Source organism: Mycobacterium liflandii (assembly GCF_022354805.1).
Taxonomy (GTDB): domain Bacteria; phylum Actinomycetota; class Actinomycetes; order Mycobacteriales; family Mycobacteriaceae; genus Mycobacterium; species Mycobacterium marinum.
Genome location: NZ_CP023138.1, coordinates 864006 through 979348, shown reverse-complemented (window position 1 = coordinate 979348; position 115343 = coordinate 864006). Strand labels below are relative to the sequence as shown.

The 115343-nt window shown below is 66.2% G+C and carries 83 protein-coding genes and 17 pseudogenes (2 of these 100 cut by a window edge); 35 read left to right on the top strand and 65 right to left on the bottom strand.

What is annotated here, in order from left to right:
- Positions 1-680 carry the 3' portion of a lysylphosphatidylglycerol synthase transmembrane domain-containing protein gene (locus tag CKW46_RS04530; protein ID WP_015354199.1) on the top strand. The gene continues 538 nt to the left of window position 1, outside the view, so the window shows 680 of its 1218 coding nt (coding positions 539-1218); its start codon lies off the left edge, out of view; its stop codon occupies positions 678-680.
- A gap of 1 nt (position 681) precedes the next feature.
- On the opposite strand, the gene CKW46_RS04525 is transcribed toward CKW46_RS04530, so the two are convergent.
- Positions 682-1191, bottom strand: coding sequence for a hemophore (locus CKW46_RS04525; protein ID WP_015354198.1), 510 nt, complete (start codon positions 1189-1191; stop codon positions 682-684).
- Positions 1192-1545: 354 nt separating this feature from the next.
- On the opposite strand from CKW46_RS04525, the pseudogene CKW46_RS04520 reads away from it, so the two are divergent.
- Positions 1546-4561 (top strand): annotated as a pseudogene (locus tag CKW46_RS04520) (MMPL family transporter).
- Complete coding sequence (locus tag CKW46_RS04515) at positions 4558-5097, top strand: helix-turn-helix domain-containing protein (RefSeq protein ID WP_482052879.1); 540 nt, start codon at positions 4558-4560, stop codon at positions 5095-5097. The pseudogene CKW46_RS04520 and the gene CKW46_RS04515 overlap by 4 nt, the downstream one beginning before the upstream one ends.
- Here the strand turns inward: CKW46_RS04515 and CKW46_RS04510 are convergent.
- Both CKW46_RS04510 and CKW46_RS04505 read right to left on the bottom strand, forming a co-directional pair.
- The gene (locus CKW46_RS04510; protein WP_482052878.1) at positions 5084-5773 is read right to left on the bottom strand and encodes a hypothetical protein; all 690 of its coding nucleotides are present in this window, start codon (positions 5771-5773) and stop codon (positions 5084-5086) included. The genes CKW46_RS04515 and CKW46_RS04510 overlap by 14 nt on opposite strands.
- Positions 5770-6417 (bottom strand): hypothetical protein, encoded by a 648-nt coding sequence (locus CKW46_RS04505; RefSeq protein ID WP_012392416.1) that lies wholly within the window; start codon positions 6415-6417, stop codon positions 5770-5772. Before CKW46_RS04505 ends, CKW46_RS04510 begins: the two co-directional genes overlap by 4 nt.
- Before the next feature lie 42 nt (positions 6418-6459).
- On the opposite strand from CKW46_RS04505, the pseudogene CKW46_RS04500 reads away from it, so the two are divergent.
- A pseudogene (locus CKW46_RS04500) lies at positions 6460-8454 on the top strand (M13 family metallopeptidase).
- A gap of 56 nt (positions 8455-8510) precedes the next feature.
- Here the strand turns inward: CKW46_RS04500 and CKW46_RS04495 are convergent.
- From CKW46_RS04495 to ricR, 5 genes and pseudogenes are all read right to left on the bottom strand, one after another.
- Positions 8511-10747 (bottom strand): annotated as a pseudogene (locus CKW46_RS04495) (molybdopterin-dependent oxidoreductase).
- On the bottom strand, positions 10734-11330 hold the full coding sequence (locus CKW46_RS04490; RefSeq protein WP_041298667.1) for a TetR/AcrR family transcriptional regulator: 597 nt from the start codon (positions 11328-11330) through the stop codon (positions 10734-10736). The pseudogene CKW46_RS04495 and the gene CKW46_RS04490 overlap by 14 nt, the downstream one beginning before the upstream one ends.
- Before the next feature lie 197 nt (positions 11331-11527).
- Positions 11528-12553: a L,D-transpeptidase gene (locus tag CKW46_RS04485; protein WP_482052877.1), complete on the bottom strand. Its 1026-nt coding sequence runs from the start codon at positions 12551-12553 to the stop codon at positions 11528-11530.
- A 119-nt stretch (positions 12554-12672) separates the two neighbouring features.
- On the bottom strand, positions 12673-13929 hold the full coding sequence (locus CKW46_RS04480; protein WP_117435334.1) for an MFS transporter: 1257 nt from the start codon (positions 13927-13929) through the stop codon (positions 12673-12675).
- Positions 13930-14046: 117 nt separating this feature from the next.
- On the bottom strand, positions 14047-14337 hold the full coding sequence (gene ricR, locus CKW46_RS04475; RefSeq protein ID WP_011739296.1) for a copper-sensing transcriptional repressor RicR: 291 nt from the start codon (positions 14335-14337) through the stop codon (positions 14047-14049).
- Positions 14338-14476: 139 nt separating this feature from the next.
- On the opposite strand from ricR, the gene ilvD reads away from it, so the two are divergent.
- The 3 genes from ilvD (at position 14477) to mymT (ending at position 19980) form a co-directional block, all read left to right on the top strand.
- Complete coding sequence (gene ilvD, locus CKW46_RS04470; protein WP_482052876.1) at positions 14477-16171, top strand: dihydroxy-acid dehydratase; 1695 nt, start codon at positions 14477-14479, stop codon at positions 16169-16171.
- Between the two features lie 225 nt (positions 16172-16396).
- A complete protein-coding gene (locus tag CKW46_RS04465) occupies positions 16397-19789 on the top strand; it encodes a PE family protein (RefSeq protein WP_499018817.1) in 3393 nt (1130 codons plus the stop codon).
- 44 nt (positions 19790-19833) lie between these two features.
- Positions 19834-19980: a copper-binding metallothionein MymT gene (gene mymT, locus CKW46_RS04460; RefSeq protein ID WP_083866523.1), complete on the top strand. Its 147-nt coding sequence runs from the start codon at positions 19834-19836 to the stop codon at positions 19978-19980.
- A gap of 45 nt (positions 19981-20025) precedes the next feature.
- Here mymT and CKW46_RS04455 read toward each other — a convergent pair.
- The 4 genes and pseudogenes from CKW46_RS04455 to CKW46_RS04440 form a co-directional block, all read right to left on the bottom strand.
- A pseudogene (locus CKW46_RS04455) lies at positions 20026-22070 on the bottom strand (beta-glucosidase).
- 56 nt (positions 22071-22126) lie between these two features.
- On the bottom strand, positions 22127-22651 hold the full coding sequence (locus tag CKW46_RS04450; protein ID WP_012392407.1) for a TIGR04338 family metallohydrolase: 525 nt from the start codon (positions 22649-22651) through the stop codon (positions 22127-22129).
- Positions 22648-23397, bottom strand: coding sequence for a DUF2786 domain-containing protein (locus CKW46_RS04445; protein WP_482052874.1), 750 nt, complete (start codon positions 23395-23397; stop codon positions 22648-22650). Before CKW46_RS04445 ends, CKW46_RS04450 begins: the two co-directional genes overlap by 4 nt.
- A gap of 46 nt (positions 23398-23443) precedes the next feature.
- Positions 23444-24283 carry an alpha/beta hydrolase gene (locus CKW46_RS04440; protein ID WP_012392405.1) on the bottom strand — a complete coding sequence of 280 codons (840 nt, stop codon included), beginning with the start codon at positions 24281-24283 and terminating at the stop codon, positions 23444-23446.
- Here CKW46_RS04440 and CKW46_RS04435 point away from each other — a divergent pair.
- The 5 genes and pseudogenes from CKW46_RS04435 to CKW46_RS04415 all read left to right on the top strand — a co-directional run bounded on the left by CKW46_RS04435 (position 24231) and on the right by CKW46_RS04415 (position 30342).
- A pseudogene (locus CKW46_RS04435) lies at positions 24231-25376 on the top strand (sigma-70 family RNA polymerase sigma factor). The gene CKW46_RS04440 and the pseudogene CKW46_RS04435 overlap by 53 nt on opposite strands.
- Positions 25377-25378: 2 nt before the next feature.
- Positions 25379-26805: pseudogene (locus CKW46_RS04430) on the top strand (alpha/beta hydrolase domain-containing protein).
- 199 nt (positions 26806-27004) lie between these two features.
- Positions 27005-27729 (top strand): annotated as a pseudogene (locus tag CKW46_RS04425) (pirin family protein).
- A 49-nt stretch (positions 27730-27778) separates the two neighbouring features.
- Positions 27779-29152: a YhgE/Pip domain-containing protein gene (locus CKW46_RS04420; protein ID WP_482052873.1), complete on the top strand. Its 1374-nt coding sequence runs from the start codon at positions 27779-27781 to the stop codon at positions 29150-29152.
- Between the two features lie 63 nt (positions 29153-29215).
- Positions 29216-30342: pseudogene (locus CKW46_RS04415) on the top strand (phosphodiester glycosidase family protein).
- 67 nt (positions 30343-30409) lie between these two features.
- Here CKW46_RS04415 and CKW46_RS04410 read toward each other — a convergent pair.
- The 13 genes and pseudogenes from CKW46_RS04410 to fadD5 all read right to left on the bottom strand — a co-directional run bounded on the left by CKW46_RS04410 (position 30410) and on the right by fadD5 (position 45291).
- Positions 30410-31204 (bottom strand): mammalian cell entry protein, encoded by a 795-nt coding sequence (locus CKW46_RS04410; RefSeq protein ID WP_096371996.1) that lies wholly within the window; start codon positions 31202-31204, stop codon positions 30410-30412.
- Positions 31171-31728, bottom strand: coding sequence for an Rv1363c family protein (locus CKW46_RS04405; RefSeq protein WP_011739286.1), 558 nt, complete (start codon positions 31726-31728; stop codon positions 31171-31173). The genes CKW46_RS04410 and CKW46_RS04405 overlap by 34 nt, the downstream gene beginning before the upstream one ends.
- Positions 31725-32713 (bottom strand): annotated as a pseudogene (locus CKW46_RS04400) (RDD family protein). The gene CKW46_RS04405 and the pseudogene CKW46_RS04400 overlap by 4 nt, the downstream one beginning before the upstream one ends.
- Positions 32710-33513: an Rv1363c family protein gene (locus CKW46_RS04395; protein ID WP_482052871.1), complete on the bottom strand. Its 804-nt coding sequence runs from the start codon at positions 33511-33513 to the stop codon at positions 32710-32712. Before CKW46_RS04395 ends, CKW46_RS04400 begins: the two are co-directional and overlap by 4 nt.
- Positions 33483-35035: pseudogene (locus CKW46_RS04390) on the bottom strand (MCE family protein). Before CKW46_RS04390 ends, CKW46_RS04395 begins: the two are co-directional and overlap by 31 nt.
- On the bottom strand, positions 35029-36180 hold the full coding sequence (locus CKW46_RS04385) for a virulence factor Mce family protein (protein WP_482053359.1): 1152 nt from the start codon (positions 36178-36180) through the stop codon (positions 35029-35031). Before CKW46_RS04385 ends, CKW46_RS04390 begins: the two are co-directional and overlap by 7 nt.
- 71 nt (positions 36181-36251) lie before the next feature.
- Positions 36252-37859, bottom strand: coding sequence for a virulence factor Mce family protein (locus tag CKW46_RS04380; protein WP_015354182.1), 1608 nt, complete (start codon positions 37857-37859; stop codon positions 36252-36254).
- On the bottom strand, positions 37856-39409 hold the full coding sequence (locus tag CKW46_RS04375; RefSeq protein WP_482052869.1) for a virulence factor Mce family protein: 1554 nt from the start codon (positions 39407-39409) through the stop codon (positions 37856-37858). Before CKW46_RS04375 ends, CKW46_RS04380 begins: the two co-directional genes overlap by 4 nt.
- Complete coding sequence (locus CKW46_RS04370; RefSeq protein WP_117436140.1) at positions 39406-40446, bottom strand: virulence factor Mce family protein; 1041 nt, start codon at positions 40444-40446, stop codon at positions 39406-39408. The genes CKW46_RS04375 and CKW46_RS04370 overlap by 4 nt, the downstream gene beginning before the upstream one ends.
- A complete protein-coding gene (locus CKW46_RS04365; RefSeq protein ID WP_012392391.1) occupies positions 40443-41747 on the bottom strand; it encodes an MCE family protein in 1305 nt (434 codons plus the stop codon). Before CKW46_RS04365 ends, CKW46_RS04370 begins: the two co-directional genes overlap by 4 nt.
- A 4-nt stretch (positions 41748-41751) precedes the next feature.
- A complete protein-coding gene (locus CKW46_RS04360) occupies positions 41752-42621 on the bottom strand; it encodes an MlaE family ABC transporter permease (protein ID WP_012392390.1) in 870 nt (289 codons plus the stop codon).
- A gap of 1 nt (position 42622) precedes the next feature.
- Positions 42623-43399: an MlaE family ABC transporter permease gene (locus CKW46_RS04355; RefSeq protein WP_015354177.1), complete on the bottom strand. Its 777-nt coding sequence runs from the start codon at positions 43397-43399 to the stop codon at positions 42623-42625.
- A gap of 242 nt (positions 43400-43641) precedes the next feature.
- Positions 43642-45291 (bottom strand): fatty-acid--CoA ligase FadD5, encoded by a 1650-nt coding sequence (gene fadD5, locus CKW46_RS04350; protein ID WP_117436138.1) that lies wholly within the window; start codon positions 45289-45291, stop codon positions 43642-43644.
- Positions 45292-45450: 159 nt separating this feature from the next.
- On the opposite strand from fadD5, the gene CKW46_RS04345 reads away from it, so the two are divergent.
- Positions 45451-46143, top strand: coding sequence for a GntR family transcriptional regulator (locus CKW46_RS04345; protein ID WP_117436137.1), 693 nt, complete (start codon positions 45451-45453; stop codon positions 46141-46143).
- A gap of 24 nt (positions 46144-46167) precedes the next feature.
- Here the strand turns inward: CKW46_RS04345 and CKW46_RS04340 are convergent, their stop codons facing one another.
- Positions 46168-46608, bottom strand: a complete 441-nt coding sequence (locus CKW46_RS04340) for an SRPBCC family protein (RefSeq protein WP_015354174.1) — start codon at positions 46606-46608, stop codon at positions 46168-46170.
- A 72-nt stretch (positions 46609-46680) separates the two neighbouring features.
- On the bottom strand, positions 46681-47154 hold the full coding sequence (locus tag CKW46_RS04335; RefSeq protein WP_085981819.1) for an acyl-CoA thioesterase: 474 nt from the start codon (positions 47152-47154) through the stop codon (positions 46681-46683).
- A gap of 38 nt (positions 47155-47192) precedes the next feature.
- On the opposite strand from CKW46_RS04335, the gene CKW46_RS04330 reads away from it, so the two are divergent.
- Complete coding sequence (locus tag CKW46_RS04330) at positions 47193-48299, top strand: alcohol dehydrogenase catalytic domain-containing protein (protein ID WP_482052868.1); 1107 nt, start codon at positions 47193-47195, stop codon at positions 48297-48299.
- Between the two features lie 4 nt (positions 48300-48303).
- On the opposite strand, the gene CKW46_RS04325 is transcribed toward CKW46_RS04330, so the two are convergent.
- The 9 genes and pseudogenes from CKW46_RS04325 to CKW46_RS04285 form a co-directional block, all read right to left on the bottom strand.
- Entirely contained in the window at positions 48304-49245 is a 942-nt protein-coding gene (locus CKW46_RS04325) for an alpha/beta hydrolase (protein WP_015354171.1), read from the bottom strand.
- Positions 49242-50747, bottom strand: coding sequence for a flavin-containing monooxygenase (locus CKW46_RS04320; protein ID WP_482053358.1), 1506 nt, complete (start codon positions 50745-50747; stop codon positions 49242-49244). Before CKW46_RS04320 ends, CKW46_RS04325 begins: the two co-directional genes overlap by 4 nt.
- Positions 50744-51478, bottom strand: coding sequence for an SDR family NAD(P)-dependent oxidoreductase (locus CKW46_RS04315; protein ID WP_020785094.1), 735 nt, complete (start codon positions 51476-51478; stop codon positions 50744-50746). Before CKW46_RS04315 ends, CKW46_RS04320 begins: the two co-directional genes overlap by 4 nt.
- A complete protein-coding gene (locus tag CKW46_RS04310) occupies positions 51475-52236 on the bottom strand; it encodes an HpcH/HpaI aldolase family protein (RefSeq protein WP_015354168.1) in 762 nt (253 codons plus the stop codon). The genes CKW46_RS04315 and CKW46_RS04310 overlap by 4 nt, the downstream gene beginning before the upstream one ends.
- A pseudogene (locus CKW46_RS04305) lies at positions 52233-53200 on the bottom strand (zinc-binding dehydrogenase). The gene CKW46_RS04310 and the pseudogene CKW46_RS04305 overlap by 4 nt, the downstream one beginning before the upstream one ends.
- 1 nt (position 53201) lies before the next feature.
- On the bottom strand, positions 53202-54410 hold the full coding sequence (locus CKW46_RS04300) for a cytochrome P450 (protein ID WP_482052867.1): 1209 nt from the start codon (positions 54408-54410) through the stop codon (positions 53202-53204).
- On the bottom strand, positions 54407-55111 hold the full coding sequence (locus CKW46_RS04295) for a hypothetical protein (RefSeq protein ID WP_012392377.1): 705 nt from the start codon (positions 55109-55111) through the stop codon (positions 54407-54409). Before CKW46_RS04295 ends, CKW46_RS04300 begins: the two co-directional genes overlap by 4 nt.
- A gap of 37 nt (positions 55112-55148) precedes the next feature.
- Positions 55149-55697, bottom strand: a complete 549-nt coding sequence (locus tag CKW46_RS04290) for a hypothetical protein (RefSeq protein WP_015354165.1) — start codon at positions 55695-55697, stop codon at positions 55149-55151.
- A 142-nt stretch (positions 55698-55839) separates the two neighbouring features.
- Complete coding sequence (locus tag CKW46_RS04285) at positions 55840-57009, bottom strand: CoA transferase (RefSeq protein WP_015354164.1); 1170 nt, start codon at positions 57007-57009, stop codon at positions 55840-55842.
- A gap of 116 nt (positions 57010-57125) precedes the next feature.
- On the opposite strand from CKW46_RS04285, the pseudogene CKW46_RS04280 reads away from it, so the two are divergent.
- Positions 57126-58281 (top strand): annotated as a pseudogene (locus CKW46_RS04280) (phosphotransferase).
- Positions 58278-58955, top strand: a complete 678-nt coding sequence (locus CKW46_RS04275; protein ID WP_015354162.1) for a DUF427 domain-containing protein — start codon at positions 58278-58280, stop codon at positions 58953-58955. Before CKW46_RS04280 ends, CKW46_RS04275 begins: the two are co-directional and overlap by 4 nt.
- Positions 58956-58977: 22 nt before the next feature.
- Here CKW46_RS04275 and CKW46_RS04270 read toward each other — a convergent pair.
- Both CKW46_RS04270 and CKW46_RS04265 read right to left on the bottom strand, forming a co-directional pair.
- Positions 58978-59899, bottom strand: a pseudogene (locus CKW46_RS04270) (LLM class F420-dependent oxidoreductase).
- A gap of 14 nt (positions 59900-59913) precedes the next feature.
- Positions 59914-60804 (bottom strand): acyl-CoA thioesterase, encoded by an 891-nt coding sequence (locus CKW46_RS04265; RefSeq protein WP_482052866.1) that lies wholly within the window; start codon positions 60802-60804, stop codon positions 59914-59916.
- A gap of 92 nt (positions 60805-60896) precedes the next feature.
- Between CKW46_RS04265 and CKW46_RS04260 the strand changes: the two are divergent.
- The 3 genes and pseudogenes from CKW46_RS04260 to CKW46_RS04250 all read left to right on the top strand — a co-directional run bounded on the left by CKW46_RS04260 (position 60897) and on the right by CKW46_RS04250 (position 63212).
- A pseudogene (locus CKW46_RS04260) lies at positions 60897-61753 on the top strand (SMP-30/gluconolactonase/LRE family protein).
- Between the two features lie 39 nt (positions 61754-61792).
- Positions 61793-62608, top strand: a pseudogene (locus CKW46_RS04255) (thioesterase family protein).
- Between the two features lie 58 nt (positions 62609-62666).
- Complete coding sequence (locus CKW46_RS04250) at positions 62667-63212, top strand: TetR/AcrR family transcriptional regulator (protein WP_012392368.1); 546 nt, start codon at positions 62667-62669, stop codon at positions 63210-63212.
- A 6-nt stretch (positions 63213-63218) separates the two neighbouring features.
- Here CKW46_RS04250 and CKW46_RS04245 read toward each other — a convergent pair whose 3' ends face one another.
- From CKW46_RS04245 to CKW46_RS04235, 3 genes are read right to left on the bottom strand one after another with little or no spacing between them, the layout of a single operon-like run.
- Complete coding sequence (locus CKW46_RS04245; RefSeq protein ID WP_015354160.1) at positions 63219-64559, bottom strand: FAD-binding oxidoreductase; 1341 nt, start codon at positions 64557-64559, stop codon at positions 63219-63221.
- A gap of 20 nt (positions 64560-64579) precedes the next feature.
- Positions 64580-65320 carry a glucose 1-dehydrogenase gene (locus CKW46_RS04240; protein WP_015354159.1) on the bottom strand — a complete coding sequence of 247 codons (741 nt, stop codon included), beginning with the start codon at positions 65318-65320 and terminating at the stop codon, positions 64580-64582.
- A 19-nt stretch (positions 65321-65339) separates the two neighbouring features.
- A complete protein-coding gene (locus tag CKW46_RS04235; RefSeq protein ID WP_015354158.1) occupies positions 65340-66422 on the bottom strand; it encodes an NAD(P)H-dependent amine dehydrogenase family protein in 1083 nt (360 codons plus the stop codon).
- A 105-nt stretch (positions 66423-66527) separates the two neighbouring features.
- Here CKW46_RS04235 and CKW46_RS04230 point away from each other — a divergent pair, with 105 nt between their 5' ends.
- The 3 genes from CKW46_RS04230 to CKW46_RS04220 all read left to right on the top strand — a co-directional run bounded on the left by CKW46_RS04230 (position 66528) and on the right by CKW46_RS04220 (position 70170).
- On the top strand, positions 66528-67436 hold the full coding sequence (locus CKW46_RS04230; RefSeq protein WP_015354157.1) for an alpha/beta hydrolase: 909 nt from the start codon (positions 66528-66530) through the stop codon (positions 67434-67436).
- 135 nt (positions 67437-67571) lie between these two features.
- Positions 67572-69089 (top strand): PE family protein, encoded by a 1518-nt coding sequence (locus CKW46_RS04225; protein WP_041299896.1) that lies wholly within the window; start codon positions 67572-67574, stop codon positions 69087-69089.
- A gap of 151 nt (positions 69090-69240) precedes the next feature.
- Entirely contained in the window at positions 69241-70170 is a 930-nt protein-coding gene (locus CKW46_RS04220; protein ID WP_275540286.1) for a PE-PPE domain-containing protein, read from the top strand.
- On the opposite strand, the pseudogene CKW46_RS04215 reads toward CKW46_RS04220, so the two are convergent.
- Positions 70136-71338 (bottom strand): annotated as a pseudogene (locus CKW46_RS04215) (ISAs1-like element IS2404/ISMul1 family transposase). The gene CKW46_RS04220 and the pseudogene CKW46_RS04215 overlap by 35 nt on opposite strands.
- Positions 71339-71703: 365 nt before the next feature.
- On the opposite strand from CKW46_RS04215, the gene CKW46_RS04210 reads away from it, so the two are divergent.
- Positions 71704-73185, top strand: coding sequence for a PE-PPE domain-containing protein (locus tag CKW46_RS04210; protein ID WP_499018809.1), 1482 nt, complete (start codon positions 71704-71706; stop codon positions 73183-73185).
- A 13-nt stretch (positions 73186-73198) separates the two neighbouring features.
- On the opposite strand, the gene CKW46_RS04205 is transcribed toward CKW46_RS04210, so the two are convergent.
- Positions 73199-73822: a TetR/AcrR family transcriptional regulator gene (locus CKW46_RS04205; protein WP_117436492.1), complete on the bottom strand. Its 624-nt coding sequence runs from the start codon at positions 73820-73822 to the stop codon at positions 73199-73201.
- A 167-nt stretch (positions 73823-73989) separates the two neighbouring features.
- Between CKW46_RS04205 and CKW46_RS04200 the strand changes: the two genes are divergently transcribed.
- Positions 73990-74115, top strand: coding sequence for a hypothetical protein (locus CKW46_RS04200; protein ID WP_012392360.1), 126 nt, complete (start codon positions 73990-73992; stop codon positions 74113-74115).
- 42 nt (positions 74116-74157) lie between these two features.
- Here the strand turns inward: CKW46_RS04200 and CKW46_RS04195 are convergent, their stop codons facing one another.
- From CKW46_RS04195 to CKW46_RS04175, 5 genes are all read right to left on the bottom strand, one after another.
- Positions 74158-75582 (bottom strand): NAD(P)(+) transhydrogenase (Re/Si-specific) subunit beta, encoded by a 1425-nt coding sequence (locus CKW46_RS04195; protein WP_012392359.1) that lies wholly within the window; start codon positions 75580-75582, stop codon positions 74158-74160.
- On the bottom strand, positions 75579-75917 hold the full coding sequence (locus tag CKW46_RS04190) for an NAD(P) transhydrogenase subunit alpha part 2 (RefSeq protein WP_011742254.1): 339 nt from the start codon (positions 75915-75917) through the stop codon (positions 75579-75581). Before CKW46_RS04190 ends, CKW46_RS04195 begins: the two co-directional genes overlap by 4 nt.
- A 15-nt stretch (positions 75918-75932) precedes the next feature.
- Complete coding sequence (locus tag CKW46_RS04185; RefSeq protein WP_015354153.1) at positions 75933-77021, bottom strand: Re/Si-specific NAD(P)(+) transhydrogenase subunit alpha; 1089 nt, start codon at positions 77019-77021, stop codon at positions 75933-75935.
- 243 nt (positions 77022-77264) lie between these two features.
- Positions 77265-77726 (bottom strand): nuclear transport factor 2 family protein, encoded by a 462-nt coding sequence (locus tag CKW46_RS04180; protein ID WP_020785114.1) that lies wholly within the window; start codon positions 77724-77726, stop codon positions 77265-77267.
- A gap of 74 nt (positions 77727-77800) precedes the next feature.
- Positions 77801-78679: a putative endonuclease domain-containing protein gene (locus tag CKW46_RS04175; RefSeq protein ID WP_482052863.1), complete on the bottom strand. Its 879-nt coding sequence runs from the start codon at positions 78677-78679 to the stop codon at positions 77801-77803.
- 154 nt (positions 78680-78833) lie between these two features.
- On the opposite strand from CKW46_RS04175, the gene CKW46_RS04170 reads away from it, so the two are divergent.
- The 3 genes from CKW46_RS04170 (at position 78834) to CKW46_RS04160 (ending at position 81460) form a co-directional block, all read left to right on the top strand.
- Entirely contained in the window at positions 78834-80054 is a 1221-nt protein-coding gene (locus CKW46_RS04170) for an acyl-CoA dehydrogenase family protein (protein WP_161964857.1), read from the top strand.
- Positions 80047-80877: a tyrosine-protein phosphatase gene (locus CKW46_RS04165; RefSeq protein WP_482052862.1), complete on the top strand. Its 831-nt coding sequence runs from the start codon at positions 80047-80049 to the stop codon at positions 80875-80877. The genes CKW46_RS04170 and CKW46_RS04165 overlap by 8 nt, the downstream gene beginning before the upstream one ends.
- Before the next feature lie 124 nt (positions 80878-81001).
- A complete protein-coding gene (locus CKW46_RS04160; protein WP_499018807.1) occupies positions 81002-81460 on the top strand; it encodes a PE family protein in 459 nt (152 codons plus the stop codon).
- Here the strand turns inward: CKW46_RS04160 and CKW46_RS04155 are convergent.
- A pseudogene (locus tag CKW46_RS04155) lies at positions 81457-82623 on the bottom strand (ISAs1-like element IS2404/ISMul1 family transposase). The gene CKW46_RS04160 and the pseudogene CKW46_RS04155 overlap by 4 nt on opposite strands.
- Before the next feature lie 104 nt (positions 82624-82727).
- Entirely contained in the window at positions 82728-82925 is a 198-nt protein-coding gene (locus CKW46_RS04150) for a hypothetical protein (RefSeq protein ID WP_167470889.1), read from the bottom strand.
- A 123-nt stretch (positions 82926-83048) separates the two neighbouring features.
- Between CKW46_RS04150 and CKW46_RS04145 the strand changes: the two genes are divergently transcribed.
- Genes CKW46_RS04145 through CKW46_RS04135 form a run of 3 tightly spaced genes read left to right on the top strand, consistent with a single transcriptional unit; the run spans position 83049 to position 93347 of the window.
- A complete protein-coding gene (locus CKW46_RS04145; RefSeq protein WP_499018805.1) occupies positions 83049-87716 on the top strand; it encodes an acyl-CoA dehydrogenase family protein in 4668 nt (1555 codons plus the stop codon).
- A 35-nt stretch (positions 87717-87751) separates the two neighbouring features.
- Entirely contained in the window at positions 87752-92686 is a 4935-nt protein-coding gene (locus tag CKW46_RS04140; protein ID WP_499018804.1) for an amino acid adenylation domain-containing protein, read from the top strand.
- On the top strand, positions 92574-93347 hold the full coding sequence (locus tag CKW46_RS04135; protein ID WP_499018803.1) for a thioesterase II family protein: 774 nt from the start codon (positions 92574-92576) through the stop codon (positions 93345-93347). Before CKW46_RS04140 ends, CKW46_RS04135 begins: the two co-directional genes overlap by 113 nt.
- 181 nt (positions 93348-93528) lie before the next feature.
- Here the strand turns inward: CKW46_RS04135 and CKW46_RS04130 are convergent, their stop codons facing one another.
- Both CKW46_RS04130 and CKW46_RS04125 read right to left on the bottom strand, forming a co-directional pair.
- Positions 93529-96498, bottom strand: a complete 2970-nt coding sequence (locus tag CKW46_RS04130; protein WP_482052858.1) for a protein kinase domain-containing protein — start codon at positions 96496-96498, stop codon at positions 93529-93531.
- A 194-nt stretch (positions 96499-96692) separates the two neighbouring features.
- Positions 96693-99677, bottom strand: a complete 2985-nt coding sequence (locus CKW46_RS04125; RefSeq protein ID WP_482052857.1) for a protein kinase domain-containing protein — start codon at positions 99675-99677, stop codon at positions 96693-96695.
- 608 nt (positions 99678-100285) lie between these two features.
- Between CKW46_RS04125 and CKW46_RS04120 the strand changes: the two genes are divergently transcribed.
- Together CKW46_RS04120 and CKW46_RS04115 are read left to right on the top strand one after the other, a co-directional pair.
- Positions 100286-100861: a nitroreductase family protein gene (locus CKW46_RS04120; protein WP_117437936.1), complete on the top strand. Its 576-nt coding sequence runs from the start codon at positions 100286-100288 to the stop codon at positions 100859-100861.
- 25 nt (positions 100862-100886) lie between these two features.
- The gene (locus tag CKW46_RS04115; protein ID WP_117437935.1) at positions 100887-101243 is read left to right on the top strand and encodes a DUF6092 family protein; all 357 of its coding nucleotides are present in this window, start codon (positions 100887-100889) and stop codon (positions 101241-101243) included.
- Between the two features lie 81 nt (positions 101244-101324).
- Here the strand turns inward: CKW46_RS04115 and CKW46_RS04110 are convergent, their stop codons facing one another.
- The 8 genes from CKW46_RS04110 to CKW46_RS04075 all read right to left on the bottom strand — a co-directional run bounded on the left by CKW46_RS04110 (position 101325) and on the right by CKW46_RS04075 (position 109453).
- A complete protein-coding gene (locus CKW46_RS04110; protein ID WP_015354138.1) occupies positions 101325-102293 on the bottom strand; it encodes an NADPH:quinone oxidoreductase family protein in 969 nt (322 codons plus the stop codon).
- A gap of 4 nt (positions 102294-102297) precedes the next feature.
- Complete coding sequence (locus CKW46_RS04105; RefSeq protein WP_011742271.1) at positions 102298-103158, bottom strand: SDR family oxidoreductase; 861 nt, start codon at positions 103156-103158, stop codon at positions 102298-102300.
- 72 nt (positions 103159-103230) lie between these two features.
- Positions 103231-104715 carry an aldehyde dehydrogenase family protein gene (locus tag CKW46_RS04100; RefSeq protein ID WP_482052856.1) on the bottom strand — a complete coding sequence of 495 codons (1485 nt, stop codon included), beginning with the start codon at positions 104713-104715 and terminating at the stop codon, positions 103231-103233.
- Positions 104716-104864: 149 nt separating this feature from the next.
- Positions 104865-105800 (bottom strand): SAM-dependent methyltransferase, encoded by a 936-nt coding sequence (locus CKW46_RS04095; protein ID WP_012392340.1) that lies wholly within the window; start codon positions 105798-105800, stop codon positions 104865-104867.
- A complete protein-coding gene (locus CKW46_RS04090) occupies positions 105800-106732 on the bottom strand; it encodes a class I SAM-dependent methyltransferase (RefSeq protein ID WP_085981891.1) in 933 nt (310 codons plus the stop codon). The genes CKW46_RS04095 and CKW46_RS04090 overlap by 1 nt, the downstream gene beginning before the upstream one ends.
- Before the next feature lie 22 nt (positions 106733-106754).
- Complete coding sequence (locus tag CKW46_RS04085) at positions 106755-107687, bottom strand: class I SAM-dependent methyltransferase (RefSeq protein ID WP_482052855.1); 933 nt, start codon at positions 107685-107687, stop codon at positions 106755-106757.
- A gap of 144 nt (positions 107688-107831) precedes the next feature.
- Complete coding sequence (locus CKW46_RS04080) at positions 107832-108467, bottom strand: TetR/AcrR family transcriptional regulator (protein ID WP_012392337.1); 636 nt, start codon at positions 108465-108467, stop codon at positions 107832-107834.
- Positions 108467-109453 carry a pirin family protein gene (locus CKW46_RS04075; RefSeq protein WP_015354134.1) on the bottom strand — a complete coding sequence of 329 codons (987 nt, stop codon included), beginning with the start codon at positions 109451-109453 and terminating at the stop codon, positions 108467-108469. The genes CKW46_RS04080 and CKW46_RS04075 overlap by 1 nt, the downstream gene beginning before the upstream one ends.
- A gap of 97 nt (positions 109454-109550) precedes the next feature.
- On the opposite strand from CKW46_RS04075, the gene CKW46_RS04070 reads away from it, so the two are divergent.
- Complete coding sequence (locus tag CKW46_RS04070) at positions 109551-110996, top strand: chloride channel protein (protein WP_482052854.1); 1446 nt, start codon at positions 109551-109553, stop codon at positions 110994-110996.
- A 93-nt stretch (positions 110997-111089) separates the two neighbouring features.
- Here CKW46_RS04070 and CKW46_RS04065 read toward each other — a convergent pair whose 3' ends face one another.
- Positions 111090-112001 (bottom strand): DNA-3-methyladenine glycosylase family protein, encoded by a 912-nt coding sequence (locus tag CKW46_RS04065; protein ID WP_015354132.1) that lies wholly within the window; start codon positions 111999-112001, stop codon positions 111090-111092.
- 72 nt (positions 112002-112073) lie between these two features.
- Here CKW46_RS04065 and CKW46_RS04060 point away from each other — a divergent pair, with 72 nt between their 5' ends.
- Positions 112074-112475, top strand: a complete 402-nt coding sequence (locus CKW46_RS04060) for a nuclear transport factor 2 family protein (RefSeq protein WP_012392333.1) — start codon at positions 112074-112076, stop codon at positions 112473-112475.
- On the opposite strand, the gene CKW46_RS04055 is transcribed toward CKW46_RS04060, so the two are convergent.
- From CKW46_RS04055 to CKW46_RS04045, 3 genes are all read right to left on the bottom strand, one after another.
- Positions 112462-112842, bottom strand: a complete 381-nt coding sequence (locus CKW46_RS04055; RefSeq protein ID WP_117437929.1) for a DUF427 domain-containing protein — start codon at positions 112840-112842, stop codon at positions 112462-112464. The two genes, CKW46_RS04060 and CKW46_RS04055, sit on opposite strands and share 14 nt — an antisense overlap.
- A 109-nt stretch (positions 112843-112951) precedes the next feature.
- Positions 112952-113974 (bottom strand): NAD-dependent epimerase/dehydratase family protein, encoded by a 1023-nt coding sequence (locus CKW46_RS04050; RefSeq protein WP_482052853.1) that lies wholly within the window; start codon positions 113972-113974, stop codon positions 112952-112954.
- On the bottom strand, positions 113971-114477 hold the full coding sequence (locus tag CKW46_RS04045) for a nuclear transport factor 2 family protein (protein WP_011742282.1): 507 nt from the start codon (positions 114475-114477) through the stop codon (positions 113971-113973). The genes CKW46_RS04050 and CKW46_RS04045 overlap by 4 nt, the downstream gene beginning before the upstream one ends.
- A 159-nt stretch (positions 114478-114636) precedes the next feature.
- On the opposite strand from CKW46_RS04045, the gene msrA reads away from it, so the two are divergent.
- The gene (gene msrA, locus CKW46_RS04040; RefSeq protein ID WP_012392330.1) at positions 114637-115152 is read left to right on the top strand and encodes a peptide-methionine (S)-S-oxide reductase MsrA; all 516 of its coding nucleotides are present in this window, start codon (positions 114637-114639) and stop codon (positions 115150-115152) included.
- A gap of 36 nt (positions 115153-115188) precedes the next feature.
- On the opposite strand, the gene CKW46_RS04035 is transcribed toward msrA, so the two are convergent.
- Positions 115189-115343 carry the 3' portion of a cytochrome P450 gene (locus tag CKW46_RS04035; protein WP_482052852.1) on the bottom strand. The gene runs 1171 nt beyond the window's last position, so the window shows 155 of its 1326 coding nt (coding positions 1172-1326); its start codon lies off the right edge, out of view; its stop codon occupies positions 115189-115191.

The window sequence follows — 115343 nt, the reverse complement described above, 5'->3', positions numbered from 1 at the left end:
TGTTCACCCTGGGCGGGTTCATCGCGTTGCTGCTGCTTGCCCAGGCGGTGGCCTCACGTCCGGAGTTGCTCGAGGGAATCGGCCGCCGGGTGCTGGCGTGGGTCAACTCGATCCGCGGCCGGCCGGCCGCGACCGGCATGGAGAAGTGGCGTCAGATTCTCATGCAACTCGAGTCGGTGAGCCTGAGCCGGCGCGATTTGGGAGTGGCATTTAGCTGGTCGCTTTTCAACTGGATCGCCGACGTCGCGTGTCTGGGCTTCGCCGCATACGCCGCGGGCGACCACGCGTCGGTCGCCGGGTTGACCGTTGCCTATGCGGCGGCCCGCGCGGTGGGCACCATCCCGTTGATGCCGGGTGGACTGTTGGTGGTCGAGGCCGTGCTGGTGCCTGGTTTGGTATCCAGCGGCATGGCCCTGCCCAACGCCATCTCCGCGATGCTGATCTATCGGCTGATCAGCTGGTTGTTCATCGCCGCGATCGGCTGGGTGGTGTTCTTCTTCATGTTCCGCACCGAGAAGGCCGCCGATTCCGACGCTGGCGACCCGCCAACCGACCCAAATCTGGCGATCGTCATCCCCATCCCGGGCGAACTGTACGAGGACCCGGCCGAAACGGCCCTGCAAGGTCCGCTACCGCCCCCCGACCGCGGGTGCGAGGGCAACCCCGGACGCGTCGGCTAGCTCAGCCGGCGCGGTTCGCCGGCGCCGGCCCGGGCAGCGGGCCCGCCGCCACGGGCAGATTCCCCGGCGTCAGCGGCAGCCCAACGGCCGGTAGTCCCGACAAAGCACCGCCATCTTGGGCCGCCTGCGCCAGCCCCACCGCCTGCGACAGCGTGATCGGCAGCCGGCACTGCGTTGAGAGATTGGTCAGCGGCTGCGACAGCGACTGCAGGTCGCTGGCGACTTTGGGATTCTTCTCCAGATAGCTCTTCAGCGATCCGAACGATTGCGGGCCCGCGGAGCCCTGGAAGGCCGCGGTCATCGCCTGATTGGTCTCCGGATGCGAGTCCAGGTAATCGCCCGTCTGCTTGGCGACCGAACCGATCGTTCTGGCCACTTCACTGGCGGCACATGGATCGGTAGCACCGGTGGCCGCCGGCTCTGCCACCGTCACGAGCGCGAGGCCCGGCAGCCCGACGGCGACCAATGCGGCGAACAGCCCGCGGCGCTTTGTCGCATTGCCTGACTTCATGGATAACTCCTCATGGATTGCATAACGTACGAATTCCCTTGCCACGCCAGTGGCGGCGATCAGCGACGCATTCCGTCGCGATCTGTCTGGACTGTCCCGGGTTGGTACTCGGATCGACCCAAGTCCCCCGCGTGGACATCAGCCATACTGCCATCTCCGGCGCGGGCACCGCCAACTCGCGCCGCGGCCCTGCGGCCACCCGGTGAACTTCACAGTGTCTTCCGAGCGTCCTGGCAGTGTCGGCATCGTTGCAGCTCAGCAACCAATAAACGGACCTACTCCACATTTGTCTGCGGTAGGCTCGCGAGCAACGCGTCGCGTGAGAATTACGGGGAGTCCGACATCCAGCAGTTCATGATGCGCCTGAGCCGCAACCTGCGCAGATTCCGCTGGTTGGTGTTCACCGGATGGATGCTGGCTCTGGTCCCGGCAATCTATCTGGCGCTGACTCAGTCAGGGAATCTCACCGGTGGCGGCTTCGAGGTCGCCGGGTCCCAGTCACTTCGGGTACACGATGTGCTCGAGGCGCAATACCCCGACCAGGGGGCATCCTCGCTGGCCCTGGTGGCGACCCCGCGCCCGGATGCCAGCTACCAGGACATCACCGACGCGGTCGCGCAACTGAGACGAATTGCCGGCGAATTTCCCGGGGTCTCGGAGGTGCCCGACCCCACCCAGCGGCCCCGGCAACCCGATCGGCCCTACGTGGTGTCGCTGCGCCTGGACGCCCGCAACGCGGGCACCAGCGACCTCGCCAAGAAGCTGCGCGCGCGAGTCGGCGTGGAAGGCGACAAACCGGGACAGACGGCGGATGGCCGGGTACGGCTCTACGTCATCGGCCAGGGTGCGCTCAGCGCCGCTGCGGCGGCGAACACCAAGCACGACATCGCCGCCGCGGAACGCTGGAACCTGCCCATCATCCTGATCGTCTTGTTGGCGGTGTTCGGCTCGCTGACCGCCGCGGCCATCCCGCTGGCGCTGGGGATCTGCACCGTCGTGGTCACGATGGGCCTGGTCTACCTGCTGTCGATGCACACCACGATGTCGGTGTTCGTGACGTCGACGGTGTCGATGTTCGGCATCGCGCTGGCCGTCGACTACTCGCTGTTCATCTTGATGCGTTTCCGCGAGGAGTTGCGCTCCGGCCGTCAGCCCCAGGAGGCGGTGGACGCCGCCATGGCCACGTCCGGGCTGGCGGTGGTGCTGTCCGGCATGACCGTCGTCGCCTCGCTCAGCGGTATCTACCTGATCAACACACCGGCGCTGCGATCCATGGCCACCGGGGCGATCCTCGCGGTGGCCGTCGCCATGCTGACATCGGCCACCCTGACGCCCGCGGTGCTGGCCACCTTTGCCCGGGCCGCCGCCAAGAGGTCGGCCCTGCTGCATTGGTCGCGCCGGCCGGAAAGCACCCAGTCCCGGTTCTGGACCCGCTGGGTGGGCTGGGTGATGCACCGGCCCTGGATCACCGCGTTGTCGGCTTCGGTCGTGCTGCTGCTGATGGCGGCACCGGCGGCGTCGATGGTACTGGGCAACAGCCTGTTACGCCAGTTCGATTCCTCGCACGAGATCCGCGCCGGGGTGTCCGCGGCGGCCCAGGCCCTGGGGCCGGGCGCGCTGGGTCCGGTCCAGGTGCTGATCAAGTTCCCCGACGGCGGCGCCTCCACGCCCGCACACAGCCAGACGGTCGGCGCGGTCCGCCAGCGGATGGCCCAAGGTCCCAACGTCACCACGGTGGCACCGCCGAAATTCGCCGAGGACAACGACAGCGCGCTGCTGAGCGCGGTGCTGTGGGTGGATCCCGAGGACATGGGTGCCCGCCACACCGTCGACTGGATGCGCAGCGAGCTACCGCAGGTTGCCGGCGGCGCCCAAGTCGACGTCGGCGGATCGACCGCGCTGATCAAGGATTTCGATGACCGGGTGTCGGCGACCGAGCCGCTGGTGCTGGCCTTCGTCGCGCTGATCGCCTTCGTGATGCTGTTGATCTCGATCCATTCGGTGCTGCTGGCGCTCAAGGGCGTGCTGATGACCTTGCTGTCGGTGGCGGCGGCCTACGGCAGCCTGGTCATGGTGTTCCAATGGGGCTGGGGGAACGGCTCGGCTTCCCCAGCTGACCTCCATCGACTCCACGGTGCCGCCGCTGGTCCTGGCGATGACCTTCGGGCTGTCCATGGACTACGAGATCTTCCTGCTCACCCGAATCCGGGAACGCTTCCTGCACACCGGCCGGACCCGCGACGCGGTGGCCTACGGCGTGAGCACCAGCGCACGCACCATCACCAGTGCGGCGCTGATCATGATCGCGGTGTTCTGCGGATTCGCCTTCGCCGGCATGCCGCTGGTGGCCGAGATCGGCGTCGCCTGCGCCGTCGCGATCGCGGTGGACGCCACGATCGTGCGGCTGATCATGGTGCCGGCCCTGATGGCGATGTTCTCGCAGTGGAACTGGTGGTTGCCCAGATGGCTGGGCCGGATCCTGCCGTCGGTGGACTTTGACCGGCCGTTGCCCGAGGTCGACCTCGCTGACGTCGTGGTCATTCCCGAGGACATCGCCGCGACGATTCCGCCTGGCGCCGACTTGCGCATGGTGCTCAAGTCGGCGGCCAAGCTCAAGCAGCTGGCACCCGACACCATCTGCGTGGCGGACCCCCTCGCATTCACCGGCTGTGAGCGGGTCGGCAAGGGGCCGGAGCGGATTCCCGAGCTCGTCAAGGACGGCCTCAACCTGGCCGGCGGCACCGACACCGCGGGACCGGGCGGTGCCGCTGAGGCCAAGAACGGTTCCAACGGGCAGTCGGCCGCGCGAAAGGCCGTCGGCCTGGCCTACCGCAGCGGCATCGCGCGCGCGATGTCGTGGGCGGAGCGCCCGGTCCATCCGGTCACCGTGTGGCGCGGGCGGCTCTCGATCGCACTGGACGCGCTGGAAACCAACGCCTCCGAGCGGCGGGCCGGCCCGGGCAGCGGGCGAGAGCCCAGCTACCGGCGGCGCAGCCCGGTGGAAACCACCAACGTCCAATTCCCCACCGGGGACCGGCTGCTGATCCCGACCGGGGCCGAAACGTTGCGTCTCAAGGGCTACCTGATCATGAGCCGTAACAGCAGCCGGGATTACGCCGAACTTGCAGACATGGTCGAAGCGATGGAACCCGAGACCGCGGCCGTCGTACTGGCGGGGATGGACAGGTACTACTGTTGTCAACCGCCAAGGCGGCAATGGATCGCCACCCAGCTGGTTCGGCGTCTTGCGGATCCGCATCCGTCTGATGTCGACGTTGAGTGGCCCCAACCCGATGACAAGGCAGACTGGGAGGAAGTCCGGCAACGCTGTCTGGCGGTGGCAGTAGCCATGTTGGAGGAGGCGAGGTGACGTTGGCAACCGACCAGCGGAAACCTGCGCAAGTACAGCCGCCGCACCGCCCCGATGGTGACAACCGCGAGCACTTCGTTGACCAGCCGGTGGAATTTTGGCCGACGGCAGCCATCCATTCCGCGCTACAGAGCGGCGATATCGCCACCTGGAAGCGCATCGCCGCCGCGCTCAAGCGCGACCCCTACGGTCGCACCGCGCGCCAGGTGGAAGAGGTCCTCGGCGGAGCCCGGCCGATTGGCATCTCCAAAGCGCTGTGGGAGGTGCTGGACCGGGCCCGAGCCCATCTGGAAGCCAATGAGCGCGCCGAGGTCGCCCGTCACGTCAAGCTGCTGATGGATCGATCGGGTCTGGGCCAACAGGAATTCGCGTCCCGCATCGGCGTTTCGCCCGAGGACCTGGCCGCCTACCTGGACGGCAGCGTGAGCCCGTCGGCTTCGCTGATGATCCGGATGCGTCGCCTGTCCGACCGGTTCGTGCGGGTCAAGAACACCCGCGCGGCCGACTCCGACCAGGACGCGGCTAGCGGGAGTTGATCGGCACCACGTCGAGCACCAGCCAATCGTTGCCGCGCTTGGTCAAACTCACCCGCAACGCGGGCGCGGCCTGACTGGGCGGTTGACCGGGCGAGTTCTGGGTCACCCGCAGAATCACCGCGACACTGGCCGCCGACGGCCCCAGCGCCTCAGCCCCGGCCGACAGCGTGTCGGCCTGGGCGGTGATCTTGTGTTGCACCAGATCGGCGCTGGATTTGGCGTACTGCGCTTTGAACTCCGCGACCCGCTCGGGCACCATCATCGCGGCGGCCCGGTCGGCTGACGCGTTGGGCGCACCCGGCGAGAAGGAGGCCACCGCCTCGGCCATTCCGGTGGCGATCGCGACCACCCTTCGCGAGTCCCGGTTGAAGTCGCGGTCGGGGGACGTCCAGTGGGTGTATCCGGTCAGCACCGCGGCCACCAACGCAGCAGTGCACAAAAAGACCACCGCCAGGCGCAGCCCGGGCGCCTCGTCGTCGGTGCCTACAGTGACCGCATCGCGGCGGAACAGCCAAAAATTGACGGCCACCCCTTCCAGGACCAACAGGACCAGGACCGAGCACGCCGATATCCACCACCACGGCCAGCCCAGGATGAAACCGATCATGACCAGCGCCGCGATCGCGACCAGCGGGGCCAAGATGTCGAATGCGGCAAGCCGCCATGCGTTTCTCATCGGATCGAAGCCAGCCCGGAGACCAACAGCTTGCCGTCGACATCGGAGACTTCCACCCGCAGGCTCCAATGCACCGTCTGCGGCTTGACGCCGGCGTTCTCGGCGACCGATGTCGCCACCAGCAGCACCGAGTCTGTTCTGCTGGCAAACGGCGGCAGCTTGGTGGTCACCACCGGCCGAGCGGTACCGGGCCGGGTGTCCAGATCGCGGTGCACCGTTTCGATCGCCACCGCCTCGATCCGGCCGCTGCTGTGTGTCTGCAACTTCTCCACCACCTGCCGGTAGGGCTGCACGGCCGCGTCGAAGTCGGTGTTGAGCTGTCCGACCGTGCCGTCGTGCAGCTGCTGCAGGCTGGAGTCGATGTTGCCGGCGTTCATGTTGATCAGCACATCCGTCCATTCGGCGGCGGCCTGCATGACACGGGTCAGGTAGACACGCTCGGAGATTTCGTCGCGGTGGCCGATCCAGATCAGCACACCGAGCACCACCGCGGCCACCGACAGCACGCCGAGGAAGGCCGAGCCGACGCCATAGCTGGAGAACATCCCTTCGCCGGACGACTCCCCCTCGGTAGCGGCGGGCGCTGAGTCTGCAGAATCCGGATCGGAGTCTTTGGCGGTATCGGCCGCGGCGTCGTCTGGCATGGCCCGATCGTCGCACTTGAAATGAGGTGAAAAGATGGCGGGGTGACGTATGCGGCTGTTCGCTCGGGTATCGACCTGAGCCATGTAGATCCTGATGCCCGTCCGCAAGACGACTTGTTCGGCCACGTCAATGGTCGCTGGTTGAAGGAATACGACATACCCGCGGACCGGGCGACCGACGGCGCATTTCGCCACCTGTTCGACCGCGCCGAGGAGCAGGTGCGCGAGCTGATCATCGAAGCCAGTCAGCAGGGCGCCGCTACCAGGACCGACGAGCAGCGCATCGGTGACCTCTACGCCAGCTTCCTCGACGAGGAGACCGTCGAGCGCGTCGGCCTGCAGCCGCTGCACGACGAAGTGACCGCGATCGATGACGCCGCCGATCGCGACGCCCTGGCCGCGGCTATCGGGGCCCTGCAACGCACCGGGATGGGCGGTGGCGTCGGGCTGTACGTCGACACCGATTCCAAGGACTCGACCCGCTATCTCATGCACTTCTCCCAATCGGGCATCGGCCTGCCCGACGAGTCCTAGTTTCGGGAGGAGCGCCACGCCGCGGTGCTGGCCGCCTACCCCGGGCACATCGCCCGGATGTTCAGCCTGGTGTTCGGCGGCGACAGCACCGACCACGCCGACGTCGCGGCGCGCATCGTGGCGCTGGAAGCCAAACTGGCCGCGGCCCACTGGGATGTGGTGAAACGCCGCGATGCCGAACTCACCTACAACCTGCGCACGTTTGCCGAACTGCAGACCGAAGGGTCGGGATTCGATTGGAGGGGCTGGGTCACCGCCGTGGGCACCACCCCGGCCGCCGTTGCCGAACTGGTGGTGCGCCAACCCGATTACCTACGGACCTTCGCGTCGCTGTGGACCAGCGAAAGCCTCGAAGACTGGAAGTGCTGGGCGCGCTGGCGGTTGATCCGGGCCCGCGCTCCGTGGCTGACCAGTGACCTGGTTGCCGAGGACTTCGAGTTCTACGGCCGCAGGCTGACCGGCGCCGAGCAGATTCGGGACCGCTGGAAGCGGGCGGTGGCGCTGGTGGAGAGCCTGACCGGTGACGCCGTCGGCAAGCTCTACGTGCAACGGCATTTCCCGCCGGATGCCAAGGACCGCGTCGACAAGCTGGTGGCCAACCTGCGGGAGGCCTACCGGGTCAGCATCACCGACCTGGACTGGATGACCCCCCAGACCCGCGAACGGGCATTGACCAAATTGGCCAAGTTCACCGCCAAGGTCGGCTATCCCGTCAGATGGCGCGACTACTCCAAGTTGGTGATCGACCGCGGCGACCTCTACGGCAATTTCCGGCGCGGCTACGCGGTCGACCACGACCGGGAGCTGGCCAAGCTCGGCGGCCCGGTCGACCACGATGAGTGGTTCATGACGCCGCAGACCGTCAACGCCTACTACAACCCCGGGATGAACGAAATCGTGTTCCCGGCAGCGATTTTGCAGCCACCGTTCTTTGATGCGCAGGCCGATGACGCCGCCAACTACGGGGGAATCGGCGCGGTCATCGGACACGAGATCGGGCACGGATTCGACGACCAGGGCGCCAAATACGATGGCGACGGCAACCTGGTCGACTGGTGGACCGATGCCGACCGTACCGAGTTCGCACACCGGACCAAGGCATTGATCGACCAGTACGAGGCCTACGTGCCGCGGGATCTGGCGGCTTCCGAGGGCCCGCCGCATGTCCAGGGCGCGTTCACCGTGGGTGAGAACATCGGCGATCTGGGCGGACTGTCCATCGCCCTGTTGGCCTACCAGCTCTCGCTGCAGGGCAAGCGGGCTCCGGTCATCGACGGTCTCACCGGCGTGCAACGGGTGTTCTTCGGCTGGGCTCAGGTGTGGCGCACCAAATCACGTGACGCCGAGGCGATCCGGCGGCTCGCCGTGGACCCGCATTCCCCGCCGGAGTTCCGGTGCAATGGCGTCGTGCGCAACCTGGACGCGTTCTATGACGCGTTTGACGTCACCGAGGACGACGAGCTGTTCCTGACTCCGCAGAGCCGGGTCAGGATCTGGAACTAGCCCCTGACCCCGGCGAGCAGACACAAACTCGCACGGTTTCGCGGCTGGATATGCGATTACGCGTCTGCTCGGCAGGCCTCGATTCGGGCCGGCACATGCTTGTGCCGGGGCGTCCCGGCGTAGGGGTCGCGCCATTTGGTCGAGGTGAGCGCGTTCGGGGCGACTCCTGGAACAACGGTTCGGCCGTCGCCGTCGACGTAGTCCAGGCCGAAACCGTTGGGCAGCGAGGCATGCCCGGGCAGCATCACCTCGGTGACCTCCACCGTCGCCTCGGCGGCGCCGGCCGCGGTGGTGATCCGGGCCCGGCATCCGTCGGTAAGCCCGAGAGCCTGGGCATCCTCGACGCTGACACGCAGTGCGCCATCGGCGTCGCGTTTGCGCCACGACGGGTCACAGAAGATGTCGTTGGCGGTGTAGGCGCGACGCTCGCCCACCGACAGCACGATCGGCAGCTCTGTGGTGGTCAACGACATCTTCAGGTCGGCCAGTGACCTTATCTCGTCCAGCATTTCGGGAATGCCCAGTGCGATCTTGTGATCGTCGTTATTGATGAGTTCGAAGTCGTCCTCGTAGTTGTGGGCGGTGAAGGTGACCCCGGAGCGGCCGTTGAGGATCGCGTCGAACAGCGCGTTCCCGTCGGTGTGCCCAGCCCGCCGAACCGCATCCGGGTAGGTCATCGCCGTCTTCTGCGCCAGTCCCCACAGCGCGGCGGCGCCGGCCATACCGTCGGGCAAGGTGGGGCCCAGCGTTTCGTAGAGCACATAGGGAAGCAGTTTGGCCACGCTCGGATTGGAGGCCACCGCCACCAGGAACGCCTCGGTGTACGCCTGACGCCCCCGCTGCGCCGCCTCCCGCAGCGGCCGCAGATCATCGTCGGTGACAAAACCCAGGGCGCGCACCAACCGGGCCCAGATCTCGGGTTCGGGCAACGTGCCCGGCAACGGGTCCAGCAGTGGGTGCCGTAGATGCACCGCGTTGTGCGGGAATTCCAGGTTGAAGAAGGTGGCTTCGGGCTTCTCGAATTGCGAAGCGGCCGGTAGCACGTAGTGGGCGAGCCTGGCGGTCTCGGTCATCGCCACATCGATGACCACCATCAGTTCCAGCGCCTCGAACGCCTGCCGGCAGGCCGCCGAATCAGCCAGGGAGTGAGCGGGATTGGCGCTCTCGACGATCATGGCGCGGAATCGGTCGGGGTGGTCGGTGAGAATCTCCTCGGGAACCACGTTGCCGGCACCAGTCCGGCGATGATCCGTGCCCCGGTGACCGGGGTGCGCCCGGAGGTCATGCTGAACAGCGGGGCGAACGACGAATGCAGGTGCTGGCCGCCCTTTTTCGCGAAATTTCCGGTGAGAATCCACAGCATCTTGTTCAGGTAGGAAACCAGCGTGCTGTTGGGTGCCTGCTGGACGCCGAGGTCCTCGAACACCGCGACGCTGGCGGCGCCGCCGATGCGCCGCGCGGCCGCGCGCAGCAACTCCTCGTCGACCCCGCAACGCTGCGCAAACTCGGCGACCGGCACCTCAGCCAAGACCTCCCGGACTTCTTCCACACCGCGCACATGCTCGGCGAGAAATGCTTCGTTACAGAGGTTTTCCTGGACCAGAACCGCCGCCAATGCGGCGACGCACCAGGCGTCGGCGCCGGGGTGCACCCGCAGGTGAAAGTCGGCCATCTTCGCGGTGTCGGTGACGACAGGGTCGATGACGATCATCGACCGGGCGGGATCTTTGGCGATCTCGTTGAGCACCACCCGCGCCCTGGGGAAGCTTTGCGACATCCAGGGGTTCTTCCCGATGAACACCGACACCTCGGCGTGTTCGAACTCACCACGGGTATGACCGCCGTAGAGCTTCCCGTCTATCCACGCCTCCCCGGTCTTCTCCTGTGCCAACGCATTTGACCAGTAGCGGGAGCCCAGGGCTTTCAGGAAGGCGCCACTGTAGACACCGCCGAGGTGATTGCCCTGGCCCCCTCCGCCGTAGTAGAAGATCTTGTCGCCGCCATGCACATCCCGGATGCGCTTGAACCCCTCGGCGATCTCGACAATGGCGGGGTCCCAGTCGATCTCCTCGTAGGTCCCATCCGGGCGGCGCCGCAACGGCGCCGTCAGCCGGCCTCGGCTGTTTTGATAGTGGTCCAGCCGCAAGGCCTTGTTGCAGGTGTACCCCCGTGACGCCGGATGCGCTTTGTCGCCACGAATGCGGGCCAACGTACGATCCTCGACCTGTACCACGATGCCGCAATTGCATTCGCACAGGATGCAGGCCGTGGGCTGCCAGTCAGTTGTGGTCATTGCGATTCCCTTCCGGCCGTTGCGCCAGCAGCATGCTGCGCAGTTGGCGGTGAACAACATCCAGCGGCGTCAGGTCACGCCGCACCCGAGCCAGCAGGAGTGCGCCTTCCAGCGTCGACATCGCCGTCACCGCCAACTCGTGGGCGCTATCCAGGGGTATGCCGTCGCTGACGAACCGCTGCGCGATCAGATCCGACCAGCGGTCGAACACCGCTGCCGCGTGCTCGACCACCGGAGCCATCCGTTCCCGATCCGATGGTTCGCCGGCTTCGACCGAGACCGCCGCGACGGGGCAGCCAGCGCGAAAATCGGTGGCGCGCAGCTGCTCACGATACTGATCGATGAGGGTGTCAAGCAGGTCCAAACTCCGGTTCGCCGAACCGATGATCTTTGCGACATGCGCGCCGGCGTAGTCGACGGCCTCACACAACAACTGAGTGCGTCCGCCCGGGAAGTAGTGGTAGGCCGACCCGCGCGGTGCGCCGCTGTGTTGCAGCACATCGGAGATGGCGGTGGCGCGCGCACCACGCTCGCGAATCAGAAGTACGGCTGAAATGACCATCCGTTCGCGCGGACTCGGCATATGTATGCTGCTATACATAACACCCGGACCGGCGAAAGCCCTGTTCAGAAATCGACATCGGGAATTTGCGGTGGGTTCAGCAGTCCCCGACATGCGAGCGCACTCGCGAAATTGGGCGCCGGGCGCGATTCAGTGCAGATTCAGGGCCGATCTAGGGCCGGTATTGCGCCCTCAGGCGCGCACCAGCACCGGCACCGCTAGATCTGCCAGTCTTGCGCGCCGTCGTTCTTGTTGTAGGTCCCCACCGAGTTCTTCACCACGATCGGGTCACCGCTGCCGAAGTTGTCGAAGAACCACTTGGCGTTGGTCGGGCTGAGGTTGATGCAGCCGTGACTGACATCGCGCTTGCCCTGGTCTCCTACCGACCACGGCGCACTGTGCACGAAGTTGCCGCTGTTATCGATCCGGACGGCGTCGGCGACGGTCACCTTGTAGCCCTGCAGCGAGTTGACCGGCACACCGTAGGTCGAGGAGTCCATCACCACCGTGGGCATCTTCTCCAGCACGTAGTACGTGCCGTTGGGCGTCTGGTGGTTACCGGCCGCCATGCCCATGGACATCGGGAAGGTCTGCTCGACGACCCCGTTGCGGGTGATCGTCATCTGGTGCGTGGCGTCGTCGGCGGTGGCCACCAACGAGTCACCGGTGCGGAAGCTCGATTTGGTGCCCGCCGCGTCGATGTTCACCGCGGTGTTGGCCGGCCAGAATTGGAACGGCCGCCAGCGCACCTGCGTCGGAGTCATCCAATAGAACTTGCCCGGCACCGGCGGAATCGACGAAATGTGGATGGCGCTTTCGGCCATCGCCTGGTCGGCGATCGGCACCTGGAAGTTGATGATGATCGGCTTGGCCACTCCAACCATCGCACCGTCAACCGGGTTGAACGACGGCGGCCGGAACGGGGGCGGGCCGAAGAACGGAGTCGGGTCCTGCCCGGCCACCGGACCGGCAGCGACCGGCACCAATGGCGGCGGGGCCAACGGGTCGGGGAACGGCGGCGGCGCCAGCGGGTCGGGCATCGGCGGCAGCGCCAGCGGCCCCGGCGGCGGGGCCAGCGGGTCCGGCGCGGGTTCGGCCGGGGCAATCACCGGCGGATCGCCGGGAGCGTCATCCGGGTCGGCAACAGCGGGGCCGGCGCCCAGCAGCAGCACGCCAACGACTCCGGCCGCATTGACAGCGGCGAAGAGGCTTCCCCTGATTCGGCCTCTCGTCCAGCGCGACATATGACATCCCTCCGGTCACGTCCTGGAACCCAGTGTGGCATAGCACAGCCACCCGATGCCCATTCCGCGACCGTCCAAAACCCCGTCAGCCGACGATTCCGAGTCTTTGACCTGCGACTTTACTGGTTGTGTGAAGTTGCGCCAGCAACCGCGACCGGGGCCTCGAACACGCGGCGAGCCGACGTCATCCCGACCAGCGCCACGCCCATCAAGCCCGCGGAAGCGGTCAGCATCATCGCCACACTCCGCTCATAGAGCAGCCCACCGATCAACGAGCCGGCCATGATGCCCACCTGAAATGCCGTCACATAAAGGCCGGAGGCGCCGTCCGGGTCGTCGGCCCCGCTGCGCATCGCCGCGGATTGCAGCATCGGCGACACCGCGGTCGCAGCGGCGCCCCACAGCACGATCGCCCCCGTCCCGACCACCAACGCCGTCATCGGGGCCAGGTGACCCCCGAATGCCAGCGCGGTCAGCAGCACGAACGCAAACGTCAGCCCGACCACACAGAAAATGATGGTGCCCTTTGGCCGGCGGTCCAGCGGTCGCGCCACCAGCGCCACCGCGACGACACCCGCGACACCGTAGGCGGCCAACAGCCAGGCCAGGCTGGGCCCACGCACACCGACGACTTGCCGGATGATCACCACGATGTAGGTATAGGAAACGAAATGGCCGGTGACGCCGACCATGGTGATCAGGCTGACGATGATCAGCGCCCGGTTGCGGTGATGCCGCGACCGCGGGCCCACATACTGCAACTGATCGGCGCTAAGCACCATTTCGGGGAGCAACAGCCGGGCGGCCACCGTCACAACGGCGGCCGCGACCGTCACACAAACCGCGGCCAGCCGCCAGCCCCACATCAGGCTCAGGGCCGCGGTGAGCGGGCTGCCGATCACCAGCGCCAGGCTGGTCCCGATGTAGATCGAGGTGGTGGCGCGTCCGGCGTGGCTGGGCGGCACCAATCGGGTAGCGATCGGGGCGATCACCGACCACAGCAAGCCATGGGTGATCGCGCACAGCGCCCGTCCGGCGGCCAGCACCGCAAAATTGGGCGCCAGCGCCGAGATGAGCTGCGAGATGGTCAGACACACCAGGCTGACCATCAGGGCGTGGCGGCGCGGCCAGTGCGCGGTCCAGCGCACCAGCGGAACCGTCGTCAGGGCCGCAACCAGCGCGTACCAGGACAACAGGGTCCCCACCAGTACCACGCTGATGTGCAGGTTCCGCGCGATGGCCGACAAGGCGCCAACCGGCAGGATCTCCGCGGTCACATAGATGAAGGCCGCCGCCGCCAGCACAGACAGTTGTGCAGCGACTCGTGGCGTCCACGGTCGCGCTGCGGTGGTTGCGGTTCGGGCTTCGGAAGTCATGGCGAGTGCGACGGGATCGGCCGGTACTGCGGTAGTGCTACGACCGATCACGCTGCTCTCACCGTACGCACCACACCGGCGGCATTAAACCCGGTGGCCCCGCAACACACCCTCGCGTTACGAACGAACAAGACGTGCGATGGCCGCGGACGCCTCCGCGAGCTTGCCGTCGGCGTCGGTGCCCCCCTCGGCCACCGCGCGGGTGACGCAGTGATTCAGATGTTCGTCGAGCAGGTTCAAGGCCACCGACCGCAGTGCGCTGTTGACGGCGCTGATCTGGGTGAGCACGTCGATGCAGTACTTGTCCTCGTCAATCATGCGGGCGATGCCGCGCACCTGACCCTCGATCCGGCGCAGCCGCTTGGCATAATTTTCCTTCTGCTGCGAATACCCGTGTGCGGTTGTCATAACTCTCCATACGCTCGGAACGCTCCCCCGACGGAAGTCTCTGATCACACTTGCCGGAGGGACTCAGTTGCATGATATACCCCGTTGGGGTATAAGGTCCCGATTTTGGCGACGATGACCCTGCGAGCATACTTGGGCAATGCCAGAAGCCGATATCAAGCCCCGTAGCCGCGACGTCACTGACGGACTGGAAAAAGCCGCTGCCCGTGGCATGTTGCGGGCGGTAGGCATGGTCGACGAAGACTTCGCCAAGGCACAGATCGGGGTTGCCTCGTCCTGGAACGAGATTACGCCGTGCAACCTCTCGCTGGACCGGCTGGCCAAGTCGGTGAAAGAGGGGGTGTTCGCCGCGGGCGGCTACCCGCTTGAGTTCGGCACGATTTCGGTCTCCGACGGCATTTCGATGGGTCACGAGGGCATGCACTTCTCCCTGGTGTCGCGCGAAGTGATCGCCGACAGCGTGGAAACCGTGATGCAGGCCGAGCGCCTCGACGGCTCGGTGCTGCTGGCCGGATGCGACAAATCCCTGCCCGGAATGCTGATGGCCGCCGCCCGTTTGGATTTGGCGTCGGTGTTTCTCTACGCGGGCTCGATCCTTCCGGGGGTCGCCAAGCTCTCCGACGGCAGCGAACGCGAGGTCACCATCATCGACGCGTTCGAAGCGGTCGGCGCGTGCTCGCGAGGGTTGATGAGCCGAGCCGACGTCGACGCCATCGAGCGCGCGATCTGCCCCGGCGAGGGTGCCTGTGGCGGGATGTACACGGCCAACACGATGGCCAGTGCCGCTGAAGCACTTGGCATGTCGCTGCCGGGCAGCGCGGCGCCCCCGGCCACCAACCGCCGCCGCGACGGGTTCGCCCGGCAAAGCGGTCAAGCCGTCATCGAATTGCTGCGCCAGGGCATTACCGCTCGCGACATCATGACCCGGGAGGCGTTCGAGAACGCCATCGCGGTGGTGATGGCATTCGGCGGCTCGACCAATGCGGTGCTGCACCTGCTGGCGATCGCCCATGAGGCCAACGTCGAGCTCACGCTCGACGACTTCAGCCGGATCGGCTCGAAGGTGCCGCACCTAGCCGATGTCAAGCCGTTCGGCCGCCATGTGATGTCCCACGTCGACCACATCGGCGGCGTGCCGGTGGTCATGAAGACTTTGCTGGATGCCGGCCTGCTGCACGGGGATTGCCTGACCGTGACCGGCCGGACCGTGGCCGAGAACCTGGAGGCCATTGCTCCGCCGGACCCGGACGGCAAGGTGCTACGCGCGCTGAACAACCCGATCCATGCGACCGGGGGCATCACCATCCTGCGTGGATCCCTGGCCCCCGAAGGTGCCGTGGTCAAGACGGCCGGCTTGGACACCGATGTATTCGAAGGAACGGCACGGGTTTTCGACGGCGAGCGGGCCGCGCTGGATGCCCTCGAGGACGGCACCATCACCCACGGTGACGTGGTGGTGATCCGTTACGAGGGACCCAAGGGCGGCCCCGGGATGCGGGAGATGCTCGCCATCACCGGCGCGATCAAGGGCGCCGGGCTCGGCAAAGACGTGCTGCTGTTGACCGACGGTCGATTCTCCGGCGGCACAACGGGCTTCTGTGTGGGACACATCGCACCCGAGGCGGTGGATGCCGGACCGATCGCGTTCGTGCGCGACGGCGACCGGATCCGGCTCGACGTTGCCGGCCGGACGCTCGACGTTCTGACCGACCCGGCAGAGTTCGCGGCCCGTCAACAGAATTTCACTCCTCCGGCGCCGCGTTACAAGACCGGCGTACTGGCCAAGTACGTCAAGCTGGTCGGCTCCGCCGCGATCGGCGCGGTCTGCGGCTAACCCGATAAGCCCGGATGGCTTGTGGTTGAGCGGTTCTGGAACCACCAGCCGCCCGGGCCGGTGCCCGCCACCCGGGCCGTACCCACGGCTGCGCCAACGGCGCCCTGGGATGCCGCGCGTTTCCGCGACAACCGCGACAGGCGCCACACCTTGGCGATACCATCGTGGAATCCATCGCCCAGCACCTGCTGGGCGATGGATTCGTGAGGTACAGCGAGGTGCGCGATGACGTTTGTACTGGTCTCCCCGGAAGCCATGGCGTCGGCCGCGGCCGACATAGAGCGCATCGGGGCGCTACTGACCCAGGGAAACGCCGCTGCGGCCAGCCCGACCATCAACGTGGCCAGCGCCGCGGCCGATGAGGTGTCCACAGCGATCGCGGCACTGTTTTCCCAGCACGCCAAGACCTATCAGCTGCTGGCCGCCGAGCTGGCCGCCATTCCTGACCGGTTCACAAAAACCGTTCTGGCTAGCGCGAATTCATATGCCTCTGCCGAGGCGACCAATGCTGCCGACGCCCTGCTCGGGGTGATCAATACGCCCATTCAGGCACTGCTGGGCCGGCCGCTGATCGGCAACAGCGCCAACGGCACCACGGTCAACGGGGTCGGGACGCCGGGCGGAGACGGCGGCATCTTGTACGGCAACGGCGGCAACGGCGGAACCAGCACCAACGCTGCAACGGCCGGCGGCGCCGGCGGATCCGCCGGCCTCATCGGCAATGGCGGCATCGGCGGCCAAGGCGGTGCCGGCGGGATCGGCGGCGCCGGCGGGTCCGCGGCATTTTTCGGCAATGGCGGTGCGGGCGGGCACGGTGGCGCCGGCGGGGCCGGTGGAATCGGGGGCAACGGCGGGTTCTTCGGCAACGGCGGGGCCGGTGGCAACGGCAGCACCGGTGGGGTCGGTCTGGCCGGCGGGGACGGCGGTGCCGGCGGGGCCGGCGGGCGGGCCGGATTGCTTGGCTACGGCGGCGCCGGCGGGGCCGGCGGGCTCGGCGGTAGCGGCGGCGCGGCGCTGCCCAATCAACAGAGCGGGAACGGCGGCGGCGGTGGCCACGGCGGGGCCGGCGGAGCCGCCGGGTGGTTCGGGCACGCGGGTGTCGGTGGCGACGGCGGCACCGGAGGTGCGGGAGGTAATGGACAGGCCGGCCAGCTCAGCAACGACGTCGGCGGCGATGGCGGCCGTGGCGGTGCCGGCGGAGCCGCCGGGGCGGGCGGCGACGCCGGTCTGTTGGGTCTCAATGGCGCCGGCGGCCACGGAGGCGGCGGCGGGATGGGCGGCACCGGCGGTACCGGGGCGGCCGCTGCCGCCGGGATCAACGCGGCCGCCGGCGGCACCGGAGGTGACGGCGGCGCCGCGGGCGCGGGCGGAGCCGCCGGGGTCGGCGGGTTCGGCGGATCGGCCGGTAGCTACGGCAACGGCGGCGGGGGCGGAAACGGCGGCACGGGTGGGGCCGGGGCCAACGCGGTGGCCGGAACCGGCGACAACGGCAGCGACGGCGCCGCTGGTGGCCAGGGTGGCTCCGGCGGCAACAGCGGCGCCGGTGGGACGAACGGCAGCGGCGGCAACGGCGGCCTCGGAGGCGCCGGTGGCGACGGGGGCAGCGGCACCGCCGACACCGGCGGCGGCGCGGGCAACGGGGGCAGCGGCGGCAAGGGCGGTACCGGAGGGGTCAGCGGCGTCGCCGGTAGCGGAGGCGCGGGCGGCACCGGAGGCACCGGAGGCACGGGAGGGGCGGGCGGCACCGGAGGCAACGGCGCAGCGGGCAAGAGCGATACCGGAGACATCGGCGGCAGCGGGGGCTACGGCGGCGACGGCGGAAACGGCGGCAACAGTCTTCCCGGGGGCACCAACGGCGCGGGCGGCACCGGAGGCACCGGAGGCGAGGGCGGAGGGGGCGGCACCGGCACCCCCGATACCGGCAGCGGGGGCGGTGATGGCGGAGACGGCGGCTACGGCGGTAGTGGCGGCAACAGTCTTCCCGGGGGCACCAACGGCGCGGGCGGCACCGGAGGCACCGGAGGCGAGGGCGGAGGGGGCGGCACCGGCACCCCCGATACCGGCAGCGGGGGCGGTGATGGCGGAGACGGCGGCTACGGCGGTAGTGGCGGCTTGCCCGGGCATGGTGATGGCGCCGACGGTGTGGCCGGCACCGGCGGCAAGGGCGGAGCGGCCGGCACCGGCGCGAACGCCACCGCCGGAACCGACCGCTACGGCGGTTATGGCGGCGACGGCGGTGGCGGCGGGGGCGGCGGCACGTCCGGCGACGGCACCCAGGTGGCCTGGGGCCGGGGCGGCGATGGCGGCGACGGTGGACAGGGCGGCTACGGCGGCGCCGGCTCGTTCGAGCAACCCGGCGGCGCCGGCGGCACCGGTGGTACCGGCGGCAATAGTGGCACCGGCGGGGGCGGCGGCTACGGCGGCCCGGGCGACTACAACGAAAACGGCTATGCCGGGGGCAGCGGGGGGACCGGCGGCACCGGCGGTGACCCGGGGACCGGCGGGACGGCGGCCGTCGGCGGCGACGGCGGCACCGGTGGCATCGGCGGAGGCGGCGGCTACGGGGGCACCGGCTTTGATGCGGCGGGCGCCATGGGCGGGATCGGTGGAACCGGCGGCACCGGTGGCAACCCGGGCCCCGGCGGTATCGGCGGCAACGGTGGCGATGGCGGCACCGGCGGCCCCGGCGGGTACGGCGACACCGGCTTCGGAACGGCGGGATACGCCGGCGGCACCGGAGGCACCGGCGGGACAGGCGGTGCCCCCGGGCCCGGCGGTAGTGCCGCCGGCAATGGTGGCGCCGGCGGCATCGGCGGCACCGGCGGCAGCGGGGCCACCTCAGCGGGGTTTGCCGGCGGAGATGGCGGCAAGGGCGGTACCGGTGGCACTGGCGGTTCGGCCGGTGCCGGTGCCGCTAATGGCAGCGGCGGCACCGGCGGCCAAGGCGGATACGCCGGCAAGGGCGGTTACGGCGGCATCACCAACGGCACCTACGAGGGCATGCCCGGCGGCGTCGGCGGAACCGGCGGCGCCGGCGGCGAGGGTGGATTGCCCGGCACCGGCGCGGGCACCGCCGGCAGCATCGGAAGTGCCGGTAACAGGGGCGAAGGCGGGTTCGGTGGCACCGGCGGCAACAGCTACTACGCCGGAAACGCCGGCCCGGGTGGCCAGGGCGGCCAGGGCGGAGCCGGCGCCAACGGCGCTCCCGGCCTGGCCGGCGGCACCGGCGGCGCCGGCGGGTTCGGCGGCACCGGGGAATCGCGAACGGCACCGGAAACGGCGGAACCGGAGGTAAGGGCGGAACCGGCGGCGACGGCGGGACAGGCGGCACCGCAACCACGGCCGGCCAGACTGGCGGCGACGGGGGCGACGGCGGCGCAGGCGGGGCCGGCGGCAACGGCGACGGCGCTGTGGGCGGCATCGGCGGCGGCGGTGGCACCGGCGGCACCGGAGGCACCGGCACCCCGCCCGGCGGAGCCAACGGCGGACCGGGCAAGACCGGCGCGGACGGCCTCGGCGGCCACACCAGCTGAGCCCGACGACCCGATCGGCTACCCCAAAATCACCCATCATCCTTTACCTGATACCCGTATATGGTATATAATCTTGCGGAGGTAAACCGGAGGGACTTCAGTCCCATGACTTGGATAAGGGAGATACCGATGGCAACTCACGAGGCCGGGACCATGTTGACCTGCGGCCACGAAGGCTGCGGCTGTCGCGTTCGGATCGAGGTACCGTGCCACTGCTCGGGCTCCGGCGAGCCCTACCGCTGCAACTGCGGTGACGCCTTGGTTCCCGTCCAGTAGGCATGGGGGGCCGGCCGGATCCCGGGAACTCGTCGATTCCGGCGATCAGCGTCCGAATGTCCGGCCGGCCAGCTCCGCCTCGGCCACCGCGACCGTGTAGGTGCCCGCTTCGATGCGCCAGCACCCGGCGGCGCCGTCGTAGCAGGCCAGCAGTCGTGGATCGGCAACGATCTCCACGGCACACGACTGGCCCGGTTCGAGTTCGACTCGCTCAAACCCCAATAGCCGCAGCCGCGGCTCACCGGTGACCGCGGTCAGGTACACCTGCGGGACATCCGCCCCGCTTCGATCGCCGGTATTGGCGACCCCGAACGTGACCGTCACCGTGTCGCCGCCGCTGACCGCCAGGTCCCGGTAGCCGAAACTGGTGTAGGTCAGCCCATGCCCGAACGCGAAGTTCGGAACCTCTCCGGTGGTAGCGAACCAGCGGTAGCCGATATCGGCGCCCTCGCGGTAGTGGATGCGCATCGGCGCTCCCACCGGCGCCCCGTAGCCGGGGAGCTCCGGGCGCGGTGTCTGGCCGAGGCCGACCGGAAACGTGATCGGCAGCCGCCCGCACGGATTCACCCGGCCGGCCAGGACTTCCGCGATGACCCGGGCACCCGCCTGGCCCGGATACCAGGCCTGCACAATCGCGTTCACCGAGTCTTGCCACGGCATGGCCACCGGGTTGCCGGTCTCGAGCACGACCACCGTGTTCGGGTTTGCCGCCGCCACCGCACTGATCACCGCGTCCTGCCCCCACGGCAGCGTCAAGTCGGCGCTGTCGAAGCCTTCGCCCTCGGCCCGGATTGCGAATACCACCGCGACGTCGGCCCGCCGGGCCACCGCCACCGCCTCCGCTGGGATGATCCCCGGATCGAATTCGAGCTCAGCGTTGCCAAACTGGGTACGCAACTCATCGAGCGGGCTTGACCCAAGCAGATAGAGGTTGCGCACGCCCGCCGTCAGTCCTGCCCCGCCGATCGGAATCACCTCGGCGTAGCCGCCGGGGGAACCACAGCGCTGGAGCCGTAGCCGGCCACCACTCCAAGCTGCGCGTAGCCGCCGATGACGGCGATGCGGGTGCCCGGCGCCGGCGTCAGCGGTAGCACTCCCCTGTTCTGCAGCAGCACAATTCCCTGGCGTGCGATCTCAGCGGCGACCTCGTCGTGGGCATCCATGTCGGGCGCCGGTGCCGGCTCCCAGCGATCGACACCGACCGCGAACATCGACCGCAGGATGCGTCGGACCATCTCCGAGAGGCGAGCTTTGGGAAGCCGCCCCTCGTGGTACGCGGCCCGCAGCGGATCGCCGAATGCCTCTGATTGCCAAAGGATCGCATCGATCTGGGCGCCGCACTCCTGATCCAGGCCACCCAGCGCGCACTCCCATCCCGGCGCGCCGCCCCAGTCCGACATCACCCAACCGCGATATCCCCAGGCCCCTTTGAGCACCTCATTGATCAACTCCCCGTTGGCGGCGGCATACACACCGTTGACTTTGTTGTACGCCGCCATCACCGCGCCGGGCTGGGCGCGTTCGATGGCAATCTCAAAGGCCAGCAAGTCCGATTCGCGGTGGGCATCGGGATCGATGACGGCATCCAACCAGTGCCGGTTGGTCTCATTGCAGTTCAACGAAAAGTGCTTGACCGTTGAGATGACACCCTGTTGCTGGATGCCGATGATCGACTCTGCGACCATGGCCGCCGTCAAAAACGGGTCCTCGGAAAGATATTCGAAGTTGCGCCCGTTGCGCGGGTCCCGAGCCAGGTTCATCGCTCCCGCCAATTGGACGTTGAACCCGCGGCTGCGGGCCTCGCGACCGATCACTTCACCCGCGCTACGGGCGAGCGCAGGGTTGAAACTGGCCGCCAGCGCAAGTCCGGCCGGCAATGCGGTGGCGGTGTCACCGGGGCGATACCCGGGATTGGTGACGCCCAGGCCGGCATCGCTCATCAGCAACGCCGGCACCCCGAGCCGTGCAATCCCCGGCACGTACCCGGCAGACATCGGCACGTCCGCGGGTATGCGTTCATCACGCAGCGGCCACAGGTCGCCGGCCCCCATCACACCCAGCAACAGCGAGAAGCGCTCCTCGTCGGTCATTTCGGACTCAACTTGGCGGGCACGGACGTCAGCGGGGGCATCGTGACCCGACGAGCTCACCGCACACCCTCTTTCGCGTACACAACCCGCAGCACGTGACCGAGTTCGGGCCCCATCACCAACTCGGCCAGGGTGCACATCGTCGCCACGAACTCCGGGCCGTGCGGCGGCGGCACCTGACACAGATGATGCGCCACTTCATGCAGCACCACCAGCTCGCGCATCGCCCAATCGCCGGCGCCACGGCCGGGACCAGCGCCGGGAACGGCAATGGTTCCCACGCCACCGCGGTTTTCGTAGTGCGCCGCGGTGGCCGCCTGGCGCGCCCGCACCCGCAGCGGTGACACGGCGGGCCAGTGTTGCCGCACCGCGGGCAGCCCCAGCACGGAATCGACATAACTCTGCACCGACGACACCGACGCAAACCGGCCTTCCGGCGGCAGTGTCAACTGCGTTCCGAAGAACTCCACGCTGGGTGTGCCGTGTTCGGCGGCACGATCGAACAGGGTCCGGACGAACTCCTCGGCCGCGTACACCTTGGCACGCTGGAAGTCCCTTTTGGACGACTCCGCCGCTGTCACCGATCCAGGGCGGTCCTCGCCCCGGGCAGTTCGGGGCTTTTCCCAAGCCGCGCCTGGCGCCCGGCCCGGTCGCCCGCGCGCCGCGCCGCCGATGAATACCCGGCAGAGGCCCTGGTGGCCCGCCAGGTACCACGCGCCTGCGACGCACTGCGGTAATGGTCGCGCAATTCAAGTTCCTTGTCCCGCAGCGCGATCTCGGTGCCCGGCGCCCGGCTTCGGTCCATGGCAGCTTCGGTTTTCGCCTGCTCGCGCGCCTCGGCCAGGCGCTGACCGACCCGCGCCCCGAACGCCAATTGAAAGTTGAGCCGGGCGGTGATCGTCGGGGTGGGCCGGTGCGCGCCCGTGGCCAGGTAGCCATCCGACGCCCGCACCATCTGGACCACCAGGCTGGCGTACAGCGCGTGGGTCGCATCGATGTCCTCGGTGAACCCATAGGCGTAGAGGAACGTCGAATTCGTTGCGATGTCACAACGCACGTCATTTGCCGCGCCGATGAGCACGAACAACTGGGCATAGGTCCGCAGACCGCGGGTGCCCGCCGTCCCGATGGTGATGGTGCGCTGGGTCGGCGCCGAAGCGGCGGACCGATGGGCCGAATGAGAGCGGGCCACGGCCAGGTCGATGGAGGCCGCGGTGGCCAGCCGTTGGGCAGCGCTCATGAAAGCATCGGCTTCGTGGGCGTTGTCGGTGCCTTCGGCCTGACGCAGCAGGGCCGCGATACGGGCCAGCATCTTGTCGTCGGTCATGGCGCCAAACTACGGAAGTGATCCGACATTTCCGGGTCCATGCGGTTTACAGCCGCGCAGTGATCCAGGAGACCACATCGTCGAGCACCTGATCACGCTCCGGCTCGTTGAAGGCCTCGTGGTACAGCCCGGGATACTCCTTGAGTTCGACGTCGGCGGATCCGACATGTCCGACCAGGCGACGACTGCCCTCGATCGGAATCAATCGGTCATCGGTGCCGTGTATCACCAGCAGCGGCGCCGTCAAGGCTGGAGCCCGCCGAGGCATGGTCTCCCCCACCTGCAGCAGCGCCCGACCGATTCCGGCCGGGACTCGACCGTGGTAGACCTGCGGATCGTTCTGGTAGGCCGCCACCACCTCCGGATCGCGGGATATGGCGGTGAAGTCCAGTTCCTGTACCGGCAGCCCCGGCACCACCACGCCAAGAACTTTGGCGGCCGCCGCGATCACCGGTGACACCAGATCCTGGGCCGCCACCGCCGGCGCCGAGAGCACCATCAGGTCGTAGTTGTCCGGGCGCTCGACGCCGTAGGCGAACACGATCCCGCCGCCCATGCTGTGTCCGAGCACGATGCACTTCAGGCCCGGGTTGTCCCGGGTGGCGATGCCCACCAGGGTGTCGAAGTCGGCGGTGTACTCGGAGATGTCTCGAACCAGCACCCGCTTGCCGCCGGAGCGGCCGTGGCCACGGTGGTCAAGGGCATAGGTGACCAACCCGGCCGCTCCCAACCGTTGGGCGACGTGATCGTAACGGCGGGCATGCTCACCCAGCCCGTGAGCCAGCACGACGACCGCCTTCGGCGCGGCATCCGGCGTCCAGACGTCGTAGACGATGTGCACGCCGCCGACACCGTCGAAGGTCCGTTCAGTGCGGGTCGTATTCATTACCGGCAGCGTAGTTGCTCGAGGACTGGGAATGTCAGCGACTCTGCGTAGGCTCATTGACGTGAGTGCGCTCGCCGGGAACTCCACGCAGAACTCCATAGCGAACTTCACCGCCCCCACCGCCGAACGCGAGCGGCCGGCCGGCGACGAATTCGCTGTCCACGCCGAGCCCTACCGGCGTGAGTTGCTGGCCCACTGCTACCGGATGACCGGGTCGGTACATGACGCCGAGGATCTGGTGCAGGAGACGCTGCTGCGGGCGTGGAAGTCCTACCACCGCTTCGAGGGCAAGTCCTCGCTGCGGACCTGGCTGCACCGGATCGCCACCAACACCTGCCTGAGCGCGTTAGAGGGTCGGCAACGCAGGCCCTTGCCGACGGGGCTGGCGGCCTCGGGTTCGGATCCGACGGCACCGCTGGTCGAGCGCGCCGAAGTGCCCTGGCTCGAGCCATTGCCCGATTTGATGGCCGATCCGGCGGATCCATCGGTCATCGTCGGCTCCCGGGAATCGGTCCGGTTGGCCTTCGTCGCCGCGTTGCAGCATCTGTCTCCCCGGCAACGAGCGGTGCTGCTGTTGCGAGACGTGCTGCAATGGAATGCCGCCGAGGTGGCCGAAGCGATCGGCACGACCACCGTCGCCGTGAACAGCCTGCTGCAACGGGCCCGGGCACAGCTCGAGACCGCCCAGCCCAGTGCCGATGACGGACTGGTCGCACCCGATTCGCCGGAAGCCCAAGACCTGCTGACTCGCTACATCGCCGCATTCGAGGCCCACGACATCGACCGGCTGGTGGAGATATTCACCGCCGAGGCGATCTGGGAGATGCCCCCCTATGCCGGCTGGTATCAGGGCGCGCGCGACATCATCACGCTCATTCACCAGCAGTGCCCGGCCGAATGTCCCGGCGATATGCGACTTATTCCGTTGGTCGCCAACGGCCAGCCCGCCGCGGCCATGTACATGCGGGCGGGTGAGACCCATGTGCCCTTTCAGTTGCATGTGCTGGATATGGTTGACGGCTGAGTGTCACATGTGACGGCCTTCCTGGACGGCTCACTGTTCCCGAAATTCGGCCTGCCGGCTTCGATTTGACGATGGCCGGTTCCTTGCGCGTCGCGCCCGTGCCCGGCAAGCCGGCGCTGCTGTTGGGCGCCTTCGATTTGGGCGGGCTGGGCTACCTCGTCGAGGAGTTCTTCGTCTCCGGAACGGCGCATTCCTATGTCCCCGCGGCCGAGCTCGGCGCCGATGGCCGTTGGGACGTAATACCTTCGGACACCGCCGATTACACGACCCGGATGGTGGTGCTGACTCCGGCGGATCCGGCCAGGTTCAACGGCACGGTGCTGCTGGAATGGCTCAACGTCAGCGGCGGCATCGACGCTCCAGCGGTATGGATGATGGCGCATCGCGAAATTGTTCGCGCCGGATACGCCTACGTTGCGATCTCGGCCCAACGGGTCGGCGTCGAAGGTGGCCCCAGCCTGCTTGGCGCGGACCTGTCACTCAAGAACCAAGACCCAGCGCGCTACCGATCCCTGCACCACCCCGGCGACGCCTTCTGCTACGACATCTTCTCCCAGGCCGGCGGACTGCTCCGGGATGCCGATCCTCATGACCTGCTGCGCGGTCTGCGCCTACAACACCTGGTGGCCATGGGCGAGTCCCAATCGGCGATGTTCTTGACGACCTACATCAATGCCGTCGACCCGCTGGCCGAGATCTACGACGGATTCCTCGTGCATTCGCGATTCGCCTCCGCCGCACCGCTGGACGGCGGCTCCGTATTCGAGGAATCCGAAACACCACAAGCGGTCACCTTCCGTCCGGATCTTCGGGTCCCACTGATCACGATCATCACCGAAACCGACCTGTTCGGGGGTGTGCGCCGGGGTTACGTCTACACGCGTCAGCCCGACAATCAGTGGCTGCGGGTCTGGGAGATTCCCGGGGCCGCTCATGCCGACAACTACACGATCCAGGTCGCACCGATCGACACCGGCGACGCGCCGCTGGACGCGATCGTGGCCGCCTATGCGCCGACCGACACCCTGATGGGGCGCCAACTTGACTACTACATCAACTTTGCGCCGCAGCAGCACTACGTGGTTCAGGCGGCGGTGAGCGCGCTGAGCTCCTGGGTCCGCACCGGCGAGCCGGCGCCCACGCGGCTCGCATCGCGATGCACGACAGCGATCTGGCCCGGCCCGTGCTGGATCGCAACGGCCTGGCCACCGACGGCATCCGAACCCCGTGGGTGGATGTGCCGATCGCACGGACATCCGGCCACGGCGCCCAGGACAGCATCATGGCCGCCATCTTCGGCTCCGGCGAACCCTTCGACGCCGCCACCTTGGACCGGCTCTATCCGGGCGGAGCGCAACAGTATCTCGACAACTTCAGCGCCGCGCTGGACCGGACAATCGAAAGCGGATTCATCTTGTCGGCCGACCGCGGCGAGATCCTCCAACTCGCGACCGCCACCTTCCCCGGCTCCGGATCGCAGCGCCTAACGCGCCGCTAGCGCTGGGCGCATCGCCGGCCAAACCGTCAGGCAGCAAACGATATTGATGCCATTCCCGCGGCGCTGCGGCAGCACGCGTTCACCGGAAGGCAGGGCGGTTCGACTGCGGTGAATCTGAATCAACCTCGGCAACAAAGTGATTCGACGCACGACGCGGGGCGCACGCGCGGGGCCCCTGTACCGGATTAATGTGGAGACCATGCCCGCCACCGTGCAGATTAGGCGCGCGGCCGACCGAGCCGTCACCACCACATCCTGGCTGACGTCCAGACATTCGTTCTCGTTCGGCGACCACTACGACCCCGACAACACCCACCACGGCTTGCTGCTGGTCAGCAACGATGACGTGGTGCAACCCCGAAGCGGCTTCGACACGCACCCGCATCGGGACATGGAGATCGTGACTTGGGTACTCGAAGGCGAACTGACACACCGGGACTCCACAGGCAACCACGGCGTGATCTATCCCGGCCTGCCCAACGCATGTCGGCGGGCAGCGGCATCCTGCATTCGGAGACCAACGATTCGCAGTCACAGCCGGTGCATTTCGTGCAGATGTGGGTCGCGCCCGACGAGACGGGCATCACACCGAGCTACCAACAGCGTGAAATCGATCACCGGCTGTTCGACGGCGGCCTGGTCACCGTCGCCTCGGGTATCCCCGGCCAGGACGCGGCGATCACCCTGCACAACCGCCACGCCGCGCTGCATTGCGCGCGGTTGCGCCCGGGCGACACCATCGACCTGCCGTCGGCCTCCTACCTGCACTTATTCGTTGCCCGGGGACGGCTCGGACTGGAATCATTCGGTGATGTGAGCACCGGAGATGCGGTCCGCTTCACCGACGTCGAAGCCCCGCGCCTGATCGCGCATGCGCCCGCGGAGGTATTGATCTGGGAGATGCGCTCGATCCTGGGCAGCTGAGGATATCCAGCAAGGCCACATAGAGTGGGCACGACAGACAGGAGCCCACATGTCTCAATCGCAGCCGCGCCATGCGGCGCCGAACCCCAAGCGAAGTATCAAGTCGCTTCGGACCGTGCGGTTCTGGACGGCGCCGGTCGTCATCACCCTGGCCTTGATGTCCGCGCTGGCGGCGCTGTACCTGGGCGGAATCCTGAATCCGACCACCAATCTGCGCCAGTTCCCCATCGCCTTGGTCAACGAGGACGCCGGGCCCGCCGGCAAGCAGATTGTCGACGGCATCGTCGCCGGATTGGACAAGAACAAATTCGATGTCCGGGTGGTCGACCACGAACAGGCCCAGCGGCTGCTGGACCGGGCCCAGGTCTACGGCTCGGCGGTAATACCGCCGACCTTCTCCTCCCAGCTGCGCGACTTCGCGGTAAGCGCGGTCCAGCCCGGTTCCACCGACCGGCCCGTGATCACCATCTCCACCAATCCGCGTGCCGGCACCCTGGGCGCCAGCATCGCCGGCCAGACCCTGACGCAGGCGATGGCGGCCGCCAATAGCAAAGTCGGCGAACGTGTTACGGCCGAGGTGGCGGCGCAGACCGGCGGCGCGCCACTGTCCGGCGCATCGGCGCTCGGGCTGGCCAGCCCCATCGACGTCAAGACCACCGTGTACAATGCGCTGCCCAACGGGACCGGCAACGGCTTGTCGGCCTTCTACTACGCGCTGTTGCTGCTGCTGGCCGGCTTCACAGGCAGCATCGTGGTGAGCACCTTGGTGGACTCACTGCTGGGATACGTGCCGGCCGAGTTCGGCCCCGTCTACCGCTTCGCCGAGCAGGTCAACATCTCGCGATTCCGCACCCTGTTGCTCAAGTGGGGATTGATGACGGTGCTGGCATTGCTCACCTCGGCGGTCTATATGGCCATCGCCCATGGGCTCGGCATGCCCATTCCGGCGGGCTGGAAGTTATGGCTATACGGGGTGTTCGCGATCACCGCGGTGGGCGTGACGTCCAGTTCGCTGATCGCGGTGCTGGGCTCCATGGGCCTGCTGGCCAGCATGCTGGTCTTTGTCATCCTCGGCCTGCCGTCGGCCGGCGCCACGGTCCCACTGGAGGCGGTGCCGCCGTTCTTCCGCTGGCTGGCCAAATTCGAGCCGATGCACCAGGTATTTCTGGGCGTGCGATCGCTGTTGTATCTCAACGGTCAACCGGAGTCCGGGTTGTCGCACGCGCTGTTGATGACGGCGATCGGCCTGGTCATCGGCCTGTTGCTAGGTGGCCTCACCACCCACCTCTATGACCGCAAGGGCTTCCACCGGATTCCCGGCGCGGTGGAGATGGCGATTGCGGCGGAGCACCAAGCGCAGCATCAGGCCAAGGAGCGCGCCCGCGACCGTGATTCAACTGAAAGCTCAAGCGAGGAAACGTAATTAGGGTGCGGCCGTGCCGTCACCCCGCTGTGACTTTTGTTGACAGTGGGGCGGATGTGCCTGATGCTAGGGGGGTTGCTCCTCGACCTGGGCCGAAAGGGCTACCTCGTGCTGACGGCATTTGCCAGCCTGCGCCGACTCACGGCCTGCTTTGCCGTCCTGGCGGTGTGCGCGACGTTGGCCACCACCACAGGACGGCCGCTGGCCCGCGCCGCTGACGGACGCGAGATGCTCGAGCACGCCATTGCCACCACCCGGGGCTCCTATCTGGTCTACAACTTCGGCGGTGGCCATCCCATGCCGCTGCTCAACGGGGCCGGCCATTGGTATGAGATGAACAATGGCGGGCATCTGATGATCATCAAGAATGCGTCGCAGCGGTTGCAGCCGCATCTGTTGGTTGACACGCACACCGGCGACCAGGCCCGCTGCGAGCGCAACCCGGGGGCCCGCACCAGCGAAGGGCTATGGCAGGCGTCGGAGATCTACCCGCCGCTTCAGGCGTGGCAGCGGATGGGACAGCCGACCATTGCCATCAACGCCAATTTCTTCGACGTGCGGGGGCAGAAGGGCGGTTCGTGGCGGACCACCGGTTGCAGTTCGCCGCTGGGCGCCTTCGTGGACAACACCCACGGGATGGGACGCGCCAACCAGGCCGTGACCGGCACCGTCGCCTACGCGGGCAAGCAGGGATTGTCCGGCGGAAATGAGGTTTGGACGTCCCTGACGACCATGATCATTCCGGTCGGCGGCGCACCATATGTGTTGCGCCCCAAGGGTAGGCAGGACTACGACCTCGCCACCCCGGTGATCCAGGATCTGCTCAACAAGAATGCGAAATTCGTCGCGGTCGCGGGCATCGGCCTGCTGTCCCCGGCGATATCGGACAGCTGCACGACGGCGGCCCTAGTGCGGCGCGGACGGCCCTTGCCTACTCCAAGCCGAAAGACGAGATGTACATCTTTGAGGGCGGCAGCTACACCCCGGACAACATCCAGGACCTGTTCCGAGGCCTGGGCAGCGACACTGCCATCCTGCTCGACGGCGGTGGGTCGTCCGCGATCGTGTTGCGCCGCGACACCGGGGGCATGTGGGCCGGGGCGGGAGCACCGAAAGGCTCGTGTGACACCCGCCAGGTCCTGTGCGATTCACACGAGCGGGCGCTGCCCAGCTGGCTCGCGTTCAACTAGCCCGCCGCTCCAGCACCTGGCCGTCACGTTCACGTTCACCGTCGGCCGTCGGTCCGCCGCGGGTGGACTAGACGCGCGGTGTCAGGTCCAGTGAGGTGATGGTCGTCATCCGGGTCACGAACCACCGGGACCGGTCCCGCTTCATGATCAGCCGATAGGACAGGTACTTCATCGACGGGATGTTCTTGGTGAGCGGGCTGGTCGTCGTGGTGTTGGTGTAGACAATCGCGATGGCGTTCGGGCCATCCAGCGATTCCACCGCTACCCCGGTGACCTCGGTGTTGTTGGTGATCTTGGCCTGCTTGTTGGGCGCCACGATGGTGTCGACGAACTTGCGGTACTGGGCTCCGAAGTCGCCACTGAGATAGGTCGCGGCGCGATCGGGCAGGCCGTCCATGTTCTCGGGGTTGTAGGTCCACAACGTGGTGATCGCGTTCGCGGCGGTGCGGGCCACGTTGAGCTTGATCGCCACCACCGCCCGATCGGCCAGGTAGGGCTGCACGGCGGCACCCGCGAATGCCGCGGAACCCACAAAGAGCAGCGCAGTGATCGCCGCGCCCACCGCCGCTAGCCGGCGGCCGGTCAGTCTCTTGGGGCGGGCCGCGGCCTTGCCCTTCGCGCCATCCGCTTCCGCATCCGTATCCGGGTCGGTGGAGTCGGCGCTGGCTTCGCCCGTGTCCTCCACGGAATCGGTCGTGGCCTCGTCGTCAGCGGCCCCCTCGGCGGGCTCGGCCCCGGCGGCCGGCGTCTGGACGGCCTCGTCCGGTTGAGCTTCGTCGTCGGATGCCGCGGCAGCAGCCTCGGTCTCGCCGTCGGAGACGGCGTCGGTCAGATCACCTGCAGCAGGTTGCTGATCTTCCACTGATTCCCTTCCCACTTTGCCGTGGCAGCCCAGCGATTCGTGTTCTCAAAGACCTGTTTGCCATCCGGTGACTTGGAGGTCACCTCGGTAGCCACCAGCACGTTGGCGCTGCCATCGTCATTCCACCGCTCCACGCCGGCATCCAGAACGGTGCCGGTGGCCGGCTCGGCACGGGCGATCTGTATCAGGATCTCGTTCGCCTTTTCGCGGTACTGCTTGGCGAAATCGCCGGTCGCGTGCGCCAGTATGCCCTCGATGTACTCGTTGGCGTGATACGGATCGACGGAGGTGAACTCGCTCATGAACGACTTCACCGAGTTGACCACCTCATGGTCTTTCCTGGCGGCGTGGTAGCGCGTGACGTGCGAGGCGAACATCAGACTGCACACGGTGATCGCCGCCGCCATCAGCACGGCGGCGGCGGTGGCCGCCAGTGGCAGCCCCCACTGTCGTTTCGGCACCTCCGGATAGGACGCGACCAGTAACGAGGCCTCGCCGGGAACAAACTTGCGCCGCGGACTCATTTCCCATTCCCAGGGGGTTTGGGCTTGGTCAGGACGGTGAGATCGTCCACCCGCCACTGGTTGGCCCCGTCTTTGGCGAAGCTCACCCGCACGGTTGCGCTGATGTAGCGGATCTCGGGTGGGCTGCCTCGACGGCCCTGCATGAACATCAACATGGTGGCGTGATCGGGCGTCGCCGCCTGTATCGAGCTGTCGGTCACCCAATACTCGTTGAGGACGGGGTGTCCCTTGGCCACGGTCTCCTGCTGAACGGCCAACTGCTCGCGGTACTTGTCGGTGGTCAGCGACCGGGCGCGGGCGAAGTCCTCTTGCAGCGTGCTCGGGTCGTAGGTCAGCATCTGTGCGACGATCTTCGGCCCCTGCGTCGCGATCTCCGCGCGGGTTTGATCGGTCGCCTGGTCTCTGGTGTAGACCAGACCGTAGCTCAGCGCGGAGCCGCCGACGCACAGCGCCGCGGCGGTGAGCAACGCCGCCACCGTCCACTGCCTGACGTGGGCCGGGCGCTGCTCGGGATCGCGGTAGCGAACCTCGGTGCGTACCAGCAGGTCGGCGAACGTGCGCCGCCGAGAGTCCCACAACGGCCACAGCCACCCGATCAACAGCGGAAGGGTATCCAGCAGGTGAGCCAGGTCTCTGACCAGCAGCAGCCACGGTCCGAGGGCATCATCGCCGTCGTGGCTGTCGCGGCGCACCACCGTGATTCCGCACAGGGCCCGTCCCAAGCTCCAGCCGAGGATCGGCGGCAGCAGCAGCCGGTTGGCCGCCATGACCAAAACGACCAGCGCCAGAAGGGAGACGTACACCCACCACCAGACGCTGTCCGGCGGCACAGTCTCGGCGACCAGCCCCAACGTGGCCACCACGGCGGCACCGGACAGCACGTCGACGGCGAAGGCTCCCAGCCGCAGATGCCAGGGGCAAGAACCTTCTGGGGTAACTCTGCGACGACGTCCGTGGTCTCGACCTTGTCGACCACCACCGTCACTTCGCCACCTGATCAAGCTTGGAGATCTTGTACTGCCCTTCGGTGGGCGTCATCCGCACCCGCAGCCGGTAGCCGGTCTCCTGATTCTGGTCCTGATCGTTGGACATCTTGACGCGCAGCGCGACCAGCACGTCCACCGAGCCGTCCGGGTTGTTACGCTCAACGGCTGCACGCATGTCGGTCAGTTGCACGTGCACGTTGGCGGCCTGGTAGGCCTGCACCAGCATGCTGCTGTAGAGCACGGCCTGAGAGCGGTACTGATCGGTGCCGCAATCGATGATCTTCTGTTCACTGGCGGCCATGGCGCTGGTGTCGGGGGCCTGGGTAGCCGCGACACAATCCTTCGCCGCTTCCAGGGCCGCCGCATCGTTGCGCGCAATCACCTGGCTCTCCTGGTGCGAACGCAGCGCCAGGTAGCCGCCCGCGCCGATGCCACCGGCGGCCAACAGCAGGACCGCGCTGATGCCCACCAGCCAGCCCCGCCCCAGCCGCGAAGGTCTGCGCTCGACACCGGGCTCGACAGCCTGGCCATCGCCGGACTGCTCGGTGTCCTCGGCTTGCTCTTGGGCAGCGTCGTGCGAACCGGCCGAGGCCTCGGGTTCGGCCGCGGCCTCGGGTTCCAGTTGTTCAGTCGAATCCGGTGCGGCCTCGGATTCTGCTGAATCCTCGGTCGTCACGTCGTGACTGATCTGTACGGCTTCGGCCTCAGATTCCGACGAATCCTCAGCTGTCGCCTCGGTACGCAACGAATCATCCGCGTCGGTGGGGTTCAGCCGGCTGGCGCCAGCATCTCCTTCCATCCGTCGTCTCCTGTTTTGGTCGAGTTTTCGACGGAGTATTTGACTCCGTCGGGCCCTACCAGTTCACCGCTCTGGGGACTGTAGACAGCCGTCGGGGGCCCGGAGTGTAGACACACGGGTTGGGCTGCTGGCCGTTGCACTGCACCGTACCCGATCCCGGTCGCTGCAGCGGATCGCTGATCGGAGGTGGCGTTCCGCCCGGAGGCAGCTTGTCCGCCGGTGCCGGGTTCATCCCGTTGTTCACCGATGGCGCCTGCGCCACCAGGCCGGGCTTAACCGGCTGGTCGCAGCGCGCGCCGGGCGCCGGGCAGGTCAGCAGCTGGTTGGGGTCGCCGTACCACGGGTTGGTACCCGCCGGGACGTACGGCTTGGGGTCACGGCACTCACGCGGGGTCGCTGCCCGCTTGCCGGGGACGTCCACACACGGGATGTTGCGGGAGCCGCGCACACTGTTGGCCGGCGTGTCCATCGGAATCTTGCAGTAGGTGCCCTTAGGCAGCGGCTGCAGGCTGGTGTCGGCGAAGGAACGCCACTGCTCGGCCGGGATGAAGCCGGTCAGACAGGGTGGTGGCTGGTTGATCGCCAGCGCCATGTCCAGGGCGGCCATGTTCGGGAAGGGCGCGGCCACCGTCTGGGCGATCGAGGCACCCTGCGGCAGGAATACCAGCACCTGCTCCAGGCCCTTGTGGTAACGCTTGAGCAGGTCAAACACCACTTCCAGGTTCGCCAACGTCTGCGGCAGCGAGTCGCGCACGTCGCTGAAGACCGAGTTGAGCTGGTCGGCGGTGGGCGCGGCTTGAGTAAGAATGCTCTTCACGTTCTGGTCCCGCTCGGCCGTCTGGGTGGCCAGGACGTTGAGGTTGTGTGCCCAGCGCGAGATCGCATCGCCCGAGTTGACCTGACTGTCCAGGATCGGGCCCGAGTTCTGGATGATGTCGTTGGCGTCGTTGATCTGGGTGTGGAAGTCCCCGACGATCGCCTGCGTGGCGTCGACCAGCCGCTGCAGGGCGGGCCCCAAGCCGCCGACCGCTTGCGCGGTCTCATCGAGCAGCACCGGGATCTTGTCTGCCGGCAGCACCTCGAGCCCGCGGTTCGCGGTGTCCAGCGCAGGACCGATTTCGCTGGGTACCGTTCCCTTGGTGATGGTCTGCCCGGGCGAGAGGAACTTCGCGGGGGCGCCGGTGGACACCAGGTCCAGGTACTGCTCGCCGACCGCCGACACCGAATGCACGTTGGCGGAAGCGTCGACCGGGATCTTGTAGCGGCTGTCGATGCTCATCGTGGCTTCGACACCGGTTGCCGTGGGTTCGACGCCGGTCACCTTGCCGATCGTGATGCCGCGATAGGTGACGTTGGCCGTGGGATACAAACCACCCGAGGCCGGCAACTCGGCCTTGAGCGGGTAGCGCCCCACCCCCAGCAACGCCGGGATCTGCAAGTAGTAGACGCCCAGGACCAGCAGCGACAGGACGGTCAGCGTCCCGAACATGATCAGCTGGCGCTTGATGAATGGAGTCAGCACTGCCTGTCACCCCTTTCCACCAGCGGACCGCCGGGTGCGTCGTTCGGGTTCGGGGTGTACCGGACGTCGGGAATCATCGTCTCCGGGTCACGGCCGAACGACTGCTCCAGGGCGCGCAGCGCGCCGGAGAAGCCGGTACCGGTGAGCACCGCGTTGTCCATGGCGCTGAACGTGACGTCCAGGGTGGCCGAGACGTTCTGATAGTCACCGCGGAAGATCTTCGGCACGGCGTCGATGTCGAACGGCTGGGTGAGGATCAGCTTCAGGGCCCCGATCAGGTACTGCGAGCCGCGACCGAGTTCCTTGAGCGGACACTGCAACGACTGCAGATCGGTGTGCAGGTTGCCCCGTGCCTCCGACAGGTAGCGGCCGGTGACGCCGCTGAGCTGTCCCACCGAGTTCACGGCGTTGATCAGCAGATCGCGGGTGTCAGCGAAATGCTTGATCAGCGGCGGCAGATCGGTCAGCGCGCGATCCACCACGTCGGCCCGGCCACCCACGTAGGCCATCAGTCGGTTGGTGGAGTCGATGGCGTGAGTGATATCATCGCGTTGTTCGTTGAGCTGCCGCGTGAAGGTGTCAAGCCTGGTGAGGAAGCCCCGGATCTGATCGCCGCGCCCGTGGAAGATGTCGTAGACCTCGTTTTGCAGCACTTCCAGGTTGGGGATGCCGCCGCCGCGCAGGATCAGCGAGATGCTGGCCAGCGTTTGCTCGGTATTGGGGTACGCCGAGGAATTCTTCAGCGGGATGGTGTCGCCGTTCTTGAGTAGCTGCGACGACGGGTTGAGCGGTGCGGCCAGCTCAACGTGCTGGGAACCCAGCAAACTGGTCTGGCCGATCTTGGCGAGCGCGTTCTTGGGCAGCTTGACGCCCTGGTCGATGCCCAACGTCAGGGTCGCCACCCAGTTCTTGAGCTGGATGTTGCGAATCGACCCGACGGGCACGTCGGCAACCATCACCTTGCTGTTGCCGTTGATCGCCAGGGTGTCGGGCACCTGCACATAAACGGTGTAAGACCCCTTGCCGGTCCCCGGCGCACCCGGGATCGCGACATTGGAGATGCCACGCCAGCCACAGGAGCTCAGGACCAGCGCCACCATCAGCAGTGCCAGGCCCTGCCAGGCCCGGCGCGATACCGCGCGCATCGCGCCTACACCGCGTCTGGCGGCCGATTGCTTCGACTTACCGATCGCACCCATCACGCTCACGCCGCGCCTCACTGTCCTGCCCCTGCCTCAGCGGGCAAAGGTGCTCCAACTGGTGCCGGTGCCGGTCCGGGCGCCGGTGTCGGGGCGACGGGACCTGGGATCACTTCCGGACCCGGCGGCGGTGGCTGTATTGGTACCGGAGCCTGCAAGCCGATCGGCGGCAGCACCGGGTACTCGTCGTAGGCGTTGGGCGGTCCGGGCGGTGTCTGCAGGGTCGACTGAACGGGCTCGATGTCGGGCCCATCCATCAGCTCGGAAAGCGACTCGGGAGTCATCAGGCCCGCCGTGATCGGCCCGACCTGCTGGCCCTGCATTCCGGGAGCGACGATCCAGCCGGGTTGGGTGTTGCGGTGCGACAGCGGAGTGTCCGGCACCCAGATGCCCGGAACGGTCGTGTCCTTGTATCCGTTCGGCGGCTGCAGCCGGGGCTCGGAGTAGGCGACCTGCTTGGGCAGCACCTCGGCGGTGTTGAACGCGTTCAACCCGAACGGGAAGTAGTTGAACTTGATCGCATCCAGCACGGGCGCCAGATACTGCGCACACAGCTCGGCGGACTCCTGGTAGCCGAGCCGGCTGCCGGCCTGAATCGAGCTGCAGACGAACTGCATCGGGTTCGCGAAGGACGTGATTTCCGGTACGGCGACAACCGAACCGTGCGCCGGGTGGTAGATCTGGTTCACGTTCGACGCGGCCGTGGGAAGCACGTGCAACGCCGTCTCCAGACCGTTCAACGGGTCAGGTTGCAGGAGAGTGTTGGTCGCTTCGGCCAGGTTGTTGACGTCGTAGGTCAGCACTTCGCGGTTCTTGTCCAGGAACGGCCGCACCGTCGACAGCAGGCTGTCGAACTGCTGCAGCGCATTGGACAGGTCGCGGTCGTAGCCCACCAGCCGGCCGGTGACGTCGGCGAGGTTCTGGTTCAGCGCCACGAACTGTTTGTCGTCCTGGTGCAGCGCGTTGACGAACAGCGCCAGGCTGCGCACCACCGCGAAGAAGTCGCCACGGCCTTCGTTCAGCGCGGTCAATGCCCGCGACAGGCTGTCCAGCGTGGTGTTGATCTGCTTGCCTTTGCCCTCCAAGCCGTTCGCGAAGGATTCGAGAACCTCGCCAAACGGCCCGGTCGGCTGATCCTTGGTGGGGCCCAGCTTGTCGATGATGTTGGTGATGCTGTTGCGCAGCTCATCCCACTCAACGGGCACCTGGGTGCGTTCCAGCGGGATCACCGCGTTGTCGGCCAGCACCGGGCCACCCTTGTAGGGCGGCTCCAACTGGATGGTGCGCGATGCGACCAGGGTCGGGTTGAGGATCACCGCGGAGGCGTTGCCCGGCACCTTGTACTTGTTCTGGTAGTGGAAGGTGACCTTCATCTTGTCGCCGGCCGGCTCGATGTTGTCGATCTTGCCTACCTGCAGGCCCATGATCTGGACCTTGTCCCCCGGGTAGAGGGCATTCGCACTCGGGAAGTAGGCGACCACGGTGTTGTTGGTCAGCTTCTGATACAGCTTCAAGCCGACGAACGCGGCAACCAGGCCGAGCACCAACACCAGGGACCCGATGATGACGGTCGCCCGGGAAACCTTGGGTAGCCGGATGTTGCGGATGTCAAAGATGGTGCTCAATTCTGGCTACCTCCCGTCGCACCACTACCTCCCGTGCCACCTGGGGTGATGTACGGGTCGGGCAGCTGCGGCCCGGGCCCAGGCGGTGCGGGCGGACCCGGCGGCAGCCCGGGAGCGAACGTTGACGGGGGTGGCGTCGGCCCGGCCGGTCCGACCGGCTCGGTGCGGGCACCTGGCGGCAACGGCACCGGGGTACCGGGAGCATCCTGCGCGGGTTCGCCCGGCCGCCCGGCGATCGGAATACCCGGCGTCGGCGGCAGGCCGTTCGGATTCGGCGGTGACGACTCGACACCGTCCAACGGAGCCGGGAAGCCGAACCCACCGAACGGACCTTCCAGCACGCCCGCGCAGGGCAGCGGGTTGTCCGGCCGGGGCAGCGCGTCGGCGGCCGGCGTGTACGAGCAGGGCGATCCGGGTGGCACCGCGGGAAGCGGGTGGTCCGGGGTACCTTCGAGCACCCGAGGTCCCGGGGGCGGAGCGCCGTTGGGGAACCGAGTGCCGTTGGGGTCGGGGAACCGGTACTCCGGCAGCCCAGCACTGCGCCAGAAGTCCTCTGGGGACAGGCCACGCTTCTTGAACGCTGCATCGATGAACGGCTGCAGGATCTGGCCCGGGACCAGGTTGTGAATGACGACCTTGAAGAACGGGCCCGACGCGATGGACTCGTTCAGCGATGGCAGGAATGCGCCGACCATCTCGAGGCCCTTGGCGAGATCTTCTTTGCGTTCGATCAGGACGTCGCTGACCGTGCGCAGTTGTTCAAGCACGTGATTGAGGTTGGGGTTGTCGTTGATCAGCCCCTGAACCTGCGCTGAAAACGATGCGATGTTCCCCAGCAGCGCGTCGATCGCGCGGCCACGTTCGTTGAAGGCGACCAGCAGAGTCTTCGCGTTCACCAGCAGCCGGTCGACCTGCGCGCTGCGGTCCCCGAGGACGCTAGCCACTTGGTTGGCCTGGGCGAGCAGGTGCTTGAGCTCGTCGTCGCGCTTACCCAGCGTGTCGGAGAACTTGGCGACACCGTCGAGCGCGGAACTCAGGTGCGGATAGGTCTGATCGATCGTCTCCGACAACACGTGCAGCGACTTCTTGACCGTGTCGATGTCCCAGCCGGTGGCGGCCCGGGTGACGTCGAAGAATGCGTCGTAGATCTGGTACGGCGTGGTGCTCTGGCCCAGCGGCAGCGTGCCACCCGGCCGCAGCGGCTGGTTGCCGCGCGCCTCGATCTCGACGACCTTCTTACCCAGAATCGTGTCGGTACGGATCGACAGCCGGCTATCGGTGCCGATGGTGTTGGTGCCGATCGAGAACTTCATGACGATGTGGTCACCGTCGATCCGCAGGCCCTCGACCTTGCCGACGTCCAGCCCGGCGATGCGTACCTTGTCGCCGTTGTTGATTCCGCCGGAGTCGGTGAACTGCCCGTAGTAGCTCGGCCTGGCGAAAATCATCGGCACGCTGGTGAAGCTCTGACCCACGCCGACGACCACGAGCATCACGACGATGCCCATGAGCCCGATGCGAAGCCGGTTGGGGGGTTCTAGTGTCCTCATTGCGGTGCGCACCTACCCGTCGGTTGCGAGAAAAGTCGAACCGTTCGGACGGGCCCACCAGGCTGCAGCCCGTTGATCTTGAGGCTGATGTCGCAGGAGTAGAAGTTCACGAAGTCTCCATAGGACCCGATCGCGCGCCCAATCATGTTCAATGCCGTCGGCAACTTGTGCAGGAAGTCGGCGAGCTCTTGGCGCTGGTCGATCAGCGGCTGCTGAACGGCGTCCAGGTAGTTGACCGTCTTGTGTAGCAGCGCACGGTCCTCACCCAATAGGTCGGCCACGGTTCCGGCCGCGTTGCTGACATGCGCGATGCCACCGGAAAGATCGTCGCGGTGCTCGTTGAGCCCGGTGATCAGCACCTCGAGGTTGTTGACCGTCTGATCGAAGTCCTTGCGATGCCGCACGGTCGCGGCCAGGACGGTGTTGAGGTTCTTGATCACCTCACCGATCGCCTGGTCGCGCTCGGCAAGCTGCGAAGTCAGCTGAGCGGTTTGGTCGAGAATGTCGTTGATGGTGCCGCCTTGCCCCTGAAATACGGTGACCAGGGCCGAGGCGATGGTGTTGACCTTGTCGGGGTCCAGCGCCCGGAACACCGGCTTGAAACCACCGATCAGGGCGTCAAGGTCCAGCGCCGGCGAGGTCCGCGACAACGGGATGAAGCCACCCGGCGGCATGATCCGATCCGAGCCGTCGCCCTCGCCGCGTTTGAGCTCGAGGTAGCGATTGCCGATCAGGTCGAGGTAGCGGATCTGCGCGCTCGTCGACTGGTACAGCGGCACCGATCGGTCGACGTCGAAATTCACCCGCACCCGTTTGCCGCCGTCGATCAGCGATACCGACTTCACCTTGCCGATCTCGACCCCGGAGGCGCGAACAAACTGGCCCGGCCGCAGACCACTGGCATTGCTGAACTCGGCCGAGTACGCATACGTACGGTCAAAGCGGATCTGACCGAACACGATGATGATCATCACGCTGAAGAGCATCAGCACCAACGAGAAGATGCCGAGTCTGATTGCAGTACCGGTGATTTTCATGGGTTGATCGTGTAATCCCCTACTTGACGGCCCCAGACATATTCCAGTACGAAGGGCGAACCGGTCTCCAAGTGGTTGTAGGGCGCAAGACTGTTGCCGGTGTCCATGACCAGCTCCGGCGCGGGCCAGAAGTCATGGGTGATGCTCTGCCAGCAGCCCGGCGCACCCCCAGGCCCGCCGTGTGCATTCACCCGTGGCAGGTTCTCGGGATAGATGTAGGGGTTGGGCGCCCCGCCGACCAGACCGGCAGCCAGGCCACCGACCTGCGAGATCAGCAGGGGCACAAGTGAGGCGGGGTTGAGCATCATTCCCAACGCGGAGAGCGGCGTCGTGTGGCTGTTCAGCGAGTAGCCGTTGCCGCCCAGGAACTTGTAGGCCTGCGGCTCGACGTCGTGGTAGTTGCGCAGGGTGCAGAACAACTCCGGGCTGTAGGTATCCAGCAGCTGGGCGCTTGGCACCAGGTCGGCGGCGCCGCGCGCCAGATAGGGTCCACCCCGCTCGAAGACGTCCGCGCCGGTGTTGCCGAATCCGACCGCCGCCAACAACGCCGCGTCCAAGTCGTGCTGCTGAGCATTGATGGTGCGTGCGGTCGGCACGGAGTTGTTGAGAAAGTCGAACAAATCCGGTGCGGCGTCGGCGTACACGTCACCCAGGGCCGCCAACTGTTGGATGTCGCGCCGAGCCTGAGGCATCTGCGGATTGATGTCGTCGAGGATCTCGTTGCCGTTGGCGATCGCCTCGCCGAACCGGTTACCCAGTCCGGTGAGGGCTTCCGCGGCGGCGCTCAGCGTCAGGTTCAGCTTGACCGGGTCCACCTTTTCGGAGATCGAGGTCAGGGTCTCGAACAAGGTGTTGATTTCGGTGGTCACCGCCGAGGCGTTGATGACGCTGTGGGCCGAAAGCTTCTTGTTCGACGGATGTTCTGGCGTTGTCAGTGACACGTACTTGCCACCGAACACCGTGGTCGCCTTGATCTGCGCGTCCACGTTTTCCGGTATCAGCGGCAGGTATCGCGGATAGACGTTCAAGACGAATTTTGCTGCCGGCTTGCCGTCCCTGGTGATCTCCGAGATGGTGTCGACTCGCCCGATCTGGACCCCGTTGTAGGTGACCTTCGAGCCCGGATCCATCACCAGGCCCGCGCGCTCGGAGAACATGGTCAGCTTGACCTTGCGATCGAAGTCGCCACGGAACTGGAGGTAGACCAAGGACAAGATAAGCAGGCCGACCAAGAACAGGGCGATGCCCGCGATCTTGTACGGCGGTTCGTTGACCTTGTTGAGCTTGCCCGGTTTTGTCATGGCGCTACACCGTCAGTGCGAAGTTGGGGTTGACGCCGTAGAGCGCCAACGCGGCACACAAAACAACAACATTGACCGAGACCAGTGAGAAACGCATCGAGCGCCCCACCGCCTCGCCCACACCCACCGGTCCACCGCCGGCGTTGTAGCCGTAGTAGCAGTGCGTGACCATGACGATCGCCGCGATGATGATGGCCTCCAAGAATGACCAGAAGACGTCGTCGGGACGCAGGAACGTCCGGAAGTAGTGCTCGTAGGTGCCCGACGACTGTCCGTAGAGCACCGTCGTGACCATCTGCGGGGAGAAGAACGACATGATCATCGCCAACGCATACAGCGGGATGATTACCACCAGGCCGGCCATGATGCGAGTGGACGCCAGGTAGGAAATGGACTTGATGCCCATCACCTCCAGGGCATCGATCTCCTCGCTGATCCGCATGGCTCCCAGCTCGGCCGTCGCGCCGGCGCCGACGGTGGCCGCCAGCGCGACCCCGGTCACCACGGGACCGGCGATACGCACGTTGACCAGTGCGGAGAAGAACCCTGTGAACGCCTCCACACCAATGTTTCCCAGGGACGCAAAACCCTGGATGGCGATCAGCGAGCTACCGGAGAGCGTCACGAAGCCGACGATCGCGGCGGTACCGCCGACGACGGCCATCGCGCCGGTACCCATGCCGATCTGGGCGATCAGCCGCAGAATCTCTTTGCGGTAGTAACGCAGCGCGTGACCCGACTGTCCGAGGCTGGTCAGAATGAACCACGCCAGGCGCCCCGATTCATCGAGTCCCCGGGTGACCGAGCCGGCGTAGCGATTGAAGTTCGCAATCGCCCTCGGGAAGCGGGCCCGCAGTACTGCGGCTGTCGACATGTCAGTGCCCCGTCCCGAATCGCACGCCGATCGTGGTCAAGATGACGTTGACCGCGTAGAGCGCGACCACGCACAACACAACTGTCTCGTTGACGGCGGTACCCAGACCCTTGGAACCGCCGCGCACCGTCAGCCCGCGGTAGCACCCGACCAGCCCGGCGATCAGGCCGAACGTCGCCGCCTTGACCATCGCGATCGTCACCTCGGGCATGCCGGTGATGGTGGTCAGCGTGGCCAGGTAGGCGCCGCCGTTGATGTTCTGCAGGTAGACACCGAACAGGTAACCGCCGACCAGGCCGACGGTGATCACCAGGGCGTTGAGCAGGGTGGCGACGAAGGTCGCGGCGATGACGCGCGGCACCACCAGTCGGTGGATGGGGTCGATGCCCAGCACTTCCATCGCGTCGATCTCTTCACGGATGGTGCGAGCTCCCAGATCGGCGCAGATGGCCGTCGAGCCGGCACCGGCCACCACCAGCACGGTGGTCAGCGGGCCGAGCTGGGTGACCGCACCGATCGCGGCACCGGCGCCGGAGATGTCGGCCGCACCGAACTGGGCGAGCAAGACGTTCAACGTGAAGATGAGCAGCACCGTCAGCGGGATGGAGACCATGATGGTCGGCAGCAGCGCCACCCGCATGACGAACCAGCACTGCAGAATGAGTTCCCGCCACTGGAACGGCCTACGGAATAGCGCCTTTCCGGTCAGCACACACATCCGGAAGAACCCGCCGACCATCGTCAGCGGTGTCTCTAGCTGGTCGCGAAGGTAGCCCATCAGGTGCGGGCCAGAAGACGTCGTCACCGTTGCCCCTTCCCGATAGGAGCACGCGGATCGCGGCTACACGGCCGATCTCGTCGCACGCCTCCTCCTTGCCCCGTCCCTAGGTGTGTGACCGACGGCTCACTACCGGCAGGCAGTAACCGAGACCACAGGAATGTACCTGATGCCTGTCTACGTGTGAACCGCATCCACACAATTAACACATCGTCTGCAGCCAGCGAACATTTTCGACCTTCTTAGCTTCCCTCTCTGAATTCAAATGACCTTGACACAGAACGGCTTTCGGAGTAGACGCCTACTCCGTAGCGCAAACGCAATTCAGTTTTTAGCACCTTCCCGGAAGGGTTTCGCGGTAGTGCGTCTATAATCTCGAGCGCCTTCGGGTGCTTGTAACGCGCAAGCCGCTCGGTCAGGTACTCACCTAAGTCTTCGATGCGAAGGTGGTCTTTCGTTACAGCCGCGACCGCTATCGGTACCTCGCCCCACTTTTCGTCGGCTCGGCCGATCACCGCGACCTCGACAATGCTGGGGTGGCTGGCAAGCACGTTCTCCACTTCGGCGCAGTAAACGTTCTCTCCGCCGGAGATGATCATGTCCTTCTTGCGGTCCACCACCCAGACGTAGCCGTCCTCGTCCATCCGGACCAGATCCCCGGAATGAAACCAACCGCCGGCGAACGCTTCTGCGGTCGCTTCCGGGTTGTTCCAGTATCCGCTCATCAGTGTTGGTGCCCGGTAAACGATTTCGCCGACCTGACCGATGGGCACGTCGTTCATCTCGTCGTCGACGACGCGAGCGGAGACGGTCGGGATCACTTTGCCGACCGAACCTCGCTTTCGGATCGCATCTTCGCCGAGCAGCATGCAGGTGACCGGAGACATCTCGGTCTGACCGAACGCCGCCATGATCTGCGTTCCCGGGAAAACCTCTGACATCTGACGCAGCAACGCATCCGGTGCCGGTGCGGCCCCCCACGACATCACCCGCAAGCTCAGTTCACGTGGCCGGGCTTGTTGTTCCGCGCAGACGGCCTGCCACTGGGCGGGCACCAGAAAGATGCCGCTGACCCGTTCGGCCTCCAGCATGTCGAGCAGCTGGCCGGGGTTGAACGCGCCCAGTGGATAGATCACGGTGGGGACGCCGAGCAGCATTCCGCTGAGCATGTTGCCGATCCCGGCGATGTGGAAAAACGGGACGCCGATGAAACCCACGTCGCTGTTGATATTGGCGCCGCCGGTGTAGAGCGCCGTCATCACCTGGCCGGTGAGGTTCGTGTGTGTCAGCACCGCGCCCTTGGGCCGGCCGGTGGTGCCGGAGGTGTACATGATCAGCGCCGGCGAGTCATTGGGGATGTCGACCGGTTCGGGTGGGTCACCGGTCTCACTGATGAGCTCGTCGTAGCCCACCACGGTGGGATCGGATGCGCCGCCGGCTACCACGATCGTGCTCAGTGCGGGAGCGATCTCGCGGACGCCCACGGCGACCTGGGCCAGCACTTCTTCGGTGATGACCAGACGCGGTGCGCAGTCCTCCACCAGGAACGCAATTTCGGACGGCGTGAGCCGGAAATTCAGCGGAACCGCGATGGCACCCAGCATGTTGGCGGCCAGAACAGACTCGACGAACTCGGTGCGGTTGAGCATCAGGATCATCACCCGGTCCCCGAAGCCGACCCCTCGGCGGCTTAGGGAACCGGCCAGCGCGGCAACCCGATATCGCAGGTCAGCCCACGTCACGGTGTGACCGAGGTACCTGATCGCGGTGGCCCGCGGCTGCATCATGGCATGCCGCTCGAGTTGGTTGACCCAGTTCTGCCGGCGAGCCAAATAAGGCTGCTCCAGGGCGTGAGCGGCCTGCGGCAGGTGGCTGGCCAGTTCCGCGGTCAACTATGCAGTCCCTTCACTTGCGCACCGCTTGCGTCAGACTGATATTTGATAAAACATGGTGTTGCCTGGGTCACATTAATGTGCCCGGCGGCCCCAAACAAGACCCGAGACAAGACCACGTAAAGCCCCGCCACGCTCCGGAAAGACCTGGCAGGCCGTATGAACATACCGCTGTCCGCGCGTCGCAAAAGCCGGCGGCCACTACGCCGCGCGCAGTTGTCCGACGAAGTCGCCGGCCATCTGAGAGCGGCCATCATGGCCGGAACGTTGCGACCGGGAACGTTCATCCGCCTCGATGAGACCGCGGCCCAACTCGGGGTGAGCATCACCCCGGGTCGCGAAGCCCTACTGAAGCTGCGCGGTGAGGGCATGGTGCAGCTGGAGCCGCACCGTGGTCATGTGGTGTTGCCGCTGACCCGCCAGGACATCGACGACATCTTCTGGCTGCAGGCCACCATCGCCCGCGAACTTGCGGTCACCGCCACCGAACGAATCAGTGAAGTCGACATCGGGGAACTCGAGCACATCAACGATGCGCTCACCGCGGCGGTCGGGGCCGGCGATACCGAGGCGATCGCCGCGCTGGAATTCGCGTTCCACCGCGTCCTCAACCAATCCAGCGGGCGGATCAAGTTGGCCTGGTTTCTGCTCAATGCCGCGCGCTACATGCCCGCGCAGCTCTACGCCAGCGACCCGCAATGGGGTGCCGCAGCGGTGGACAATCATCGGCAATTGATCGCGGCATTGCGGCGCCGCGATACCGCGGCGGTGATCGAGCACAGTGTCTGGCAATTCACCGATGCCGCGCACCGGCTGACGCAAATGCTGGAGACCAACGGAATCTTCAACTGACCCCGTGGAATTCCGCCGAATTTTCTAGCCGGCAGTCAATTGTTCGGCACGCAATTTGAGATTTGCGGCGAGTTGCTCGAGCACATTGTTGAGTAGCAGCTTCACCATCGGCGGCGGCACCGGCATGCTGGGCTCGACGTCAATGTCCACCGTCAGCAAACTGGCGGCACCGGCTTCCACCACGCTGAACAACTGCTCCTGCTTGAGGAACAAATCGCCCTGCTGCATGACGGTTTGAATCTGATTCTCGCCCGGGTAGTACACGGCGTGGATGTAGACGCCCTCGAAGCCTTGAACCGAGGCGTCAAGCCGCACCTGGCTGGGACGGCCGTCGTCGTAGCGAGCCAGCACCCAAGCCCCTTTGACCCCTTCGTTCCATTCGGGGTACCGCTCGATATCTGCGACGATCCCCATGATCGATCCGGCGTCGGCGCTGACTTCGACGGTCTTGCTCAAAACTGGCATTGGCGAAGCATACCTGGGCACTCGGCAGGCGCCGGGCGTGCAGCCAAGCCGGTGATTAGGGTGTGCCGGTACCTAATTCACGCACGCGGTGGCCAGCAATGTGCGGATGGTCTCGGGGATCGGAACGGGTTTGCGGCTGACGCGGTCAACGTAGACGTGCACCCAGTGCCCCAGCGCGGCGATCGGCCCCGGCCCAGCCGGTCCCTCCCCTGCCCCGGGACTGGAGTTGAACACTGCAAGGCGGTAGGTGACGCTGCTGCGGCCCAGCCGCGTCACCGCCAGCCCCACCACGAGCTCTTGCGGGAAATGCAGTTCGGAGAAGTATCGACAGCCCGACTCCGCGACGATGCCCAGCGCTGCGGTGGTGAGCGGGTCAAGGCCGGTGCGGGTGTTGATCCAGGCGTTGATGGCCGTGTCGAACAGCTGGTAGTAGGCGGCGTTGTTGAGGTGGCCGAACATGTCGTTGTCGGCCCAGCGGGTGAGCACCGGCCAGAGCACCGGAAAATCACCGCTGGACAGCTCGTCCGGGGACGGCCCCGCGGGCACCGATGGAACTGGGACTTCAGCCATGGTTGTATTCCAACATGATTCACATCCGGGGTGCGGTCCTGGAGCGAATCGGTTCGCCCCGGCCGTACGCCCAATCTCGTCCCATCAGCGTCGTCGATCTCGATCTCGATCCTCCGGGCGACGACGAGGTGCTGGTCCGCATCGAGGCCGCGGGCGTGTGCCACTCCGACCTGTCGGTGGTCGACGGCAATCGGGTCCGGCCGGTGCCGATGCTGCTGGGCCATGAGGCGGCCGGAATCGTCGAGCGGGTCGGCGACCGGGTCGACGATCTGGCCGTCGGCCAGCGGGTGGTGCTGGTGTTCCTGCCGCGCTGCGGCCACTGCCCGTCCTGCGCCACCGAGGGCATCACCCCCTGCGCACCGGGCAGCGCGACCAACGCCGCCGGAACCTTGCTCGGTGGCGGCATCCGGATCAGCCGTTCTGGGCAACCCATCTACCACCACCTCGGCGTCTCGGGTTTCGCGACACATGCCGTGGTGAATCGGGCCAGCGCGGTTGCGGTGCCCGACGAGGTGCCCCCGCAGGTGGCCGCACTACTGGGATGCGCGGTGTTGACCGGCGGAGGCGCGGTGCTCAATGTCGGCAAGCCGGTAGCCGGGCAGTCGGTCGCCGTCGTCGGGCTCGGGGGGGTCGGGATGGCCGCGGTGCTCACCGCCTTGACTCAGGACGACGTCGCGGTATTCGGCGTGGACCAATTGCCCCAAAAACTCTCGGCCGCAGAAGCCCTCGGGGCCAGCGCCACCTATACCCCACAGCAGGCCGCTGCCGCAGGCGTGAAAGCCGACGTGGTGATCGAGGCGGCCGGGCACCCGGCGGCGCTGGAGACCGCGATCGGGCTGACCGCACCCGGCGGCCGCACCATCACCGTCGGCCTGCCCCCGCCGGATGCGCGGATCAGCGTCGCACCGTTGGGCTTCGTCGCCGAGGGGCGCTCACTCATCGGTAGCTACCTGGGCTCGGCGGTCCCCAGCCGCGACATCCCGCGGTTCGTGTCGTTGTGGCAATCCGGACGCCTGCCGGTGGAATCGCTGGTGTCCGCGACGATTCGGCTGGACGACCTCAATGAGGCGATGGACCACCTGGCCGACGGCACCGCCGTGCGTCAAATCATCGTGTTCTGACCCACTAATCCGGGTAGAACGCGTCCGCCAGGGCATGACCCTGCATCGCGAACAGCCGCTGCGAGGTCGTCCATTCCGGTAGTAGCGAATCGAACCCGTGGCAGGCGCGCGGGAAGATGTGCAGTTCGGTGGATACCCCGGCTCCCAGCAGCCGCTGCGCGTAATCGAGCACTTCGTCGCGAAACGGATCGATCTCGCCGCAGGTGATCAACGTCGCTGGCAGGCCTGCCAGTTGACCGCGCCGGCCCGGGACCGACTCCGGTGAAGGTGTCTGCCCGGCCAGGTAATGACGCCACATGAGACTCGCCGCCTCACCATCGAAGGCCGGGGTGGCGCGGAACTCCGACCGGGATGCGGTGGGGCGATCGTCGAGCACCGGCTGGTGCAGCAGCTGGAAGATGACCGGTGGCAGCGACCCGTCGGCGGCGCCGTGCGCCAGGCCGGCGGCCAGGGTGGCGCCGGCGCTGCTACCGGCCACCGCCAGCCGCCGCGCGTCGAATCCCAACCGTGTCGCGTTGCCAACCACCCACGTCAGCACCTCGATCGCGTCGCGCAATGCCGCCGGGTAGGGGTGTTCGGGCGCCAGCCGGTAGTCGACCGAAACCACCGCACAGCGGGCACGACGAGCCAGCTCCAGGCACTGCCGGTGGTCGGTGTCGAGATTTCCTAAGGCGAAGCCACCCGCGTGGCAGTAAACGACTACCGGCGCCGGCGTCGGGGCAGCCCGGTAGATGCGGACCGGCACCGGCCTGCCGGCCTCCCCGGTGGCAACATCGTCGGCCACCGCTACCCCGGCGGCGGCCGTCTCGGTCGCGGCCGCCTCCCGGCGGCGCTGGTTCATCGACTCGCGGATCGTCAGGATCGACTCCGCGGTGAAGTCGATTCGCGCCGTCGCGACGGCGCGCAGCAAGGGGTCCAGCCGATCGACGGCCTCGGGTTGGGTCACCGCTGCCCCGCGTTGCGGTCGCCACCGTCCGCGGTGAACACGGCAGCGGGCTGGAAGCTGAAGTCTGCGGGCTTGAAGCGGCGCGTCATCCCCCAAAAGCTACGCGCGCTGCGCGGCCATTGCGTGACCACACGCCCGTTGGGCGCACGAAAGTAGTTGCTGCACTCGGTGGTCCAGACCGTCCCTGTCATCCACCGGTCGACCTTGGCTATGAATTCGGCCAGCACCCCCGGACGCACCGCGATGTAGGTCTTGGATTTGCGCCGCAGATGGGCCAGCGCCGCCACAATGTAGCGGGCCTGGGCTTCGAGCATGAAGATCACGCTGTTGGAGCCGACATTCGTATTGGGTCCGTAGAGCATGAAGAAGTTGGGAAAGCCGGGTACGGCCATCCCCAGATAAGCGTGCGCCCCGTCCCGCCAGACTTCATGCAGCCCAGCACCGTCCTCTCCGAGGACTTCCAGCTGACCCAGATAGTCGGCCGCGGCATAGCCGGTGGCGCACACCACGACGTCGACGTCGTATTCGGCGCCGTCCGCGGTGACCAACGATCGTTGCCTCAGGTAGCGGGCCGGGCTGGTCACCAGCTCAACATTCGGGCGGGTCAGGGCGGTCAGAAACTCCGATGAGAACACCAGGCGCTTGCAGCCCATCGGATGGTCCGGGGTGAGTTGGCGACGCAATTGCGGGTCGCTGACCGTGTTTTCGAGCATCCGCAACGCCAGCTCCGTGAACTCTTTGGTCTTCGGGCTGCCGTGCTCGATCACGGAGATATTCGACTCGCTGCGCAGCCACAGCCGGGTCCGGTATAGCCGCGCGGCAAACGGAACGTGGGCGAAGACCCAGCGTTCCCAGCGGGAGTAGGGCCGATCCGGCTTGGGCAATATCCAGGTCGGTGACCGTTGTATCGAGTACACCCGATCCGCGACCTTGGCCAACTCCGGCACCAGCTGCGCCGCGGTCGAACCGGTACCCAGCACCGCGATTCGGGCGCCCGCGAGCGGCACCGAGTGATCCCACCGCGACGAGTGCATCACGGTTCCGGTGAAGCGCTGCTGCTCAACGAGATCCGGATAGGCCGGCCGGCTGAAGATGCCGACGGCCGATACCACGACACTGAATTGGTGCTGTTCACTGTCCGCGGTGCTCAGGGTCCACTGCCGGGTCTGGCTTTCCCAACGTGCGGATCGTATTTCGGTGCCCAGCCGCAGATGGGGTCGCAGCCCGTACCGATCGGCGCAGCGCTGAAAGTATGCCAATATCTCGGGCTGTCCGGACCACAGCCGTGACCAGCCCGGATTGAGGTCGAACGAGTACAAGTACAGGTGCGACTTCACGTCGCAGGCCAGTCCCGGATAGGTGTTGATCCGCCAGGTGCCGCCCATGTCGGATTCTCGGTCGAAGATGGTGAAGTTCTCAAAGCCACGGTTTTTCAGCAGAATTCCCAGCGCCAGCCCGCCGGGGCCCGCGCCGATGATGCCGACCGATAGCGGGCTGGTCATGGCACCTGCAGGCACTGTCCGCCGTCGACCACGAGTTCGGATCCCGTGATGAATGATGAGTTCTCGGAGACCAAGAACGCCACCGCATCGGCGACTTCGGCGGGCCGGCCCAGCCGGCCGAACATCGAAACCGCCGCCAGCCGAGCCTGAGTCGGCTCATCGAGCATGGACGTCGCGATCGGCCCCGGGAACACCGCGTTGACCCGGATACCGGCGGGCGCCAATTCGGCCGCAGCCGTTTGGGTCAGGCCCCTTAGTGCCCACTTGGCCGCACCATAGGCGCAGTGGTGTGGGAATGGCCGGATCGCCCCGGTGCTGCAGATGTTGACAATCACCGGGCCTTCGGCCGCGCTCAGCGCGCCAAGCGCCGCCCGCATGCCAAGGAAGGCACCCAGACAGTTGACCCGCCAAGCACTTTCGAAGCCGGCGGCCGTCTCATCGACCAGCGCCGCACGGTGCAGCACGCCGGCATTGTTGATCAGTGCGGTCAACGCCCCGAACCGGGTGACGGCGCGCTCGACGGCCTCCTGCCATTGCGCTTCATCGGTCACATCCAGGGCCAGGGAAATCACGGCATCGTCGCCCGACTCGGCGACCAGCGCATCGAGTCGGTCGGCGCGTAGATCGCATGCCGCCACCGAGTGGCCTTCGGCGCGCAGTCGTTGGATAATCGCCCACCCCTGCCCGCCGGCGGCTCCGGTTACCAGCGCGACGCGCCCGCCGCCGGTCATCGGGTGCCCGCCGTCGCCTCGTTCAAGTATTCCGCGGCTCCCCGGCGCAGCGCTTGGGACTCGGCCGCCAGGGTGATCATCTCGAATCCCAGCTGCGCCATCGCTTTACCCGCCTTTGCGGCGCCGGCGTGGATGCCGGTGTGTAGGCTCGCCGCCGAAGCCGCGCGGTGGATTCCGACGACGGCCTCCCGGACCGCTGCGTGATCGAGGGCACCGACGACGCCGGTTCCCAGCGAAATCGCCAGATCCGCGGGTCCGACATAGATTCCGGCCAGACCGTCAACCGCGCAGATGTCATCGATGGTCGAGAGCGCCGCGGCGGTCTCGACCATCGCATAGACGCCCGCCCGGGATTGCAGCTCGGCGGGATCGGTGCCCAGGCTTGCCCGCAGCGGGCCGTAGCTGCGCACCCCGGCCGGCGGATAGCGGGTGGCGGCCACCGCCGCGGCGGCCTGTTCGGCCGACTCGATCATCGCGATGATGACGGCATCGGCGCCGGCGTCGAGCACCCGCCCTATCGGTGCCGGATCCGCATTCGGCAACCGCACCACGGTGGCGATGGGCACACCTTCGAGTCGCCGGAGCAGGCCGGCAACGTCGGCGTCGTCAAGGTAACCGTGCTGGGTGTCGAAACCGACGTAATCGTAGCCGGCCCTGGCAAATTCCTCCGGCCCCAGCCACGTTGGACCGGTGATCCAGCCGCCCCAGAGCGGCGTGCCCCGGCCGAGCCGCTGTTGGAGGTTGCTGACGACCTTCATGCGGTGATCGCGATCTTCACCCGTTCGGGCACCGGCCGGCACGCCAGTTCGAACGCCGCCTGCACGTCTTCGACGTCGAAATTGTGCGTGAGATAGCCGCTGAGCAGTTCGGGGTGCTCGGCGGCGAACTTCCCGGCGAGTTCGAGCATGCGCCGGCGATCCTGGGTGACACCGGATTTCAGGGTCAGGTTGTTGCGCAGCATGGTGCGCATGCTGATCGGGTAGGCGTCGTCGTCGGCGACGCCGAAATAGAACACGGTGCCCCCGGCGCCGCGGCGTCGATGGCGTGCCCCAGGGTAGCGACCTGATGTCCGACGGCTTCGATGACGATGTCGGCACGATCGCCGGCGCCCAGCTGGCTCACCCAGCGATCGCTGGTGGCCCGGACGGCGTCGTCGACTCCGAATGTTGCCGAAAGGTTCTCCCGGTCGATCGGATCGACCCCGGTTACCCGGCGGGCCCCCGCCACTTTCGCGGCATGGGAGAAGAGCAGCCCGATCGACCCCTGTCCGATGACGGCGACGTGCCGACCCGCCAGATCCGGTAGTTGCGCGCAGGCGTACAGCACACAGGCCAGCGGCTGCAGGCCGACCGCTTGAGTGGGAGTAAGCCCCGGGTCATAGGGCGCCAAGCCGTCCCCATCGGCGATCACCCGCTGCATCAGGCCGTCGAATCCCGATGCCCAGCCCACCACGCGGTCGCCCTGGTGGTGGGCGCGATGCCTGCTGGCGATGACTTCACCGGCCACTTCGTGAATCGGGAAGCCGTCCTTGGCCGCCGCGCTGTGGCCGTCATCTCCGGGCAGGTGTCCCCTGGCACCGCGAAAGGCGGGCAGGTCGCTGCCACACACCCCGGCGGCCTGAAACCGCAGCAGCACTTGCCCTTCCGCCAAGCACTCGGGTGTATTGTCGGCGATCGAGGTGCGCTCGAACAGGTAGGGGGCAATGATTCGATAGGACCACACGTCAAACCTCCACCGGGATCTTGTTCCATCCCCACTGGAAGCTGGATGGCAATCGGGTGGCCTGCGCTGCGCAGATCTGGAATTCGGGCACCCGCCGGAACCATTCCTGCAGTAGTACCGAGATTTCGAGCCTGGCCAGGTGATACCCGATGCAGAAGTGCTGACCACGGCCGAACGCCAGGGAGCGCCGGATCGGCCGATCCCAGATGAACTCGTCGGGATCCGGGTACTCACGCTCGTCGCGGTTGGCCGAAGCCAGCAGCGTGATGACGCGCTGGCCCGGCTCGATGGTTTGGTCGCCTATGGTGAACGGCTTGCGTGCGGTTCGGGCAAACCATTGTGCGGGGGCACAGTAGCGGATCATCTCCTCGCGCGCGACGTTCACGTTGGACTGCGGGTCGGTGCGCACCGCCGCCAACTGGTCGGGACGCCGGCTGAGCTCCCACAGCCCGTGCGCCACGATCTTGGGCACGGTCTCGGTTCCCCCGATGAAGATGCAGAGCATCTGGGTGGCAACCTCGGTGTCGTCGAGCGCACTGCCGTCGGGCAATCGGTAGCGCAGCAGACCGTCAACAACCGGAAGCTCCCCGGTCGGATCCGCCCGGCGCTGCCGCACGACCGGGACCAGGAACTCCAGATAGTTGGGCCGAGTCTCGGCGGTGTCGACGCCGACGCCAGGTTCGGTGAGGCTGCCCGCATTGACGGCGGCAAGCACCTCTGGCGCCAAAGAGGCTGGCATTCCCAGTAGTTCGCATACGATGCTGGCCACCACCACACCGCCGTAGTCTTGGGTGAGGTCGAATGAGCCTTGCGGCAGCAGCCGGTTGAGTCGTTCGTTGGCTAGCTCGCGGATTCTGGCTTCGAGCCCGGCCACGGACTTGGGCCGAAGCGGTGGGGAGTGCGCGCGGCGGATCTCGCCGTACAACGGTGCGTCGAAGACCGCATGAAACGGCAGCGGATGCCACGGCGGGTCGTCCACCGGGCCGCTATTGTGCCGGGCCAGCACCGACGCGGCCGGAAACGTCCCCTCCGACGCGACGAACGTTCCGTCGTTGACTTCCAGTACCCGCCGGATGTCGTCGAAGCGCGAGATCGCGAAGGTATCCCATTGCGGCAGGTAGTACACCGGGTGTTGGTCGCGCAGGACGCGATAGTAGGGCAACGGGTCGGCCATCACCCGGGCGCCGAAAGGGTCGTAGCTGAAGTTCACTGCAGCGGCGAAGGCGGTAGGGACTGCAGAATGGAGTCTTCCCAGCCGTCACGCAGCGCCGGGGCCACGCTCATCCATGTGACGATCTCGGCGGGCGGGCTCTCCTTCCAGGACGGGTAGTGGTTGGCAAAGCACTCCCAGCCGCCTTCCAGCGCCCAGTAGTGGATGACCTCGTTGTAGCGAAACGTCGTGGTGAAGGAGCCGAGCCAGTGTTTGCCCGTGCGCTCCGACCAGGGCACATAGAGTCGCTCCAGTTCTCGGATGTAGTCATCTTGGCGGCCCGGCTTGGTTTGCATGATCTCTTGAATCACCAGCGGGGCAGTGAAATTGGATGCGCGTAGCTGTGCCAGGGTCTTGTTGGCCGGACCCGGGTACATGATCCGCCCCTCGCCACGCGCTCCGATGTCCGCCAGGAATGCGGCCCACTTCCCGGCCGCGGCTTCCTGGCTGCCGCCTTTGGCCTGTGCGGCACCAATCCTGGAATAGTCGGCGAAGCCATCTATCTCCCAGATGATCGTCACCTCTGGCCAGCGGCCGTTGTAGGGGGTGGACTCCCAGATCGCGAACAGCCGGGCGCCAAGCTCCTCCATCATCGGCTGACAGACTTGGACAAACAGTTCGGTGAAGCGGTCGCTTCGCCCGGATCCCAGCTTGATCGTCTCGTGCAGATACAGCAGCGTATGCCCGTAATATTTTTTCATCGACCCTCAGGTTCCTCGGGTTCACCGGGTTCCCCGGCTAGCCCGACCACGCCGTGTCGGCGAGTAGCTGCTCGACGGAAACAACACAGCCGTAAGGAATTCCGGCCGCCGTTAGCGCCTGCCTTTTGAACGCCAGTGCCGCGGCACTGAGCACGTGTTGCACCGGGGCGATCGCGCGATCGACCCCCAGCGGCCACCCCTGACCCCACAGCGCAACTTCGGTCCACCGGCACTGCAGGGCTTCGGTTAGCTTCGCGCGCACTCGCTCATCGGCGGCAAAGGCGGCGGCGCCGACGGCCAGGCTGTGGCCCATCGGAGCGCGGCCGGTCAGACCCGCTTCCAGGTCCATCGCGGTTGCCCCGAGGATCTGCAGCGGCCGGATATCGTCGCCGCCGGGCACCAGCACTCGCACCTGCCAGCCGGCCATCACCCGGTCGCACAGCCAGCCTCCAGCCGCCTGAACTACGTCGATGACGCTGGCGGCCACGACCTCGACCCGATAGTGCAGGCCGTCGTCGTCGGCACCGGTTCGTCGTAGCGTGCCCCTGTCCGCCGTGGCGCCGAGGTCCAAAGTTGGAGTGAGCATCGATCCATCCCTCTTGCACGGGACCACAGCCGGACCCGCGCGGACTGCCGCGTTTGCCATGGGCCGCCCGCCACACCGAGCCGCCCGCCCCTCATCGGACAGCGTGACACTTTCGGGAAATTTTGTAAAGGCTCGCGCGCGGTCAGGACTTGCGGCGCGCCGCCAGTTCACCCAGCACTTGGTCGGTGTGCTGACCGAGCTGCGGCGCCACCGAACGTGGCGTGCATGGTGTGCCGTGAAAGTCGGCGGGGGTTGCCACCATCGGCACACTCGAGGCCCCGTCCGGCACGTCAACGATGCCGCCAGCGGCATGGAACTGCTCGTCGGCGACGATGTCTTCGAGGCTGTTGATCGGCGACCAGAAGAAATCCGGTTCAGCGTCGAAGATCTCGGTCCACTCGGCGAGAGACCTGGTCGCGAAGATCTGGTCCAGTTGCGCGATGAGCTCTACCGCGTTGGTCGCACGCCCGCGCGCATCGCCGTAGCGCGGATCGGCCAGCCAGTCGGGGCGTTCAACGACGCGACACAGGGCGGGCCAGTGCCGGTCGATCTCCAGTCCGACGATCCAGAATCGTCGCCCGTCGCCGGCGGTGTAGTTGTTCATGCACGGGTTGCCCATTGATTCACGTTGTCCGATTGCGATCTGCTGACCGGTGAGCAGGTAGGTGTTGAGGTCAAAGCTCACGGTGTAGGCCCCCTGGCGATACAGCGATGTGCTCACCAACTGGCCCGTCCCGGTCCGCTCCCGCGCCAGCAGCGCGGCACAGACGGCGGCGGCCAAGGTCATGCCGGTCGTGTGGTCCCCCATGCCGCCGCGCTGAAACGGCGGCGTGTCCCCGGGCCGGGTGAGCAGATGCGCGAGGCCACCGCGCGACCAGAAGGCCGCCACATCATAGGCGGCGCGATCGGCGTCGGGCCCGGTCTCTCCGTACCCGGTGATGAGCCCGTAGACGAGGCGTGGGTTGCGATCGGACACCGCAGCGAAGTCGAGCCCCAGCCGTCGCAACGCCGCCGGGCGCACGTTGGTGATGAAAACATCAGCGTCGGAGAGCAATTCGTACGCAAGCTCGCGGCCGGTGTCGGTGGACAGGTCCAGCACGACGCTGCGCTTGCAGCGGTTGTCCATCTCGAACGGCGGGTTCATCCCGAGATCGCAGCCCAGCATCCGGCCGAACAGCCGGCCCGGATCGCCGGCCGGCGGTTCTATCTTGATCACGTCGGCACCCCAGTCGGCCAGAATGGCGGCCGCGGCCGGCGCCGCGACCCAGACCCCGAGCTCGACAACCTTGATGCCTTCCACCGGTCCCGCCATGGCTCCTTCCTACTCCGGTAGGCACGCGGCATCGCGCCCGTATCGGCACCCAGGCCCTGCATTTACACTGTTTACAACATTTGTAATGTAGGGGTGGTGCCTTGCCGGAAAACAAGGTGATCGCGCTGGCTCGCCTAGCCACTCATCTCGGCCGTGGCCTCGGCCGGGTGGCAACCGACGCCGTGCTGCGCAACGCCAGAGCATTCCCCCGCCGCATCCACGACCTGGATCCGCCGGCGTTGTCGGAAATCATGGGGCGCAGGGTGTCCTCGGTGTCGGTGCTCGATGACAGCAGTGGGACGACGTCGCGGGCCCGACTAGCGCTGAGCGGCAACGACGTTCCCGAGTCGGTGTTCGTCAAGATGGCGGCGGCTACGGCCGCGACCAGATTTATCGGCGAGCTCGGCCGGCTGGCCGAGACCGAGGTGAGTTTCTACCGCGACCTGTCCCCCGAGTTAGCGCCCGACGCCCCAACGGCATACGGCTGCGCGTTCGATCCGCTGACCGGCCGATTCGTGCTTGTCCTGGAAGACTTGGCAGCTCCCGCCGAAGGGACATGCGATTTCTCGGACACGCTGCATCCGTTCGACAACGATCAGGCCGCCCTGGTGGTCGAACTGCTTGCCCGCCTGCACGCGACGTACTGGGTACGGCTCAATCACGGCGGTGTCCGACCATTTGGATGGCTGTATGCGGCCTCGCGTGATCCGAGCGTGCCGCTGGTTCCCACCATGCTGCGGGCCTCGTGGCGCAGGTTGGGCGGGCACGCCGCGGCGCTCCTGCCAGGTCGCGACTTTGTCTTCGAGCACTACCGGGCGATCACCGGACTCATCGACGCACCGCCACACACCGTGCTGCACGGCGACGCGCACCCGGGTAAATTGGTATTTCCGCTCATCGGGCGGCCCGCTCGCGGCGGGTCTGCTCGACTGGCAGGCGGTCCGGCTCGGCCACCCCGCCCGCGATCTCGCTTACACGCTGATCACCGGCATGACCACCACCGACCGTCGGGTCACCGAGCGCGAACTGCTCGACGTCTACCGCCGTGCATTGGCCGCCGCCGGCGGACCGGAGCTGGACCGCGAAGAGCTATGGCTGCGCTATCGACAAGCCGCCGCCTACGCCTATGTCGCAACCACGATCGTGGCCGGCCTGGGCGGCATGCAGGCCGCAGACATCGCGCTCACCGGCCTGGACCTGACAGTCGCGGCCTTGCACGACCTGCAGACCGTGGCCGCGTTACGGGCCGCCGATCTAGGAGGAACGTCATGAGCCTGGCGGCCGGGCATGGCCCGCTCAGCACGCATCCGGCCGGGCGCTTCTGCCCGCCGGTGCCCGATGGTTTGGTCTACGTCGAGCCACATCCTCGGCGTATCCAGGCATTTCGCGATGGGCGCCTGGTAATCGACACCGAGCGCGCGCTGATGGTGCACCGACGGGGCCACCCGCTGCGCTACGTGTTTCCCACCGACGAGATCACTGACCTACCGACTCAGCCCGAGACCGCCGCACCCGGCTTCGTCCATGTTCGGTGGGATGCCGTCGACATGTGGCTCGAAGAGGGCCGCCGACTCGTGCACTACCCGCCGAATCCCTACCACCGCGTCGACTGCCGCCCGACCACGCGGCAGCTGCACGTCGAGCTGGCCGGCACCACGCTGGTGAACACCCAGGACACGGTGATCGTGTTCGAAACTTCGCTGCAACCACGTCTGTATGTGACGCCCGCGCAGGTACGCACCGACCTGCTGGTGAGGTCACAGACCTCCAGCTACTGCAACTACAAGGGCGTGGCGACCTACTGGTCGGCCGTCGTCGGCGACATGGTCGCCCCTGACATCGCCTGGAGTTACGAAGATCCGCCGCCGGAAAGCGTTCCGATCAAAGGGTTCTTGAGCTTCGACGAAGGGGCCGTGCAGGTCACCGCGGAGTTGCCAGCAAGGTAGCCGGCACATCGGGGCGCCAGGCTCAGGCCGCTTCGATCACCTGGACGCGAAATCGGTCGATACATTCCAGCGCGTGCGCAAGGCCGTCACCGGGCAGACCGACGTGCACCCACGTCACCCCGAGCGTCGCCAGCTTTTCCAAACCGCCCAGGTAGGCGTCGGCATTGAAGTCCGCGCTTGCCGGACCGCCGCCGTCGAAGTTGGTGAAGGTGACATCGATCGCGGAGAAGTCCCGGCCCGCCGCGTCACATTTGCGCCGCAAATCGTCGATACCGGCGGCGAGCCGATCCGCCGAGTCGATGGCCGCAGTGCCCGCCGTCTGCGCCAGCGGTGCCGGCGCAGGGAAAGGACACCAGCCGTCCCCGTGGACGGCGACGCGTCGGCGCGCTGCCGCCGTGTTACCGCCCACCCAGATGGGCGGGTAGGGATTGCTGGCCGGGCCGGGGGTGGGCGGTGATTCCCCGCGCGCTGAAATGGCGTCCCTCAAAGGATATGTCGTCGCTGGTCCAGACCGCCCGGATCACCTGCAGTGCCTCGTCGAACAGCTCGGCGCGTTCGGAATGGTCCACACCCAGCGCCGCGAACTCCCGCTTGAGATAACCCACGCCGACCGCGAGGATGAACCGACCACCCGACAGTAGGTCCAGCGTGGCAGCGGACTTCGCCACCACAAACGGGTTGCGATACGGCAAGACGACGATGTTGGGAATCAAGCGCAGTGACGTCGTTTGTGCCGCCGCAAAGCCCAGTGCGACAAAGGGATCCAGCGAGTCGTGGCCTCCCGCCTCGAGCCAGCGCTGCGACGGTGCCGGGTGGTCGGTGAAGCCGAAGCCGTGAAAGCCGGCCCGCTCGGCCGCCGCCGCGACGGCCGCGACGCCGGCGCCGGAGGCGAGTTCGGGGTGGTACGGATGACTGTGCATCGGGTGGGTGATGATGAAGCGCAACGATATTCCCGCCGCTAGAACCGCGACCGGGCATCGATCGAGGTGTCACTGGTACGAAGCGGCCGGATCAGCGCCTCCTGGGCGAACGAGGCGATGAGGGCGCCCTGTTCGGTGTGCACCGTGCCGCGCACATAGGACATTCCCGCGCCGACCTGAGTGCTCTCGTGGCTGTAGAGCAACCAACCGTCCCAGCGCACGGGTTCATGGAAAGCGACCGAGATCGTCATCGGCGCGGTCGACACGCTCAGATGGGCTTGGCTGGTGCCGATGCCCGGATGCGCCCCCATGGTGGTTGAAATCCCAAGGTGGCCGGTGAAATACGCGATCAGCGCCTTGGCCAGGTCGTCGCGGTCCGGAATTGGTTCGTAGTGCAGCCACGCATACAGTTCCGGCGGCCCCACCTCGTCGGGACTGTTGACGTCGACGACATCGACGAGCCGCAACTGCCGGCCGGCCATCGGCATTTCCGAAACGTTGGCGTCGGCGGGCGCAACCACCGGTGGGCGCGGCAGGTGATGCTTGATCACATCCCCGGTGGGGATGTCGGCCAGCACCGTCACGGTCAAGCAGCGCTTGCCCTTCTGATTGGCCGCGACGATCGCGGTGGCCGTCGATCGGCCTTCATGGACTACGTCGAGGACCAGTTCGAGCGGCGGGCCGACGATGACGGCGCGGCAGAAAACGGCGTGCGCCGAGCGCACCGACTTGCCCTCGAACCGGCTCGCCACGGCCATGATGGCCTGCGCGACCACTTGGGTGCCTTCCACCACCTGCCGCCCGTCGTGGCCGGCGATTCCAGTGTCGGCGGTGAACCGATCGACCCCCTCGGCGCGCACCTGGAAAAGTTCGAGCAGGCCATCGACTGACCACTGGGCCTGTTCAGAATCTGTGGTCAATGCGCTCACCTCGCTGTCAGCTCCCGGCTCAGCGTGACATTTTGGACATTGTTTGTGAAGCACGGACGCCGGGTCGCCCCGCGTTGACAGCGGCACCCGAAGTGCATGACACTTTTGCCGTGATTTGTAACGGCACGCGTCGAGAGGTAAGCCCGCTGGCTCGCGGCTTCTGTTTCGGCGAGGGGCCGCGCTGGTTCGAGGGGCTGCTCTGGTTCTCCGACATGCTGGGCGAGGCCGTACACACCTCGGACATGCACGGCTCGCTGACCACCCTGCCGCTGCCCGGCCACTCCCCTTGCGGGCTGGGGTTCCGGCCCGACGGGACACTGTTGATTGCGTCGGCGCACGACCGGCTGGTCCTGCGCTACGACGGCGACACCGTGGTCACGGTCGCCGATCTGCGCGACTTGGCACCCGCCGACCTCGGCGACATGGTGATCGACCGTGCGGGCCGCGCCTATATCGGGTGCCAGTCCTTCTCGGGCGGCGTGATCATCCGGCTCGATACTGACAACAGCGCACAGGTCGTCGCCGAGGACCTCGACTTCCCCAACGGGATGGTCATTACCCCCGACCACGACACGCTCATCGTCGCCGAGTCGGTCGGCCGCCGGCTCAGCGCATTCACCGTCAGCGCCGACGGCGCGCTCAACGACCGCCGGGTCTTCGCCGCGGGCCTGGACGGGCCCCCGACGGCATCGCCCTCGACGCCGAGGGTGCGGTCTGGGCGGCCATGACGCTGGCTCACCAATTCGAGCGGATCGTCGCGGGCGGGGTGGTGACCGACCGCATCGACATGGGTGATCGGGTTGCCATCGCATGCGCATTGGGCGGGCCCGGACGCCGCACGTTGTTCCTGCTGTCCAGCACCGACGCGTATCCCAAGCGGCTGATCGGCACCCGGCTTTCCCAGCTGGATGCCGTCACCGTGGCCACCCCCGGCGCCGGCCTGCCTTGACCGGCCCCGGCCCCGGCCCCAACACGGAAGAGTGGTGATATGACCGACTCCTATTGCGAGCTGATCGATGACGCCGATGCGCTGGGCGAGAAGTTTGCCGCGACCGACCTGGTGCGCGGCACCTGGTCGGCCTCGATCCAACACGGCGCTCCGGTGTCGGCGCTGCTGGTCCGAGCGCTGCAGCGATGCGCCTGGCGTGAAGACACCCGGCTGAGCCGGGTGGTCGTCGACTTGATCGGAGCGGTGCCGGCCGACGGCGACCTTTGGGTGAGTTCGCGGATCGAACGCGGCGGCAAGCAGATCGAGTTGGTCAGCGCCGAGCTGGCCGCGCCAGGCCCCGATGGCCGGCCCCGGGCGGTGGCCCGCGCCAGCGGATGGCGACTAGCCTAGTTGGACACCCAAGAACTCCGCCACGCGGCCGAACAGCCGCCCCGCCCGCTCGCCGAGGCCCGCAACCGCAAGCTGGCGCCGATGAGTTGGGACCGCAACTACGTGCACAGCCTGGACTGGCGCTGGCTCACCGAGCCGATGACCCCGGGCCCGGGTGAATGCTGGATCAAGCCGACCGTGGATCTGGTCAACGGCGAGACCATGACGCCGCTAGAACGGCTGTTCGCGGTGGCGGACTGCGCCAACGGCATCGGCAGCAAGCTGGATATCACCAAGTGGACCTTCCTCAACACCGACCTGGCCGTGCACGTGTTCCGGATCCCGGCCGGGGATTGGATCGGCATTCGTGCCGAAACCAGCTACGGACCCGACGGAATCGGCACGGCGGCGGGCACCCTGTTCGACCAGCAAGGTGCGGTCGGCACCATCGCGCAATCGGTCCTGGTGCGCCGGCGGGCCCGATGATGTTGGAAAGCAGCGCCAAAATCGGTGACACCCGCGGATCTTTCGTAAGGTTTCAGACATGAGCCAGGCGTTTGGGGCAATCGACACCACTGACGGCGACACGTCGACGCGTCAGCGCATCCTCGCGGCCACCGCCGAAGTGCTGGCGCGCAGCGGCAAGACCAAGCTCAGCCTCTCCGAAGTCGCCGCCCAGGCGGGCGTATCGCGCCCCACGCTCTACCGCTGGTTCGCCTCCAAAGAAGAGTTGCTCGCCACGTTTTCACGCTATGAGCGCCAGGTCTTCGAAAGCGGCTTGAGCAAGGCCACCGCCGGATTGAAGGGCGTCGACAAGCTCGACGCCGCTTTACGATTCATCGTCGACTACCAATATTCCTACTCGGGCGTGCGGATGGTCGACATCGAACCGGAGCTCGTCATCTCCCAGATGTCGGGTGTGATCCCGGAAATGCGCGAAGGGCTGCAGCGATTGTTGCCCGGCCCCAACGCCGCCGTCAAGGCGGCAACAGCGATCCGAATTGCCATCTCGCACTACATTGTTCGAAGCGATGACGCCGACCAGTTCCTCGCCCAGCTGCGCCATGCCGTCGGCCTCAAGGGCGGCTGAACGGAATCAATCGAACAGCACCGCGGGGTTGAGGTAGCCGGTCGGGTCCAGCGCCGCCTTGACGGCCCGCATCACCGCGATGTCGGTGTCCTCGCGGGACATCTGCAGATACGGTCGCTTGCGGCTGCCGATTCCGTGCTCCGAGCTGACATTGCCGCCGCACTGCGCGATGAGCGACATCATCTCCTGGTACAGCGCCGGCTCGCGCGGCACCGGGCAGCGCAGCACATTCAAATGCACGTTGCCCTCGCCGATGTGGCCGAACAGCAGCGGAATCGCCTCGGGCACGTGCGCCGCGACCAACGTCGCCGCTGCGGCGGCAAATTCGCTGATCGCCGCCAGGGGCAGCGAAACGTCGAACTTCAGCGGCGGACCATATACACCCAACACCTCGGCCAAGGATTCCCGAATGCGCCACAACCGTTGCTGCGCAGCAACATCCACGCCCACCGCCGGATCACCGCACAACCGTACGCCGTCGAGCAGATAGGCCAGCCGCTCGGTTTGGTCGTGGTCGGCGGCCAGTTCCACCAATAGCAGCCAGTCCCCCGGCACCGGAGCCGGCACCCCGAGATGCTCGCGGGTCAGCGCCGCGGCCCGGCCGTCGATCAGTTCCAGTGCCGCAATCCCGCCGACATCACGAAACACCCGGCCGGCATCGACGAGTGCCTCGAGGTCGGCGAAGCCGCAGACCGCGGTCAGCCGGTGCGACGGGGTGGGGTGCAGCCGCAGGTCCAGCGCGGTGATGACTCCGAGAGTTCCCTCGGCTCCCACGAATAGCGCCAGCAGGTCATAGCCGGTGTTGTCGCTGCGCACCAGGCTGTGCCGGCGTAACACCGAACCGTCGGGCAACGCCACGTCCAGGCCGACGACCTGCTCGCCCATGTTGCCGTAGCGGACCGTCCGCAGCCCGCCGGCGTTGGTGGATGCCATCCCGCCGACGGTCGCGGACTCCCGCGCCGACAGATCCACACCGAACACCAGTCCGGCCGCGGTCGCGGCGCGCTGCACCGCCGCCAGAGTCGCCCCCGCGCCCACCGCGACTCGGCGCTCGAGGGTGTCGACATCGGCGACGTCGCAAATCCGTTCGGTGGACAACAGCACGTCGTCGTGTTCGGGCACGGTCCCGGCGACCAGCGAGGTGCGGCCGCCCTGCACGGTGACGTGCGCCCCGGCATCCCGGCACACCCGCAGCACCTCGGCCACCTGATCGGCCGAAGCCGGGCGCACCAGCGCGCTGGCCCGGCCCCGATAGCGGCCGGTGTGGTCGACGCTGCGGCCGGCCAATACGTCCGGATCGGTGAGGACATGACTGGAACCAACCACATTCGCGAGACTGCGCAGCATGCTCGTGGTTATAGCAAGTGCTAAAACTGCTTGTGCGGCACGTCGGTGACCAGGCCCCCATCCATCACAAATTCGCTACCGGTCGCGTAGGACGCATCGTCACTGGCCAGGAACACGACGAAGGTCGACACCTCACGGGACTCCGCCGGTCGCCCCAGCGGAATGGTGACCATGTCGTCGGGCAGGTTGGCCGTCATCGGCGTCCGAATGAAGCCGGGGTGAATCGAGTTCACCCGGATGTTCAGCGGCGCCAACTCCAGGGCCGCCGACTTGGTCAAGCCGCGCACCGCCCACTTGGACGCGACATAGGGGTGTACCGCCGGAGCGCCGCGCAGGCCCTCGATCGACGACACATTGATGATCGAGCCTGAACCGGCAGCGGTCATGGGCTCGACCGCCGCCCGCATGCCTAGGAACGTCCCGGTCAAGTTGACGTCAATCACCTTCTGCCACTTGCCGAGATCGAACTTCTTGAGTTGCCCGAGCGCGACGATCCCGGCGTTGTTGACCAGCACGTCGAGCTTGCCGAACTCGTCGACGGCCGTCGCGACCGCGGCCTCCCACTGGTCGGGTTGGGTGACATCAAGGTGCACATAGCGCGCCGCGTCCCCGATCTCCTCGGCCAGCGCCTTGCCCTCCTCGTCGAGGATGTCGCCGATCACCACCTTGGCGCCTTCTTGCACCAGCAGTCGCGCATGTGAAGCGCCCATGCTCCGGGCGCCGCCGCTGATGAGTGCAACCTTTCCGTCTACCCGTCCCATGCCGTCGTGATCCTTTCGGTTAGTTGGAGACCATGGGCGTGTACAGCCCTTTACCCGTGATTAGGGGCAAGTCCAGTGTCGTCCTGATGCCCGGTGTCGCCGTGAGGACCGCCGGGATCGCGTTGACGATGCGGCCCGCGGCGCCGACGATGGCGGCGTGGTTGTGATCGCCGTTGCGGCTGCTCGGAACGATGTCCACGGCATAGGACGGCTCGCCGGTGATTTCGATGCGATAGGACCCTCCACCGGAGGCGGGTTGGGGCCAATCGGGTCGTAGGTCGGGCCGCAACCGGGTGATGTGCTCGATGACGATGGCGGCCTGCCCGTCGACCATGCCCCGGATCTCGAATTGCAGCACGGCTTGGGCGCCCTTGGCCACCGGCCCCACCGCGATCTCAAAATCTTCCGGCGCCGGTTCACGCTGATATGACTCGGTGATTTCGTCAACCTCGATACCCAGGCCGGCCGCCAACTGGCGGATCGCCGTCCCCCAGGCAATGCCGAGCACGCCCGGCTGCAGCAGCATGGGCACCTCGTCCAGGGATCTGCCGAACCCCATGTAGTGCATGACCTCTGCGCCGTCATAGGAGGCATAGTCGTGGATCTCCATGCAGCGCACCTGCTCGATGCGCTGACAGGTTCCGGCCAAGGCAAACGGCAGGAGGTCGTTGATGAACCCCGGGTCGACACCGGTGATGAAGATGCTCGAGTTCCCCTGCTCGGCAGCGCGTTGCACCCGGGCAATGTATTTGTCGGGGATAACGCCCCAGGGGTATTGCAGCAAGCCGGGCGAAGAGCCCACGACATTGCTGCCGGCCGCCAGGATGCGCATCACGTCCGCCATTGCGTCGGGCAGCCGGGTGTCTCCCATCGCGCAGTAGACGACGCACTCGGGCGCGGTGGCCAGCACCGCATCCAGATCGTTGATCGCCGCGATCCCGGTCTCGATACCCACCCCGGCGAGGTCGCCGGCGTCACGGCCCACCTTCTCGGGCGTGGATACACACACCGCGGTCAGCTCGAACGCCGGGTTGGTCACCAGCTCGCTCAGGGCCAGCCGCCCGACGTTTCCGGTTCCGACGTGAGCAACCCGGATCGCCACGGGGTGTCCTCCACCCCGCCGCAACGCTGCAACTTTTCTAGACAGTAGTCCATAATTCTTGGAGGTGACGAACGCCGTCGGCCCCTGCCGCAAAGGAGAGCCCCGATGACACAACGCCAGGACGTGCGGTTCCCCTGCGGCGAGGCATTGATCAGCGCGTGGCTCTACCGGCCCGCCGGCGCCGACCCCGCGCGCCCGGTGCCCATGCTGGTCATGGCGCATGGTCTGGGCGCGGTTCGCACCATGCGCCTGGACGCCTACGCACAACGGTTCAGCGCGGCCGGCTACGCCTGCCTGGTGTTCGACTACCGCAACTTCGGCGACAGCGAGGGCCAGCCCCGCCAGCTACTCGACATCAGAATGCAGCTGCAGGACTGGGCGGCGGCGGTGGCCTACGCGCGCACCTGCGACGGGGTCGACCAGGCCCGGATCGGCCTGTGGGGCACCTCTTTCGGCGGCGGGCATGTGATCGCGACGGCGGCCCGGCTACCGGGCATCGCCGCGGTGGTGGCGCAGTGCCCGTTCACCGATGGCATCGCCTCGGTGCTCGCGATCGCGCCGACCACGGCCATCCGTGTCACGGCGCGGTCGATGCGCGACCTCATCGGATCCCGGTTGGGCAGGCCGCCGGTGATGATTCCCACCGCGGGCAAACCGGGCGAGGTTGCCCTGATGACCGCTCCGGACGCCTACCCGGGCTACCTGGGCCTGATGCCGCAGGGCACCCAGGTGCCCAATGAGGTCGCGGCCCGGATCGGGATCAAGGTGCTTGGCTACCGTCCGGGACGCAGCGCGCGCAAGATCGCCTGCCCAATCCTGTTCTGCGTGTGCGAAACCGATTCCGTCGCGCCCGCCGGTCCCACCCTGCGCTACGCCGCCCGGGCTCCTCGCGGTGAGGTCATCCGTTATCCAGAGGGGCACTTCGCCATCTATCTCGGCGACGCCTTCGAACACGTAGTGGCCGATCAACTCGGCTTCCTCGACAAGCACCTGAAGCCGGCCGGCCAGCCCTAAGAGGTTGCCCAAACGCCGGAATTAACGGCGACACCGTTTTACCCTCTGATTGATACCTAATACCCGCATACCCGCGGTTCCGGGTTGGTCCTGATCGACCGGGCCTGGGCCCGGATTGCGGGGAAGGACGGGGAGATGTCGTACGTTCTCACAGCGCCCGACCTATTAGCGTCGGCGGCCACCGATGTAGACGGAATCGCCGCGACGCTCCAGGTGGCCAATTCGGCGGCCGCGGCCCCAACCTCGGGCCTGCTGGCGGCGGCACAGGACGAGGTATCGGCAGCGATCGCGAAGGTCTTCAGCGCCTACGGCCAAGAGTACCAGGCGGCCATCGCCCAGGCGTCGGCTTTCCATACCGAATTCACTCGCGCGCTGGCGGCCGCGGGAGCCGCCTATGCGCAAGCCGAAGCCGCGAACGCGAGCCTGATAACCGCCGGGGTGTCTGACGCGCTCACCGCCATCACCACACCGATCCAGTCGCTGTTGGGGCCGGCGGCGATCGGCACCGGAGGCGCGGGCAGCGCCGGTGCCCTCACCGCGGTCAGCTCGACCCTGATGGCCGATCCGGTAGTCGCGCTGATCATGGGCGGCACCAGCGTCCCACTGCCCGGGCCCGGCTACGTTTCGGACATCAACAACAACTACATCCAGCCGCTGTTCTCCGGAGCCATCCCACAAGCGTTGTTTACTCCCGAACAGTTCTGGCCGGTGACTCCCGGGCTGGGCAACTTGACGTTCAACCAGTCCGTCGCGCAAGGCGTGACGCTGCTGAACGACGCCATCAACACGCAGCTGGCTCTGGGCAACAAGGTCGTCGCGTTCGGCTACTCGCAGAGCGCCACCATCGTCAACAACGAAATCCTGGCGCTGATGGCGATGGGGACCGGTGCCCCCGACCCTGGCGACCTGTCGTTCATCATGGTCGGCGCCCCCAACAATCCCGACGGCGGCCTGCTGGCCCGCTTCCCGGGCTTCTACATCCCGTTCCTGGACGTGCCGTTCAACGGTGCGACCCCCGCGGCCAACCCCTACCCGACCTCGATCTTCACGGCGCAATACGACGGGATCGCGCACGCTCCGCAGTACCCGCTGAACATCCTGTCGGACATCAACGCCATCATGGGGTACTTCTACGTGCACGGGAATTACCCGGATCTGATGTCGGGACAAGCCATCCAGTTGCCGACGTCTCCGGGTTACACCGGCAACACCGACTACTACATGTACTTGACCCAGGACCTGCCGCTGGTCCAGCCGATTCGCGACATCCCCTATGCCGGACCACCGCTCGCCGACCTGATCCAGCCCCAACTTCGGGTGCTCGTCGACTTGGGCTACTCCGATTACGGACCGGGCCTGAGCTACGCGGACGTGCCCACCCCGGCCGGACTGTTGTCGGTGCCCAACCCGTTCGCCGTCAGCTACTACCTGCTCAAGGGGAGCCTGCAAGCGCCCTACGGTGCCGCGGTGGAAATCGGGGTCGAAGCCGGATTGTTGGGACCGGAGTCCTTCCCCGACACCTATCCATGGGTGCCCTCGCTCAACCCGGGCCTGAATTTCTACCTCGGCCAGCCGAGCGTGACGCTGCTATCGCTGCTCAGCGGTGGCCTCGGAGACATATTTCATCTGATTCCGCCACCTGTCTTTCCATGAGTGGCTTCCATGAGTGGCACTAGCAATAGCTTGCGGAAAATGCCGCGCTGGCCCGCGGATTCGCTCTACTGTCGGTTGCGTACCTCAGCTCCGCCGGTTCCGGGTTTGTCCCGGCCCAGCCGAGCGGCCCCGGTCTAGAAAGGGCGCGGATATGTCGTACGTGATCACGTCGCCCGAGATGTTGACGACCGCGGCAACCGACCTGGACGGGATCGGGTCGGCGATCAAGGCGGCCAGCGCCGCCGTTGCGGGTCCGACCACCGGTGTGGCGGCCGCGGCCGCGGACGAGGTTTCGGGAGCCATCGCAAAACTGTTCGGCATGTTCGGCCAGGAATACCAGTCCGTCGTCGCGCAAGCCGGCGCATTCCAAACGGAGTTCACCCGGTTGCTGGCGACCGCGGGGGATAGCTACGCGATCACCGAAGCTTCCAACGCGCTTGGTGCGCTCAACACGCAAGCCCAGACGTTGCTGGGTGGGGCCTTCGGCACCGCCGCGGTGACTTCGGCGACGGGCCCACTGGCCGCGGGCACCCACGTCGCGTTCGTCATGGGCGGCACCGCAATACCCTGGCCCGACGCGACGTATGTGACGGCGGTCCAAGATCTCTTCATCGATCCCCATTTCCCGGGGTTCACCACACAGGTCCTCTTCACGCCGGAGCAACTCTGGCCATTTACCAGCAATCTGGGCAGCCTGACGTTCGGCCAATCCGTCGCCCAGGGTGTGGCCATATTGCGAGATGCGCTCAGTGCCCAACTCAACGACCCGGCAAATACCGCCGTCGTCTTCGGCTACTCGCAAAGCGCCACGATTGCCACCAACCAAATACGCGCTTTCATGAGCCAGCTGAATCCGCCCAGTCCCAGCCAGTTGTCGTTTGTGCTGACCGGCAATCCGAACAACCCCGACGGCGGCGTCCTCGAACGCTTCAACGGTCTTTACCTCCCGATTGTGGATGTGTTGTTCAATGGCGCGACCCCGCCGGATTCGCCCTATCCCACCGCCATTTACACCGCCCAATACGACAGGGCTCCGGCGTTGTTGATTAGCAGGCTTGTGAGCTGGGGAATTGTGGATTGAGGAGGTCTAGGCGGCGGTTGGCGGTCAAAGCGGTGATCCGGCAGGCTTCGGCGATGTTGTCGGCGCCGTTGAGGCGGTGCAGATTGATCGCGGTGTTGCGTAGCGTTGCTAGGACCTGTGCGCCGTTTCCGGTATGTGCCCTTTGACGGTCTTCGTCGAAGGTGACGTCGCGTATCCAGTGCAGGCTGTTCTCGATTCCCCAGTGTTGACGCATCCAGGTCATGATCGCGGTAGGGCGGGCGTGCTCGAACGGCAGGCTGTAGATGGCATAGACCACCTCCACGCTGCGCTGGTCGGTGGCGGTGATCAAGCGTTCACGAGTGATCCGGATGATTTGTTTTGCGTAGGGGAAGCCGATTCCTCGTGCAGCGGTGATGATTTGCAGGGTGCGGGTCTCGACACGGCCGTGGCCGCGGGAGTCGTCGGTAGCGGCTGCGGGCACCTCGGCCCAGGGCAGCGCGGTGATACGCGCAAGTATTTTGGCTTGGTTGGACTTGACGATCATCAGGTAGTGCGACTTCAAGGTGGCGCAGATCAACTTCGCGGTGACGACCTGGGTATGCATCGCATCCACGGTGACCAGTCACCGCAAGCTACCCGGCAGCAGCGTGAGCAGGGCACGTACGCAGGGAATTTCATTGCTTTTCTCGGCGACAGCGAGTTGACCGAGCACCAATCGGGCACGGTGGGCGAACACCGACACGAGATGCGTGGCTGTCGCTTTGGCGCGTAAAGCACCACGCAGCATCTTGCCGTCCAACGCGATCGGCACCAATCCACTGGGGTCGCTGCTGGCCACGTGTGCAGTGAAGTAACTGCCCATCCTGGCGTTGAGGTCGGCGGGGTCTAGCCGAGACAAAACAGCGCGGAAGGTCTTCTCACTGGGCCGCCGGAACCGGACCCCTAATTAGGCCAACACATCATCGGGAGCGGTGGCCGCCCATGTAGCAAAACCAGCATAGCCGCGCATCCCCGCGGCAGTGGCCAGAACCGCGATCGCCAACAAAGCCATCAGCGAATACCTCCGACCGCGTGGGTCCCTCGGGTCTGGCACCGAGGCCAACACATCGAGAAACTCCGATCCGATGAGCTCGCTGCGCTCACCAGGACTCCAGCGGTCGAACACCTCTGGAACCGACGACACAGGCAATACTGAAACGGTAGGCACGGGCAACTCCAGACCAACGACGAACAGTAACCAACTCGATCGTTCTCCAGATAGCCCGTGCCTACACTCCGGCCCCAATAGCGCGGCACCAAAGATCATCAACCCAGCTCACAAGCCTGCTAATCAACAACGCCGGAGCCCTGGTCCTGGGATTGATTCCCTCCGCGGTGCGCGGCGGCCGCGCATTCCAGCCGCACCGAAAACGAACGCACAATGTGTCATTGGCGTAAAAGCTTTTTTAAATCGCCCCAACTGTCGACTAGAACCGTTCTACGCTCGCACTAGAACTCAGGTTGCGTGATGACCGGGTTGAGTGTCGTCTCTGAACGACGGTGAAGCGCCCGGATTGCGGGGAAGGCGGCGATATGTCGTATATGCGAACCATCCCTGAATTCTTGAGCACGGCGGCCGCGGATATCGGCGGCATCGGATCGGCGCTCTCCGACGCCAGCTTGGCCGCCGCCGACCCGACGACCAACCTGCTGGCGGCGGCAGCCGACGAAGTGTCGACCGTCGTCTCGAAGGTATTCGGCGGCTACGGGCTGTCGGCCCAGGCGGTCCTGACCCAGGCAAGTGCGTTTCACAACGAATTCACCGAACTGCTGGCCAATGCCGGGGGCATATTCGCCCAGGCGGAGGTCGACAACGCCGAGGCACTGACGAACGCGGTGGGCGAATTCAGCGAGCCGTTCATACAGCTGTGGGACCCGGCTTATACCTATGTCGGCTCCAACAGCGCCACCGGACCTAATCCCCAACCAAACGAGCCGTCGCTGACCCCCGAATTCGCGTTGATCATGGGCGGAACCTTCGACCCGCAACCGTTCCCCTTGTACGTGACGACCATCAACAACGCATTCATCCAGCCCTTCTTCCCCGGCGCGACCTCGGTGGGCCTGTCTTATCCCGCACAGTTCTGGCCGCTCACATCGGGCCTGACGCTCAATCAGTCGGTCGCCGAAGGCGTCATCGATCTGAATAACGCACTCAGCGTGCAGATCAACGGGGGCCAGCACGTCATCAATTTCGGATTCTCACAAAGCGCGGTGGTGGCCACCCAGGAAATGCAGCGCCTGATGGCCCTGCCCGTCGACATACGACCGGACCCCAGTGACCTGTCCTTCGTGCTGGCCGGCAATCCCGCCACCCCCAACGGAGGGATCTTCATCCGCTTCCCCGGAATGCACATCCCCTTCGTGGACTTGACGTTTACCTCGCCGACCCCGCCGGACACCCCTTACCCGACCACCATCTACGCCACCCAATACGACCCCACCAGTGATTTCCCTCGATACCCGCTCAACATCCTGTCCGACCTCAACACCTTGATGAGCCTCGGCCACCACGAGCTGTATCCGAATCTCGACGTCAGTAACGCCGTCCAGCTGCCAACCTCACCCGACTACACCGGCAACACCACCTACTACATGTTCATGACGAAGAACCTGCCGCTACTCGAACCGGTTCGCGCCATCCCCTTCATCGGCAACCCGATAGCCGACTTCATCCAGCCCGACCTGCGGGTGCTGGTGGACCTGGGCTATTCGGATTGGGGATCCGGCCAGGATTACGCGAACGTCCCCACCCCGGCCACGCTGTTCCCGATACCCAACCCCTTTGTGATCGGCACCGATCTGGTCATCGGGGCCGTGCACGGATCCACCGCCTTGGCGGTGGATCTTGGCCTGCTGCCGGCATCGGCGCTACCGAATGCCTATCCGTATCTTCCGTCCCTGGACACGGATCTGAATTTCTTCCTGGGCCAGCCGGGCGTCACCGTCATTTCGTTGGTCACCAATGCCATCGGGCCGGTGCTGCAAAGGCTTCCGGCGATCAACCCCGGCTAGGAACCTGCCGACTTCACGACCCCAGCGGCGACTGGTTGCGAATGGATTCATCGCGAATGAGCCCGCGCAGCAAAGCGGTGCTGAACTCGGCCGCGATCTCTCTGGCCGTACGCCGACCGTGTGGCCGCAGCCAGCGGTAACTACCCAGCGTCATCCCGATATAGCCCAGCGCCACCACGTGCGAATCGCACTCGTAGAACTCCCCGCTGGCGATCCCGCGGTCGATCAGGCCATGCACGTGCTCGTGAACCTGGGCTTCCTTTTCGCGGACCTCGGCAACCTGCTCGGGGGTAAACCACTCGGCGATATAGGGCTGCTCCTGGAAGTACACCGCGGCGCGCTCGGGGTTGTCGGCGATTCCGGTGAGCAACCGGACGGTGTATTGATAGAGCGCCTCGCGAGCCGTCCACAACGGCTCGGCGTGCAACGCGCCCAGGGTGCCCTCGACGGCCTGGCGGTAGATGTCGAACAGGATCAGCGACTTGCTGGCGTAATAATGGTAAACCGTCGCCTTGTTCAGCCCGATCACGTCGGCGACGTCGTCCATCCGAGTGCCGTGATAGCCCCTGGCAGCAAACAACTTAGTCGCTACTGCCAGCAACTCCTCACGACGTGAAAGTCCAGTTTCGGACGGCATTTGCCCTCGCTATCGTCACTGCCTGGCCGAGCCGGGCGGGCCACAGAATCAGGCATTTACCAATCAACTGGTTGGACAGTCTATGCAACGGCTGCACCGCCTGTTGCACCGGCGCGGTTGGGGCTAGACTCGCTAGCGGACGAAGTCGCGAGTCGAGAGGTGGAGTAATGGATCCGAGTCCTGACTACGACGCTAGCGACGAGATCGAGTTCTTCTTCAACTACCTGACGTGGGGCTTGCGCGGGGTAACCGACGGCAACGGCTACCCGCCACCGGCCTACCCGCCCGTCTAGGCGGCCCGAGCCGGGCCCGCCGAGCCCGGCTCTCGAGGCGCGCTACAGCGCCTTGAGTTCTTCGGCGACCTCCGTGACCGACTTCTTCGCGTCACCGAACAGCATCGTGGTTCCCTCGCCGTAAAACAGCGGGTTGTCGATCCCGGCGAACCCGGAGTTCATCGAACGCTTCAGCACGATCACCGACTTGGCCTTGTCGACGTTGAGAATCGGCATCCCGTAAATCGGGCTGGACGCGTCGTTGCGCGCCGCCGGGTTGGTCACGTCGTTGGCGCCGATGACGATCGCCACATCGGTGCGGGCGAACTCGTCGTTGATGTCGTCCATGTCCTTCATGGCGTCGTAGTCGACCTCGGCCTCGGCCAGCAGCACGTTCATGTGCCCGGGCATCCGGCCGGCGACCGGGTGGATCGCGTACTTCACCGCCACACCCTTGTCCTCGAGCAGCGAGGCCATGTCCTTGACCGCGTGCTGCGCCTGCGCGACGGCCAGACCATAGCCGGGCACCACGATCACCTGGTTGGCGTAGGCCATCTGAATCGCCGCATCGGCGGCCGAGGTGGCCTTGACGTGCTTGTCACCGCCGCCGTCAGCACTGGGAGACACGCCCCCGCCACCGAAGCCACCCGCGACGATCGCGGGGATGGAGCGGTTCATCGCCTTGGCCATCAGGTTGGTCAGGATCGAACCCGAGGCGCCCACGATCATGCCGGCGACGATCATCGCGGTGTTGTTCAGCGCCAGACCCGCCGCCGCGGCGGACAGCCCGGTCATGGCGTTGAGCAGCGAGATGACCACCGGCATGTCGGCACCGCCGATCGGCAGCACCACCATCAGACCCAGCACGCCGGCGGCGGCCAGCAGGCCGATCATCCACCACAGCGACACCCCGCCACTGCCCGGATGCGCATCTAGACCGATCACCACCGCTGCCACCACGGCCCCGACCAGCAGCAGCAGGTTGACCGGCTGCTGGGCCTTACCGAAGCCGATCGGCGCGCCGGAGATGAGCTCCTGCAGCTTGCCGAACGCGATGATCGAGCCCCAGAACGAGATCGACCCGATGATCGCCGCAAACAACGAGGCCACCACGATGTGCACGGTCGGCGACTCGCCGTGCTGGAACGCCGAGAATCCCTTGGTCTCGATGAACTCCGACAGCGCGATCAGCGCGACGGTGCCGCCGCCGACGCCGTTGAAGAACGCGACCAGCTGCGGCATCGCGGTCATCTTGGTCAACCGGGCCGGCGGCACACCCAGTGCGACACCCACGACCAGGCCCGCGATGATCAGCACCCACTGATCGGTGTGCCTGATCTTGACCAGCGTGGCGGCCACCGCAATAGCCATGCCCACCGCGGCGATCAGGTTGCCGCGCACCGCGGTCTTGGGCCCGGTCAGGCCCATCAAGCCGTAGATGAACAGCGAAAACGCCAGGATATAGAGGCCGATCACCAAGTAGTTCATTTGGCGGCGGACCCTTCTGCTTTTTCGGCCTTGACGGCCGCGACTTTCTTCTTGCCCTTGAACATGCCCAGCATGCGGTCGGTGACGATGAAGCCGCCGATGACGTTGAGCGTGCCGAACACCACGGCGACGAACAGGATGATCTGTACCGCCAGCGACGGATGCTCGACCTCGCCGAACACCACTAGCGCGCCGAGCACGACGATGCCGTGGATGGCGTTGGTCCCCGACATCAGCGGGGTGTGCAAGGTGTTGGGCACCTTGGAGATGACCGCGAACCCGACGAACCCGGATAGCACCAGGATCGCCAGGTTGGCCAATAGCTCGTCGTACATCGTTGAGCAGTCCTCTCAGTCGTCGCCGCGGGTCACGCAGGAGTCCGCGATGACTTCGTCGTCGAAGTCCGGGGCCAGTTTGCCGTCGGTGAGCAACAGATCCAGCAGCGCGGTGATGTTCTTGCTGTAGAGCTCACTGGCGTGCTCGGGCATCGTCGCCGGCAGATTGAGCGGCGAGGCGATCGTGACATCGTGCTTGACCACGACCCGCCCAGGCTCGGTGAGTTCGCAGTTGCCTCCGGTCTCGCCGGCCAGGTCCACCACCACGCTGCCGGGCTTCATCGCCTCGACGGCGGCGGCGGTCACCAACCGCGGCGCGGGGCGGCCGGGAACCAGCGCCGTGGTGATCACCACGTCGAAACCGCTGATCGCCGCCTCCAGCGCCTTCTGCTGCTGGGCACGTTCCTCGTCGGTGAGTTCGCGGGCGTACCCGCCCTCACCGGCGGCATCGATACCGATGTTGAGCCACTGCGCACCCACCGAGCGCACCTGGTCTGCCACCTCGGGACGCACGTCGTACCCGGTGGTCCGGGCGCCCAGCCGCTTGGCCGTGGCCAGCGCCTGCAGACCGGCCACCCCGACGCCGAGCACCAAGACGGTGGCCGGCTTCACCGTGCCCGCCGCGGTGGTCAGCATCGGAAAGAACCGAGTCGATTCCGAAGCCGCCAGCAGCACGGCCTTGTAGCCGGCCACGTTGGCCTGCGATGACAACGCGTCCATCACCTGGGCACGCGAGATACGCGGGATGGCTTCCAGCGCAAAGGCCTGGACACCGGCTTGCTTCAACGCACCGATCGAGTTGTCGGCATTGCGGGGGGCCAGAAAGCCGATCAGGGTCTGCCCGCTGCGCAGCTTGCCGACCTCGTCGGCGCTCGGCGGTGCGACCTTGACGACTACGTCGGCGGCCCACGCATCACCGATGGTGGCGCCGGCTTCGGTGTAGAGATCGTCGGGCAGCAGCGCTCGCTCACCGGCGCCGGATTCCACCACCACGGCCACCCCGCTGTTCACCAGCGAGCCGACCGCCTTGGGTACCAGCGCGACGCGGCGCTCGTCGGGCGTGGACTCGACCACCACGCCCACCGTCGTCTGCGGATCTGTCATGGCGCGTCTACTTTCCTCTAACTCTCCGGCGCGATTCATCTGCCGTTTTGCTCGGCTGCGCGCTTGGCTACCTTAACGTGTGCCAGCCGAAACACCGATTTGCGCTGTCCACGGGGAGCTGATCGCGAAGCATCAACTCAACGCTTGATGGTGCGCCGTTCACCCGGCCTCCGGTACCGGTCCAGGTGTTGTGGCGCCACAAGATGGCGTTGTATTTTCCGCCGCGTCACACCGGCTGGCCGCTCACCACATCGGGATCTCTTGGCCGTGTTCAGCGGCCGGTCGCGGGCCGAAGAAGCGTCGCTGCGGTTCGGTGATCGCCACATCGTTGATGCTCGCCTCGCGGCGGGCCATCAGTCCCGAGGGGGTGAATTCCCACAGTTCGTTTCCGTAACTGCGGTACCACTGACCCGTGGCATCACGCGACTCGTACTGGAACCGCACCGCAATGCGGTCCTCACCGAAGCTCCACAGGCTCTTTCGCAGCGAGTAGTCGAGTTCGCGCTGCCACTTGCGGGTCAAGAAGGCGACGATCTGTTCCCTGCCGACGACGTACTCGTCGCGATTTCGCCACCGCGAGTCCACTGTGTAGGCCAGGCTGACCCGCTGCGGGTCGCGGGTATTCCACGCGTCCTCGGCGGCCTGGACCTTCTGGGTAGCGGTTTCGAAGGTGAACGGCGGAAATGGGGGCCGGCTCTCAGTCATGGGGTTCATCGTGCGCCTCGACCGACGCGACACTGAAGCGGTTGCGCGGACACGCCGCAGCAAGTCGCAACCCCTTATGTCTCGCGATGGCCCCGCCGGGCCAGGGCTTGGCGGACCCGACGGACGACGTCTTCGGGTGCGTCCCCGGCGATCACCCGGATGACGATCCAGCCCAACTCGTCGAGCTTGCGCAGCCGCCACTGGTCGCGGGCATATTGCCGGCGGTCGAAGCGATGCTGGTCACCGTCATACTCGGCAGCCACTTGGTATTTCTGCCAGCCCATGTCGAGCACCGCGACCAGACGCCAGTTCTGGTGCACCGGTATTTGGGTGACGGGAACGGGCAGGCCCGCATCGATCAAGACCATCCGCAGCCAGGTTTCCCGGGGCGAGGCGGCGCCCGCGTCGACCAGCGGAAGCGTGGCGCGCAGCCGCCGCAGCCCGCGCACTCCCGAGTACCGCTTGGCGAGCAGCAGCACATCCTCGCCGGAGAACGCCGTCGCCCGCATCAACGCGTCCAGCCGCGCCACCGACTCGCCGCCGGGTAGCTGCCGCCCCAGGTCAAAGGCCGTCCGCGCCAGCGTGGTCACCGCCAGCCCGGCAACACGCGTCACCTCGTCGGGCTCGATTCGCTGATTGCGCGTGATCACCCCGGCCGGGGGATGGGGGTTTCGCCAGATCAACTCGACCGGCTCGTCGTCCCCGATCCAGTCCGAGCCATGCAACCCGGCGGCCGCAAGCCCGCCCAGCACGCCCCGCCGGCCCGTCCATAGCCACGCCGCCTTGCAGCGCGTTCGAAACGACGGTGCGGCGTGGGCGGGCAGGTAGACGTCGGGGTAGATGGCGCGGAATTCGGTTCGCAGCCGATACGGGCTCAGCCTCCCCCGCCGCACCGCCTCGCTGCCCACGAACACGTCTTCGCTCCTGGCGGCCCTGGCCTCCCTGGCGTCCATGACCAGACCCTGGCAGGACCCGCCGACAGCCCCGCCCAGACTTAAGCCATTGCGATACCCAACGGCGTGTCTTGGCAGGCGTTTAAGTGTCGCGTTGACGACCTCAGATTCGGCGCCGTGACACGTGTCCTATCGTGGCGGAATGGACTTCGCGATGTCGGCCAAGGCCATCGATTACCACCAACGGTTGTCCGACTTCATGACGGAATACGTATTTCCGGCCGAGGCGGATTACGACAAGTACCGCGAAGACGCCGGTCCGAACGATCACACCGTCCCGCCCGTCGTCGAGGAACTCAAGGCCAACGCCAAGGCGCGCGGCCTGTGGAACCTGTTTCTCCCGGCCGAGTCCGGCCTGACCAACCTGGAATACGCGCCGCTGGCCGAGTTGACCGGGTGGAGTCTCGAGATTGCGCCAGAGGCACTCAATTGCGCGGCGCCGGACACCGGAAACATGGAGATCCTGCACATGTTCGGCACCGACGAGCAGCGCCAGCAGTGGCTGGACCCGTTGTTGCACGGCGAGATTCGCAGCGCCTTCTCCATGACCGAGCCGGCGGTGGTCAGCAGTGATGCCCGCAACATCGAGACCACCATCTCGCGTGACGGCGCCGACTACATCATCAACGGCCGCAAGTGGTGGACGTCGGGTGCCGCCGATCCCCTCTGCAAGATCCTCATCGTGATGGGCCGCACCAACCCCGATGCGGCCGCCCATCAGCAACAGTCGATGATCCTGGTCCCGATGGATACCCCGGGGGTGACGATCGCCCGGTCGACGCCGGTGTTCGGCTGGCAGGATCAGCACGGCCACTGCGAGGTGGTCTACGACAACGTCCGGGTGCCGGCCACCAATTTGCTCGGCGAAGAGGGAACCGGGTTCGCGATCGCGCAGGCGCGCCTGGGACCAAGGCGCATCCACCACTGCATGCGAGCGCTGGGCGGGGCCGAACGCGCGTTGGCGCTCATGGTGGACCGCGCCCGCAACCGGGTGGCATTCGGTCGGCCGCTGGCCGAGCAGGGCATGGTGCAGCAGGCGATCGCCAAATCCCGCAACGAGATCGACCAGGCCAGACTGCTGTGCGAGAAGGCGGCGTGGACGATCGACCGGCACGGCAACAAGGAAGCCCGCCATCTTGTGGCGATGATCAAGGCGGTGGCCCCTCAGGTGGCCTGCGACGTCATCGACCGCGCCATCCAGGTGCACGGCGCCGCGGGCGTCAGCAACGACACCCCGCTGGCCCGGCTGTACAGCTGGCATCGCGCGATGCGAATTTTCGACGGCCCCGACGAGGTGCACATGCGATCCATCGCACGTGCCGAACTCGGACGGGAAAAATCCGCGTTCGCGGCGGCGGTCACCTCCCATGGCTGAGACCGGTCCCGAACTTCCGGGCGCCTGGAATTTTCGCGACGTTGCCGACAGCACGGCGGCGCTTCGCCCGGGACGGCTGTTCCGGTCCAGCGAGCTGAGCGGTCTTGACGATCAGGGCCGTGCCGCCCTACGCCGATTCAAGATCACCGACGTCGCCGACCTGCGCTCGTCGCGCGAGGTCGCCCGGCGCGGGCCGGGGCAGGTGCCGGCCGGGGTCGACGTCCACCTGTTGCCGTTTCCCGATCTCGCCGACGACCAAGCCGGCACCGACGACAACGCGCCCCATGAGACGGCGTTCAAACGACTCCTGACCGACGGCGACGCGGGTGAATCCAGCGAGGCGATCGATCAGGTCGCCGCCCGCCACATGGCCGACGAATACCGGCAATTCCCGATGCGCACCGGGGCCCAGCGCGCGGTACACCGCGTGTTCACGCTGCTGGCCGCGGGGCGCCCGGTGCTCACGCACTGCTTTGCCGGCAAAGACCGCACCGGCTTTGTGGTCGCCACGGTGCTCGAAGCCGTCGGCGTGGACCGCGAGGTGATCCTGGCGGATTATCTGCGCAGCAACGACGCGGTTCCGCAGCTGCGTGACCGGATCTCGGAAATGATCCGAGAGCGCACCGACGTCGAACTGACGCCCGAGGTAGTGACCTTCACCAAGGCCCGGTTATCCGATGGCGTCCTCGGCGTCCGCCCCGAGTACCTGGCCGCGGCATGGCAGACGATCGACGAGACTTTCGGCTCACTGGATGGCTATCTGGCCGACTCCGGCATCACCAAAGCCGACCGGCACCAGCTGCGCAGCGCGTTGCTCGGCTGACGCACCACGGGTCGGCGCTGATTGCTCCAAAAGCCCGAACGCGAGCGTGGAATCGCTTTACGCTCAACGGGTACCGGCATTGCGGGGTGAGTAACCGCCCCCGCTTGCCAGGAGGGACAGCGCGTTGTCGTACGTAGTTGCGCAACCGCCGGCAATAGCGGCGGCGGCTACTGAGCTGACGGGTATCGGTTCGGCCCTGAGTGAAGCCACCGCCGCTGCGGCGGGCCCCACCACCGCGATCCTGTCGGCGGCCGCCGACGAAGTGTCGACCGCCATCGCGCAACTGTTGGGCACGTTCGGCGCCGAATATCGGCGGGATCAGCACACAACTGGCCGCGTTTCACGCGCAGATCGCTCAGCGGCTGGCCACGGTTGCGAATTACTACATCAATGCCGAAGAAATCAACAACGCCGCCCTGCTAGAAGAAGCGACCGCTGGACTTTATTCGCCGAATTCGCCGCCGACTGTGCCGGCCGTGTTCAACGACTACGTCGCGATCGCCATGGGCGGAACCGGAACACCAATTCCTTCGACCAGTTACCTCGACGCCGTCAACACCAGGGCTCCGGCGTTGTTGATTAGCAGGCTTGTGAGCTGGGGAATTGTGGATTGAGGAGGTCTAGGCGGCGGTTGGCGGTCAAAGCGGTGATCCGGCAGGCTTCGGCGATGTTGTCGGCGCCGTTGAGGCGGTGCAGATTGATCGCGGTGTTGCGTAGCGTTGCTAGGACCTGTGCGCCGTTTCCGGTATGTGCCCTTTGACGGTCTTCGTCGAAGGTGACGTCGCGTATCCAGTGCAGGCTGTTCTCGATTCCCCAGTGTTGACGCATCCAGGTCATGATCGCGGTAGGGCGGGCGTGCTCGAACGGCAGGCTGCAGATGGCATAGACCACCTCCACGCTGCGCTGGTCGGTGGCGGTGATCAAGCGTTCACGAGTGATCCGGATGATTTGTTTTGCGTAGGGGAAGCCGATTCCTCGTACAGCGGTGATGATTTGCAGGGTGCGGGTCTCGACACGGCCGTGGCCGCGGGAGTCGTCGGTAGCGGCTGCGGGCACCTCGGCCCAGGGCAGCGCGGTGATACGCGCAAGTATTTTGGCTTGGTTGGACTTGACGATCATCAGGTAGTGCGACTTCAAAGTGGCGCAGATCAACTTCGCGGTGACGACCTGGGTATGCATCGCATCCACGGTGACCAGCCACCGCAAGCTACCCGGCAGCAGCGTGAGCAGGGCACGTACGCAGGGAATTTCATTGCTTTTCTCGGCGACAGCGAGTTGACCGAGCACCAATCGGGCACGGTGGGCGAACACCGACACGAGATGCGTGGCTGTCGCTTTGGCGCGTAAAGCACCACGCAGCATCTTGCCGTCCAACGCGATCGGCACCAATCCACTGGGGCCGCTGCTGGCCACGTGTGCAGTGAAGTAACTGCCCATCCTGGCGTTGAGGTCGGCGGGGTCTAGCCGAGACAAAACAGCGCGGAAGGTCTTCTCACTGGGCCGCCGGAACCGGACCCCTAATTGGGCCAACACATCATCGGGAGCGGTGGCCGCTCATGTGGCAAAACCAGCATAGCCGCGCATCCCCGCGGCAGTGGCCAGAACCGCGATCGCCAACAAAGCCATCAGCGAATACCTCCGACCGCGTGGGTCCCTCGGGTCTGGCACCGAGGCCAACACATCGAGAAACTCCGATCCGATGAGCTCGCTGCGCTCACCAGGACTCCAGCGGTCGACCCCCCGAATTCATCAGTGCCGAGAATGCGCGAATCACGCCGTGGCGCTTTCCATTTCGCTACAGCGCACCAACACCCACCCGCGCGGGAGCATAAAGCGACGGCCTACCTGCGTCAGCGCGCCGAATCCCGCCGGCCAACGGATACCTGCGGGTATGGACGAAAGCGATGCGGCTCGTGACAGTGGGCTGAATTCATCCGGTCGGCGTCGACGGCGGCGGTGTGGCCGCGGTCGGCAACCACCGGGTGAATTGTGACGACGACATGCTGCATATCAATTGACATTCCGCAATATTCATCATCTACGCCCATATTCGGGCGCTACCTACTATTCTCGCGAGTGCCACATCGAAAGGCTCCCGCCGTCTTGCAAGTCCAGCACGCCTTGCGGCGTGTGCGGATTGGGGGCTCCACGATCTACCCGAGGGTTCTTGCATGACGGTGAGAGCGGAGACGTCCGTCTCCGACGACGGTGAAAATCCCGAAACGGGTCGCGTGGACGGTCATCAGGTCGGACCGACCGCACCGCTGGACCCGCAGCTTGCCGAGTTCACTGACAGCGTCGCGCACTTCGGGCACGTGTCATCGACGGAACCCGGCGACCGGGTGGATCTCAAGGCCCTGCTGCCGGATGTGGAACGGACCGCCGGCACCGACGTGGGCCATGCCGCCGTCTTGACCGTGCATCACGCCGCTCTGCAAGCCGTCCTTCGGCACGGACACGAGGAGCTGCGGCGGCGCTACCTGGATCAACTGCTCGCCGGCAAGACTCTTGCAGCACTGGCCATCACCGAGCCGGAGGTGTCGAGTTCGAATCCACGGATGTTGGCGAGCAAGGCGACTCGCGATGCTGACGGCTGGGTTCTCGATGCCACGAAATCGTGCATCACCGCGGCCGGTTGGGCCGGCCTGTTGGTCACCGTTGTCCCGTTCACCGTCGACGAGGGCACAGCGCTGACCGCGGTGGCGGTTGCGGCAGACAGCCCCGGGGTGACCATCGCGCCCCGCGAGGACACCATCGGACTGCGGTCGGTGCCAGTGTGTGGCATCCGCTTCGATGGCGTCCGGATCGAACCCTGGCAGATTCTCGGCGAGATCGGCGGGGGGCTCGATGTCGTCGGCGAAGGATCCTTGATCGGGCGGATCTGCACCGGCGCAATCTCCGCGGGCGTGATGAAGCGTTGCGCGCAAGTCATGTATCGCTTCGCATCCCGCCGTGAGGTTGCCACCGGCCGACTCATCGCCGACCCGGTGGTAGTGCGCCGAATCGGCCGGATTACGTCGGAGATCACCGCAATCGAGGCGGTGCTGGCCGATATCGCCGCTAATCCCGCGGTGCCCCAGGATGTTTCGCTGGCACTCAAAGTGGCGTCATCGGAATTTGCCTATCGCGCCGCCGACGACGCCGTCCAAATGCTGGGCTGGCGGGGATACGTCGAGAACCATCAGGTGGCACGTCTGCTTCGCGACGCGCGCTTCCTGCGCATTGGCGAGGGCCCGTCGGAGGCCTTGCTGACCGAGTTGGGGGCACGACTGGCAGCCCGCTCCGACACCATCTATCACTGGATTGACGAGCGCACCGCCAACGCGGACCTGATCAGCAGGCTGCGCGAGGCCGTGGACGAGCTTGTCGTCGACGAGTCGGTCAATGCCTTCTATCATCTTGGCTGGCTGTGCGTCTGGGCCGTTCTCGAGGCGGTTGCCGAGCCGGGCTCTGCCGCGATGGCGTTCATCGCCGACGCCTGGCACAGCGAACGGGCGCGCGCGGGAGCCTCGGCAAGGCTCGAGGAGGCATTCGAACAAGTCTTGCCCACCTACGCCGAGGCGGTCGGCACGCTCGATGAGAATCTGACCTCGCGGGCGGCGGTGGTCGACCACCTGCTGGCGCCGGTGGTCGACCTGGGCCAGCGCGGCGAACCCATAGTCGGCCCGGATCGACCGGGATGGCACCACACCGTGCATGGGCTGGTCTATGGCCAGATTGACCGCACGCCAGATGCCGTCGCGCTCGAAAGCACGGGCCTGTCGATCACCTACGCCCAACTCGGCGAGCACGCCGACGCACTCGCCGGGCGACTCGCCGAACTCGGCGTGCTCAGCGGCGACGTCGTCGGCGTGTTTCTCAGCAACAGTGTTCATGTTGCGGTGGCGGCTCTGGCCGTTCAACGAGCCGCCGCCGTCCTGCTCATATTGAATCCCGCCCACCCGATCAGCCGGGTGGCCGGCATGCTCGCGGATGCCGCCGCCCGGTGCGTGATCATCGACGCCGAGACCCGCGAAATTCTTCCCTCCGACGCACCGGAATTGATCGAGGTCGACAACATCGGCGAGGTAGCGGTGCCACCGATGAGTACCGACCCAGATGCGCCGACATACGTCAATTTCACCTCCGGCTCCACCGGCCGGCCCAAGGCGGTGATGGGTGCGCACCGTGCCTTCGCAAATCAGCTGCTTTGGCGGCGCGACGAGTTCGACCTCGGCCCCGACGACGCGATTCTGCAGAGCGCTTCCCCCGGTTTTGACATCTTCTTGTGGGAACTGTTCGGACCGCTCGTCGCGGGGGCCCGGTTGGTGTTCATGGATGCGGCTCGGCGGGAGTGGAACCCGTCGACCATCGTCGAACATGTTCTGCAGTTTGAAATCACCGTGCTACAGATCGTCCCCTCGCAGTTGGACGTCCTTCTCGACGAGCCCAGACTCAGCGAGTGCCAGAGCCTTCGGTACGTCTTCTGCGGTGGCGAGCCGCTATCGCTGGCCACCGCACGCCGATTTGCCGAGATCCTCCCCCATGCCCAGCTGGTGAACCTGTACGGTCCGACCGAGACGGCGATCGACGCCCTGTACTGGCGCGCCGACATAACCGACCAGGCATCCTGGGCACCGATCGGTCGACCGATCGCCAATGCGCGGCTCTACATCGTCGACACCGAAGGCGACCTGGCCGTCGAGGGACAGCCGGGCGAATTATGGATCGGCGGCGCCGGGGTTGCGCTGGGCTACTTGGGTGCGCCGGCCCTCACAACTCAACGTTTTCGTCGCGACGTACGCGCGCCCGAGCAGGGCCTGCGGGTGTACCGCACCGGTGACCGAGTGCGCCAGCGCGCGGACGGAACCGTGGAATTCCTGGGGCGCCTCGACCGCCAGTTGAAGGTCCACGGAGTGCGGATCGAGCCAGGCGAGATCGAACGGGCGCTCTGCGGGCACCCGGGCGTCCAACATGCGGTGGTCGACGTACGTGAACGCGCCCCCGGGCAGAAGGCCCTGATCGGGTACGTCGTCGCGGGCACACCCAACAAGATCCTGGACCCAGAATCCGTGCTCGATCATGTCCGCGACAAGTTGCCCACCACAATGGTGCCGGCCGCGCTCGTGCTGCTCGATTCGCTGCCGCGTACCCCCTCGGGAAAGGTGGATCTAGCCGCACTGCCGTCCGCATCGTTCGACGATGCCGGGCCCGGCGCCGGGCCGCTGCCAGAGGGCTTGATCCCGCTCGCGCGTGTGTGGGAGGAGATTCTCGGCACCCCGGTAACCAATGCCGACGCCAACTTCTTCAACATCGGCGGGCATTCTCTCGCGGCTCTGCGCGTCATCATGCGGCTTCGGGAACGCATGGGTGTCACGCTTCAGATGCGGGACTTCGTGCGCGCCGGTAGCCTCACCGCCCTGGCCGCGCTCATCGAGGAGAAACGCGGCCAGGCCGAGCCCATCGATGACGCCGCGATCACCGGACCCGTGCCGATCGACCGCACCAAACCGCTGCCGCTGTCGCCCGTGCAGGCGAATCTGTGGTACCTGCAGCAGCTCGTGCCGACCATGGCGGCATACAACATTCCCGAAGCCGTTCGTATCCGAGGCCCGGTGGACGCCAAACGGCTACGGGCGGCGTTCGCCGAGGTGGTCGCTTGCCACGAGGCGCTGCGAACGGTTTTCCCGGCGCGCGAGGGCCAACCGGTGCAGGTCATCCTGCCACCGGGGCCCGTCCAGTTGGAGCATGCCGACCTCACCGACCTACCCGCCGATCAGCGGGAGGCGGCCGGTCAAGAGCGCATCGCCAAGTTGGCCGCGCGCCCGTTCGACCTCTTCCGCGACTCCCCGGTGCGGGTACTTTTGGTCACTCTCGCCGACGACGACCACTACCTGGCCTGGGTACTACACCACATCGTTGCGGACGGCTGGTCGGCCGCGGGCCTGCTGCCCGCCGAGATGAGCAAGGCCTACGCGGCGCTGGATGCCGGCGAGCGGCTACCGAGCCTGGACGTCCAGCCCGTTGACTACGTGGAGTGGGCCGGCCGGCTACTCAGTACCGAGCGACGCGGCGAACTCGAGGATTTTTGGCGCGACCACCTCGACGGCGCACCACCGGAGATCGAACTCCCGCGCGACTTCCCCCGCCCCGCGCTCGGCAGTTTCCGGGGCGGCCGCGTCCGGATCGCCCTGACCGAGGCCGACCGCCAAGCCGTTCGCGCCCTGGCCCCCCAGCACAGCGCGACTCCCTACAGCGTGCTCGTGGCCGCGTTCATGGTGTGGATCGCTTCCTACGGCAGGCAGCGCGACATGGTTGTCGGGGCAGTGACCGCCGGGCGCAACCACCCCAGCGTCGAGCGCACGATCGGCAATTTCGCCAACATGGTCGCGTTGCGCTGCCAGTTGGGGGACGATCCCACGTTCGAAGAGCTCGTGGTGCGTACCCGCGACGAGATTCGTACGGTGGTCGACCACGCCGCCTTGTCCTTCCCGGAAGTCGTCAACGCGGTCAAACCCGAACGCGTCGGCAGCCGCAATCCCGTCTTCCAGGCCGCCGTCACGCTCTACGACGGTGATGTCACGCCTCTCGAAGTTGAGGGCGCGCACGTGCATAACCTGCCCGTCGACCCAGGATCAGCAAAGTTTGACCTGTTGGCGTCGTTTGTTGACGAGAGCGCCACCCTCAGCGGCTTCCTCGAGTACGACGCCGATCTGTTCCGGGCACGTACCGCGCAGCGGCTTGCCGCCGAGTTCACCGCCGCCCTCCGGGAGCTGGTAACGAACTCGGAGTGCACGGTGGAGGAGCACGCCGAGCGTGTCCGGCCAGCCAGGACCGGAGCCAAGAACCGGCGCCGCTGACACAGGCGCAGCGCCGGATCTGGCTGCTCGACCGAATGAGCGGTGGCGGCAAGGAGTTGTGCTCGCAACGGTACTTCAACCTGCTCGGCGATATCGACGCGGTGCGGCTGCGCAAGGCGCTCGAACTTCTGGCCCGGCGGCATCCCTCGCTGGCCACCATATTTCCCGAGCGTGACCAGGGTGTCGTGCAAATCATCAGGTCGCCGGGCCGGGTGCAGATGCACGACCTGCGTGACCGCGACGCAGCCATCCGCGAACAGCTGGCGCAGGACTTGATCGACGCCGATGCGCGCCGCCCGATCAATATCGCGGTCGATCCGCCGTTTCGGGCGATGATCATTCAAATCGACGACGACCGGCTGATCCTGGGGATGAATTACCACCACATCGTCGCGGATTTCTGGGCCGAAGCCCAATTGTTCGGCGAGCTCTCGGCGATCTACGCCAACCCGCGTCATGGCGCGTCAGGCCCTGGCCGGGACATCACGATGAGTGAGCTGGCTCGGGCGCAGGTTGCGAGATCGGCTGGGCCGCATAACAAGCAGAGCCTGGCGTATTGGGACCGCACCCTGACGGGCATGCCCGCGCGCCTGGAACTACCCACCGACCGGCCGCAGACCACTAGTCCCTCGTTCCGTGGCGCCCGCGTCAGTCTGCAGTTGGAGAATGACGTCCGGATTGAGCTCGATGAGGTTGCCGGCCGCCTGGACGTGGATCGCTCGACGATCATCTTGGCGATGTGGCAATACCTGCTGCACCGCTACACCAGCCAGGACACGGTGGTCGTCGGCGTGCCAACCCCGAACCGGCCGCCTTCGGTGCCGTCGACGACCATCGGATACTTTGCCGACCTGTCGCCGATTCGCGCCGACTTCGCCGAGGGCTTGACGCTGGCGACACACGCCGCCCGCACGGCCGCGCGTCTGGGCGAGGCGCGCGCCCACGGCGATGTGTCTTTCGATGACCTACTGGAGCGGTTCGGCCCGCAACTGGCCAAGTCCGCACAGCTGATCGAGGTGTCCTTCGTACCGGAAATATCGGGCTCGTCGGGCCCGGTGATCGACGGTGTACGAGTAACCGCCGTGCCACACGATCCCGGCCGCGCCTTGTTCAAGTTGGGGCTGAGCGTGGAGCCCGACGCTGCGGGCGGCCTCCACCTGGTCTTCGATTTCAGCGTCGCGCTGTGGAACACCGACACCATCGAGCGGATGGCCGGCCACCTGGTCACCCTGTTGAAGTCCGCGCTGGCTCAACCGCGGATCGCGCTCGCCGGCTTCTCGATGTTGACCGATGACGAGATCGACGAGTTGGAAGTCCTCGACGCACGCCGCGACATTGCTCCGGCCTACCCGACGCTGCACCGCGGATTCGAGGTGCAGGCCGCAGCACACCCGGACGCAACGGCCGTGCGGTTTGCCGGCCGTGACCTGAGCTATGCAGTTCTTGACGCCGAGTCCAATGCCCTGGCCGCCCTGCTGATCGATAGCGGGGTCGCACACGGCGACAAGGTGGCACTGCTGCTGGAGCGAACCGACCGCCTACCGGTCGCGATCCTGGCCATCCTGAAGACCGGCGCTGCATACGTGCCCATCGACCCGAGCTGGCCAGCCGCACGCGTCGAGCTCGTCTTGAGCGATTGTGGTCCGTCGATGATCGTCACCGAGTCAGCCCTGCGGCACGTGGTGTCTGCACATGGCGCGCCAACGATCGAGGTCGACGTCATCAGTGCAACCCCCGCCCCAGCACGGCACGTCGAGGTGTCCGCCGACGACACCGCCTACGTGATCTACACCTCGGGTTCGACCGGTCGGCCCAAGGGCGTTGCGGTGACCCATCACAACGTCGTGCGGCTATTCAGCGCGACCGACGAACTCTTCGAGTTCAACAGCGACGACCGGTGGACGATGTTCCACTCGGTGGCGTTCGACTTCTCCGTGTGGGAGCTCTGGGGGGCGCTGCTGCATGGTGCGTGTGTGGTGGTCGTGCCCTACCTGGTGACCCGCAATCCCGCGGAATTCCGCGAGCTGCTGTCCAACGAGCGGATCACCGTGCTCAGTCAGACTCCGTCAGCGTTTCGTCTGGTCCGAGACGCCGACGCCGACATTGAAGGTGCCGCGAGCAGACTTTTCCTGCGGTATGTGATCTTCGGCGGGGAGATGTTGACGTTCGCGGACCTCATCCCGTGGGTCAAGGCCCACGGTGATGAGCATCCTGAGTTGATCAACATGTACGGCATCACCGAGACCACGGTGCATGTCACATTCCGCCGGCTGATGCGCGCCGACATCTTCGGTGCGCACAGCTCCATCATCGGTCGCCCGGTACCTGACTTGGAGTGTCTGCTAACCGATTCGGTGGGCAACCTGGTCCCCTACGGCGTGCCAGGTGAGATCTGCGTGGGCGGGCCAGGCCTGGCGAATGGCTATCTTGGGATGCCCGAACTGACCGCGCAACGTTTCATCGAGCACCCGTTCCGCGCGGGCGAGCGACTCTATCGGTCCGGGGATAGCGGTCGACGGCTATCCAACGGGGAGATCGAGTATTTCGGCCGCTTGGACCACCAAGTCCAATTGCGCGGTTTCCGCATCGAACTCGGCGAGGTCGAGACGGCGGTCCTCGGACTCGAACAGGTAATGGCTTGCTACGCGATGGTCCGGACCGAGGGCGGCGAACCCCGCCTGGTGGCCTACGTTGTCACGCGTGGGGGCGAGGAACTGCCGGTTGCCCAGACCCGCCGAGCCCTCACTTCGCGTCTCCCCGACTACATGCTCCCGTCGTCCTTCGTCACCTTGGAATCCTTGCCGCTGACGGTCAACGGAAAGATCGATCGAGCGGCCCTTCCAGCGCCCAGAGAACCGCAGGCCCGGACTGGTCCGAGTGCGCCGGCGGCAGGTGACACCGTCGAAGAGCTCACGGTACGAATTGATCTCAACGACACGATCCGGATAGCGCGGGACGCGACCATCAAGCTCATCAAGAAGTCGACGGATGACGTGGGGCCGGTGCTCGACCGGATCTGCGGTGTGTTCGCCGAGGTCTTGGAGCTGTCCTCGGTCGCCGCCGACGACAACTTCTTCGACATCGGCGGCGACTCGATGATGGCCGTGCGGGTATCGGCCAAGGCCAAGGCCCTCGGTCTGCAGCTGTCAGTCCAGGATGTCTTCCGGCACCAGACGCCCGCGGAACTCGCCACGGGGCTGGTACCAACCGAGACACCGCAGCAACCGGCGAGGATAGAACGCAAGGCCAAGCGGCTGCTGGTCCCGGAGGGCTCGGAAGGTGCCTTGCCCGCCGATGTAAGCGACGCCTATCCGCTGTCGGCGCTGCAGGCCGGCATGCTCTTCCACAGCCGCGTCGACGGGCCGAGTGTGTACCACGACGTGGTCAGCTACCTGGTGCAGTCGCCGTGGGATGAGAACGCGTTTCGCTCGGCGCTCTTCGAGATGACGCTGCGCCATCCGATCCTGCGCACAACGTTTGATTTGTCGGCTTATTCGGTACCGCTGCAGCTGGTGCACGAGTCCGTGTCGACGCCGCTGAAGGTCTTCGATCTGTCCGGTCTGACCGAGGCCGAACAGGAGGCGTCGCTGTCGGAGTGGATGGAAACTGAGGCCCGTCGCCCGATAGAGTGGCGCACTCGCACGCCGCTGGAGTTGATAGTCCATGTGCGTGGCGAGGACCGGTTCGACATGAGCCTGAGTTTCCACCACGCCTTGCTCGACGGGTGGAGCGTGGTGGAGTTGCAGCGCGACTTGCTCTGCAGCTACGACTCTTTCCGGACCGCCGGGCAGCCGCCGACCCGCGAGCGTCTGCAAACGCACTTCCGTGACTTCATCATGCTCGAGAGCGAGGCAGAGGGCAGCCCGTCGCGGGCGTTCTGGCGACACCAGTTGCAGGGGCTGATCCCGTGTCTTTTCCCGGCCACCCGCTCAGGGACCAGCCGCCTCGAGGTGATATTCCACGAGTTGCCAAGCGAGGCTGAGGGGCGCCTGCGCGATCTGGCACGACAGCGGCGAGTATCAATCAAGAGCACCCTTCTTGCGGCGCACCTGGTGGTCATGGGCCGGATGGCGGCTAGCGATGATGTGGTGACCGGACTGGTGGTCAACGGCCGCCCCGAGACCGAGGACGCCGAGAGTGTGCTGGGCATGTTCCTCAATACCGTCCCGCTGCGGATCAGATTGAACGCTGCGAGCTACGCGGCGCTCCTCGACGGCGTGTTCGCCGCGGAGCACGATGGCCTGCCCCACCGCCGGGTGCCGCTACGAACGATTCAACGCGACAACGGCATCGGAAGGCTCTTCGATACGGCGTTCAACTACGTGGATTTGGATCCCGCGAAGGCCGAAGACTCCGTAACCGAACAAGCCACGGTGCTGCGCCGCAAGATAATTGAACACACCAATCTGCCGTTCGTCATCGTCTTCAGTCGCGAAGCGGGGGCGCTCGGAATAGGGGTGGAGTTCGATCCTCGATTGCTTGCCGCCGATTACGTCCACATGATCCTCGAGGCCTACGAGGAAGCCATCGCCGCGCTCGCGGACGGGGGATCGGCGCCGCTGCCTGATTTCGCCAGCGAAACACGACTGCACTGCCTGCACGCCAGTCGTCGGGTCGCGCTACGCCAGGCCGCCAACGCGCAAGCCGCGGCCCGCGCACATCTAGGGCGAATCTGGGAGGACGTCCTGGGTAGGCCGGTGGGTGCCCACGACAGTTTGCAGGACAGTGGCGGCGACTCGATTCAGGCGTTGGTGGTCAGTGAGCGCATAGCGGTGGCGTTCGGTTGCGAGCCGCCGCTGCGAGAACTTCTCAATGGAGCCACCGTCGAGCGACTCAGCTGTTGGCTGGCACGACCGCATGGTGCACCCCGAATGGTGCGACCGCCCGGCGCAGCGGCTGAGCGTGATGCCGCCGGCGCTCCGGGTCTACTGTGTCCCGCACGCGATTGGCAGTGCGTCGCTCTATGGTGAGTGGTCTGACCGGTTGCCGTCCTGGGTTCGGGTGGTGCCGCTCGAGTACCCGGGTCACGGGCGGCGGTTCGGCCAGCCGCCACTGACCGCCATCGGCGAGATCGCCTGCGTGTTTGCTCGAGAGCTCGCGGCTGATCTTGACGGACCGTACGCATTGTTCGGGCACAGCATGGGCGCCCTGGTGACTTTTGAGCTGGCCCGAGAACTGAGGCAGCAACGCGCGCCGCTGCCGGTGAAGCTTTATGCAGCGGCCAGCCGCCCCCCGGTCGTTTTTTGGCCCCCTAATCGTGGGCAATATCTTTCGGCCTTGTCCGACAGTGCGCTGCTCAGCCGCCTCAACAGCTTCGGAGGTACCCCCAGCGAACTCTTGCACAACGCTGAGTTGATGGATCTCATGCTGCCGATCGCGAGAGCCGATCTGACCGCCTGCGAGGAATATCTGTACCGCCCGGCACCGCCGTTATCGTGCCCGATAACAGCACTGGGCGGGGTTGGCGACGTCACCTTCGACCAATCCGAGCTGACCCGATGGGACGAAATGACCAGCGCGACATTCGAGGTGGTGGCCATGCCCGGTGGTCATTTTTTTGTCCGTACCGCAGCCGCCCTGTTGTCCTGGCTCGCCGAGGACTTTCGACGCGTGCTCGGATTTTCGCGCTGACCGGCCGGGCCGGTAAGCATCCAGACTGCGATTGCCGCGAAAGGGATACGCGTATCCCAGGTCTTGGACACCGATCTCGCCGCGGCGCCCACCCGTGATGGAGGCGCCCGCTGCGCCCGGCGAATACCCACCCCATGGCGAGGAGCCGGATCGCCTTGCGGCCGGGAAGGAAAGCTCCGCGCTACGGCTCGGTCAGCGCAACGTCCGCCGCCTCGTCGAAGCTCAGCGACTCACCTTCGACGCGGGCAGCCTCAAAGACGGCGTCGGATAGCTCTTCCCGTGCCGCGCGTTCGCACTGCTGGTGCATGGACCCCACCAGCGCTATGACGGTGGATCCCGCTCCGCTGGAGCGGCTCAGCGCGGCGGCCGCTGCCATCAGCACCACGGCACGTCGCAGGTTTCCGTTGGCCCCGGCGGTCCAGGCCAGCCCCTCCAGGTAGCTGGCCCCCGACCAGGGATCATCGATCACCTGGCACAGTTTCAGGCCCTCCCGCAGGCTGCACTCGGCGGACCCGGTGTCGCCCAGCATCAGGTGGCTCACCGCCAGGGCGCTCAAGGAGTATGTCCGCATCTGGACTTCGACACGCGATTCGGACACCGAGTGGGCTTTCTCCGCCCAGCGCAGTGCGGGTTCAGGATCGCCAACTGCCAAGTGGCGCAGCGACATCAGCCACATGCCGAGCACTTGCAGCTCAAAGTCGCCCGCGGCCAATCCTTGCTCGGCATCGGTCTGGACCTGCTCAACCTGCCCTTGCAGCAGAGCGCCGAGGCCCCGCGCAACCCCGAGCAGCGATTCGGCAATGGGGTCGGGCACCGCCGCGCCGTGTTCGTGTGCTTGCGCCACACATGATTGTGCGGTCGGCCAGTCAGTCTGTAGGACGGCAAACATTGCGAGGGCGGCAAGGGCGGCGATCCGTGCACCGGATGGCTGAGCGGAGGTCGTCGTGCTCAACGCCCGCTCCACCCAAAGCCTTCCGACCTGTAATTTCCCTGAGGCGACAAAAAGATTGCGGAGCTTGGCCGCCATCAGCAGGACGCTCTCCGGAGCCTTTTCCAGCCCGAACTGCAGCGCCTCCTCGATATTGGGAAGTTCGCTGCGCAGGTGGTGAATCCAGTCGACCTGCTTTTGACTGAACCATTCGAGGTGAGCCTGGGTCACCAGCCGCTCACACCAGTCGAAGTGTGACTGTTGCAGGCCTTGGTACTGCTCAGCGTCGATGCGTGAATTGCCATACTCACGCATCGTGCTCAGCAGCCGAAACCGCACCGCACCATCATCTTCGGTGCGAATGAGGATCGACTTGTCCACCAGTGCGCAAAGTTCATCGAGCAGGTCGTCGGCGTCCATGTCTTGCGGGGCGACGTATTGGGCCGCGTCGAGGTCGAAGCTGCCGGCGAACACCGATAACCGCGCCCACAACTGTTGTTGGATGGGCGTGCAGTGGTCGTAGCTCCAATCGATGCAGTAGCTCAAGGTTTGCTGACGGGTTGGTGCGCCGCGCTGGCCACGGGTCAGCAAGCCAAAGCGGTCCGAGAGCCGGTCGGCGATCTGCTCGACCGACATGGCACGCAGGCGTGCGGCGGCCAACTCGATTGCCAACGGCAATCCGTCGAGCCGCTCGCAAATACGGGCAACCGCGGCCGCGTTGCGCTGGGTCAAGGTGAAGCCGGGTCGGGCGGTGCGGGCACGCTCCACGAACAAAGCCACGGCGTCATAGCAGGCTACGCTGCTGCGGCTGGAAACGGACGCTGCGTCAGGGTAGGGCAGTGGGGACAGGGCCAGCACCGCCTCCCCGCCGATACCGAGGAGTTCGCGGCTGGTTGCCAGGATGTGCAGCTGCGGGCAGCCTTGCAGCAGTGTGTCAATGAGCTGGGCGGCGTGGTCGATGACGTATTCGCAGCCATCGAAGATCACCAGCGCATCGCGTTCGGCGAGGGCGTCGGTGAGCACCTCGGTCAGCGGTCTTGCACCCTGATCCCGAATACCCAACATGCGCGCCGCCAGCCCGGCCAGTAGCGCCCCGTCGCTGAGCTCGCCGATGTCGACCAGCCACACGCCATCGTGGAAATGGGACACATGTTCCCCGGCAGCCTGCACCGCCAGGGAGGTCTTGCCGACCCCGCCCACCCCGGTCAAGGTGACCAGTCGCGACGTCGAGATCAGGGCACCAAGCTCGGCGAGTTCGGCCTGGCGCCCGACAAAACCCGCGAGCTTCGCGGGCAGATTTCCTCGAGTTTGTCTTGCCGATACGTGCCAGGCTGATTCGCTTGAGACGGAGGTGGACCGCTTGCCGCCCTCCAGCGCCATTGCGTCGACGGCCTGGCCATGGGCAGCCTGCAGACTCTGAATCGCCTCACCAAGCTCGACCATGGTGGGTCGAGCCGCTGGGTCACGAGACAGTGCCCTGTTCACCACCGACGCGACGTCTTCGGCGACGTCATACTCGGCTAGATCGGGAACTGGATCGTTGGCCACCCGCAATATCTGCGCGATCACCGATTCGCCCTTGCGGCGCTCAAAGGGAGGGTGACCGGTCAGCGCGCAAAACAGCGTCGCGCCCACCCCGTATACATCCGACGCACGATCGGGTTCACCGCCGCGAGCCAGCTCGCTGGCGGTAAAGGCCGGGGAGGCGGTGAACAGGCCGGTGGCTGTTCTGAATCCGCCGGCCATGTGGGCGAGCCCGAAATCGGTCAGGGCGGGCTCGCCGAAATCGGTGAGCAACACGTTGGCCGGTTTGATATCCCGATGCAGGATATCCAGCCGGTGTGCCGATTCCAGCCCCGCCGCCAGGGCGACGCCGAGCTGCAAGACGTCCGCCAACGATAGCCGGCCCAACCGACTGATTTCGGTTTGCACGGAACCCCGCCGGCAATACGGCATCACCAGGTACGGGTGGCCGTCGCGGGTTTCACCGATCTGGAGCACAGAGACGATGTTGGGATGCCCGGTCAGCTTGGCCATCGCCCGCTGCTCACGCTCGAAGCGAGGCCGGTTCTCGTCAAGGTCGATGGTCAGCACCTTGATCGCCACTACCCGATCCAGATCGACTTGCCGGCAGCGATACACGACACCGAAACCGCCGCGACCGACTTCCGCGGCGTCGGCAAAGCCATCCACGTTGAGCTGCTCAGCCAGAGGGTTGATCAAGCCACACGCCTTGCGTCGAACAGTCTTGCTCGCTAATTGACGAGTGTAGTGATTCTGTGACCGGTTCTGACCGCGATTCACCGATTCGATCGGTGCGCGATGTAGCCGACCCCGACCACTATGAGCGGTCCGATGCGTCGCGGCTTGGTCAGTGCGGCGGGCACGCCACGCATGGGCCGGCAAACTTCAGGCAGCTACCATTCGTGGCCCAACGCAAAAGCCACTGCCTCATCGAAGGTTAGTGATTCTCCCTGAATGCGAGCGCTTTCAAACTCCGTCTCGGATAATTCGGCGCGGGCCCGACGTTCGCAGTCGGCATGAAATGGACCCATCACAGCAAAAAATGTTGTGCTGGAACCGGTAGTTATCTGGCTGATCGTGGCGGCTGCCGTCATCAGGACCACCGCGCGTCGCAGATTGTTGTTGGCCGCCGACGTCCAGGCCATCCCCTCCAAGCATTGGGCGCCAGCAAAGGGGTAGTCGCTGGCGCGGCACAGCTCGAGGGCTTTCCGGAGCGCACTATCGGCGTGTTCAACATCGCCCCGCGTGAGCCAGCCGACTACGAGTGCACTCACGGTGAACGTCCGCATCTGCACCTCGTGGCGTGATTCGGCCAAGGCGTATGCCCGTTCAGCCCAGTGCAGCGCCTGATCGGCGTCACCGACCAGCGCGGAGTGAAATGACATCACCCACATGCACCCAATTCGGACCTGGTAATCGTCATAATCGCCGGTGATGGCAAGTCCGCGTTCGGCACTGACGCGGGCCTGGTCGATTTCGCCGCGCAGTAAGGTCGAGAACCCGTCGTAGCCGCAGAGCAAGCCATCCATCTCGGGATAAGGCTCGAGCTCGAGCAGGTTGCGGGCCTCGGCCAACCACTGCGTCACGGCCGGCCAGTCCATCTGAAAGTAAGCGAAACCGACTGCGGTGGTAAGCCCCCGGATCCGGTTCTTTGTTGAGCTCTCGGGGGTAGCGCTCAATGCCCTATCGAGCCAGCGGCGGCCCTCCTTCAGTTTGCCGGAGACAATAAAGAGCATGCGCAGGTCGGCGACCATTTCCAGGGCGGTGTCGGGGGCATGAGTCAGGCCGAACTGCAGGGCTTCCTGGACGTTGGGCAGCTCGCGGCGCATGCGGCGGATCCAGTTGACTTGGTGCTCGCTGAACCATTCGGCGTGGGCCTTGGCCACTAGTTGCCGATACCCATCGAGGTGGCGTTGCCGTAGGAGCTGGTGGTCGGCCGCGGTCAGGCACGATGCGCCGTATTCGCGCAGTGTGGCCAGCAGTCGAAAGCGCACTTCGGCGTCGTCGTTGTTGTCGATGCGGCTCAGGATCGACTTGTCGACCAGTTCGCAGAGCTGGTCGAGCAGGTCATCGGGGCAGGTGTCGGGGGCGCAGACGTGGTGGGCCAGGTCCAGATCGAAGCTGCCGGCAAATACCGAAAGGCGCGCCCAGAGTTGTTGTTCGGCAGTGGAACAGCGCTGGTAGCTCCAGTCGATGCAGCAGCGCAGAGTTTGTTGATGCGTCGGCGACCCGCGGTAGCCGCGGCTGAGCAGCGCGAAGCTTTCGGAGAGCCGGGCGGCGATCTGTTGCACCGACATGGCACGCACGCGCGCGGCGGCGAGTTCGACGGCCAGCGGGACCCCGTCGAGGCGCGAGCAGATGAGCGCAATGGCGCCGGCGTTGTGCTCGGTAAGGGTGAAGCCGGGCCGAGCGGCTTGTGCCCGCTCAACGAATAGAGCTACCGCGTCGTAGTCGGCGAGAGCGGCTCGGCTGGTGCCGGTGGTGGTGTCTGGGTAGCGCAGCGGGGAGACGGCGAACACGGCTTCGCCGTCGAGGCTGAGTAGTTCGCGGCTGGTCGCCACGATCTGTAACCTCGGGCAGCCGCGCAGCAGGGTGTCGATGAGCGCGGCGGCCTCGTCGATGACGTGTTCACAGTTGTCGAACACCAGCAACATTTCGCGTTCGCCGATGGCGTCGACCATCACCTCGGGCAGCGCCCTGCTGCCCTGATCGTGGATTCCCAGGGCGCCCGCGGCCAGCCCGGGCAGCAGGGCGCCGTCGCGCAACTCGCCGATGTCGATCACCCACACCCCGGCTGGGTAGTCGGCGGCCCGGGTGCGCGCGGCCCGCAGCGCCAGGGTGGTCTTGCCGACCCCGCCGACCCCGACCAGTGTCACCAACCGCGCGGTCGAGAACAGCTCGGCCAGCGCCGCGAGTTCGGCGGCGCGGCCGACGAACTCGCTCAACGGAGCAGGCAGGTTGCCCCGGACTCGCGGCGGCGGCACGGGTCGGGCGGCGGCGGTCTTGCCCGTGTGCTTGGCGCCCTGCAACGCCATCGCGTCGATAGCCAAGCCGCGGGTGGCCTGAAGCTCTTGCAGCGCCTCGCCGAACTCAACCATGGCCGGGCGGGCAGTGGGTTCGGGTGCGAGCGCCGCGCCAATCACCACGGCTAGGTCGTCGTCAACGCCGTATGCGCGCAGGTCGGGCGCGGACTCGGTGGCGATGCGCAGCAGCTGCGCCATGAGCACTTCCCCGTCGCGGCGGGCAAACGGTGGTTGGCCGGTCAACGCGCAAAACAGGGTCGCTCCCAGCCCGTAGACGTCTGAGGCCTGGTCGGGTTCTTTGCCGCTGAGGACTTCCGGGGCGGTGAAGTCCGGGGTGGCTGAGAAAACGCCGCTGGCGGTGTGGAATCCGCCGACCATGTGGGCGATCCCGAAATCGGTCAGGGCCGGGTCACCGAACTCGGTGAGCAACACATTGGCCGGTTTGACATCACGATGAACGATGCCGAGCCGGTGGGCGGATTCCAGACCCGCGGCTACCGCCACCCCCAGCCGCAGCACCTCGCTGACCGCCAACCCGCCGCACTCGGTGATCACCTCCTGCACCGATCCGCGCGAGCAAAACGGCATCACCAGGTACGGATAGCCGCCGGGCGTGTGCCCCACCTGCAGCACCGAGACGATGTTGGGGTGGCCGGTCAATCTGGCCATCGCGCGCTGCTCACGCTCAAAACGTGGCCGGTTCTGTTCCAGATCAGCGGTCAGCACCTTGACCGCCACCACCCGATCCAATTCCACCTGCCGGGCCCGGTACACCACCCCGAAACCACCACGGCCCACCTCGACCGCGTCGGCAAACCCATCCGCGCCCAACTGCCCGATCAGCTGACTAACCATCCCACGATCCGCAATCGCGCATCCCGCCCTCGTCGAGCAATCACCCTGAGTAAACGCCGGTTAAAGCACTCTACCCGGCCATCGGCCGGTTCTTCGTCTCACCAAACCTTCGTCCAGCAGGTGCGCGCGGATCGGGATGTTGCCGGCTCGGCGATAGAAATTCACGTTCGCCTGGACAACACTCGCGCCGGTCTTGGACGGGCGGATTCCGCCGCGGTGGGCGGTGCTGGCCAACCGACTCTTCAATCTCAGACGGATAGTTGCGATTTCGTGCAGCAACTCCGAGGTCTCTGACCGCTACAGCACTCGGTGGCCCCACCAGAGGCATCAACCATTGCGACGATGACTCGACCGCACCCGGCAAACACCCTCCGCCTGGCGCGTCAGGGTGCCAAGCATCACGGTCTGTGATAGTCAGGAAGCGGACAGCCCAAGGTTCGGCACGAATCCTTGACCTGGTGGCCAGCGGCGACACGTGATGCGCGCGATCTCGATGACGTTATGAGAAGTCATGACGTTTGCGCCGCTGATTATCTGGCGAAGCGCTGTCGGCTTGGCGGGCTGGCGGTGGAGGGGCTCGCTCAGACTTTGGACCGGGCTGGAGGCATATGGGTACCAGTGCTGATCACGACCACAGAGATCTGAAATTGTGGGACGCCTTCCGTAAAAGGCGCACTCACCGCGACTTCGAGCAAACAGAGCTTTCGACTGAAGCAATCGGTGCCCTGGTCGAGGCGGCGGCAAGTGCCCAGACATTCCGGCCGGGAGTTCGTCACATCGTCGTGGTTACCGAGCCCGCCTCGGTCGCAACACTCGGCGACGTCGTGCCCGGCTGGGTCAGCAACGCAACGGCGGCCATTGTTCTGTGCACCGATGTCGACAAGGTGGCTGCATTAGCGGGATCGCGCGCGGTGGACATCTACGCGAAACTCGATGCGGGTGCCGCCCTGGCGCATATCACCCTCGCAGCAGTCGGACTCGGCGTCGGAATCTGTACCGTCGGCAGCTTTACCGAGGGCGCGGTCCAAGCGGTACTGGATATTCCTGATCACATTCGGCCAGATGTCGTCATCGGCATCGGTATTCCGATCCGCAACCCACTGCCCGCCCCGCCCCGCGCCGCGTTCCAACCGGGGGTGCATTACAACCGGTTCGGGAAGCCGACCGAGAGCACCGCACCATGAATTGTGTAGAAGGGCGGGGATTTCCGTGAAGAAGCCCACACAGGACGAACTCGTCTCCATCGTCGCGTACCTTCTTGGATCGGCGGCGCTCACAGATCAAGAGGCGCCCGCGATTACCGCACTGCACTTCGTCGGCACCGGCATGCGAATCCTTGAAATCGTGGCGCAGGAGACCGATGACGATTTCGCACAGGCGAAGATGAAAACGATCGAACAGCGAATACAACAGGTGCTCGGCGATCCGGCCGCGCTGTCGGAATACCTTCACTGCATCGCGAAGGAGTTCGCCAAAGAGGTCGCGAACCGACGCCAAGTAGCAGCGGGTTCCGGGCTGCCCAGCGATCGGGCGACCGAATCGCCCACCGAGCCACCAACCTCATAGCATCGTTGCCTTCGCGGCCTCGTCGTCCCACCTCTGTCCGACGAGCCGCAAATCACGCCGGCACGGGCCGGCCCGCACCCGCTACGGCTCCAGAGCGATCTTGCCCAGCACGGCGCCGTCGGCCAGACTCTGCAGCGCGGCTTGCGCCTCGCTGAGCGGAAAACGCTGCGGCGGAGGCGGTCTCAGCCCCAGGGAAACCAGGTGATTGAGCCCCCAGGAGAACAAGTACACCGAACCGGGCACCCGGTTGAGGTATTCGCCCCACGCGACACCCAGCACGCCGACGTTGCGCCGCAGCAAGCGATTGACCGCGAGCGTCGGGATGCTGCCCGCGGCGAAGCCGATCGCCAGGAGCTTGCCGTCGATCGCCAGCGCGCGAATCGCATCATCGAAGACCGGGCCACCAATCGGGTCGACCACGATATCCACGCCCCGCCCGTGCGTGTGCTTGTGCACCTCCTCGACCCAGCCCTCGGTCAAGGGCAGCACCACATCGGCTCCCACCGAGGCGACATAGTCGATCGCACCCTCCCGGTGCACCACGGCTATCACCTGGCCGGCGCCCATCGCCTTGGCGATCTGGATGGCCGCCGTGCCAACTCCGCCGGCACCACCGAGCACCAACACCGTCTCACCCGGCCGCATCGCGGCCCGGCGAGCCAGCGCGAAGTACATGGTGTTGTAGTTGACCAGCAATGACACCGCTTCGGCGTCATCGAGTTCGGCCGGGCTGCGCACCACGTTGGAAACCGGAACCGCCACTTGTTCGGCGTAGCCACCGAGTACGCCGAACGCCGAAACCCGTTCTCCTACCCGAAAGCCCGACCTCGCGGGCGCCGACCGCACGACACCCGCGGTTTCCAGCCCCGGCACGAACGGCGGCGGCAGCTTCAGTTGGTATTCGCCCTTGGTCAGCAGCAGATCCGGAAAGCACACCCCGGCCGCCCGAACATCGATGACGACGTTGCCGCCGCCATCTGAGACGTCGTCTACCTCGGTGTAGACCAGGCCGGACGGACCAGAAAGCTCTTGTACGACACAAGCTTTCATATAGTTACAGCTTGAATCCGGCTTTTTGCGCGCCGGACAGATCGGTGATCTGAGCCCACTGCGCCGCAATGTCCTGCACCGACGGCGGCGTCTGGAAGTTGGCGCCGTCGTTCTGGAAGAGCGCGGCGCGCTGCACCTTGCCGCCGCCGACGATGAACACCGACCCGTTGTCGGCGCACTCCTCGGTGCACAGGTAGGCCACCACGGGCGCGACGAATTCCGGCGTGAGCTTCTCGAGCACCTCGGGGGGCATGATGTCTTGGGTCATCCGGGTGGCCGCGATCGGGGCCACCGCGTTGGAATGGATGTTGTACTTGGCGCCCTCCAGCGCCAGGGTATTGATCAGGCCAACCAGCCCGAGCTTGGCCGCGCCGTAGTTGGTCTGCCCGAAGTTGCCGAACAGGCCGCTGGTGGAGGTGGCAACGACGACCCGGCCGTAGCTCTGCTCGCGAAAGTGTGGCCATGCCGCGCGGACGACGTTGTAGCCGCCGTAGAGATGCACCTTCAACACGGCGTCCCAGTTCTCCGACGTCATCTTGTGGAAGGTTCCGTCACGCAGGATGCCGGCGTTGCTCACCACACCATGCACGGCGCCGAACTCGTCGAGCGCGGTCTTGATGATGTTCGCCGCGCCGTCTTCGGTGGCAACACTGTCGTAGTTGGCGACCGCGCGACCGCCACCCTCACGGATCTCGGTAACAACCTGATCGGCCATCGCCGATCCGGCGCCCGTGCCGTCGCGAGCCCCACCGAGGTCGTTGACGACCACGCTGGCTCCCTCTCGGGCAAGGGTGAGCGCGTATTCGCGGCCCAGTCCCCCACCGGCTCCGGTGACGACGACGACGCGATCCTGTACTCCGGGCATCAGGTTCCTCTCTGTTGACACGGTCGGGTTCGGCCCGGCACCAGGCCGAAGCCGTTGGGCATGGGCGTCAGGCTAGAACAGCCGGCGAGCCAGCTTGAAGGCCCGCTCGGTGTAGGGCGGGTAGATGATGTTGGAGAGGTCGGGGCGAGTCGGCTTGGTCAACACCGACTTGCGGTGACTGAACTCATCGAAGCCCCACTTGCCGTGGTAGGCGCCCATGCCCGAGGCGCCGACACCGCCGAATGGCAACTTCGCCGTCGACACCTGGAAGGCGAGGTGGTTGACCATCATGCCGCCCGCGGGCACCTCGTTGATCACCCGTTCGCGGATTTCGCGCGACTTGGTGAACAGGTATGCCGACAACGGCTTGGGCCGTGAGTTGACGAAACCGATGGCATCATCCAGCGATTTGACGGTGAGCACCGGCAGGATCGGCCCGAAGATCTCGTTGGTCATCACCGGACCGCTCGGATCGGGGTCGACGACCACGGTCGGCTGAATGCGCAGGCTCTCCGCCGTGCACTTGCCGCCCACCTCAACCTTGCACTTACCCTCGGCCTTGGCTTCGGATTCGGCAGCCGCGATGTAGCCGCTCAACCGGTCGAACTGGCGCCGGTTGACGATCCGCAGCCCGTCGGGGTCGTCTTGGGAGCGGAACTTGGTGACGGCGGCGCCGATCTTGCCCACGAGTTCGTCCCGAATCGTTGCGTCAGCCAGCACGTAGTCGGGAGCAACACAGGTCTGGCCGCCGTTGAGCAGTTTGATCCAGGCGATCCGCTTGGCCGCGACATCGATGTCGGCGTCCGCGGCGACGATCACCGGGCTCTTGCCGCCGAGTTCGAGGGTGACCGGGGTCAGATGCGGCGCGGCGCCTTCGTAGACCTTGCGGCCGATCTCGGTGCCGCCGGTGAACATCACCCGATCCAGGCCCTGCCCAATCAGCTCCTGGCTCACCGCGCCGTCGCCTTCGATCACCGCAATCGCGTCACGGTCCAGATAGCGGGGCACCAATTCGGCCATCAAACGCGACGATGCCTCGGCGATTTCGGAGGGTTTGAGAACGACGGTGTTGCCGGCCGCGATCGCACCGACCGCCGGACCCAGCGTCAGATAGAACGGATAGTTCCAGGCGCCGATGATCAGCACGGTGCCGTACGGCTCGTACTGCACCCAGCCCCGGCCGGGCAACTGCGGCGCTTCGAGCAAGACGTGCTTGCGCCGCATCCACTTGCGTACCTTCTTGGCCGCGTACTTCGCTTCGGCGATGGTCGTTGCGATGTCGGCGATGAACGCCTCTACCGGGTTGCGGTCCAGATCCTCGACCAGCGCTTTGGTGATGGCGTCTTCGTTTTCCTCCATCAACCTTTGCAGCTGCAGCAGTTGCTGTTTGCGCCACTGCACGTTGCGGGTCCGCCCGGAGGCAAACGTCTGGCGCAGCCGGGCGACGGTGGCACCGACATCGGTTGGCTTGGAATCGTCGGACGGGGCTCGAACTCCGCCGGCTCCGTTTGCTCCGCGCTCCTGAGCTTTGGCTGCAACCGATTCGGTGGTCATCATTGTCCTTCCCTTCCGGCGGTGCCCAGGCTACGTCGCGTGGTCGCACACCGGTGATAACCGCGATCCTAGTCACCCGGCCAGCGCAGCAATAGAAAGATCGTGCCGGATCCGGGCATCCGCCCGCACAACGCCAACGGTCGACGGATTCGTCAGGGCTTACCCGCGGTCACGAAACGGTTGACGAACGGCCCTTCCTGCGAGTGCGCCGTCCGGCCCAGCCGGAGGGCTTCCGCGCCCGCCTGGACCGAATCCGTCGTCCAGCCGTGCGCGGCGAACCAATCGGCGGGGTCGGGCTGGCCTTCGTCGTCGAACCACAGGTCAAAGGGATCAAACGAGGTGTCCTGACCGCGGGCCTGGCGCTTGGCGCGCTGCCGGGCCCACCTCTGGGCCCGTTCTTCGGCCGCTCGGCGAGCGTCCTCGTCTACCCCGAACATCTCGACGGCCACCCGGCTGCCGGTCGCACTGTTGGCGTCGATGGCGGTGAACAGCGCGTGTTGGGCGGCCGCCGGCAGAAACGGCAGCAGCCCTTCGGCCAGCCAGGCCGTCGGAAGCGACGTCTGAAAACCCGCGTCACGTAACGCCTGCGGCCAATCGTGGCGCAGGTCGACCGGTACCGCCCGCAGCGCAGCGACCGGTGCGGCGCCATGGCGGGCCAGGGTGTGTTCCTTGTAGTCCAGCACCTTGGGCAGATCGATCTCGTAGACCGTGGTACCGCCCGGCCAGTCCAGCCGGTAGGCGCGGGAATCCAGACCGGCCGCCAGAATGACCACCTGGCGGATCCCGGCCGCTACCGCATCGATGAAGTAGCTATCGAAGAAGTGTGTGCGCACGGCCAGATAGTCGGTCATCTGTTGGGAGTCGACGGTGAAGTCGGGATCATCGTCGTCATCGGTCTGCGCCCACCAGGCGGCGACCTGTTCGCGAACCGCCGCCAGCTCGGGGGTGGAGACCAACGGCTCGGCGAACTGGTCACGGATCAGTGGGGTCTCGCTGGCGGTCTCGGCGGCCCGAGCCAGCGCGACCATCACCGCGGTCGCTCCGACACTGGTCGCGATGTCCCAGGAATCGTCGGCGGTGCGCGGCATTACAGCCGTTCCGCGGTCACGAAGTCGGAGTAGGCCTGCTTGTCGTCGGCCATCGGCACGCCTTCGACCCAGCGCCCCACCCGGTGCATCTCGTCGCAGGCGTTCTGGGCGTTGGCCCGCCAGCCATGCTCGTTGAGCCACTGTCCGAGCAGCGCGCGGTCCGGGTCGTGGTAGATCAGCTCGTGCACGTCGATGGTTTGTTCGAGGCCGAGTGTCTGGGCGACCTTTCTGAATCGCTCCCGCATTTGTTCGCGCCGCTCATCGGCGTGGTTGCCCGCGGTTTCGGCCGCAATGCGGCTGCCCGCGCAGCTGAGTTCGCCAATTTGGGTGAACAGCCGGTCTTGCGCCTCGGCGGGCAGGTACATCAACAAGCCCTCGGCCAGCCATGCGGTTCGCGCACTCGGATCGAACCCGGCGGCGCGCAGGGCACTCGGCCAGTCCTGGCGCAGGTCAATGGCCACCTCACGGCGCTCGGCCGCCGGCGTTACCCCGTTTTCGGCCAGGGTGGCCGACTTGTAGGCCAGCACCTGAGGCTGATCGATCTCGTAGACAGTGGTGCCCGCCGGCCAGTCCAGCCGGTAGGCGCGCGAATCCAGTCCCGACGCCAAGATCACGACCTGCCGGATCCCGGCCGCGACCGCGTCGGCGAAGTAGGTGTCAAAGAAGTTCGTCCGGACCGCCTGGTAGCTGCGCATGTGCTCGACGGTGGCGGCGGTTTCGGCATCGATGGCCTCGACTTTGGCCACCATCTCCTGATCGAGCATCGCTTCCCAGATGACGCCGGCATTGGCGTTGGTGACCAGCATCCTGGCGTACGGGTCGCGGATCAGCGGCTCGGGCTTGCTGGTTTCGACGGCCCGGGCCGCTGCCACCATGACAGCGGTCGCGCCGACGCTGGTTCTGATGTCCCACGTGTCGTCGTGGGTGCGCATTGTGCTCATCGCGCCCTCCGCTCTATCGCGAAATCTCGAGTGATGCTCGTAGCAGTGTGGTCGTGATCGCCTCGTCCACCAGGTCCTCGGGAACCGGCCGACCCAGCCGGGCCATCTCTTCCCGGTTGCTCACGCTGTACACCTGCCAGCCGTGATTGGCCAGCCATTCGGCCGCGTCCGCGCGGCCCGGTTCACGATAGGTCAACGCCTCGACGTTGATGTCCAGACCCAGCCGGTCGCGCATCCGATTCCAGCGTTGCTTGTTGCCGGTCAGGTTCATCGTGAACGACTCGACGGCGATGCGGCTGCGCGGCGCGCTGAGGTCCGTGATCATCTCGAAGAGTCGGTCCTGGGCATCGCCGGGCAGATATGGCAGCAAGCCCTCGGCCAGCCACGCCGTCGGCCGGTCCCGGTCGAATCCGGCGCGCAGCAGCGCGGCCGGCCAGTCCTCACGCAGATCCACCGCGACCCCATGTCGTGTCGCGGCGGCGGTCACCCCGTGTGATTCCAGGATCTGGGCCTTGTACTCCAATACCTTCGGCTGGTCGATTTCAAAGACCACGGCCTCGGGCGGCCAGTTCAAGCGGTAGGCCCGGCAATCCAGCCCCTCAGCCAAGATCACCGCTTGCTCGATCCCGGCACCGGCAGCGGCAGCGAAGTACTCATCGAAGAAGTGGGTACGCACCGCCTGGTAGTCACAGCCGAGCCGGTGCAGACGTTGCCCGTGCGGGTCGTCATCGAGCCAGCCGATGTCGGGATCGGCCAACCAGGCCCACGCCGGGCCGGCCGATGACACCAGGATCGGGGCGAACTCGTCGCGAATCAGGGGATTGGCACCGGCCGTCTCGACCGCCCGGGCGGCGGCGACGCCCAATGCGGTCGCGCCAACACTTTCGGTGACGGTCCAGCTGTCACCATCACTACGCAGGGAGTCGACCTCATCAAGTTCTGTCATGACCAAACCATGCTACCTAGTAAGTTAGGCAACCTATACTCTGTGTGGCCCAGGTCACGGCAAGCGGATCCACCGTTGGGGCTACAACCGGGCCTACACCGGCAATTGGCCAGTAATCCAGCAATTACGCCTGCGACCGCTCCGCTAGGACCGCGGCTTCCACAGCGTGCCGGCCATCATCTTGCACAGCGTGTCCAGGATGTTTTCCATGTCCCGGTAGCTGCCCACAAACCCGGCATAGAAGCCCACGCCGCACAGCAGGAGCAACAGCGCCTCCGCCAACTGAGACGCGTCAACCCCCGCCTCGAGCTCCCCCCGCTGGATCGCATCGCGAACGGCGGTGTCCAGAAATTCGCGGGTGGCCGCGACCGCGTCGTGGTCACTGCGCCGCAATTCCGGATGCCGCTGCGATTCGAGCACGGCCGTGGCCAGGAACGCCGTGGTGGCGGGATGGGAGGCATCGGCCTCCTTCGCCACCATCACGAACGTGCACAGCTGCCCCAGCAGGGTCTGCACCGAGCGAGCCCGTTCAACACCGGCGGCGACGACCAGTTCGTTGGTCTGAACCACCACTTCGCGATACAAAGCCTGCTTGCTGGCGAAGTAGTGATTGATCGCCGGCCGGGTCAAATCGGCACTGACAGCAATCGCCTGGAACGTCGCCCCGTCATATCCGCGTTCACTGAACACTTCGCGGGCAGCACCAACGATGCGCCGGCGGGTGTCGTCAGCTTTCGCGGCGGGGGGACGGCCTGGACCTCGGCTGGCCGTTAACTGCATCACTCAAGTGTGCCACCGCCGCGATGCGGCTCCAGCGCGTTCGCCGGGATGCTACGGAACTTCCCAGATTGATAATCCTCGAAGGCCTCGATCACTTCGGCCTTGGAATTCATCACAAACGGCCCGTAGTGAACGACCGGTTCCCGGATCGGACGACCGCCCAAGATGAGCAGTTCAAGAGCCGTACCACGATATTTGTCCGACGCAGAGTCGGCGACGACGGTAATCCGGTCCCCGGCACCCATGACCGCCAGTTGCCCCTGGTGAATTGGGTGGCCGGCCGGCCCCACCGCGCCACGGCCAGCCAGAACGTACACCAGCGAATTTAGATCACGCTGCCATGGAATGTTCAGCTGAGCACCAGCGTGGACAGTCGCGTGCGCGAGGGTGATCGGCGTATGGGTGATTCCGGGCCCGCGATGGCCGTCGATCTCGCCGGCGATAATGCGAACCAGAGCCCCACCATCCGCGGACGCGAGCAGCTCAACGTCGCCGCCTTCGATGGCCTGATAGCGCGGTGGCGTGAACTTCTTTTTCCGCGGCAGATTCACCCACAACTGAATGCCGTGGAACGTTCCGCCGCGCAAGACGGTATCGACAGGCGGTGTTTCTATATGCAGGATGCCCGATCCGGACGTCATCCATTGCGTCGCACCGTCGGTGATCAGGCCTCCGCCGCCATGAGAATCCTGGTGCGCGAGTTTCCCGTCGATCATGTAGGTGACCGTCTCGAACCCTCGGTGCGGATGCCAGTCGGTGCCCCGAGGCTCTCCCGGCTCGTACTCCACTTCGCCGATCTGGTCCATGTGTACGAACGGGTCCAGGTCGGCCATGCCGACCCCCGCAAAGGCCCGGACCACCGGGAATCCCTCACCCTCGTAGCCGCGCGGGCCGGATGTGATCGAACGGACCGGACGCTCCGTGTCGACGGGCCGGGGCGGACGCACCCGGGGCAACGTGAGCGTGTCTGCGGTAACAGCGGGCATCACTACCTCCTATTCAAACGACTACCGGTATAACCGGACTAGAGTCCGTTTATTCCGGTCTGTCATAGGATGGCCAAATGCTTGTCAGGGCCGTGCTGTGAGCGACCAGAAACCAAACCCCAACGAGTCAACAGAGGTGTCTCCCGCCGCCGCCGGCGGGAGATTCGGCGCCTCGATCAGGAATGCTGGCTACCTACAAAAGTGGTTCCTGTTGGGCATCACGATCGGTGGGATCGCCGGGCTTGGCGCGGTGGTCTTCTATCTCGCGCTGAAATACACCGGCGAGTTTCTGCTCGGTTACCTTGCGGACTACCACATCCCGACGCCGGTCGGGGAGGGCGGCAGCCACGGGTCCAGCGGTTTCGTGCGCCCCTGGGCGATTCCGCTGATCACCACCGGTGGTGCGCTGCTCTCGGCATTCATCGTGGCCAGATTCGCGCCGGAGGCCACCGGGCATGGCACCGACGAGGCCATCGAGGCGGTACACACCAATCCCCGCAGCATCCGCAGCCGGGCGGTCCTGGTGAAGATGGTGGCCAGCGCGCTGACCATCGGATCGGGTGGTTCAGGTGGCCGGGAAGGCCCCACCGCACAGATCTCGGCCGGCTTTTGTTCCTTTCTGACCCGCCGGTTGGGCCTATCCGACGAGGACGGCCGGACCGCGGTGGCCCTCGGTATCGGTGCGGGCATCGGCGCTATCTTCGCCGCGCCGCTGGGCGGAGCGGTGCTGGCCGCATCGATCACCTACCGCGATGACTTCGACTACCGCAGTCTGTTGCCCGGTTTCATCACCTCCGGCACGGCGTACGCGGTGCTGGGCGCGTTCATGGGTTTCGACCCCCTGTTCGGCTACATCGACGCCGAGTATCGCTTCGAAAAGGCCTGGCCCCTGCTGTGGTTCGTGGTGATCGGGGTGGTCGCCGCGGCCATCGGCTACCTGTACGCGCGGGTGTTTCACGCGTCGGTGGGACTTGCGCACCGCCTGCCCGGTGGTCCGGTCATCAAGCCGGCGGTCGGCGGACTGCTGGTCGGGCTGATGGGACTCTTGATTCCCCAGATCTTGAGCAGTGGCTACGGCTGGGCGCAGCTGGCGGCCGATCGCAATGCACTCATGGCAATCCCGTTGTGGATCATCATCGTCTTGCCGGTCGCCAAGATCCTGGCCACCTCCCTGTCCATTGGAACCGGTGGCTCCGGCGGGTTGTTCGGCCCGGGAATCGTCATCGGCGCCTTCGTGGGGGCCGCGATCTGGCGACTGGGCGAGCTAACCGGACTGCCCGGTGTGCCAGACGCGCTGGGAATCTTCGTCGTCGTGGCGATGATGACCTGTTTCGGCAGCGTCTCACGTGCCCCACTGGCCGTCATGATCATGGTCGCGGAAATGACCGGCTCCTTCTCGGTGGTGCCCGGGGCCATCCTCGCGGTCGGGATCGCATCGCTGTTGATGTCTCGCACCAACGTCACCATCTACGAAGCGCAGCGGCTCAATCGCGAAACCGCCGAAGCCGAACGCGCAGCTAGGGCCGCCGACCGCGGAAACTGACGCGACACCGCGGGATTGGGCCGCACATCGGCGCCGGTTGCCGGGTCTTCGCGTCTGAGCCTCGATGGGGCCCCGACGGCTGCCACGACATCTTCAGAGCGAGCGGATGTTCTGCACCGGTAGCCGCGGCCCGCGGCGGGGCTCGCGCGCCAGTCCGCTGGCCTCGAGCAACCGAACCACCCGATGCCGGTGAGGCCGCATCGGTTCCAGCAGCTCCAGCATGCCGGCGTCATCGACCGGATGGCCCAGCAACGTCCAGCCGATCATCTTCGGGATGTGGTAATCCCCCACCGATACCGCGTCAGCATCACCGAACGCGCGTTGCACGGTCTCGGCGGCAGTCCACACCCCGACGCCGGGCAAGCTCGTCAGCGCGGCCAGGGCCTCCCCCGCGGGCCGCGTGACAAGCCGTTGCAGTGCCGACGCCCGCTGCGCGCAGCCCACGACCGTCCGTGCCCGCCCGGGATCGACGTTGGCGCGGTGAAACTCCCAGGACGGAATGGCCCGCCACGCATCCGCCGACGGCGGCACCCGCATCCCGTCCGGCGCCGGACCGGGGGCCGGGGTCCCATACCGCGTGACCAACAACCGCCAGGACCGAAACGCCTCCGCGCCGGGCACCCGCTGCTCGATGACCGCGGGAAGCACCGCCTCCAGCACCTGTCCGGTGCGCCCCAACCGCAAATTCGGCAGGCGTCGGTGCGCGGCGGCAACCGTCGGATCCCGCGGTACGAAATCCGCGGCGTCGTCGTCGGCACCCAGCAACGCCGGTAGCTGATCGATGAATTCCTCGGCGCCGCTCCCCCAGGCCTCGCAATGAGCGGTATCGGGCGCGCAGCGGCTGAACCGGGCGGCGACGGGGCCGGAGCCCAGCAGGCTGGTACGCCAGATCGTGCCGTCCCCCGGGACCCGAAAGCACGGGTCCCCGCGGCCGCGGCGAAGCGGCGCCAGGGTGTGCCCGAACCCAGCGGCCCCAGCGAACGTGACCGTGCGCTCAATCTTCACCTGAGAACTCCGTATTCCGACGGCCCGGTCAATTGACCGCAAACTGGCTTCCGAGACAGGATGACTTACGTGATGACGCCGTTCGATGACCCGCAGGCAGAACTGGCGTGGATGTTTCTGCAAAGTATGTGCGAGGGCGGGGATCTAGACGAGGGTTTCGCGCTGCTCAGCGACGATTTCACCTACTGGAGCATCATCACCCGCAGCGCGTTCGAAAAGGATGCGCTGCGCCGCGCGGTGGAACAACGCAAGAAGGTCTTCGAGATCAACATCGACCTGCGGCGCTGCGTCAACGAGGGCGAAACGGTGGTGATCGAGGGACAGTCCGAGGGCATGACGGCCACCGGCGTGCGCTACGACAGCCCGTTTGTCTGCATCTTCGAGACCAAGGACGGGCTGATCGTCTCGCTGCGGGAATACAGCGACACCCAGTCCTTCGCGGCGGTGTTCCCGGCCGGCGCTAATCCGGTATGACGCTGATTTCTGCCTTGTTGGGGTAGAAGGCCACGTGCCCGGCGATCTCGGCAACCGCGGGATAGGGCTGTTCATAAGTCCAGATCACATCCGCGACGGTGTCGCCGGTGCTGGTGGTCACGCTGTAGTAGCTGGCATCACCCTTGAACGGGCAATAGCTGCTGGTGTCGGTGCTGGTCAACCGGTCAGCAACCACGTCAGCACACGGAATGTATTGCACCGCAGGCAAAGTAGCCTCGCGCAATTTCAGTGCCGCGGCGGTGTCGGCAATGAGCTCGCCGTTGACCCGCACCTGAACCCGTCCCTTGGTCGGCTCGATGGTGATCGGGTGCCCCGCCGAGGGCTCTAGAACTTTTCGATGGCTCATGGTCAGTACCTCCTCGGATCCGAGTCTTTGGTCTGCAACGCTCGATGGCGTTGCAGACTTCCCACCTTTGGTCCGGTGTTCGCACCGCTCGGGCGACGCGATCCCGCGGCTACTCCGACTGTCCCGTCCTGGCGCCTTGGGTGTTCTTGCGCATCGACGCCCAGAACCGCGCTGCCTCGCGTATCGATTCCTCGACGGGCCGCGGCTGCCAGCCCAACTCGCGCACCGCCTTGGCGTGGTCGACCTCGGCCTCGGCGCGCATCATCCGCACCGATTCCAGGCTGAGTTCGGCGTCTTTGCCGGTGAGCCGCGCCCGCAAGCTGCCCAGCGCACCCAGGGCATAGAGCGTCGGCACCGAGATCGTCCGTTGCGGCGGTGCTACCCCGGCCTCGTCGGCCGCGATCCGCACCACCTCTTTCAACGCGATCATCCGCTCGGAGATCAGGTAGCGCTGGCCGCTGCGCCCGCGTTCGGCGGCCAGGATCATCGCCCTGGCCGCATCGTCGACACCCACCACTTCCAGCTTGATGCCGTTCATCAAGAACGGCAGCTTGCCGAACACCGCACCGGCGATGAAGGCGCCGTGTGGGGTGCGACCCCAGTCGCCGCTGCCGTAGGTCGTCGAGACGCACATCGCCACCGCGCGCAGTCCATGTTGGGCCACGTAGTCCATGACGAGATCTTCGGCCTGAACCCGGGATTGGACGTAGGACGAGACCCGCCGTGACCCGATCCGATCCTCCTCGGTCGCCACGTGCCCATGCCGACGATCCACCGTCGCATAGCTGCTGGTGAACACGAAGCGGCGCAGGCCGGCGTTCTTGGCGACGTCGAGGACATTACGCAGGCCTTCGACGTTGGTGTGAAAAAGCGGCGCCGGGTCGCGTAACCAGGCGCGCGCGTCGACCACGCAGTAATAGACGTCGTCACAGCCCTGCATTGCCTCGCGCACCACGGCCGTGTCGAAGATGTCGCGATGGAATCGGGTGACTGGCAGGTCGTCGATGCTGCGGGTGTTGGCGGTGGGCCGCACCATCACCCGTACCTGCGCGCCATCCTCGATCAGCATGCGGGTGACGTGCGAGCCGAGAAACCCATTGGCGCCGATGACGAGTTTGGGCCCGACACTCATTGCGAGCCCCCGTACTGCTGCATCCAGTTCGCGGCGGCTTCATCGATCGTGCCCAGCTCCGCGGCCTTTCGGCACCACTTCAGCCCGGCTCGCAGAAAGCGCAGCGGGTTGTAGATATCTTCTTGACGGCACCACTGGCCGTCGCCGGCATAGGTGATGATCGAAATGTTGGTCGCGCTGATCACGCTGCCGTCACCCGGATCGCGCATCGGGTTGTCCAGTTCCAGAATGATCCGTCCGGTGGACTCGTCGATGACCGACCACAACGACGGGAACGCCACCATGTGACTGCCCGGAAAGGTCGTCATCGTTTGCCAAATCCAGGCGCGCACTTGCTCGCGGCCGTGCATCGTGCCGGCCGCATGTTCGATGTACTCGACGTCTGGCGTGTAGTGCTGCACCCAGGCATCCCAATCCCGCGACGCGGCCGCGCGGACAACGGTGTCCTCGAACTTCTCGAAGGCCGCCGCCAGTTCGCTGCGAGAAAACTCCGGCCCACTCACCACAAGACCATGAATCTGCTGGAAGAGCGAATTTCTTGGCCGGCATCGGATCTCACGTCAAGCTTTCTGACACCGTTACACCACATCGCCGGAGTGTAGCCTGGGAACGGCCTGGGTCCCTGGGGTACCCGGAGTCCCCGGCTGGCGAGGAGGACCACGATGACGAGCCCGCAAAAGGCAATACTGGCCGGTGGCTGCTTCTGGGGAATGCAAGACCTGATCCGCAAGCAGCCCGGTGTGATCGCGACGCGAGTCGGCTACAGCGGCGGCGACGTCGCCAACGCGACGTACCGCAACCACGGAACTCATGCCGAGGCCGTCGAAATCATCTTCGACCCCCAAGCCACCGACTACCGCACGCTGTTGGAGTTCTTTTTCCAGATCCACGATCCGACGACGCCGAACCGCCAGGGCAATGACCGCGGCACCAGCTACCGGTCGGCCATCTATTACCTCGACGACGAGCAGAAACGAGTCGCGCTGGACACCATCGCCGATGTCGAAGCGTCCGGCCTGTGGCCCGGCAAGGTGGTGACCGAGGTAAGCCCGGCCGGGGACTTCTGGGAGGCGGAGCCCGAACACCAGGATTACCTGCAGCGTTACCCCAGCGGTTACACCTGCCACTTCATCCGGCCGGGGTGGAAGCTGCCGCGACGGGCCACCGCCGGCCAATAGCCGCGGCGCCGCTGGCCCTGAAGCCCGGCCCCGGGATCAGCGACGGTGCACCACAATCCGGCCACCGTTCTTGGGGGTGTAGGCCACACCCCGGCAAAACAGCCGCTCGCCGGCAGCGGTGGTCGGTTCGATGGTGAAGTTGCGCAGCACCGTTCGCAGCACCACGTCCATTTCCATGTTGGCGAACGCGG

Bases quoted from the DNA above. Each gene is read 5' to 3' on its own strand.
- CKW46_RS04525 (WP_015354198.1), bottom strand. From the start codon at position 1,191: ATGAAGTCAGGCAATGCGACAAAGCGCCGCGGGCTGTTCGCCGCATTG.
- CKW46_RS04510 (WP_482052878.1), bottom strand. From the start codon at position 5,773: ATGAGAAACGCATGGCGGCTTGCCGCATTCGACATCTTGGCCCCGCTG.
- CKW46_RS04505 (WP_012392416.1), bottom strand. From the start codon at position 6,417: ATGCCAGACGACGCCGCGGCCGATACCGCCAAAGACTCCGATCCGGAT.
- CKW46_RS04490 (WP_041298667.1), bottom strand. From the start codon at position 11,330: ATGCCGAGTCCGCGCGAACGGATGGTCATTTCAGCCGTACTTCTGATT.
- CKW46_RS04485 (WP_482052877.1), bottom strand. From the start codon at position 12,553: ATGTCGCGCTGGACGAGAGGCCGAATCAGGGGAAGCCTCTTCGCCGCT.
- CKW46_RS04480 (WP_117435334.1), bottom strand. From the start codon at position 13,929: ATGACTTCCGAAGCCCGAACCGCAACCACCGCAGCGCGACCGTGGACG.
- ricR (WP_011739296.1), bottom strand. From the start codon at position 14,337: ATGACAACCGCACACGGGTATTCGCAGCAGAAGGAAAATTATGCCAAG.
- ilvD (WP_482052876.1), top strand. From the start codon at position 14,477: ATGCCAGAAGCCGATATCAAGCCCCGTAGCCGCGACGTCACTGACGGA.
- CKW46_RS04465 (WP_499018817.1), top strand. From the start codon at position 16,397: ATGACGTTTGTACTGGTCTCCCCGGAAGCCATGGCGTCGGCCGCGGCC.
- mymT (WP_083866523.1), top strand. From the start codon at position 19,834: ATGGCAACTCACGAGGCCGGGACCATGTTGACCTGCGGCCACGAAGGC.
- CKW46_RS04445 (WP_482052874.1), bottom strand. From the start codon at position 23,397: ATGACCGACGACAAGATGCTGGCCCGTATCGCGGCCCTGCTGCGTCAG.
- CKW46_RS04440 (WP_012392405.1), bottom strand. From the start codon at position 24,283: ATGAATACGACCCGCACTGAACGGACCTTCGACGGTGTCGGCGGCGTG.
- CKW46_RS04420 (WP_482052873.1), top strand. From the start codon at position 27,779: ATGTCTCAATCGCAGCCGCGCCATGCGGCGCCGAACCCCAAGCGAAGT.
- CKW46_RS04405 (WP_011739286.1), bottom strand. From the start codon at position 31,728: ATGAGTCCGCGGCGCAAGTTTGTTCCCGGCGAGGCCTCGTTACTGGTC.
- CKW46_RS04395 (WP_482052871.1), bottom strand. From the start codon at position 33,513: ATGGAAGGAGATGCTGGCGCCAGCCGGCTGAACCCCACCGACGCGGAT.
- CKW46_RS04385 (WP_482053359.1), bottom strand. From the start codon at position 36,180: ATGCGCGCGGTATCGCGCCGGGCCTGGCAGGGCCTGGCACTGCTGATG.
- CKW46_RS04375 (WP_482052869.1), bottom strand. From the start codon at position 39,409: ATGAGGACACTAGAACCCCCCAACCGGCTTCGCATCGGGCTCATGGGC.
- CKW46_RS04370 (WP_117436140.1), bottom strand. From the start codon at position 40,446: ATGAAAATCACCGGTACTGCAATCAGACTCGGCATCTTCTCGTTGGTG.
- CKW46_RS04365 (WP_012392391.1), bottom strand. From the start codon at position 41,747: ATGACAAAACCGGGCAAGCTCAACAAGGTCAACGAACCGCCGTACAAG.
- CKW46_RS04360 (WP_012392390.1), bottom strand. From the start codon at position 42,621: ATGTCGACAGCCGCAGTACTGCGGGCCCGCTTCCCGAGGGCGATTGCG.
- CKW46_RS04355 (WP_015354177.1), bottom strand. From the start codon at position 43,399: ATGGGCTACCTTCGCGACCAGCTAGAGACACCGCTGACGATGGTCGGC.
- CKW46_RS04345 (WP_117436137.1), top strand. From the start codon at position 45,451: ATGAACATACCGCTGTCCGCGCGTCGCAAAAGCCGGCGGCCACTACGC.
- CKW46_RS04340 (WP_015354174.1), bottom strand. From the start codon at position 46,608: ATGCCAGTTTTGAGCAAGACCGTCGAAGTCAGCGCCGACGCCGGATCG.
- CKW46_RS04330 (WP_482052868.1), top strand. From the start codon at position 47,193: ATGATTCACATCCGGGGTGCGGTCCTGGAGCGAATCGGTTCGCCCCGG.
- CKW46_RS04320 (WP_482053358.1), bottom strand. From the start codon at position 50,747: ATGACCAGCCCGCTATCGGTCGGCATCATCGGCGCGGGCCCCGGCGGG.
- CKW46_RS04315 (WP_020785094.1), bottom strand. From the start codon at position 51,478: ATGACCGGCGGCGGGCGCGTCGCGCTGGTAACCGGAGCCGCCGGCGGG.
- CKW46_RS04310 (WP_015354168.1), bottom strand. From the start codon at position 52,236: ATGAAGGTCGTCAGCAACCTCCAACAGCGGCTCGGCCGGGGCACGCCG.
- CKW46_RS04295 (WP_012392377.1), bottom strand. From the start codon at position 55,111: ATGAAAAAATATTACGGGCATACGCTGCTGTATCTGCACGAGACGATC.
- CKW46_RS04290 (WP_015354165.1), bottom strand. From the start codon at position 55,697: ATGCTCACTCCAACTTTGGACCTCGGCGCCACGGCGGACAGGGGCACG.
- CKW46_RS04285 (WP_015354164.1), bottom strand. From the start codon at position 57,009: ATGGCGGGACCGGTGGAAGGCATCAAGGTTGTCGAGCTCGGGGTCTGG.
- CKW46_RS04275 (WP_015354162.1), top strand. From the start codon at position 58,278: ATGAGCCTGGCGGCCGGGCATGGCCCGCTCAGCACGCATCCGGCCGGG.
- CKW46_RS04250 (WP_012392368.1), top strand. From the start codon at position 62,667: ATGAGCCAGGCGTTTGGGGCAATCGACACCACTGACGGCGACACGTCG.
- CKW46_RS04245 (WP_015354160.1), bottom strand. From the start codon at position 64,559: ATGCTGCGCAGTCTCGCGAATGTGGTTGGTTCCAGTCATGTCCTCACC.
- CKW46_RS04240 (WP_015354159.1), bottom strand. From the start codon at position 65,320: ATGGGACGGGTAGACGGAAAGGTTGCACTCATCAGCGGCGGCGCCCGG.
- CKW46_RS04230 (WP_015354157.1), top strand. From the start codon at position 66,528: ATGACACAACGCCAGGACGTGCGGTTCCCCTGCGGCGAGGCATTGATC.
- CKW46_RS04225 (WP_041299896.1), top strand. From the start codon at position 67,572: ATGTCGTACGTTCTCACAGCGCCCGACCTATTAGCGTCGGCGGCCACC.
- CKW46_RS04220 (WP_275540286.1), top strand. From the start codon at position 69,241: ATGTCGTACGTGATCACGTCGCCCGAGATGTTGACGACCGCGGCAACC.
- CKW46_RS04210 (WP_499018809.1), top strand. From the start codon at position 71,704: ATGTCGTATATGCGAACCATCCCTGAATTCTTGAGCACGGCGGCCGCG.
- CKW46_RS04205 (WP_117436492.1), bottom strand. From the start codon at position 73,822: ATGCCGTCCGAAACTGGACTTTCACGTCGTGAGGAGTTGCTGGCAGTA.
- CKW46_RS04200 (WP_012392360.1), top strand. From the start codon at position 73,990: ATGGATCCGAGTCCTGACTACGACGCTAGCGACGAGATCGAGTTCTTC.
- CKW46_RS04195 (WP_012392359.1), bottom strand. From the start codon at position 75,582: ATGAACTACTTGGTGATCGGCCTCTATATCCTGGCGTTTTCGCTGTTC.
- CKW46_RS04190 (WP_011742254.1), bottom strand. From the start codon at position 75,917: ATGTACGACGAGCTATTGGCCAACCTGGCGATCCTGGTGCTATCCGGG.
- CKW46_RS04185 (WP_015354153.1), bottom strand. From the start codon at position 77,021: ATGACAGATCCGCAGACGACGGTGGGCGTGGTGGTCGAGTCCACGCCC.
- CKW46_RS04180 (WP_020785114.1), bottom strand. From the start codon at position 77,726: ATGACTGAGAGCCGGCCCCCATTTCCGCCGTTCACCTTCGAAACCGCT.
- CKW46_RS04175 (WP_482052863.1), bottom strand. From the start codon at position 78,679: ATGGACGCCAGGGAGGCCAGGGCCGCCAGGAGCGAAGACGTGTTCGTG.
- CKW46_RS04170 (WP_161964857.1), top strand. From the start codon at position 78,834: ATGTCGGCCAAGGCCATCGATTACCACCAACGGTTGTCCGACTTCATG.
- CKW46_RS04165 (WP_482052862.1), top strand. From the start codon at position 80,047: ATGGCTGAGACCGGTCCCGAACTTCCGGGCGCCTGGAATTTTCGCGAC.
- CKW46_RS04150 (WP_167470889.1), bottom strand. From the start codon at position 82,925: ATGGGCGTAGATGATGAATATTGCGGAATGTCAATTGATATGCAGCAT.
- CKW46_RS04145 (WP_499018805.1), top strand. From the start codon at position 83,049: ATGACGGTGAGAGCGGAGACGTCCGTCTCCGACGACGGTGAAAATCCC.
- CKW46_RS04140 (WP_499018804.1), top strand. From the start codon at position 87,752: ATGAGCGGTGGCGGCAAGGAGTTGTGCTCGCAACGGTACTTCAACCTG.
- CKW46_RS04135 (WP_499018803.1), top strand. From the start codon at position 92,574: ATGGTGCACCCCGAATGGTGCGACCGCCCGGCGCAGCGGCTGAGCGTG.
- CKW46_RS04125 (WP_482052857.1), bottom strand. From the start codon at position 99,677: ATGGTTAGTCAGCTGATCGGGCAGTTGGGCGCGGATGGGTTTGCCGAC.
- CKW46_RS04120 (WP_117437936.1), top strand. From the start codon at position 100,286: ATGGGTACCAGTGCTGATCACGACCACAGAGATCTGAAATTGTGGGAC.
- CKW46_RS04110 (WP_015354138.1), bottom strand. From the start codon at position 102,293: ATGAAAGCTTGTGTCGTACAAGAGCTTTCTGGTCCGTCCGGCCTGGTC.
- CKW46_RS04105 (WP_011742271.1), bottom strand. From the start codon at position 103,158: ATGCCCGGAGTACAGGATCGCGTCGTCGTCGTCACCGGAGCCGGTGGG.
- CKW46_RS04100 (WP_482052856.1), bottom strand. From the start codon at position 104,715: ATGATGACCACCGAATCGGTTGCAGCCAAAGCTCAGGAGCGCGGAGCA.
- CKW46_RS04095 (WP_012392340.1), bottom strand. From the start codon at position 105,800: ATGCCGCGCACCGCCGACGATTCCTGGGACATCGCGACCAGTGTCGGA.
- CKW46_RS04090 (WP_085981891.1), bottom strand. From the start codon at position 106,732: ATGCGCACCCACGACGACACGTGGGACATCAGAACCAGCGTCGGCGCG.
- CKW46_RS04085 (WP_482052855.1), bottom strand. From the start codon at position 107,687: ATGACAGAACTTGATGAGGTCGACTCCCTGCGTAGTGATGGTGACAGC.
- CKW46_RS04080 (WP_012392337.1), bottom strand. From the start codon at position 108,467: ATGCAGTTAACGGCCAGCCGAGGTCCAGGCCGTCCCCCCGCCGCGAAA.
- CKW46_RS04075 (WP_015354134.1), bottom strand. From the start codon at position 109,453: ATGCCCGCTGTTACCGCAGACACGCTCACGTTGCCCCGGGTGCGTCCG.
- CKW46_RS04060 (WP_012392333.1), top strand. From the start codon at position 112,074: ATGACGCCGTTCGATGACCCGCAGGCAGAACTGGCGTGGATGTTTCTG.
- CKW46_RS04055 (WP_117437929.1), bottom strand. From the start codon at position 112,842: ATGAGCCATCGAAAAGTTCTAGAGCCCTCGGCGGGGCACCCGATCACC.
- CKW46_RS04050 (WP_482052853.1), bottom strand. From the start codon at position 113,974: ATGAGTGTCGGGCCCAAACTCGTCATCGGCGCCAATGGGTTTCTCGGC.
- msrA (WP_012392330.1), top strand. From the start codon at position 114,637: ATGACGAGCCCGCAAAAGGCAATACTGGCCGGTGGCTGCTTCTGGGGA.